Raw genomic sequence first — 115,343 nt, 5'->3', positions numbered from 1 at the left:
CGGCTTTCTCGATGGTGCGATCGTAGCATCGGCAATCGAAGATGAATTTCTGGCGCAATGGCTACAACAAGAAACGCTTCCGGTGGTGTCAGTTGGGCGCATCAGCTCGCATCCGGTTATTCCCTATGTTGATGTGGACAATCGTCATGGTGCGCGTATGATGGTTGATCACCTGATTCGACGAGGTTACCGCCGGATCGCAACCATTACCGGGCCAATGAATATCGTTGCCGGACGAGATCGCTATGCCGGGTATTGTTAAGGGCTGGCCGCTGCCGGATTACCGGTACAACCTGAACTCGTCGTCGAGGGCAACTTTAGCGAACAGAGTGGCTTTGCGGCGATGCAGATGCTCTTGCAGCTTGACCCGCTGCCCGATGCCGTCTTTGCGGCCAGCGATATGATGGCGCTTGGCGCTTTCAAAGCCTTGCGTGCTGCCGATCTGGTTGTTCCGCGTGATATTGCGTTGACCGGATTTGATGATATTCCGCTCGCCGCAGCAATGACACCGGCGTTAACGACCGTTCGGCAGCCGATCAATGAACTGGGTCAGACCGCGGCCCGGCTCTTACTCGATCACCTGATTATCGCTTCTTCCGAACCTGCACCACAGCGGGTTATTCTGCCTACCGAGCTGATCATTCGTGAAAGTTGCATTCGCGACTCAGAAAGGGGGTGAAGATACCGCCACATTGCAAAAACTCGTACCCCGACCTGTGTCCAACACAATGGTGTAGTAGTTCCAGAGGAGGAAATGAGATGAAGTCGTTCAAAGTCCTGCTCGTTAGCCTCACGTTTATTCTCGCCACGATCCTCAATGCTGCCTGTGGCAGCAGTCCTTCAACCCCCGCCGCCCAGCCCACCACCGCACCTGCTGCTGAACCAACCCAGGCTGCAGAACCGACCCAGGCTGCGGCACCGACTCAGGCGCCTGCTCCCACCCAGGCTGCTACCAGTGGGCGTACCAAAGTGCGCTGGTTTGTCGGTTTGGGAGCTGGTTCAGATGAGGGGGCAATTCCGGCACAGAACGCTTTTGTCGAGCGCTTCAATGCCAGTCAGGATAAGATTGAACTGGTGATCGAGATTGTTGACAACAACGTTGCCTTCGATACCCTGGCCACCCAGATTGCTGCCGGTAACGCTCCCTGTCTCGTCGGCCCGGTGGGTATTCGCGGACGCGATAGTTTCAAGGGCGCCTGGCTTGACCTTCAGCCGTTGATCGACAAGTACAACTATGACCTGAGCGACTTCGATCCCAATCTGGTGAAGTTCTACCAGGTGAAGGAAGAGGGCCAGCTCGGTATTCCGTTCGCGATTTTCCCCTCCTTCATCATCTACAACAAAGACCTGTTTGACGAGGCAGGGTTGCCGTATCCACCTGCCGAACATGGTGCGCCGTGGGTTGATGAGAATGGTGTCGAGCGTGAATGGAACATGACCACGCTTACCGAACTGGCCAAGAAGCTGACCGTCGATGCCAATGGTAATGATGCCACCTCACCCGATTTTGACCCGGAGAAGATCGTTCAGTTCGGATGGATGAACCAATGGACTGACCCCCGTGGCATTGGGACCTTCTTCGGCGCCGGTTCGCTGGTCGATGACAATGGCAATGCGCAGATTCCCGATCACTGGAAGGCAGCCTGGAAGTGGACGTATGACGGCTGGTGGAAAGACTGGTTTATTCCGAATGGCCCCTACGGTGGTGCCGACTTCCTGCAAGGCCCTGGTGGCCCCTTCTCGTCGGGCAATCTGGCGATGATCCACATCCATATGTGGTACGTGGCACCGTGGGCACTGGGGAATGTTGATTTCGATTGGAATCTGGCAGCCACGCCGAGCTACAACGGGACGATTACGGCCAAGATGCATGCCGATACCTTCGGTATTCTGAAAGGCTGCCCGACACCTGATGAAGCATTCGAGGTCTTGACCTACATGCTCAGCAAAGAGCACGTGAGTGAATTGCTCACCATCTACGGCGGCATGCCAGCCCGGCTCTCGCTCCAATCCGATTACTTCACCCAGTACAACCAGACCAGTTTCCCCAACAAGACCGACATCAACTGGAATGTCGTGGTGGAAGCGATGAGCTACGCCGATAATCCGAACCACGAGAGCTGGATGCCCAGCTTCCAGGAGACTACGGATCGCTATAACGAGTTCTGGAACTACCTTGCCAATACACCTGATGCCGATTTCGAGGCCGAAGTAGCTAAACTGCAAGCCGATTTACAGAAGATCTTCGACGCGGCGAAGTAGGTATTGGTTTCAGACCATCGATCCTGTCCTAAAGACAGGATCGATGGTGCCCCCAGGAGGTTGTTATGGCGATTGTTCCTGATGTAAGTGAAGCCCTACGGGGTACTTTTGCCAGAACGAAGCGGCGGAAGTTAAGCCAGCTTGAGAAGAAAGAGATCCGCTGGGGACTACTCTTCATCAGTCCGTGGATTATCGGCTTTCTGGCTTTCTACCTCTTGCCGATGATCGCATCGTTTGGCTTCTCGCTGTACGATTTCAATCCGGCGGTTCCTGATCAGGCCAGATTTGTTGGCTTTGCCAACTGGCAGCGAGCACTGTTTCAAGATCAGGAAGTCTGGTTATCGCTGCGTCGTACCATCCACTTTGCCGCCATCTCGTTGCCGATCTCGCTCCTCTTTGCGCTGTTTCTGGCGATTTTGCTCAATTCGGAGCACGTGCTGGGCAAGAGTGTGTATCGCACGCTCTTCTACATGCCGACGATGATCCCGCTGGTCGCGACCGTCTTGATCTGGAATGGTGTGCTCAATGAACAGACCGGTTGGATCAATGTCATGATTGAACGCCTGACCGGAATTCGGGCAACCGGCACGCAGGGATTGCGCTGGCTGTCCGATCCCAATCTGGTCTACTATGCCTACACGATGTTCGGGTTATGGGGTGTTGGTAATGCGATGATCATCTTTCTGGCCGGTCTACAGGGCGTGCCGAGTGAACTCTACGAAGCGGCTCAGATCGATGGGGCGAACTGGTTTCAGCGTTTAATCTTCATCACCATTCCTCTGATAACACCGGTTATCTTCTACCAGGTCGTGTTGGGCGTTATCGGCTCATTGCAGTATTTCCTCGCGCCATTTGTGCTCAACAATGGTACCGGCTTTCCTGAAGGGATGACTCGCTTCTTTATGGTCTACTTCTACAAGCAGTCGTTCACCTTCTTCAGCATGGGGTATGGGGCGACCCTGGCCTGGTTGATGCTGATCATCGCCATGATTATCACGATTGTGCTCTTTGGCACGGCACGCTTCTGGGTCTTTTACACAACGGAGGAACGGTGATGGTACGCACACAATACGTTCCCATGCGTTCGCTTTCTAAAACGGCACGGCTCGCCCTGACCCGCATTGCGCTTACCGGCCTGACCCTGGTTGTGCTTGGTCTGTTCCTCATCCCAATGGTATATGGGATCACGACCGCCGTTAAAACCGACAATCAAATCTCCGAGAGTGGCGCACCCTGGTGGCCGGCGAGTAAACGCACCTTCGAGTATGAAGGGAAGAGCTACGATGTCTATCTCGTGCCCATCGATGGCGAGATGCGTGAACTGGCACTCTACCGGCCCGGTCGGCAGCGGAGTCAGTTTATCGATCCGAATAATCCAGAGGCGGGGGTGATCGAGTGGGAAGGTCAGTGGCGACAGCTTGAGCGCACGTGGGAGCTTGATATTCAGTGGGATAATTTTGTCCGGGCCTGGAATACGATCAACTTTCCCAATCTTTTGCGCAATACGATAACCTACGCTGGTGTCACAACCTTTGGCGCAGTGTTATCGGCAGCATTGGTTGCCTACGGCTTTGCCCGCTTCCGCATTCCCGGCAAGCAAATCCTCTTTATGATCATGCTCTCAACCGTGATCCTGCCGGGTGCGGTTACGCTGATCCCAACCTACTTCGTCTTCTTGCAGATTGGCTGGGTTGGTACATGGCTCCCACTCATTGTTCCGGCCTTCTTTTCGTGGGGTACTAACGTCTTTCTCTTGCGCCAGTTCTTCCTCTCGATCCCACGTGATCTGGAAGAAGCAGCGATGATCGACGGCGCCAGCCCGATCCGCATCTTTTATTCGATCATTCTGCCGATGTCGCGTCCGGCCCTGACTGCCGTGGCTCTCTTCCATTTCTTCTGGGCCTGGAATGACTTTTTTGGCCCCCTGATCTATCTTGCCGGCCATCCCGATAAGTTTCCGATTACGGTGGGGTTGACGGCGTTCAACAATCTGTATTCGCAATCGACCAATCTGATTCAGGCAGCGTCGCTGATTTCGGCGGTTATTCCGATTATCGTCTTCTTCTTCGCCCAACGCATCTTCCTTGAAGGTGTGGTGATTACCAATTTTGAGAAGTAGTATGCGTTTCCATTCAGTGCTTGTGATCGTGCTACTGCCAATCCTTATCGCTGCCTGTGGTCGGACGCCGGTAAGTTCGCCGCCACCAACGGCCACGGTGATCACCTACCGCGATCCGTCGGCGCCAATTGCTGAACGGGTGAACGATCTGCTCCAACGCATGACCCTGGCCGAGAAGATCGGGCAGATGACGCTGATCGAGAAGAATAGTCTGACGCCCGATCTGGTGCGCGATCTGGCTATTGGTGGAGTGCTGAGCGGTGGTGGCGGCTATCCTCAAGCAGAGAACTCGCCGGCAGCCTGGGCGGCGATGGTCAATGAATTTCAGCAGGCGGCGCTCAGTACGCGCCTGGGTATTCCGCTTATCTACGGTGCTGATGGGGTGCATGGGCACAATAATCTCTACGGGGCGGTGATCTTTCCGCATAACATTGGGCTGGGCGCGGCCAACAATCCGCAGCTTATGGAACAGATTGGCCGGGCGACCGCGCTGGAGATGGCGGCAACCGGGGTATTTTGGAATTATGCGCCGGCAGTGATGGTGCCGCTTGATGTGCGTTGGGGGCGCACCTATGAAGGCTACGCCGAGCGTCCAGATCACGTTGCTGCGCTGGCCAGTGCGTTTCTGCGTGGCTTGCAGGCACCTGACATCGCAGCCCCAAATCGTGTGATCGGTACCCCGAAGCACTTCCTCGGTGATGGCGGTACCGCCTGGGGATCGTCTACAACTGAGAATTATAAACTTGACCAGGGAGAAACCTTCGGCGACGAAGCCTTTCTACGAGCCGTCCATCTCCCACCCTATCAGGCGCTGATTGCAGAAGGTGCCCAGACAATTATGGCCTCGTATTCGAGCTGGAATGGGCAGAAGATGCACGCCAGCTCCTATTGGCTGACCGACGTGCTCAAACGGGAACTTGGCTTTGCCGGTTTTGTGGTTTCTGATTGGGCGGCTATCGATCAGATCAGCCCTGATTACGATCAGGCAGTTATTACAGCGATCAATGCCGGCATCGATATGAATATGGTGCCCTACGATGCCCAACGCTTTATCGACTCGCTGACACGAGCAGTGGAACGTGGGGCCGTCAGCGAAGAGCGCATTGATGACGCAGTACGCCGCATTCTGACGGTCAAATTCGCGATGGGTCTGTTTGAACAGCCATTCGCGCATACAGCGTTGTCCGATCAGATCGGGAGTGCTCAGCATCGTCAACTGGCCCGGACTGCGGTCGCGCAGTCGCTAGTGCTGCTGAAGAATGACGCCAATCTGCTTCCGCTGCCAAAGGATATTGGTCATCTCTATATCGGCGGTCAGGCAGCCCACGATCTCGGCATCCAGGCCGGGGGCTGGACAATCGAATGGCAGGGGCGTACCGGCCCGATTATTCCGGGTACAACCATTCTGGAAGGCATTCAGGCCGCGGTATCGCCACAAACGGTCGTTGAATATAACCAACACGGTCGCTTCACCGGTGATCCGGGTGCAGCCGACGCAGTTTGCATCGCTGTCGTTGGTGAATTGCCATACGCTGAAGGGCGGGGCGATAGCGCCAGCCTCAGTCTGCCCCCTGCCGAGAACCGTGTGCTACGGCGCATGGAAGAAGCCTGTGTCCGCCTGGTCGTGGTACTGGTCGCCGGACGCCCACTGCTGGTGACCGACGATCTGCCGAAGTGGGATGCGCTGGTGATGGCATGGCTCCCCGGTAGCGAAGGGGCCGGAGTCGCCGATGTGCTCTTTGGCGATCAGCCGTTTCGTGGTCGCTTGCCGGTTACGTGGCCGCGCAGCCTTGATCAGTTGCCGGTGGGAAGCGGTGATGGGCAGCCGCTCTTTCCCTACGGTTTCGGATTGACGCCCTGACCGGCGATGTTGCCCTCTACTGATAACGAGCCGGTCTTTATGTGAAACGTTGGTGGTCTGGAAAGGTTGTAGACCGTGCAGACATTATTGTCACCCATGATCAGGCGACAGATAGTGTGGCTGGGAATAGTGTGTCTGTTCCTGGTTGGATGCTCTGCTATGCCGACGACGCCTGTGATCGGTGAACCGACCCCAACCCCCTCACCGTGGACGCTCGTCTGGAGTGATGAGTTTGAGAGCGAGACGCTCAACCCGCAGAACTGGTTGTTCGACAAAGGGGCCGGGGGATGGGGGAATAACGAATTGCAGTACTACAGCAATCGGCCAGAGAATATCCGTATTGAAGATGGTGTCTTGATTATCGAAGCCCGTAATGAAGAGTACATGGCCTGGGAATATACTTCTGCCCGCATCAAGACCCACTATCTGCAGAGCTGGACGTATGGTCGGATCGAGGCGCGCATGAAGCTCCCGGTTGGTGGTAAAGGCATCTGGCCGGCCTTCTGGATGTTAGGCGAAAACATCGCTACTGCGCGCTGGCCCAACTGTGGCGAGATCGACATTATGGAAAATATCGGTAATCCAACCGTTGTTTATGGTTCGGTACACGGCCCAGGCTATTCTGGTGGAAATGCGATCACAAAGTCATTTGTCAGTGCAGTGGATCTGTCGGCTGATTTTCACATCTACGCTGTCGAATGGGAGGCCGACGAGATCCGCTGGTACGTCGATGATCAACTCTACCACACCCTGCGTCGTGAACAGGTACCGGGTGAATGGGTGTTTGATCATCCGTTCTTTCTCATTCTCAATCTAGCCGTCGGCGGGAACTGGCCGGGGTACCCCGACGAAACAACCGTCTTTCCCCAGCAGCTCCTGGTTGATTATGTGCGTGTGTATCAAGCTGGTGCGGCCTCGTGAGCCGGCCTATTCAGAGGAAGGTTATGACTACACTCGTTGATCCAGAAACACTGCTTGCTCACCTGACTCTTGACGAAAAGATTGCCCTGCTTGCCGGTGCCGATGCATGGCACACCGTCGCAGTACCGCGTCTTGGTATTCCCTCGATCAAGGTTACCGATGGCCCGAATGGTGCCCGTGGTGCCAGCCGCAATGGCGTTCCGACGTCGGCCTGTTTTCCGGTCGGGGTGGCGATGGGCGCAACCTGGAACCCGGCACTGATACGGCAGGTTGGTGAGGCACTTGCCGAAGAGACCAGAGACAAAGGGGCGCATATTTTGCTCGCCCCAACTGTGAACATCCATCGCTCACCCCTGGCCGGGCGCAATTTCGAGTGCTTTTCCGAAGACCCTTACCTTACCGGCGTGATGGCCTCTGCCTACATCAACGGGCTGCAAAGCCGGGGCGTGGGTGCCTGTATTAAACATTTTGTCTGCAACGATTCAGAATTCGAGCGCTTCAGCATAAGCTCTGACGTTGGCGAGCGTCCACTGCGCGAGATTTATTTGCGGCCCTTCGAGATGGCGATGCAGCGTGCGCGCCCATGGACGTTGATGTCGGCTTACAATCGCATTAACGGGGTGTGGGCCAGCGAAAATCGGCGCTTGCTGGTTGAAATCCTGAAGGGCGAATGGCAATTTGACGGCATGGTCATTTCGGACTGGTACGGCACCTATAGCGAGCGAGCGGTCTACAACGGGCTTGACATCGAGATGCCGGGGCCGGCGCGCTGGCTCAGTCGCGAGCACGTGATAGCCGCCCTCGAACGGGGTGATCTGAGTGAGGCTGAACTCGACGATAAGGTGCGGCGCCTCTTGCGCACTATCGAGCGGGTCGGTGGCTTTGCCAATCCTACCCCGACAGCAGAACAGGGTGTTGATCGCCCCAGTCATCGTGCCCTGATCCGACGGGTCGGCGTCGAGTCGATGGTGCTCTTGAAGAACGAACAGCATCTCTTGCCGCTGAACGCTGATCAACCTCAAACAATTGCCGTTATCGGTGCGAATGCGCATTGGGCGGCTGTCATGGGTGGTGGGAGTTCTGAAGTCGCCCCCCACTATGTAGTGACTCCACTCCAGGGTATTCGGGAGCGAGCCGGTACCGGTTGTGTCGTTGAGTATGCCATCGGCTGCCCGATCTTCCGTCGCCTCCCCAACCTTGAAACCGGCTGGCTCCGCCTGCCCGACACTGACCGGCCCGGCGCCCGGCTCGACTACTTTGCCAATCCCGATCTGGAAGGGCCAGTAGTGCGGAGCGAACATCTGCACACGCTGGAAGCAAGCTGGTTTGGCGACCAAATCGCCGATCTCACAACGCCGGTCTTCTCGACCCGTGCGACCTGTGATCTGATCCTGCCGCAGAGTGGTCGCTATCATCTGGGTCTGGCGTGCGTGGGGCAGGCGCGCCTCTGGCTGGATGACGAACTGGTGATCGATCTGTGGGAGAAAGATTTGATGAATGGCGCCGATCAGCGGCAGATGGTGCAATTAGAGGCACATCGGCGCTATCGTCTGCGCGTTGAATTCCGCTGGCCGCGAGCCGGTAACTGGCGTGGCTGGCAGGTTGGCTTGCTGGCAGCAAGTGAGAGCGATCCTATCGCAGAAGCGGTAGCACTGGCGGCGCGCTCGAATGTTGCCATTATCTTTGCCGGTTTGACCAAAGAATGGGAGAGCGAGGGCTTTGATCGGGTTGACATGGAGCTGCCTGGCCGTCAGAATGAATTGATCAGTCGGGTGGCAGCCGTTAATCCACGCACAATTGTAGTGCTCAATGCCGGTTCACCGCTCAGCATGCCCTGGATCGATGAGGTCGCTGCTGTGGTTCAGGCATGGTACGGTGGGCAGGAAGCCGGCCATGCGATTGCTGCTGTACTGTTCGGCGACGCCGATCCGGGTGGTCGTCTGCCGACCACCTTCCCGCGGCGATTGGCCGACAACCCGGCCTACATCAACTATCCCGGCGAAAACGGTCATGTGCTCTACGGAGAAGGGTTGTTCGTCGGTTACCGCTACTACGACCGCAAAGGGGTTGCGCCTCTCTTTCCCTTTGGGTTTGGATTGAGTTATACCGAATTCGCCTACAGCAACCTTCGTCTTTCCGCCGAGTCAATGCACGCCAACGAGACACTGACGGTAAGTGTTGACATAACAAATACCGGTTCGCGAACCGGGACGGAGGTGGTACAGCTCTACGTTCACGACGTTGCCGCTCGTCTGGTGCGTCCCGACAAAGAGCTGAAGGGTTTTGCGAAGGTCGAACTCGAACCGGGCGCTACGACGACGGTGACGTTTACCATTGATCGGCAGGCGTTGAGCTATTACGATCCAGCAGTACCGGGCTGGGTTGCCGAACCGGGCGAATTCCACGTTTTGATCGGGCGCTCGGCTGCCGATATTCGGTTGCGTGCAGGGTTCCGGTTGCTGGCGGATCAGGAATGATTGGTTAGTACCGGATGTTGTACGGGGCGGTAGCGGAGCTGCCGCCCCGGTTGGTTGTGTTACATCTGGTGAAGAGAAAGCGTAATACGCTATCTGGCTATCTCTTGTCACCGCACCTGAGCGTGGAAGCGTCAACCAGCGCTTCCGCACGGCGACGGCTCGTTATCCGTGTCCAATGTATCGCTGTGCGTCCCTACCGGGTGCCTTTCAAGGGCGGACAGGATATACAATCCAACACAACGTCTACCGCATCAGGACGCCCCGGCAAGAAAATATGAGTTAACATAACGTCTTCCGTATCGGGAAGCCATAGATCGAACTCTCGATCTCTCATCTCCCGTAGCGTGGACTATGCAATTACCCACAACTGGTGTCAACCATGGGTGTATCAGCGGGTATGATCGCCATGAGTGCTGTTGTGGGCGACTAACCAGGTGACAGTGCGCTGCTCGGGCCGTGCCGGTACGTGCTGGATGAATTGCTTTACCCGTTCGTCATACGTGTGTCGCGCGGTGTGGACTGCGGCAGCCATGCTGCCGCGCCAGCCGGACTTACGATCCGGCGCGGATTGCAGCGGACTCCCGTGCCGGTACGTGCCCCTGATGAGGGGGATGGCTGAACGCAAGCCGGCAGCCTGCCCCACAGCGTGCTGGTGCCGGTGGTGTGTAGAGGCGGGTTCTCAACCCGCCCCTACGGACGGTATCTGTACCGTTCACCTGACTATCCAAGGGATGCGGTGGATGGGCATGTCTTGCATCGCGTGCTATGGTATGGTTGTTCAGAGGTGATCGCAGCCGCTACGCGCCCCGCTCCCGCGCACAGCGCTATGCCTTACCCATACCCAGGTTGTCACCTTCTTCGCTCATGAGCAGCACCTGTCTCATTGTGCGCGATCCTGGGCACTATCGCGTTGCATCGCTGTCGCGTGGGTCGCACGTCACGCATGGGCAGCGGATGGTCGCAGTGGTAGCGGCGGTAGCCAGTGTATCCGACCGTGGGGCAGGCTGGAAGCCTGCCAGCGGGGCCAGCACCTGCCGGCAGTGGCGATGATGCCGGCACGCGGGCTGGAAGCCGGTGCCACGGGGAACGCTGGCAGCCCGGCCTAACGCAGCGTGACATGTGGGTAATGCATAGGTAGCGTGGGATCGGGGTCGGGGCGAGGACGTGCAGCGCATCCCCAGGCGCTATCACCTATAGACACTCACCTGTTCTATCTGTCCTTGAATTGCTGGGGGAGTAAACTGTTCAGCGGGGGTCAGCAGCGTGTGTTATGCCAGGTCAGTGGACGAGCCAGCGGCTCGCGCTTCCAGGGGATATGCCAACACTTTTTCCCAGAAAGTGCATTACTCAGGCGCAATGCCGGGGTAGTAATTGGATAGGGTACCAGAGACAACACCAGATTTGATATATCACCCCAGCGCACATACGTAGAGGCGGGTTTGGAACCCGCCTCTACGTGCATGACCGGCTCCGACTTACGCGGTTGCCATTGCCGCCTTCTGCTTGGCCTTCTCTTCTTCAACCAGCACCCGGCGCAGCACCTTACCGACCAGCGTCTTCGGCAATTCGCTGCGGAACTCAACCTCGCGTGGCACCTTATACGGTGCAAGGTGCAGCTTACAGAACTCCTTGATCTCTTCAGCCGTGGGATTTTCACCCGGCTTCGGCACGATAAAGGCCTTCACCGTATCATCACCACGCTGCGGATGCGGAATACCAACAACGACGGCCTCCATCACCTTGGGGTGCATGAAGAGGACTTCCTCGACATCGCGGGGCAGCACCTTGAGGCCACCGACATTGATCATATCCTTCTTGCGATCCACGATGTAGAAGTAGCCATCCTTGTCAACACGGGCAATATCGCCGGTGTGCAGCCAGCCATCGGCATCGATGGTCTGAGCAGTCTCTTCAGGGCGCTGCCAGTACCCCTTCATCACCTGTGGCCCACGCACACATAGCTCGCCCGTCTCGTCGCTGCCCGGTTCGATCTCCTCACCGGTATCGAGATTGATCACCTTTGCTTCGGTATCAGGCACCGGAATTCCGATGCTACCGGCGCGGCGCTCGCCGAAGACCGGGTTGCAGTGGGTTACCGGGCTGGCCTCGGTCATCCCAAACCCTTCGACAAGGCGGCCACCGGTCAATTGACCGAACTTCTCCTGCACCTCCATCGGCAGCGGAGCCGAACCGCTGATACAGGCCTTCACGCTGCGCAGATTGTATTCATTCACCTTGGGGTGATTGATAATGCCGATATACATTGCCGGCACCCCAGGGAAGAGCGTGCAGCGTTCGCGCTGGATCACGTTCATCACATTATCGATTGGGCGCGGGTTGGGCACAATCACAATCTCGGCGCCCATGTGGATGCTGTAGATCATCGCCACCGTCATCCCATACACATGGAAGAAGGGGATGGCGGCCATCATCTTCTCGCCACCGGGTTCGCCGCGGGTCAACCAGGCTGCAATCTGTACCGTATTGGCGATCAGATTGCGATGGGTCAACATCGCGGCCTTGGGCAGGCCGGTAGTACCACCGGTGTATTGGAAGAGCGCAATATCATCAGGGGTTACACTAACCCGCGGTGGGGTTGGGCCATACTTCTCAAGCAGGTGTTGGAAGAAGAAGATATCCTGCTCTGGCATCACATCAACCCACTCCGGAGTTTTCCTTTGCGCACTCTTCACCAGCAAATTGGATGGGAAGCCCAGGGTATCGAAGACGTGGGCAACGATCACCCGCTTTACCGGCGTCTCGGCACGCACTTCGCGCAGCCGGGGCCAGAAGATATTGAGCAACACAATCGTCTCGGCACCCGAATCGTGCAACTGATGCTGCAACTCGCGCCCGGTGTACGTCGGATTGGTATTGACAACGATGGCCCCCAACCGCATACAGGCAAAGAAGGTGATAATGTAGTGCGGCGAATTGGGCAACATCACCGCCACCCGATCCCCTTTACGTACCCCAAGCTGGTAGAGCGCCGTTGCCATCCGATCAACTTTTTCGTTCAACTGTCGATAGGTAAGCTTCCCGCCAACCGTGAAGCGACCACCGAGCAAGTAGCGCAAGACGAAATTGGTAGCGGTGTGGTCGGCATACGTTTTGGCACTGTTGCTCAACATATCGCTGAGCGTAATCTCAGGATACGTCAGCGTAGGCGGAACACCCGGCTCGTAGTACGACAACCAAATCTTTTCCAAATTGCACCTCCTTGTGCGCATGCCACCATTCGGGTGGAAGTGATCCCTCTCGCTTTGCGATAACCTTGCTGTGAAGACAGAAGCCTTCACCGCATTAACGACCAGCCCTACACATCATCACGCAGCCAGCCTCGCTCACGGGCGATAAATTTGATCGTGGCATCGTCGGGTGGATACAACCCGGCTGCCTGATATGCGTAAGCGAGCAGAGCTGCTCCTCCGATAAGGCCAATGATCAACCCCAGGAGAAAGGCGAATCCACCAATAATCCGCTTCATATAGCCTCCCCGTATCAAATATCCCATCATTGTTTGGGGAACACATATCGATTGTACCATATTTTAACGGCGTTGGAAGTGGATCGGGTATAATAGGGGTGTTAGCGCTTTGATAACTCATCATGGTATCGCTGTCGTTCCGCACCGGGAGTTATACACACCTGACATCTGCTACCGGTTGCTGCCCGATTGTTTGAGCTAAGGAGTTGACTCATGGCTAAAGTACAGATGACGCGAGGCAAATTTAACGGAATCCAGGCTTGCGCAGACGCTAATGGCATTATTGCTGCCGCAGCGATGGATCAGCGGGGTTCGTTGAAGAAGGCGATTGCGAAAGCTCGCGGTGCTGAGGCAACGAATGAAGATTTGACGGCATTTAAAACGGCTGTGACCCGCATTTTGACCCGGTATGCCAGCGCCATTTTGATGGATCCGGAGTATGGTTTGCCCGCTATTGCCCAGCGTGCCCCTGGTACCGGTGTGCTGCTGGCCTATGAGAAGACCGGTTATGATGCCTCGGTGCGTGGCCGGCTGCCCGACCTGCTCGATGTCTGGAGTGTGCGGCGCTTGAAAGAGGCTGGCGCCGACGCGATCAAGATTCTGCTCTACTACAATCCCTTCGATGATGCCGCTATCAATGAGGTAAAGCATGCCTTCATCGAGCGGATTGGTGCAGAGTGTGCGGCAAATGATATTCCTTTCTTCCTTGAACCAATTGCGTATGATGATGCCGTGGGCGACGAGAAGAGCTTCGAGTTTGCCCTGGTGAAGCCGAAGTATGTGACCGCCTATATGGCCGAGTTCTCAAAGCCGCGCTATGGGGTTGATGTGTTGAAGGTCGAAGTGCCGGTGAATGTCAAGTTTGTCGAAGGGATGCGCGTGTTCAGCGGCCAGAAGGCGTATAGCCGCGAAGAGGCTAAAGAGTTCTTCCGCCAGGCTGCTGATGCAGCGCGCAAGCCGTTTATCTATCTCAGTGCCGGCGTTTCCGACGAGGTCTTCCGCGAGACGCTTGAGCTGGCTGCTGAGGCCGGGACACCTTTCGCGGGTGTGTTGTGTGGTCGGGCCACCTGGCAGGATGGCATCCCGGTCTATGCCCAGCAAGGACTGGGAGCGCTCGAAGCATGGCTGGAGGATCGCGGGGTTGCCAATATTACGGCCCTGAATGAGACACTGGCTCAGGGTGCCAAACCCTGGTGGACGATCTACGGCGGTTTGGAGAACATTGAAGTGATCGATCTGCCCGTTCAGCAATAAACCCGCCCTGGCGTGGATCAATCCACTGCCGAAAAGCTCATACGTTAGCGTGAGTGCGGAAGCTATGCTCCCGCACTCATTATTTACTGCTGGACAAGATCAGAGATATATTTGTCGCTACAAATAAGACTACCGGGTGATTGCGCACGGGTTGTGTTGTGCGCATGCCCAACCAACAACACCGAAACAACACAAATGCGACGGGAACACACCGTTTGGCGATAACCCGTCGCATTCGGTATCGTGCACTGGCTGGTGTTACGTGCTACAGCAATTCTTCCGCTAACAGCGAGGCAATGTAGGTAAGCGTGGCCCGGCGGCCCTGGGGATGCAGTCGTCGCCACAGATTCAGTAAGCGCTGTTCGGTGTACGCATTGACAATCGTCTCACTGCTCATCCCGTCGACGGCTGGTGACGATACGGTTTCAGATGGTACAGTAGCAGGTTCAGCCTTCATTTCAGGTTGCGCCGTGGCGACCGGAGCAGTTTCAACCGCCGGTGGCGGTGCCGATGGCAACTCCACCCCACGCTGGCTCAATTCAGTAGCAATGATCAGGTAGGCAACTTCCAGAGAATTTGCCCCCAGGACTTCGGCCAGACGCATCGCGTTGTCGGGATCGGGTGTGGTGTGACCCATCAGATAGTTTTTCATGGCGCTATCGCTGATGCGCGTTGCCGCACACAGGCCTGCGCGCGTGAACCGATTCTGCATCTGATGTTTCAACCACTCACTAAAAGATTGTCCAGCGTATGGCAACAGCTCAGCACGTTCACGAACTTCGCTGGCCGGCATATTTAGGACTTCTGCCATTTGTTCAAGCGTTTTGCTGCGAATTCGCGTGCGTTTTCCTGCCTCAAACAGGTATGAACGCAGGGTTGCTACGCTGAGATCGAGCTTCTCAGCAAAATCAGCCAGCGACAGACGCTGCTGCATGGCAGCGTGGAAGAGGAGCACTGCAAGTGGTGTCTTTTGATCTGGCGTGCTCACCGGTGTAATCCTTTCATCATCAGTCTGTTCTATGCCAACAGATCATACGAGAAACATTGAATAATTACTTTAATTACTCTTGCTATCGTAGAATTATAATTGATCATTACTAAAGTGTCAAGGTTTATCATGTTATTCTATACTTTCTAGCAAAAATCTCAAACGCCGATCAATGAGAAGTGTGTTACAATAGCAAGGTCTGTGTACCCGCTTAATAATTCATGGGGCCGAGTTATGACAAACCAACCCCCTGGTCGCTTTACCATTGACGATCTCTACGAATTAGGCTGGCTGGAAGACCCCCGGCTTAGTCCCGACGGACGGTACGTGGCGGTCGTGTGGGTGACGGTGGATCGCGTCGGTAACGGCTATCGGCGGCACATTGTGCTAGTTGCTACCGATGGTGGTCAAATACGTCGCTTCACCCGCGGTAAACAAGATCGCCAGCCACGCTGGAGTCCTGATGGGCGCTGGATTGCATTTGTCTCGAACCGCGACGATGAACGAGGGCAGATTTATATCATCCCGGTCGATGGTGGTGAAGCACGCCAGATAACCTCGCATCCCAACGGAGCGAGCGATCCGGCATGGAGTCCTGATGGACGATATATCGCGTTTTTGGCGCCGGTAAATGCTGAAGAGCAGGCTCGTGAAGATGCCGGTGAAACACCACCACCACCAGCCGATGCCTGGGAAGCACGTCGCAGTCGCGAGCAGCGCCAGCATGAAGAAGAAATGCGCGTTGATCCGCGTGTGATTACCAAACTTCCCTATCGCAGTGGTACCAGTTATTTTGATGATCGTCGCCGCCATATTTACCTCGTTGAAGTTACTGATGATGATCAGCCATCAACCCCACGCCGGTTGACCTCCGGTGACATCCACTACAGCGCACCGGTCTGGATGCCGGCAGGCGATGCGCTCTTGAGCACGGCAACCCGCGATCCCGAAGCCGACTCGCTCTTTGCCTATTACGATGTGATGTGCGTTCCACTCGATGGCTCGTCGCCACACCCGCTAACCAGTAGTGGCTTTTCCTATTTTGATCCGCGCCCATCCCCTGATGGCACTCAGATCGCGTTTCTGCGCTTGAACGAGTCGCGCCTCCTCGGTGAAGGAAAACGGGTGGCGATTATTCCGGCTACCGGCGGCGAACCGCACGATCTTACGGCGCATACCGATCTGAATGTGGAACAATTTCACTGGCAACCCGATGGCCAGGGGGTGTTGTTCAGTGCAGGCTGGCGCGGCGATGCCCATGTCTATCAGATAGGACTACCGGGAACACCAACTTATCGTAATGGCGCAACGCTGGTCGGCGGGCCGCGGATCGTTAGCGAATTCGATGTCGGGCGCGATGGCACCATTGCCTTTGTAGCTGGAAGTGCCGACAATCCGTGCGATCTCTTCGTGCGTGGCGCTGACGGTCAGGAACGGCGTCTGACTGCTATCAACGAGCGCTTACTGAGCCAGCGCATTATTGTGCCAATTGAAGAAATAACCTATCTCGCACCCGATGGCAGTGAAGTGCAGGGTTGGACGCTCCATCCACCCGATTTCGATCCGGCGCAGCGCTATCCGCTGGCCGTCTACATTCACGGCGGCCCACATATTATGTGGGGGCCGGGTTTCCGTTCGATGTGGCACGAGTGGCAGGTCGCTGCTGCCCGTGGCTATGTCGTCTTCTTCTGCAATCCCCGCGGCAGTGAGGGCTACGGCGAGCTGTGGCGTGACGCGATCCGGGGGAACTGGGGTGAAGCGGATGCCCCTGATATTCTGGCCGGGATTGATGCCCTGGTTGCTCGTGGCTATATTGATCCCGAACGGATCGGAGTGACCGGCGGGTCGTATGGTGGCTATATGACGGCCTGGCTGATCGGGCACGATGATCGGTTCGCCTGTGCTGTGGCTGCCCGTGGGGTCTACAATCTTCTCACCCAACACAGCACCAGTGACGCCCATGAACTGATCGAAATTGAATTTGGCGGTTTTCCCTGGGAGTTGTACGAGGAGCTGTGGGATCATTCGCCATTGGCCCACGCGCACAAGATTAAAACGCCACTCTTGCTCTTGCATAGCGAGCTTGATTACCGGGTACCGATCAGCGAAGCCGAACAACTCTTCGCCATTCTCCGCCGCCAAAAGAAAGTGGTTGAACTGGTGCGTTACCCGCGCGAGGGCCATGAACTGACTCGTAGCGGCGAACCACGCCATCGCGCCGATCATATGCGACGAACCCTGGAGTGGTTTGATCGGTATTTGAAAGAGTGATCTCTCTCCCAAACCCCCTTCAAGGGCGGACAAAACATACGAACGCAGTCAGGAGATAGGGCTGAATATCAAATCTGGTGTCATGGCGTTCAAAACCTGTGATCCGACGATCACCTTGCTACCACCCCTGAGCGCGGAAGGTACAGTCAGTGTCCCCGCTCTGCGCACAGTGGTCTCGTGTTTCGGTGAGAATACCGTTGCCAGATAGAATTGCCTGTGGCGCATCGTTTGGGTGCGGCAGCCACGCTGCCGCACCAGCCGTGCTCACGATCCGGGGCGGGTCGCAGCTGTTTCCCCGCGGGCCACGGGGACGACGTGCGTGCAGAGTACGTCCATCTGGCTTGACCATTCCATGATGAGCTGCCTGCGCATGATGTGGTAGCGCGGATTGTGGAGCAGGCATCCAGCCCGCTTTTCAGTCACCTTCCATCCTCGTTCTGTGATGGTTACATAGGTGATGGTCGAGTGCAGGCGAGAAGTCTGCCGCCTGGAGTGAGGCAACATCCATCATCCACGATGAGACCATCAGCAGCGATGCACAGTATCAATCAAGATTTGACATAAGGGCACCTCAAAACCCTCACCCCCGGCCCCTCTCCCGCGCCTATGCATTACCCACATGTCACCCAGAAGCCGGTGTGATGCCTCATATCACATCGTAATGGATACAGTGCATCATACGTCACGCACACCGTATGCTCAGGTGATCAACGGCATCCTGCTGCATTAGGCCAGGCTGTAAGCGTTCCCCGTAGCGTAGGTTTCCAGCCCGCGTGCCGCCATCTCCGCCATCCCGTCAGGTGATCGCTGTAGCCGCTGTGCGCAGGCTGGACGCCTGCCCCACGGGCTGGCACGATGGCCCCCGCTGCCCCATCCAACCTGCCGATCAGTGCGTCCCCGCCGACGGCACACTCTGCCGGAGCCATCCAACAGCACGACCCTGCGGGGCTATCCACGAGCACGCCCGGCCCCCACTCCCCGCCGCCAGGCCAGCCCCGAAGGGGCTTCCACGAAGTGAGGCAGGGTTTTAAACCCGCCGACTCACCGGCTCCCCTCCCCGCCCCGCTCCCGCACGCGAGCTATGCAGTATCCGAGTTATGGGAATGCATAGCTCAGCGCGCGGGAGAGGATAGAGCAGAAGTCTGCATGAGAGATGGGCAGACGTCGTGTTGGCTCATATACTCTGTCAGTCCCAGCATGCACAGCGGGTGAAGGAAAAGCGGAAGTATGATCCAGGTCTTCCTGATGCTGTAGAAGTTGTGTTGACTCGTATATTCTGTCTGGCCCTCAACGTTCACCAGGTGAGGCGAGTGAATACCCCGGCATATACCTGGAGAACAACCTGTGTCGTCCTCCACCTCCAGGGCTTCGCTAAACCAACAGAGTTGCGCCGGTACCATCTCTCGCTAACACCAGGCCGACTCAGGGCACCGGGTAGCGTAGAGCGCTACGCCACCCTCGCCGTTCGATGCTATCTCCTGTACCCTTACAGCACACGCCAGTCTTCACGACCGGCGCCAGCGTCGCCAGACGGCCATTCCACCTGCCGCTGCCGCCAGCAGTGCTGCCACTATCGTTGCCCCCGGCACGATTAACGGAGGCAGCATCGCCGTCAGATCGGCGGGTGGCTCATTGATAACCTGTATATCGGTTGGTGGCGGCGCGTTCACCATTCGGGCCAGATTGTCGAGCGTGGGCAGCATGGAATTTGCATAACCCTGGGCCAGCTTCTTGCGGATAAGCGAGAACGGAAAGAACGTCGGTAACACATAGATCAGCGCAACACCGTTGGTAACGCGAGTACCGTTCGCTTCCGGTCGCAACGTAAAGCTCCAGATTTGAGCGATACCGGGTGCACTTGGCAAGCCAACCCGCCAGGCAAAACGGTACGGTGGCTCCCAAATCACGACCCGATTGGCCGTTACATAATGAATACCACGCATAAACTGCTGCGACTCGAAGACGGCCCCTACCCTGAGCGGTCGGCCATCGCGAATCGTCACCGCCTGAACTTCACCACTCCCGGCAATTTGTGGATGACGCTCAACATCACTCACCAGCTCCCAGAGAGCTTCGGGTGAGGCGTTAATCCGCCCACTTACGGTTGCGCCTGTGTAGGCCAGCATATGCTCATTCCCCTCATGTATACAGGTGTATCAACAGATTGCCATTGCTGTACCGCAGACCCTCTGCAATCACGAACGCCGTAGACGAGCCACCAGTTGGGTATAAAACTGATTACTTGGACGGAGCCTGACAAAGGTGCAGACCTGGGGGCTGCGACGGACAACCACCTCATCACCTTCAATCAGGTCAATATTTTCTCGTCCATCAACTGCAAGCAACGCATGGTGGCGCGAGCGAAGCTGCATCGTCACAACAGCATCTTCGTGTAGAACCATTGACGGAATATTAGTCAGGTGCGCGGCAATTGGCACCAGCACCAACGCCTGCGAACGCGGATCAACGATTGGACCGCCGGCAGCCAGGGCGTAGGCCGTCGAGCCGGTTGCAGTGGCAACGATCACGCCATCGGCGTGGTAGGTCGTGAGCGGGCTGTCATCAATGGTGACGTGGACATTCACAATCCGGCTTAGATCGCTCCGCGAGATCACGACCTCATTCAGTGCGGTGTGTTGGCTGAGTTTCTGGCCACCTCGCCAGAGTTGTGCTCGCACCAGTGACCGTTCGTCAAACCAGCCGCCACCGTTCATAATCTGTTCACAACCGCTATACACCTCATCAGGGCCAATTTCGGCCATAAAACTGAGGTGTCCGAGTGCTACCGGCAAGACCGGGATGTTGTGTGGGAAGCAGAGGCGGGCTGCGCGCAAGACGGTACCATCACCTCCCAGCGCGATCATCAAGTCGCAGTCTGCCACCAGATGTGGCTGGTCGCGGAACTCCTGCGATACACCGCGCGTCGTTTTCACACCCCGTTCGACGAGCCAGTCGGCAAGTTCACGCGATAGTTTGATCGAAGCATCGCTCAAGGGGTTATACAGAACCGCCACGCGCTCTAGCATGTCTCAACCTCCTCTCACCCTGTTTGCATCAGAATACCACAAGCTGAGCAGAGTGGGTGAGGATAGAGGATAGGAGATAGGAGATAGAAGATAGGAGATAGGAGATAGGAGATAGGAGATAGAAGAGGGGAGGGAGGAGAGAGGAGAGAGAAGAGAGGGGTTAGGAGAGCGGAGGGAGGAGCGGAAAGGGGGGCGAGAGAGGGTAGAGGGTACAGGGGTTTTCTGGTGCATTTGGGGCGATGATGGGTGTCCGGATCCCCTTTACATATTCGGCAGCCCGTATTGCAGTGTATGGAATGCAGACCCCATCTTCAGTATCAGCCACGCTGATTGAGATCACTCACACCCCCTGGGAGAGCGCGTCTCCGGTACGCCGTCAACTGCGCAGGCGTTGCAGGCTCAGGTAGCGCCTCACACCCCCTGGGAGCGCGCGCCTCCGGTGCGCCCACCACCTGACCCGGCACACCGGACTCTCTGCCGGTCGCAGGTAAAACTCGTGTGCTCGTCCCGATCATCTTGCCTGACACAGAACCTGCGTCAGCGCCATCAGAAACGTTCTGTAGCACGATCCTCCTGCTCCTCCCCCCAGTGGGGGCTATGTATTACCCACAACTGGTGACACCCACATGTGTATCAGGCGGGTAATTGCTATTGGTGCTGTTTTGAGCGACTGGCCCGGTGGCAGTGCGCCGCTCCAGCCGTGCTATCACGTACTGGATGGGTTGCCGTATCCGCTTGTTATGCACGTGTCGCACAGTTTGGCGTGCGGCAGCTATGCTGCCGCGCCAGCCGTGCTTGCGATCCGGTGCGTGGCATACCGTTACCCATCCTGGTCACGGCGGTGCTGAATGTGCTCGTGCCGATCATCGAGTTGGTCAGGAATGCGCGTAGACGTTTGGTTGCAATAGGTTCTCGTCTGCGCCTCAGCGGCCACGGCCAGCACCTGACGGCGATGGAGAGGATGCCTCCACGCAGGCTGGAAGCCTGCGCCACGGGGAGCGCTTGCAGACTGATCTAACGCAGGGTGACATGTGGGTAATGCATAGAGGGGCCGGTCCTGAACCCGGGACGGGTTGTGAACCCGCCCCTACTCCAGGGGGCGACGTGGGGCGACACATGCGTAGGGGCGACGCATGCGTCGCCCCTACTGAATGATGCACCGCTGGACACCCGTAGGGGCACGGCATGCCGTGCCCCCTGGAGTTTGGCCCTTGTTCCACCTCCCCCGCTGGGGCCATCCATTACCCATAACTATTTTGTCAACTTCTTCGCTCACTGGCAGCGTCTACCTCATCGTGTGCAATCCTGGGCACTATTCGCGTTACCCTGCTGTCGCGTGGCTCTCACGTCACGAATGGGAAGCGGATAGGAGCAGCGGCGGTAGCCGGTGTATCAGTCTGTGGGGCAGACGACCACCCTGCGCACTAGCGGCCACGGCCATCACCCGACGGCAGTGACGGCGATGGATGCACGCGGGCTGGAAGCCCACGCCACGGGGAGCGGCTTATGTGGGTAATGCATAGCGCTGGGGGGAGTGGGGAGTAGGCGTGCTCCATACTGGTTCGCGTTCACCGCAATCCCGGCCCCCCTCCCGGCCTCCCCCCGCTGGGGGGAGGAATGGGAGGGTGATTCCCCCGCTGGGGGAGGAATGGGAAGATGATTCCCTCGCTGGGGGAGGAATGGGAAGGTGATTCCCTCGCTGGGGGGAGGCAAACTCCCGCCCCCAGCGGGGGCGGGCTGGAGTGGGGGTGATACAGGGACAGAAAACAGGACAGTGGAAAGCGGCCTATCGCCCTCCTGGGAGCGCGAGCCTCCGGCTCGCTCCACCACCCAGCCTGCATAGATGACTCCCGCCCCCAGCGGGGGCAGGCCGGGGTGGGGGTGATCCCCCTCGCCTCACCCCCCAGCCCCCGTTCATCAGGGGAATGGGGAGTGGGGAGTAGGCGTGCTCCTCAAGGGCTGCCGGGCACCGCAATCCCGGCCCCCCTCCTGGCCTCCCCCCTATGCATTACCCACAACTGATGTTAACCATGTGCGTAGCAGCGGGAATGATCGCCATGGGTGGTGTTTTAGGCGACTGGCCCGTGGCAGTGTGCCGATCCAGCCGTGCTATCACGTGCTGAATGGGTTGCCTTACACGCGCATCATGTGCGTGTCGCAGGGTTTGGAGTGCGGCAGCCATGCTGCCGCGCCAGCCGTACACACGATCCAGCGCGTGGCATACCGTTACCCATCCTGGTCACGGGTATGCTGGATGTGTTCGTATCGATCATCGAGTCGGTCAGGCATGCTTGCGATCCCTGCGCATAGACGTATTGTTGCAATAAGTTCGTACCTGCTCACCAGCGGCCACAGCCAGCACCTGACGGCGGTGGAGAGGAATGCCGGCACGCGGGCTGGAAGCCCGCGCCACGCCACCCGCGCCACGTGGAGCGCTTGCAGTCTGCCTGACGCAGCGTGACATGTGGGTAATGCATAGCTCCCCCCGCTGGGGGGAGGAATGGGAAGAAGATTCCCTCGCTGGGGGGAGGCAAACTCCCGCCCTCAGCGGGGGCGGGCCGGGGTGGGGGTGATACAAGGACAGACAACAGGACAGCGGAAAGCGGCCTATCGCCCTCCTGGGAGCGCGAGCCTCCGGCTCGCTCCACCACCCAGCCTGCACAGATGACGCCCGCCCCCAGCGGGGGCGGGCCGGGGTGGGGGTGATCCCCCTCGCCTCACCCCCCAGCCCCCGCTCATCAGGGGAACGGGGAGTGGAGAATGGGCGTGCTCCTCAAGGGCTGCCGGGCACCGCAATCCCGGCCCCCCTCCCGGCCTCCCCCCGCTGGGGGGAGGAATGGGAGGGTGATTCCCCCGCTGGGGGAGGAATGGGAAGGTGATTCCCCCGCCGGAGGGAGGAATGGGAAGGTGATTCCCCCGCTGGAGGGAGGAACGGGCAGAATGTAAGCATGAACCCACCCTCTATGGCATCAGGACGCCCCGGCGCGTCTCGCCGTTCTCCCCTCGCCCGCTGCGCGGAAGAGGGGCCGGGGGTGAGGGCGTTCGGGTAGGGGCGGGTTCTGAACCCGCCCCTGTGGTGATGTGTCTGTGGTGTATCTACGCAACCGAACACCCGCTACGGCTGAAGTGCGACGATGAAACTCGCTTCCCCGAAGGGCTGTTCGACCAGGTTGATGCGCAGGGTGCTGGCGTTGGCGGCCAGTGGTCGGCGCACGACGGCAATCCCACGCTGGCGGGTGCCGGGTGACGCGCTGATGATGGCCGGGCGCGAGTCGCCGTCGGCCAGCGGGTAGTCGTTGCCCAGGCCGTCGCTGATTTTGATATTGTCGTGGCGGAGGGGGAGACTCACCGGGCGGGTGGTGTTGTTCTGGATGCTCCAGGTCAGCTCGATCCGGTCGCCACAGGCATCAATCTGCTCTAACGCTACAATGATGTCGGGCGCGGTGCCGGTAGCTGCCTCGCCGACTGCAACGCTTTGCCAGCGCTGTTCTGCGCTATCCCAGCGCTTGCCCACCAGTTGGTAGGTGTTCCAGCGGCAAAAGCTCGTGGTCGTGTTGAAACTCAGAATGGCGCTATCAGCCGGAGTACCGGCGATCAGCGTGAGCGGTGCGTCGGGGCGCGGGATGGCAGCCGGTGGTCTGAAGAGCAAGAAGAGCAACAGAAAGAGCGCTATTGATGCGAAGACCACCGCCAGCCGACCGGTCGTGGTCTGGAGCGCCTGCCTGAGCCGCACGAGCCATGGTTGGGCCGGTGCGGATGTCGGTGCCGCCCGCTCCTCTTGCACCACCTCGTTGAGTTCAGCCCACGGCGTACAGTGCAGGAGTTTCGGGATTGCCAGCATCTCCTCTTCGGTCAGCTCAATCTCTGAAGAGCGCTCGGTGATCATATACGCAGGCAACTCATCAAGCCCGCGCACCTCCACCTTCCAGTCGAGATCGAGCTGTGAACCCTCTTCAATCCGTGGCGCGATGACGATCAGGCGCTTGCAGGTGCGAAAGTCAACATCGTTTGCCTTTTGTTCCGAGAGGAACTCCCGCCGATGCTCGTTGAGAAAATTGGTTAGCGCGTGAAAGTAGGAGATGACCTGATTGTACGGATTTTTGCGTCCGGGATTGAGCCGTTTTTGTTCGCCGTTGCGCCCTTCGACGATCCAGGGGCCGTTGACACTCCCGATGACCCGACCGTCGCAATGCTTGAGTTCGATGATGACAATCGCATCGTGTTTGATGATCACCAGATCGATGTTGCGCCCATTGACGCTGAAATTGGCCAGAATCAGAAACAGGCCCTCCAGTTTTTCGAGTGCCTGGGCAACCCCCAGGATCGCCCGGCGTTCCTGGGGGTGTTCCGGTTTCTCGCCAATCCAGACTTGAACGGCCATTTTTCACTCACTCAGCGCCAGTGTTTTGCGCAACTCAACGATCTGGTCGCGTAATGCAGCCGCCTTCTCGAAGGCAAGCTCTTTCGCGGCCTGCTTCATCTGCTTTTCCAGGTCTTTGATTAACTTCAGCACTTCATCGCGGGGCAGATCGACCGCAACGGCGGTGGTTGGCGTCGCCACATACTCGCCGCGCTCTTCTGCCATCTTGCGAATCCGGTCGGTCAGATCGCGCACCCCCTTGGCAATCCCCTGCGGTTTGATGTTGTAGCGCAGGTTGTGGGCCATCTGAATATCGCGCCGGCGCTGCGTCTCGCGGATGGCCGCCTCCATCGAGCGGGTGATCGTATCGGCGTACATGATCACCTTGCCCTCAATGTGGCGAGCCGCCCGCCCAATGATCTGGATCAGTGAGGTCTCTGAGCGCAGATACCCCTCTTTATCCGCGTCCAGGATCGCCACCAGGCTCACCTCCGGCAGATCAAGCCCCTCGCGCAACAGGTTAATTCCCACCACCACATCGTAAACCCCCAGCCGCAGGTCGCGCAGAATCTCCACCCGCTCAATCGTATCAATGTCGGCGTGGAGGTACATTGTGCGTACCCCCATCTCTTTCAGATAGTCGGCCAAATCTTCGGCCATGCGCTTGGTCAGCGTGGTCACCAACACGCGCTGTTTACGCTCCACCCGCCGCCGAATCTCACCGAGCAGATCATCAATCTGACCACGGGTTGGCCGCACCTCGATCTCCGGGTCGAGCAGGCCGGTTGGCCGAATAATCTGCTCTACAATCTGCTCGCTCTTCTCGCGTTCGTAAGGGCCGGGGGTCGCCGAGACATAAATGACCTGGTAGACATGCTGCTCGAACTCTTCAAAGCGCAGCGGGCGGTTATCGAGCGCTGAGGGCAGGCGAAAACCGAAATCAACCAGCGTCTGCTTGCGCTGACGGTCACCGTTGTACATCCCGCGCAACTGCGGAAGCGTAATGTGGCTCTCGTCAATAAAGATCAGAAAATCATCGGGAAAATAGTCAAGCAACGTCCAGGGCGTCTGGCCGGGCGCCCGGCCATCGAGATGGCGGGAATAGTTCTCAATGCCACTACAGTAGCCTACCTCACTGAGCATCTCGATGTCGTACAGAGTGCGTTGCTTCAGCCGTTGGGCTTCCAGCAATTTGCCGGCAGCCTCCAGTTCGCGCACCCGTTCGGCCAGCTCGTCTTGAATGCTGGCAATCGCAAGCTGCAACTTCTCTTTGGTGGTAACGAAGTGTTTGGCCGGATAAATCTCAACCACCGCGTGCTTACACAACACCTCGCCGGTGAGCGGATCAAGTTCGACAATCCGCTCAATCTCATCACCCCAAAACTCCACCCGGATCGCGGTTTCGGCGTTGGCCGGAATAATATCGAGCGTATCACCGCGCACGCGAAACGTGCCGCGCTGAAAATCCATATCCTTGCGCTCGAACTGCAAATCGATCAACTGGCGCATGAGCTTATCGCGGTTGCGTACCTCACCGACGCGCAGCGTGACCTTCTCTTGCCCGTAGTCGTGCGGTGAACCGAGACCGAAGATCGCCGATACTGACGCCACGATCAGCACATCGCGCCGGCTGAGCAGGGCCTGGGTTGCGGCGTGGCGCAAGCGATCAATCTCTTCGTTGATGCTGGCCTCTTTTTCAATGTAGAGGTCTTTCGAGGGCACGTAGGCTTCGGGCGTGTACTCATCGTAGTACGAGATAAACATCTCAACCGCAGCATCAGGCAGAAACTCGCGGAACTCAGCCCAAAGCTGCGAGACGAGGGTTTTATTATGGGCAAGAACCAGGGTTGGGCGCTGCATCTGCGCGAAGATGTGCGCCATGACAAACGTCTTACCGGTTCCGGTGGCACCGAGCAGGGTTTGATGACGGTAACCGGCACGCAGGCCGGCCACCAGTTGCTCAATGGCACGCGGTTGGTCGCCGGTGGGCTGATAAGGCGCTTCGATCCGGAATGACATACGATGCTCGCGTGTTTCTGCGGTGTAGAGACGCAACAGCGCGGGTTGTGTCACCGCTCCAGGGCGGAGAGGGCCACAACGCCGCGCCGATGGTTGGGTTACTTCTATTATACCAGAAGTAGCAACGGTGTGTTGTCAGGATTGAATAAGTATTTGCCACAATTGTAATGTAACAACATCCCCCCACCGTTGACATATTGGCGGTGGGGGGATAGCCTTCGATCTGTATCTACAACGGTTAGCGCAACTCAAACGTCACCTGCACCGACGCGCTGTAGGTCTGCTGGCCGGGTTGCACCGGCGGCGCCACGCTGTCCACGGCTGGCCTGGCCTGAGCCATCACCGGGATTGGGAGAGGGCTGGCACCCATGTTCTCGGTGATGAACAGAACGCGACCGAGTGACGTACCGCTGGCGCGTGCCATCTGCTCGGCACGTGCCCGTGCATTGGCAATCGCCGCTTCGCGGGCCTGGGCCAGCACACGCTCCGGATCGCTAACCCCAAAACTGATCCCGTAGACACGATTGGCACCGACCTGCACCACCCGATCAATCAGACTCCCGGCCTGGCCGATGTTGCGCACGGTGACATTCACTGTATTATTGACAGTGTAGCCGGTGATATTCCGCCCCTCGTTATCGTACACCGGATAAATGTTGATCCCAGTGGTCTGAATATCGCGCTCCTCGATGCCCAATTGCCGAATCTGATCGATAATCGCCTGCGCCTGTGTACTGTTCTGGGCCAGCGCTTCCTGCGTGGTTGGGGCAGTAGTCTCGACCCCAATCATAATCGAGGCAATATCCGGCTCAACCTTCACTTCACCGGTGCCGATAACGACAATCTGTGGCATATTAGCAACACCGGTTTGCGCGGTTACGGTCTGGGCCGGACGGAACAGGCTGACCGCAGCCAGTGCCAGCACAGCTATCAATGCCGTCAGAGCCAGCACAGTCGAGAGAAGACGGTTTTCCATAACACTCACTCCTTATCATTTCACAAGGTATCTGCACGTCACATCTCAGAGACGCCGCTACCTGATGATTGGTTCCGCTTGATCGGTGGGAAGGGATACACGCGAGTGTGCCAGAACTTATTTCATAAAAGCTGTACGGTCGACCATTGCCCAGGCTCGTGACCGCTTGCCAATGACCAACGATAGCCTATCCTGCTCCCAGTCTGCCAGTATGGAAGCGAGGAGCGCTGACGATCATCGCTAGTGCCATCACTCGTCGAATTGGGTGCCTTACTCGCCTGTCATGCGCGTGGCGCAGCGTTTGGAGTGCGGCAGCCATGCTGCCGCGCCAGCCGTGCTTACGATCTGGCGCGTGGCACATCGTTGACCCGGCTGGAAACAAGGAAGCTGTGTGTGCTCGTCACGATCATGGAGTCGGTCGGTAATGGGAGATGTTTTTTGAAATAGGTTCTAGAGAGGAGTAAGCTTTGCCAGAGAGGGCTGGTAAGCGGGTTATATCAAATCTGGTGAAGCGCCCGCCAGCGGCGCCATGCTGCACCGCTAGTTCCCGTCCTCAACGGGGACAGGTGAGGGTGGGGCCATCCCCTGGGAACGTGCGCCGCCGGCGCGCCCCACCTGTACCAGCACCCATCAGCAGCGCCATACTTCACCGCAAGTTCCCGCCCCAAGCGGGGGCGGGTGAGGATGGGGGCCATCCCCTGGGAGTGCGCGCCGCCGGCGCGCCCCACCTGAACCAGCGTCTGCCAGCGGAGCCGTGCTGCACCGCTAGTTCCCGCCTCCAATGGAGGGTGAGGGTGGGGGCCATCCCCTGGGAGCGTGCGCCTCCGGCGCACTCGCCACCTGCACCTGCCCGCCGTGCCTGCTTCCAGCAGGGTGGCATATCAAACCTTGCGTGATACGGGCATCACTGCTTGACACCGAATATGCGGGTATCCGTAGGGGCGGGTTCTAAACCGCCCCTACAGACGGTGCCTGAACCCATTCATCTTGCCATGCAAGGGATGCGGTGAGCGAGCGAAATCACCCCAGCACGCCGGTGACCACAGACACGCCAAACGGCATGTCCGCGGCACACGTCGGGGTGAATACGGTCTCCCGACCGAGTTACCCGTGTCGCGGAGTGTGGAGTCACGATCCGGCGCGGGTCACGCCGTTAACCCTACCGGTCACGGGGATGCGGTGTGTGCTCATCACGATTAGTCTGTCAGTGATGAATGAGATAACTTCCAGGAGATGTTTTTTGAAACAGGTTCTACCCTTACCCGTTCACTTGCGCCGCCACATCTGCCGTAACCGTTGCCAGAATCGTTTCCAGCGTCCAACCTGCTGGCTACCGGTTTCACGTGCTTTTGCCATCAACAGCGCGGCCTGCTCGCGGCCCAACTGGATCGCCTCACGCCCAATCTCCTGCAAACGCTCGCGATCAACAATTTCGCCTTCCGCAAACCAGCGCCACGCGGCTGTTCCGGTTGTGTAGGTTCCGGCATACGCTATCGCCACTTTAGGCGCTACTCCCCACACCGGAATCAGTCCCACCAGCATTCGGGCCAGTTGGCGCCAGATAAACGCCCCCCCAATCACCGGTAGTACCTCGAACAGGCGCTCGCGAATATCGGGTGGTGCTCCGTAGGCCAGGGCAAGCCGGTAGACCAGCATAGCCTGATTCTTGGTCAAGATCAGGGTGTCGGCGGCGGCAAACGGCATGTTGAGCAGCGGAATTTGTGATGGTAAGGCGGTTGCCAGCACATACGATGCATTGGTAAAAGAGACGCTGCTAATTAGTTGTTTGGCCAGCACCGGACGCAGACCGGGCAACCGCCGGGCAGCGGCCAGATGCAAAGAGGCCGGTAGCCGTTCAAGAATCGCTTCAGCCAGTTGCCGGTCGGTATCCGGGGCATCTGGATCAGGCACAACCAGCAAACGGGCATGGGCAACCCGTGGATGTAGCGGCCCGGCATCAGAGGGCAGTGCCGTGCCCCAGACCACCACAACCGTAGGCAGGGATAGGGCGGCCAGTTGCTCAATCACCGTTAACTCACGGGCCGACAAACGAATATTCCGATCCAGACCAATAATAACGAGATCGACGTTCCGTACCTCTGCCGGTACAATCGTGGCTAGATTGGCCTGATGGATCGGTGATGGCCCGACTGCACCATAGCGCTGCTCACCGTATTCCAGGCGGGCGGCAATACTCTGGCAGACCCGTGTCGCGCCGACACAGACGATAGTCAGCGGTGACTCGGCTTCTTTCCGAATATCCTCAACATTTATTTCACGCAGCGTATTCCAGGCAAGATTAAGATCGTTCCAGCTCGGCATGCAATAGCCCTCGTGGTGTCTGCTGATATGCATTGACAGCGCCATTATAGCACGTACTGTCAGGGCAGAACTGTCAGTATGGTATAATACGAATCAGTATGCGCAACGCGCCGTTTGTGCCTGAAGAGGAGGAATTAAATGGAACTCACACACCGCCGGCTCAATCGAGTTGACCTCATCGAGGTGATTGGGCGCGTTGATGCAGCTTCTGCGCCACAACTTAAACAACTGATTGAGTCGATTTTCGCCGACGGTCGCTATCGCATTGTGTTGGATCTCAGCAAGCTCGAATACATCAGCAGTCCGGGTTTGCGCGTCTTGATTGAAGCGCGTAAGAAGGCTCGTGATTGGAAGATCACCGATCTTGAAGGTGGTGATGTTCGTATCGCTAACTTGCCACCCCGCATCAAAGAGGTGTTCGATCTAACCGGTTTCAGTTCGCTCTTCGAGATCTATGGCGATACCGTCGAAGCAGTTGGATCATTTTGAACCTGCCCTATTGCCAGACGTGTTCGTCTGGTCGCACAATCGCCATGGAGAGTATTACCCTTACTGCTGATCTGGATGCGTTGGCCAAAACCAGTGCATTTATCACCGCCGCAGCCGAGCGTTGTGGTCTGGATGAACGGGCAACCTGGCAGGTGCAGCTTGCAGTTGATGAAGCTGTAACCAACGTCATCCAGCACGCTTACGATCCTGACCAACCCGGTGATTTCACCCTGAGCTGGCAGTGCCATGATCAACGCTTTATCGTGACTGTACGCGATCATGGTCGTCAGTTTGATCCATCTACTGTGCCGGTACCTGACATCACCTCGCCGTTGGAAGAGCGTCAGGTTGGCGGCCTGGGTATCTATCTCATTACGCGCTTAATGGACGAAGTTCATTTTGAATTTTCACCCCAAGGCGGCAATTTACTAACGATGGTCAAGTATCTACCATCTGATCAGGCTGAAGAAGCCAATGAAGTGGTCGTTATTCCCATCAACGACCGGATCGATGCGCTGACCGCACCCCGACTGAGCAAGACGGTGAACGAACAGATCAGCCAGGGCGCTCGTCAGATTGTGTTGGACTTCAGCAATGTTCCTTTTCTGTCCAGTAGTGGCTTGCGCGCGTTGCTTCTTATCCGTAAGGAGTTGATGACGCTCGGCGGTGAATTACGGTTGGCCGCTTTACAACCGCAAGTCCACGAAGTCTTTACGATTACCGGCTTTACCCAGGTTTTCAATATTCATCCCTCAGTCACAGAAGCCCGCGCAGCATTTTCCCAGAGGCGTTGAGTGTCGCGCGAACAGATGCTGACATGGTATGGGTTGGTGGTTGGCGTGGTGGCGTGGATGTGGCTGTTTACCCTGCCCGCTACGCCGGTAGCTCCCATACTGGTGATATTGTTTGCAGCGATGGCCTTTGCCGTTGATCTGCTGGCATTTCGTACCCCGCCTGCCGATGTCCATAGTCTTGCCCCGCTGGTGCTGATCACGGCCAGTCTGACCCTTGGGCCGGTGAATGCGGCATGGCTGGCGGCTATTGAGGGGGTTGTCTCCGGGGTGGTGATTCTGCTGTTGACCAACCGTCCCCGTACATCCTTTTCTCTGTTTGGTCGTCCTCTCTTGCGCAGTGGTCTGCGCACCCTGGGCATACTCGCTAGTGCGTGGCCGGTCGGCGCTCTGAGCAATCAACCACTTACCGACCAGAACCTTACGCCGCTCTTCCTGTCAACTCTGTTCGGCTTTCCGCTCGTTACCCAAACCGGACGCATGCTCCGCGAACTGTTGCAAGGTGGGCGTAGTGGTCTGGCAACCTGGTGGCGTTCGGCATGGCCCGCAATTTTGGGCGCGGAGATCGCGCCGCTTCCTCTGGCCTGGTTGGGAGCCGCGATTGCCCGGCAGCTCGAACTCATTCATCTCACACTCGCCGGTCTTGCCCTGGTTGCCTCGGCAGCCATTCTCCGCCGCTCCTCGCTCAACCTGCAACGCCAACGCCGTTCAGTGCGTGAATTAGCCCGCCTGAATGAAGTGAGTCGGGCCATTATTCGCAGTGAACTCGATGTTGAAGCCCTCTGCGAGCTGATCTACCGTGAAGCGAGTCGGATTGTCGATACCTCGTCGTTCCATCTGGGTCTGTTTCACGGCAATCACTATACGCTCATGGTACGCATTCAAGATCGCGTGCGGTTGCCCCGCTTGACGGTTGATCTCTCGGAAAACAGTGGACTGATCGGCTGGATTCGGGAGACCGGGCGGGCAATCCTGGTGGAAGACTTTGTACGCGAGATGGATCGTCTGCCGGCCCGTCCGCGCTATCAGAGCGAACGGCCCCCACGTTCAGGCATTTATGTGCCGCTCATTGCCGGTGAAACGGTGATCGGCTCGATTTCGGTGCAAAGCTACGAACCGGGTGCCTTCGATGCCAATGACCTGCGCCTCATTTCGCTCATCGCCGACCAGGCCGCGGTGGCGATTGCCCGTGCTCGCGCCTTTCACGAAGCACGCCAACGGGCAAACCAGTTACAGGCCATTCGCGAAGTCAGTCAACAGATCACGGCGATTCTTAATCTCGACCAGTTGTTGCCTTCGGTTGTGCGGCTCATCCGTGAACGGTTCGGTTACCACCCGGTGCACATTTTTACTCTGTCTCCCGATGACGAACGCATCTACTTTCGCGCTTCCACAGCCGATGGTGCCGATCTTGAGCGGATTCGTGCCCTCTCCCTCCGTATCGGCCAGGGTCTGGTTGGCGAGGCGGCTCAACGCGGTGAACCGGTGTTGGTAAGCGATGTCATAAACGACCGCCGCGCTATTCGTGATACCTGGCAAACCCGTTCCGAGCTGGCAGTGCCGCTACGGGTTGGTTCAACAGTTATCGGTGTGCTCGATGTGCAGAGTGATGAGCCTGATGATTTTGATGAAGACGATCTGTTCGTGATTCGCACGCTGGCCGATCAGATCGCGATTGCCATCGAAAGCGCCAATGCTTACACTGCCCAACAAGAAGAGGCGTGGACGCTGAATGCCTTGTTACAGATCGCCGAGAATGTTGGCCGCGCTACCACCTTACCCGATCTGTTGGCTACTGTCGTGCGCTTGCCGCCGCTGTTGCTGGGATGTCCGCGTTGCTACATTGCGCTCTGGGATCGTGAGCGGAACGATTTTGTTCTGCGTGCGGCGTATGGGTTGTCTCGCCAGGCCCGCGCAACTCTGATCGACGAACCGGCCCGCTCGCCATTTTTGCTACGCTTACGCGAACGAACTATCGAGAGTGAACAGATCAATATCGAGACCTTGTGGCAGGCGCAAGACAATGCCGATCAATGGCCAGCCCTCATTCCGGCGGCACACAGCGGTGCCCTGATCGGGTTGCCGATCAAAGTGCGCACCACGCTACCCGGTGTGCTGGTACTGGATTACAACGATCCGTTTATTGCCCTCAGCAGTCGTCAGCAAAGTCTCTGCATCGGCGCCGCGGCACAGATTGCCAGTGCTCTGGAAAGTCTGTTGCTGGCGGCAGAGGCGGCAGAAGCCGCTCGCCTCGAACAGGAACTGCGCGTCGCACGCGAGATTCAACGCACCCTGTTGCCCACTCGTCTGCCGGTAGCTCCGGGCTGGCAGATCGATGCCGCCTGGCAATCGGCCCGGCTGGTTGGTGGTGATTTCTACGATTTCTGGCCTTTATCATCAGGAGATGGCCAGTATCACGAACTGGGGTTTGTCATCGCTGATGTAAGCGATAAAGGGATTCCCGCCGCAATGTTCATGACCATGGCGCGTTCGCTGGTACGTGCCGCTGCGCTCGATGGCTCTGCGCCGGCACGTGCGATGGAACGGGCCAACCGCTGGTTGTACCGCGACTCTGAGTCGGGGATGTTTGTGACCCTGTTCTACGCCCGGCTTAACCTGGAAACCGGTCATCTCTGTTTTACCTGTGCCGGGCACAATCCGCCACTCGTGTACCGCGCTGCTACCGGACATATCGAGGAATTGCACACGCCCGGCATTGCACTGGGGGTGATTGCTGAAGCAACTCTGGCCGAAGCCAGTACGACCCTTGCGCCCGGTGATGTGTTGGTATGCTACACCGATGGGGTCACCGAAACGGTGAATGAAGCGCTGGTTCCTTTTGATCTCAGCGGACTACGCGCCGTGATCAAGACCTATCACACAGCACCTGCCGGTGCCATCGTCCAGGCCATTCTGGCGGCGATTACACGCCATAGCCACGGTCAGCCCCCGTTTGATGACATTACGCTGATCGTTATCAAGCGAGAGTAGAGTCGTTTACGATACGTTCCAGGCAGCAGGGAAAGGCTAGCGGGCGAGAAACCGTGTGATCCGTTGAAAGATGGCCGACCGGTACGGCCCGGTGAGTAGCAGTTGATGACCGGTGGCCGGCCAGTATGTGAGTTCACGGTAAGTACTGCCGATCTGAGCCATGATAGCTGCGGCACTGGCTGGATCGGCTGTTGTATCACTGCGACCGTGCATAATCAGGGTTGGTGCCCGTACCAGCGGCAGTGCACGACGAGCGGCTGCCAGAGTCAGCCGCAACTCATCAGCGGCGGCGACTGACACCTTCACCGAGCGTCGTAGCATCTGTTGAATGACCGGATCGTCGAGATCAAGGCCGGGCTGGCGACGCCAGATTGATGCCCGTAGATCGGGGCTGCTGAAATCGGCCTGGGCCAGCAGATAAAACCAGGGGGTCACGTAGCGGACAATCCCCAACAGATCAACCCGCCAGTCGCCACCAAGGCGGTAGGGTGTTGCCAGCATCACCAGGCGGTGCACAGGGCGCTGTGCTGCCAGCAACGCGGCCAGTGCGCCACCCAATGAAAAACCCACTACTGAGACAGCAGTAGACCGGCGGGCGAGTGCGTCAAATGCCGCCTGCACCGCAGCCAGCCAGTCCGTCCAGCGCACAGCAATCAGGTCTTCAGGGTTCCCGGTATGTCCGGGCAGACGCATACCAAATACCGTATAGCCGGCTTGCGCCAGATGATCGCCTAGATCGCGCATCTCACCGGGATCGCCGACAAACCCGTGGATCAGCAAGCAAGCGTGATCACCACTCGACAACAAATACGGTTCAAGCATTGGGATCAACGTATACCAGCTTACGGAAGATATTGATATTACGCTCGCCAATACCGGAAATGGCCGTCAGATCATCAACACTCTTGAACGGCCCGTGAGCTTCGCGGTAGGCAATGATGCGATCCGCCAGCACCGGCCCGATGCCGGGCAAGGCGATCAGGGTCTCGCGATCAGCGCGGTTAATATCAACCGGCGCCAGTTCGGTTCCTTCAGCCGATACTTCTTCCTTCTCCTCTGCCCGCCCGGTCTCGGCGATGGGTGATTCGACCTCACCCGACTCTGCGACTTGCACGTCTGACGACGGTGCCGGCTGTTCTGTGACCATGCCGGCAGTGGTTGCAGATGCTGAAGCCACCTGCGATGAAGCATCGGCGTCTCCAGTCGAGACGTGGGTGACCGGCGCAGCGGATTGAACAGTATCAGACGCTGAAGCTACATCGTTTACCCCATTGCGATCACTCGCAGCCGTCTCAGCGCTTGCACTACTCCGCCGAATTGTCGGTGGCGCACCACGATGAACACGAGTCACAATCGGTCGTGGCCCACTGCTGGTGGATGCAGGAGCTGACGGTGCTGACGGCGCTGGTGATGGTGACGGCGCTGATGGAGCCGCCGATGGAGCTGGTGATAGATCGGACACCGGTGATGGGGTTTGATCTCGCTGCATCCGGCGCCAGATCACGTATCCAATCCCGAGTAATAAGGCAACCAACAGCAACTTACGCCACATAACAGTTTGCTCCCCGGTTGTAGATGCGGATCCATACCTCTATTCGGCACCCTGTACGAGCGAACGCAGCAGGGCCAGATTCATGCGATCCTCAGCCATATCCTCGCCTTTTGGGGTTTCGATAATCATCGGCAAATCGGCAAAGCGTGGGTCATTCACCAGCATACGGAACGCCTCAACACCGATACAACCCTGCCCAATGTGCGCATGCCGATCCACCCGACTACCCAAATCCTTCTGGGAGTCGTTTAGATGAAAGCATTTGACCCGTGTCAGGCCAACCAGACGGTCAAGCTCGGCAAATGTGGTCTGATACCCTTCGGGATCACGAATGTCGTAGCCGGCCGCAAAGATATGACAGGTGTCAACACAAATCCCCAACCGCTCGTGGTACGGGATCAATTCGAAGAGGCGGGCCAAATGCTCAAAGCGGTAACCCAGCGCTGTCCCCTGCCCTGCCGTCGTCTCAAGCAAGATCATCGTATTACCGCCGACACCCTCTGCCAACAGCCGGCAAATCGCATCAGCAACCCGCGCCAGACCAGCCTCTTCACCAATGCCGGTATGGGCACCGGGATGGGTCACCAGATACGGAATATCGAGTTGTGCACAACGTTCCAGCTCGTCGGCGAACGCTGCAATCGACTTCTCGCGCAGTTCATCGGCTGGCGCTGCCAGATTGATGAGGTAGGAGTCGTGGACGACGACCGGATGAATACCGGTACGTTGTTGCTCTGTCCGAAATGCTGTCGCCTCTTCCGGCGAGATGGGTTTCGCTGTCCACTGCCGTTCGTTTTTGGCGAAAATCTGCATCGAGTCCAGGCCAACCGATTCACCACGGGCAAACGATTTTGAGACGCCGCCCGAAATCGACATGTGTGCACCAAATCGCGGCATGCAGTCACCTTAATCACTTTGTGCCGGCGAGTACCGGATACTGCAATTATATCACGGCATTCACGGAAGCCGGATAGAAGGGTAGTCGGTGAGGATGGGAGATGTCTGGTGAAGCTTTCCCCATACGTCGCCTGGTAGCCGGTATGATGCCGTGCGACGCGCATCGGTTGAGTGACGTGTCAGCACATGAATGAAAAGTATTGGCGAAGAGACTCATCTCGCATCCACGCCACATCACCGTGTCGCCGTGATTCTTTTCGCTTGACATGAACCTGTGCCGGCGTTAGACTACTACTGCATTCTGCCGCATCAAAAAGCTGTTCATCGCGATGGAACGCTCGCTACCAGCCGGAATACCTCACCGCCACCGGTCGCGCTTTTGGCGGATCATTGAATGGTTACTGGTGATCGCTGTCTTGATCATCCTGGCAATACTGCTAGGGTACGGCGCGATCATCCTGAGTGACCGGCTGTTGGCTGAACGTATCTACCCCAACATTAGTGTGCGTGGCCTGCCAATTGGTGGAATGACCCGCGCCGAAGCGCGGGCCGCACTGCACCGTCGCTACGCCGAATTCCTTGCCACACCGGTAACCCTGCACTTCAACGACCAGGTCTGGCGACCGGCAGCCGAAGACCTTGGCCTGCACCTGGCGATTGAAGAGGCGCTTGATGCCGCATTCGCGATTGGTCATCAGTCGGAATGGGAAGTAAATGCCCAAATTGCCGCAGCGACCTGGCAATACGGCATCGATCTTCCGCTCCATCTTACCTTCGATCAGCGTGTCGCTCAGGCCACGCTCCAGATGATCGCCACCGAGATCGACCGTGCTCCCATTGATGCGAGTGTTGATCTGCGCGGCAGTACAGTTGTTGTCGGTCGTGAAGCATGGGGTCGTCAGACCTTAATCGATGAGACGTTGGCCGATATTGCGGCTGCCGTGCAAAGCCTGCAACCGCAAGAGATTGCCATCCGCACGCGCATCCTCGAACCACAGGTACGTGATAGCGATCTGGCGCCAACCGTCAGTGAATTGCGTCTCTTGCTCAGCGGTCCGATCCAGCTTGAAGGTCAGGGCGGTCAATGTCGAGCGGGATGTCGCTGGGAGTGGTCGCTCGATCAGATCGCATCCTGGATCAGGCTGCGCAGCCTGACCGCAGTTGATGGTCGTCCGGCGATGGCCGTTATGATCGACCAGGCGGCTATTCGTGCCGCATTGACTCCAATTGCTGCTGCTCTTCGCGAAGAGGGTGGTCTGCCCAGAGTTGATTGGAATGACGGGAATCTGCGCATCCGCACTCCCGGTACCCCCGGTCGTGGTCTGGCTGTCGAAGAGGCGATGGCCCGTATCAACGCTGTACTGTACAGTAGCGAACGAACCGTCACCCTCCCCCTCCGCGAGCTGCCGCCACCGGTCACTGCTGACAATCTGGCTGCGCTGGGCATCAGTGCACCGGTCGGCGTAGGGGTTAGCTCGTTCCGCAATTCAGCGCCATACCGGATCACGAATATTCAGGCCGGCACGCGCCAGATGGATGGGGTCTTGATCCCACCTGGCGCCACGTTCTCGTTCAACACCACGTTAGGGCCGGTTACCGCTGAGCGCGGCTTTGTCGAGGGCTATGCGATTATTGATAACCGCACGCAGAAAGAGTGGGGTGGCGGGCTGTGCCAGGTTAGCACTACTGTCTTTCGGGCAGCCTTCTTTGCCGGCTTACCCATTACTGAACGGCACGCTCATTCCTTTCGTATCGGTTGGTACGAGGAACTGGGTGAACCGCCGGGGCTTGATGCTGCAATCTTTACCGGTGTGCACGATCTGCGGTTTGTGAACGACACCGGTGGCTGGTTACTGTTGACCGGAACCGTGGACACCCGTCGCCAACAACTTACCATAACGCTGTATGGATCGCCGACAAACCGACGGGTGGAGTATTCATACCGCATCCTGGAACGGATGCCGGCCCCTACCCGCCCTGTCTATATCGATGATCCGACCCTGCCGAGTGGTGTCGTTCGCCAGACCGACACTGCACGTGATGGTTTACGGGTGGAAATCTACCGTACCGTGTACGCGGACGGTGCCGTTCATCTCCGGGATACGATCCCAACCACATTCCAACCCTGGCCCGACATCTTCGTGCGCGGTGTGGGGCGGTAGGGCTACTGTGCAGTATACCCGGTCTACGAGTAATCCAAAGTATGCGCGCAGTGATGTGCGACTCGTCCTCTTCCCGGCTCGGCACTGAACTGCTGGGGAACAGGATTCGCTTGAGCTACCGCTATGGGCAGGGCTTACCCCCAACACCCGGTAACAACGCAGGTTATCCCATCAATACGCATTTTCCTGCCGACCGGTAATAAAATTGATAATCGTGCGCAGAATGATCTTGATGTCGAACAGCAGTGACCAGTTTTCGACGTAGTAGAGGTCGTAGCGTGTGCGCTCTTCGATACTGGTATCACCGCGTAAACCATTCACCTGGGCCCAACCGGTTAAGCCGGCCTTTTCTTTATGCCGACGCATATAGCGCGGAATCTGTTGGCGGAACTGTTCAACCCAACGGGCCTGTTCAGGCCGCGGCCCTACGATAGACATCTCACCGATGAGCACATTGATCAACTGTGGTAACTCATCAAGACTGGTACGCCGCAAAAAGCGACCTACCCGGGTTACTCGTGGATCATTCTGCACCGTCCAGGTGCTAAACCGTTCCGCATCCGGGCGCATTGTCCGAAACTTAATCATCCAGAAGGGCTGACCATCGAGACCAACCCGTTCTTGCAGGAAAAAGATCGGCCCACGTGATTCAAGCCGAATAGCGAGCGCAATCAACAGCATGACCGGGGCAGCGACGAGCAGTACCAGCGATGCAACGACCAGATCAAGCCCACGTTTGAGTGCACGGTTCCATGGATTGTCGAGTGCGGCATTCTTAACACTGACGAGCGGTAGATCGCGCAAATCGCCAATCGAGACCTCGTTGTTCGTAATCAATTGAAACGTATCGGGATAGACTTTAATAGCGACCGATTCATCTTCAGCGAGCGCAATCACCTCGAGCAGGTCTTGCGAGGAACGACCGGAGAGCGCAATGATCACCTCATCGGCACGGGTTGCCCGGATCACCCGACGAATATGGTCGGTGCGTCCCAATACCGGTAATCCATCGACCAGATCGCCGATTGGTACGGTATCGGAAAGAAAGCCCTGTACCCGATAGCCCAACTCAGGTCGCCGCCGGATCGTATTCCAGACCAGACGGCCCGGCTCACGGGCACCGACAATCAACACCCGCCGGGTATCAATATCAAAGCGGCGCAACACGTAGACAAAGGTGCGATGAAGAAACCGACCGGTCAGACAGCCAGCGACCGCCAACAACCAGCCCTGAAAGAGGATTTCCCGCGTCCATGGCATCTCTTCGCCACCAAACTCGCCGATCAGCGCATTCACGAAGATCACCAGCACCATCGTAAACGAGACTGCGGTCAATACCTTCACCGCTTCATCAAGACGTGAGGCACCACGCTTCATCTCGTACAGGCCGTGGCTGGTGAAGACAATAAGTGCGATAATGCTGCCGAGCACGCTCAGCCGTAGTGGCGTTAGCGGATCGGCGGGGAGGCGAAAGCCGGCACTGACGAGCGACTCGGCGCCAAGCGCATACGCTGCCTGCGTCGCCAGATTCAGCGCCGCAATATCGAATACAATCAGTAACAGACGTAGCAATGTCTGCCACGCCCGCGGACGCAGCAAGGAGCGCGCTCTAACCGACGTGGCGCGCCCTGGATGGGAGGAGGAGATTGCGGCCAAGTGCCCACAGCTCCTTTACAGTAATTCCTAACTCGATCAAACCATTCAGAAATGCAGGGGTCGTCGCAGCGTAATGCTTGCGATGAAACAGTCGCATCGCGTCGTAGAACGCCCGAATTGACGGAATTGGTCGCCGGCTGGAAGCTGCCCGCTTGTAATGATAGACGGTTACCGCAGGGTAATAGACAACTTTCCAGCCGTACTGCTTAATACGGTAAGCCCAATCAAGGTCTTCGCCATACATGAAGAACGCCTCATCGAGCAGACCGACTTCGCGCACCACCGACGTGCGAACCATCATACACGCCCCGACCACCGCATCAACCTCAGTCTCCACATCAGGATCGAGGTAAGTCAAATTATATGCAGCGAAGCGGCGGCTGCGCGGGAAGAGGCGGGCCAGCCCGAACAAGCGGTAAAAGGCAATTGCAGGAGTGGGGAAACTGCGCCGACAGGCCAGATCGAGCGAACCATCGGGTAAGAGCAGTTTCGGTCCCACGACGCCGACCGTTGGATGATGGTCGAGATAATCAACCATCCCATCGAGGGCACCGGGCGGTACTACGGTATCGTTATTGAGAAGCAGAATGTAGTCAGGTGGATCGGGTAAGGTAAGAATCTGCCGTAACGCCAGATTGTTACCGGCAGAAAAACCACCGTTGACCGGACTCTCGATCAGATGCACCCACCCAAACCGCTCACGAACCATTGCGGCGCTACCATCAGTTGAGGCATTGTCAACCACCCACACCGATAGATCGCAGCGGGTTGGCGAAGCAGCAATCGAGGCCAGACAATCAGCTAACAGATCGGCCCGGTTGTAGTTGAGGATAACAACGGCAAGACTACTCATTATCGACATGCCCGGTCTGCACTGGTAGACAACCCTGGTTCAGTATACCACAGGTTATTCTTGTTTTATATGCAAGAAGCGAATGGTAATCGATTAGACGTTTGCAAAATCAATTTAAGGCTTCATAATGCAAAATTAAATATCGATACCTATAGCTTGACAATGTGTATCAGGCGTATTATACTGGCCGAAAAGGCGGTAAAATTTTGCTTATCATTACACGTTATCCGAGTCAGGGCAACCGTAAGGCGCGATGTGAGAACGGTCGCCGCGCCAACCGTCAGCAGAGGGAGTCGCTATGAGCAGAGCAAAAGCGAAAGACCCCCGTTTTCCCGACTTTTCGTTCACCGTCGTTGAGGGTGCGCGGGCCACACGAGTACCGGGAGGGCGGACGATTGAAGAAATCGAGCCGGAATACAAGATCAAAGGGCGCACAACCTTTAGTGCGATCTTCCGTTACGATCCCTTTGATTTCTGGGTAGGGCCGTTCTACGTTGGCTTTTGGGGCTTTGTCTCGGTCATCGGGATCATCTTCGGTTCGTATTTCTACATCAACGAGACAATCCTCAAAGGTCCCTATTCAATACCGCAAAACTTCTTTGCCGGACGAATTGATCCCCCGCCACCCGAACTTGGGTTGGGGTTTGCCGCACCGGGTGAACCGGGCTTTGCCTGGCAGATGACCGTCCTCTTTGCGACGATTGCTTTCTTCGGCTGGATGATGCGCCAGGTCGATATTAGTATGAAGCTCGATATGGGCTATCACGTTCCGATTGCATTCGGGGTTGCATTTTCGGCCTGGTTAGTCCTCCAGGTTATTCGCCCGATAGCCCTCGGTATGTGGCACGAAGGCTTCGTGCTCGGCATTATGCCCCACCTCGATTGGGTGTCGAATTTTGGCTATCGCTACAATAATTTCTTCTACAATCCGTTCCACGCTATCGGCATCACCGGACTGTTCGCATCAACCTGGCTGCTGGCCTGCCACGGCTCGCTCATTCTCAGCGCTGCGCAGTACCGTGGCCCGGAAGGTGGCGATATTGAGAACGTCTTCTTCCGTGACGTGCAGTACTATTCAGTGGGCGAGTCGGGTGTGCACCGATTAGGGTACATCTTCGCGATTGGCGGCATCCTGTCGGCTGATCTGTGCATTTTGCTGTCGGGCTGGCCGGTGCAGGATTGGGTAAGCTTCTGGAATTTCTGGAATAATCTGCCCTTCTGGAGCGGCGTCTAGAGAGGAGCACACTGGTATGGCGACAATCAATATGACGCCGGGCGATCTGGAACTGGGTCGTGATCGCGGTCGGATCGGAAAACCAATTGAGATTCCGCTCCTGGAAAACTTCGGCTTCGATAGCCAGCTCGGCCCGTTCTATCTCGGCTTTTGGAACGCAGTGGCTTACATCACCGGTGGTATCTTTACCTTTATCTGGCTGATGGTGATGTTTGCTCAGGTGAATTACAATCCGGTGGCCTTTGCCAAGTACTTTGTGGTCTTGCAAATCGATCCGCCGTCATCACGCTATGGCCTGAGCTTTCCGCCGCTGAATGAGGGTGGATGGTGGCTCATCGCGACCTTCTTCCTGACGGTCTCGATCTTCGCGTGGTATATGCACATCTATACCCGCGCCAAGGCGCTCGGGATTAAGCCCTACCTGGCTTACGGCTTCACCGGTGCGATTGCGCTCTACCTGGTGATCTATATCATTCGTCCGGTGTGGATGGGTGATTGGTCGGAAGCGCCGGCCCACGGCATCAAAGCGCTGCTCGACTGGACGAATAATGTGAGCGTGCGTTACGGCAATTTCTACTACAATCCGTTCCACATGCTCTCGATCTTCTTCTTGCTCGGATCAACGTTGTTGCTGGCGATGCACGCCGGTACCATTTGGGCACTCGAAAAGTACGCTGCCCACGAGGAATGGAATGAGATTCAGGCTCCCGGTACCGGTACCGAGCGTGCTCAGCTCTTCTGGCGCTGGTGCATGGGCTTTAACGCGAATGCCTACTCGATCCACCTGTGGGCATTCTGGTTCGCCTGGTTGTGCGGTATTACCGGTGCATTGGGTGTCTTCTTCTCAATGCCCGATTTTGTCAATAACTGGTTCCAATGGGGTATTGAAGCCGGCATCAACTATCCGCAAGGTCCAACGCCACCGGTTTCACTGCCGTAGCGTTCGTGACACTTCTCTACCTTCCTCCCGGCCTCTCGCCCGTCATCAGACGGGCGAGAGGTTGTTTATTGCACGGGGAGAGGTGACTATCTGAAGACTGGTGTATCAAATCTGGCTTCATAACAGTCATTGCACGCCGTTTTCAGGTGTGCCACCGGCGCGTCGGTGGCTTGTTGTCGGTGGGCCGGTAGGGGCACGGCATGCCGTGCCCCTACGCCTCCTGTCGTACCAGTAGAGACGACGCATGCGTCGCCCCTACCAGCGTCCAGCGGTGAATTGTGTAGGTGCTGCATCAGGGGGATCGTTGGCTGGCGTCTTCTGCCGGGTTTGATTCCAGGTGTTGATCAACGATGCGTATCGTTTTCAGGTGTGCGACCTGGCGAGGCGGAGGCTCGTCGTCGGCGGTCGTAGGGGCGACGCATGCGTAGCCCCTACCAGCGTCCAGCGCTGCATCGTGCAGGTGCTGCATCAGGGCGGTTGGTCAGGGTCTCCTTCCAGGTTTAATCCCAGGTGGTGATCAACGATGCGTATCGTTTTCAGGTGTGCCACCGGCGAGGCGATGGTTTGTTGTCGGTGGGCAGGCGTAGGGGCACGGCATGCCGTGCCCCTACGCCTCCTGTCGTACCAGTAGGGGCGACGCATGCGTCGCCCCTACCAGCGTCCAGCGGTGTATCGTTCAGCTACCCTTCTCAACTGCGCCCTTCCTGTACTCGCTCCACCGACATGGCCAGAGCCAGGGCCAACGCATTGACCAGCGGTTGTAAAGCTGCCGGGACGGCTGCGCTGTCGAGAATCCAGACCTCATCTCCAACCAGCATCTCCAGCACAAGCACCGGTTGCAGGCGCCTGATCAGACCGCCGGTTACGATTCGATACGGACGCAGACGCAGACCGCGAATGGCGGTACGTGCGATCCGCTGTTCACGTGGCCTGCCGACCCGGCTAACCTGACGAATGACGAACGTGTCGCTATCGAGTGAAATCTCGTTGGTTGTCGTGGCGATGGCATACCCACCCACAAGCCGTTGGATGCCGAGTCCGCCCAACAGTCCGGCCAGCGCCGCACTCAGACCGGCTACCGCAAATCCCAGCTCTTGCAGAGCTGCCAGCACACCGGCAATCAGGATCACCATTGCGAAGAACATCAGCAAACCGCCACTAATGAAGGAGGGCAGCGCATGACTGCGGTTGGCCTGGGGGTATGATCGCAGGTGAAGTCGATCCGGTTCTGCTACGATGACTTCATAATACGGCAACGGGCTTAGCCGCCGCCCCAGGCGTTGACGAAGTGATGAGGTTACCATCGCAAAACCCTTACCATCTGATCCCGTCTGCCTCTCGATTTGTACTGTGCATCATGCAGATGCTATCGCGATCAGCATCGCGGATAAGCTGAAGTAATAATTGCTGCTTCATCCTATCACACTTGCACGAATCGAAAGTTCATGCTATACTCCTGTTGCGTTGCGGGAGTGGCTCAGCTGGTAGAGCGACACCTTGCCAAGGTGTAGGTCGCGGGTTCGAATCCCGTCTCCCGCTCCAATGAAGGCCAGTGCGTAAGCACTGGTCTTTTACTTTGCAGTGCCGGGTGAAGGTATACGCTGAACGCCCTCACCACCGGCCTTGCAGTGTAGTAGAGGGGATAAGTAAGAACGACACTGCATTGGTGTCACCGTACACTCCCGTTTCCTCCATACCCCGTAGCCCAGTAGAGGGGAGAGTTAAGCGCTGCGCTGGAGCTTCCTGATGCAGCAGACGTTGTCTTTGCTCGCAGATGCTGTTCACGCCTGAACCTGCTGACACCGGTGCCAAAACAGGTGCGTGGCCTGGCCCGGCGATGCACAGATCGGCAACCTGTGATATAGTTCATACTGGCCGGTTACGTGTAGCCGCGTACCGGCAACGGCGCAATTGCGCCCTTACCAAACGGCCAACCGATAGACAACCGCCGGCACCCATGCTGTGAGTGTCGTTTGTACCCCAACCGGCGAAGCGTATTGTTTGAAGAAACACAACACCTGATCAACATAGACCATGACCCTGCTAAACGCTCACAACCTCAGCAAATACTTTGGTGCTGAACTCATCTTTCACGATGTCAGCTTTCAAATCAGCCGTGGCGAGAAGGTCGCGATTGTCGGTTTGAATGGCGCCGGCAAAAGTACCCTGTTGCGCATTATTGCCGGTCACGAGACTCCTGACAGCGGGAGCGTTCATCTCGCTCGCGGTACTCGTGTTGCCTATCTGGCGCAAGAGGCTCGCTTCAGCGGTGATCGAACACTCTGGCAAGAGATGGAGGCCGCCCTGGCTGAGATCAACGCCTGGCGCGCCGAACTACTCGTGCTTGAAACCAGGCTGGCAGACACCACAGCGGATGATTGGGAAGCGGTGATGGAGCGCTACGGCGAGTTGAGTGCACGCTTCGAGCACGCCGGCGGGTATGAGATAGAACATCGTATCAAGCGCACCCTCCACGGCCTCGGCTTTCAGCCGGAACAGTTCCATCAACCGCTGCGCCAGTTCTCCGGTGGGCAGAAGACGCGCGCCGCACTGGCAGCCGCGCTGTTGAGTGACCCCGATCTGCTGTTGCTCGACGAGCCAACCAATCACCTCGATATGCAAGCCCTGGAGTGGCTCGAACAGTTTCTGCGGAATTGGGATGGCACCCTGATCGTTGTTTCGCATGATCGCTACTTCCTTGACCGGGTGACCAAACGCACTCTGGAGCTGAGCTTCAATCGTCTGGAAGATTATCCCGGCAATTACGAGAAGTATCTGGCTTTGAAAGCCGAGCGCATGGAGCGGCGCCTCAAGGAGTATCAGGCGCAACAGGCGTTTATTGCCCGCACCGAAGAGTTTATCCGGCGCTATCGGGCCGGGCAGCGCGCCCGTGAAGCGAAAGGGCGTGAGAAGCGGCTGGAACGCTTGAAGCGAGAACAGATGCTTGAACGGCCAAAAGAGGCGGCTAAGCTGCGGGTAGCTCTCGATCAGCAGTTGCGTTCGGGTGAACTGGTGTTGCGCCTCGATGGTCTGGTTGTCGGTTTTCCAGGGCAGCGTGGTGAAGGGCAGGCATTGTTGAGGGCCGATGACCTGACGATTCGGCGTGGTGAACGGGTCGGCTTGCTCGGCCCTAATGGCTGTGGCAAGACGACTCTGCTGCGGACACTCGTCGGTCAATTACCGGCACTGCAGGGTGTTGCCCGTTTCGGCCACGAAGTGCGCGTCGGCTACTACGCCCAGGGGCATGATGTTCTGGAATGGAACAACACTGTCCTCGAAGAAGTAGTACGGATCGCACCGGGTCTTGGGGAAGCGGCAGCACGCAATCTGCTGGCCCGTTTTCTCTTTACGGGGGATGATGTCTTCAAGCGGATTGCCGATCTGAGTGGTGGCGAGCGATCACGGGTAGCACTGGCCCAACTGACGCTGCTGCCCGGTAACTTTCTCCTGCTCGACGAACCGACCAACCACCTCGACATTGATGCCCGTGAAGCGTTGGAAGCCGTCTTGAAGGAGTACACCGGGGCGATCTTGTTCGTCTCGCACGACCGCTACTTCATTGACGCACTGGCCGATAAACTCTGGATCGTCGATCAGGGACGGATTCGCGAATTCATCGGCAACTACAGCGAATACATGGCGGCCCAGCAGGCACCAGCCCCTACAGCCACGACGCCAACCGCTGAAGTCAAAGCACCGGCGGCAAAGCCGGCCCGTCCTGACGATGCAGAACGGGCGAAGCAGCGTCGGTTGGCCGCATTGGAAGCCGAAGTCACTGCACTTGAGCAGGATTTGGCTCGCCTGAGCAGCGAACTCGATGCGGCGAGTCAGGCGTGCGATGTTGCCCGCCTGACGGCGCTGGGTGCTCAGTATGCCGAACTGGAACAGTTGCTGGCAACCAAATACGCGCAGTGGGAACAACTGGCTGCCTGACAGAGTCGTTCTGGTTGTTGAAGCCAACGCCCGGCAGTCATACCCGCAACTGAAGGCAATGAATTATCGCGCATACGCATCGATCTATCACGCTGCCGGCCAGGCTACCTTCGGCGCAACCCTGGCCCATACTATTCTTGACCACTTTCCCCGACCACAGCGGGTACTCGATCTCGCCTGTGGTACCGGTGCTGCTGCGCTCGTGTTTGCCGCCGGCGGAGCAACTGTGGTTGGGGTAGATCGTTCGCCGGATATGCTGCGGATTGCCCAGAGCCAGGCAATGCAGCGTGGGTTAGCTGTTGAATGGATCGAAGCCGACATCCGTTCACTTCCATCCGATTCCCGTCTGGCGCCGGCCAGTTTCGATCTGTGTACGTGCCTCTTCGACAGCCTCAACCAGCTTCTTGATGATACCGACCTCGCTACCGTCTGCCGGCAGGCCGGCACCTTATTACGACCGGGTGGACATTTTATCTTTGATTTAAACACGCCCGCCGGTCTGCGTTCGTGGCAAGAATATGATCAGGTTACGTTCGATGGCCGTGATCTGATCGTCATCAACCGGCTCACGTTCGATCCGGCCCAACAGCGCGCCTACGGGCGCATTGTCTGGTTTCGTCGCGAAGGTCAACGCTGGTGGCGCGGTGAAGAGACGCACTGTGAACGTCCGTGGGAAGAAGGCGAGATTGCGGCTGCGCTGGACGCCGGCGGCCTGGTCTTAGTTGACCGGCTTACCCCGCAGTGGCTACCGGCAACCACCGATGAGCCGCGGATCGTGTATGTGGCCACACGACCGGTTGGCTGAGGGTGAGATGGGGATAGAACCATGCGCAAAAGCTGAACAGAGTGCCTGTTGCAACATATTGAAGTGCCTTACTCCACGTGGTTTGATACGCCGCATGCGTAGCCTGACAGCATGAGAAGGCTGTGCTCCCTACCGGTACGGCCAATCGCCCAGCACCCTTGTTAACGCACGCTATACACGTAACAGGTGCTAGGCAAGGCAGTGTTTTAATGCTAGAATAGCATCAATTCTATTCCTGAAATGTCTATTCCTGAAATGCTTTGATTCGCCCCTCATCTTCTTCATCTCACCCTCAGCGTATCAAGAGCATTGCGAGGGGGAGGCACCTCTATGCTATCGTTTGATCGACGACGAATGGCGCTGATTGGTCTCCTGATTGCGCTCCTCATCGGTTTTCCACCAGTCACTGCACAGGCCGGTTTTCGTTTGTACGGCGCCGGTGGCTGTGGTAATCTCGACGAAGCGTTGGCGCGTGCCCAACCAGGTGATGTGGTCGCAGCCATGATTGGCTTTCGCTCCAGTAATAGCATTGCCCCGATTACCCAATCGCTCGTCCTGGAAGGGGGCTGGGTTCCCAACTTCGATGACTCCTCAACGGCACGCTGTGAGGAAAGCGGCAACGACCAGCCGAACTCTTCGACCATGTACAGCCTTGGCTATACCCTTGACCCGGATCAAGGATCGGAACTCAGCCTTGGTTCGGGAAACCATATCTTGCCCTTCAATCTGAATGGTGCGACGGTCGTGCTCAAGAATCTCGATCTGACGAACAGTGTCAATACTGTCGGTGGCGTCGGTATTCAGGGTACGCTGGCGAATGGTGCCCGGATGCGTATAGAGAATCTCGAATTCAACGACAACCTGGTGCAGGGAGGCGTAGCCAATGGCGCGGCTATCAGGCTGGAGCTAACCGGCAATTCGCATCTCACCATCATCAATAGTCGGTTTAATCGAAACCAGGCCGGGAGTGGCGGTGCGATTGAACTTGTGGTACGCGATGGCAGCACCGTTGTGATTGAGAACAGTTCGTTTGCTAACAATGAAGCTCTCAATGGAAGTGGTGGCGCGGTGCGCATCATCATGTATGCCGGTACCGTTGTTCTCCGCTCAAACAGCTTTACCGGTAATGTCGCCACCAATGGCAGCGGCGGTGCCATTCGTATCGAGCGCGCCGCTACTGCCACCGGGTCAACCGTTGTTTTGATCGACGGGAATCAATTCAGTGGCAACAGTGCTGCTTCGGCACCTGACAGCTCATTCAGTGGCGTGAGTGTTATGACACCGCGAGTACGTGTACCGCTCACTCTGCGTCAGACGACTACGACCTATCGAGTACAGCCGCTGAATGTCACCATTAGCGATGCGCAATACCTCTGCACGTTTACCACCAGCGGGTACACACCACAGCTTCCCGGACGCCACATTCACTTTTTCTTTAACACGGTCACCGAGAGCCAGGCCGGTGTACCGGCGAATCCGGCCAACTGGTTTGTCTACGGCAGTTCGGCACCATTCACCGGCTACAATATCAAAGATCGCCCGCCCGGTGCGACTGCCCTCTGTGCGCTGGTTGCCAATGCCGACCACACGGTGATTCCGGGTACCGGAGGGTGCATTCCACTACCGTAGATCATATTCGGCACGACGCCTGGGTATATATGAGGATGAGCCGGGTACGTCTGCTGCGTTACGAGCAGATTGATCCGCCACCAGCCACTTGAGGCGTGGCCGTTCGCCACGCACCAGTCGGTAGGCGGTGGCAAGCGTAAACGGTGCGCGCAAGACGCCAGTTGTCCGATGATAGTAGAGCGGCACCGCAACGGTTGCCTGCATCAGCAACTGCTCGGCAGTGTGGTAAAGCTGCCGACGCTGTGGTAAATCTGTCTGCGCGACTTGCTCAATCAACGCATCATAGGTTGCATCCTGCCAGCCGCCAACGTTCAGTGCGCCCTGTGAATGGAACAGGCCGTGCAAGAGTGGCTGCGGATCGGGATATTCAAATTCCCAGCCTAGCAGAGCCATAGCCAGATCGCCGCTGGCAAGAGCAGCAAAGAGCTGATCGGGTGTGAGATCGTTCCACCGATGCACCGTACATCCGAGGTACTGCTTCCATTGGCTACACAGCCATTCCGGTGTGTGGCGAAAGCCATCAAGCGCGGCTAATGTAAGTTCGGTATGCGTGAGCTGCGCTCGTAGCGTCGGCGTCACCGATACCGGCGGACGCCCAAGCGTAGGTGTGTGACCGGGCATACCCGGTGGGATCAGTCCACCGCTAGCCGGCAACTGATGTCCGGCCCACACCTCTGCCACCAATTGCACCGGATCAATACAGTGAGCGAGCGCCTGTCGCGCACCGGCCTGACTCAGCAGCGGATGCCGACAGTTAAACAGCAGAAAATAGGTGGCAAGTCCAATCAGATCAACCGTGCTCGCAGTCGCCGACACTGCCTGTTGATCCTCGATGCGCAACCAGTCGATCTGACCGGCGGTGAACGCCGGATGGTCGGGGACGGTGTAGACCAGTTCGATGCGCTGAAGGTTCCCCGGTCGATAACCGTGATAGTGAGGATTTTGGGTCAGAGCAAGGGGGTGACCAGCTCGGGTACGGCTGATCCGAAATGGCCCATTACACACCAGCCGATCTGGGTGTGCCCACGTCGCTCCGTAGCGAGCGATGGCATGGCGCGGTAGCGGCATACACACCGGATGGGTCAGAATGTACGGTAACTGCGGTGTCGGCGTGTGCAACGTTACCTGTACGGTGTGATCATCGAGGGCGCTCGCCTGCAACGAGGCCGGGTCGGCGCCCTGAGCTACCGCTTCAGCACCGGCAATCACAAAAAGAATATGCGCCTGCGCCGATCCGGTCGTTGGTGCGAGGTTGCGTTGCCAGGCAAAGACGACATCGTGCGCGGTAAGCGGCACTCCATCGCTCCACAATGCCTGCGGACGCAGATGAAATGTGTAGCGTTTACCACTACTATCGACCTTCCAGCGTGTAGCCAGTGCCGGAATGACGTTGAGATCGAGATCGAGTTCGACCAATCCCTCGAACAGATCGCGCACCAGCTCTTGATCGCCACTCGTGGTGATCAAACCAGGATCGAGGGTGGTTGGGCCGTGCGGGTAAACACCCAGGCGGAAGGGGGTACGCACCGTCAGGCGACGTTGCGAGCGTGTTGCCGGGAACGTGGCAAAAGCCTGTTCGTAGAACTGCTGGGCAGCCTGATAGTCGCCGCTATCCATTGACGCCTGCGCCAGCTTGAGCAACACACTCGCACGCCGCTCATCACTAATCCCTGCCCGCTCAAGCAGGCTCAATGATCGCCGGTAGCCATCACACGCATCGGTACTGGCTGCGATCAGCCGGGCATTATCGGCGGCCTGAGCATACCAGTACGCTGCCGGGATAAAGGCTTCTGCCCGTTCATAATGATCGGCCAACACCCCGGCCCGCTCGGCCAGCCGACCCTGTTCCTGTTCAACCAGAATCTGCGCCACCGCCAGATGGCGATCTCGCCGATGAGCAAACAGGAGCGCACTATATGCGCTCTCCTGAATCAGACCATGGCGAAACTGGTACTCACGTTCAGAACGGAGCAGAAAACCGCGTTCAACCAGCTCCTGCAAATCACGTTCACAATCTGGATGACCACTCAAGCGGGCCAGGATCATCGGATCAAATCGCCGCCCCAACACCGACGCCTGCTGCAACGTCTGGCGTAACCCAGACGGTAGCTGATCAATCTGCGCGAGCAGCAATCCCTGCACGGTATCGGGCAGCGTCTCCAGGGCGGCACCCATTGCGGCAGCACGTGCCAGCTCGACCAGGAAGAGCGGACTCCCACCGCCACGTTCAACCAGTACTGCCTGTTGATCTGGTGTGGTCGTTGGCGCAATTGCCCGCACCAGCTCGTAGGCCGCTTCTGAAGATAGAGGCTGCAATTCAATCGTGTGGGTAATGTCAGCGCGGGCAAATGACGAGATATGATCAAATGAGCGGCTTACCAGAATGATCAGCAATGGTTGGCGGGGCGTGAGCGAGACGAGATGCTGAACAACCGCCAGCGATGTTGCATCAGCCCACTGCACATCATCTAACGCAATTACCAGCGGTTCAGTCGTTGTGATGGCGGTCATTAATTGCTCGCAGATGGTGAGAAGTTGCCAGCGCACACCATCACCACCAATAATTGCCAGTTGTTGCATCTGAGCCGGGGTCAGCGCAACACCGAGAACGCTGGCCAGGATCAGCGCAGCATCGGGGGCATGGATGCCGGGCAATGGTTGCAGCGCTCTCACCAATGCGGAGAAATCGGCCAGATCAGGCAAACGGATCAACAAACGGATCATCTGCCCAATCAGCGCACCACTTTGGAGCCGGTCGTAAGGAGCGGCAGTTGCCTGTATCCACCGCACCGGTGACCTGCTCAGCGCATGCAAGAGATGGGTCTTCCCCATACCCATCTCGCCGACCACCAGAACACTGCCCCCGTATCCCTGCCGGAGTCGTTCAATATGCTGGCGGAGCAGCGCCAGTTCGCTCGTCCGCCCGTACACTGTCGTATCTGGTGATTGTTCGGATAACATTGCCACGCCGGTTAATGCGCTCAAGGCCACCGGTTCCGCTTTGCCCTTGAGCTTAACGGTGCCGAGCATCTGCGTGACGAAGCGATTGCCCAGACGAACGGCCAGTGTTGGATCAATGACGATCTGACCGGGGGCAGCCTGTTGCATAAGGCGCGCCGAGAGATTGATCGTATCCCCCATCACAGTGTACTCGCACCGGGTCGGCGAACCCACCGGGCCGGCAAAGACCCGACCGGTAGCCATCCCGATCTGCTGCTCGCGAATGAACGGCAAGCGTTCGCCGGCGTGCAATAATTCAAGCACAGATAACGCCGCCCGCTGTTCGCACGACTCAAGCGCACGCGGTGCACCGTAGATAAGATGCAGGACACTCCCCTTATCGCCGGTAATCAATCGATTCACCCGGCCACCATAGCGCGCAGCAATCTGCTGGACGGTACTGAAGTAGCGCTCCAACTGGTGCGCAGCCGACGCATCTTCATACGTAATACCGGTAAAGCGCACAAAGACACTCACCACCGGCTTTAACTCTGCCGGATGCATCTGCCCGCTGAGCGCCGCCTCAGCCACTTCCGGTGGCACAAATGGACGTAAACGCTCGGCTGCCGTGCCCGTTTGAAGGTGCAACAGGCGACGGCGACGCGGTGGGTCGGGTAAGGGAGCCAGCACGGCATACCGATCACGCCACTCAGTGATGACAAGACCGCTCAGCGGAACCAATTCCGGATCAAGCAGCACTTCGCCGGCCTGAGCGTGATGCTCGGCTGCCGCCATGCGATCCAGCGTCGCCCCGCCAATCACATCCTCGTAGCCATACGCCGGATCGCCCAACCGTATGCGCAAAACCGGCCCATACGCCATCCCGATCTTCATCGTCAGCGTAAATACCCCTGCCGGGGTCGTGATACGCCCGTGGCGTTTAATGACGGCCTGCATGGCATGCGCAGCCGTAACCGCAGAGCGGAGCAGGGTAGCCCGTCTGCCAGAGGGGCGGCGCGGAAAAAAGACGATGAGAGCATCACCGGCAAATTTAATCACGTGACCGCCATAGGCGCCTGCGGCATCAATTAATGGCGCAAAGACACCATTCAGCGCCCGCGTCAGCTCCTCGGCCCCACGATCCGGCGCCAGCACCTGGGCCAGCCCTTCAGTGAGCGGTGTAAACCCGGAGATGTCGGCAATCAGCGCCACCCCATCTGTCGCCAGTGGCGCGCCATTCAGCTCACAGGCCACCCTATCGGCGGCCACGTATGCCATCAACCCACTATCCTGCATCATAGCGCTGTTCCTGTAAGTGGTGATTACATTCAGTATAGGGGAAATGGCTACGCGGCGCTACTGAATTATGGTACGTGGATAGGGAACGCAGGCACTTATGGCATATAGATCGCCAGGCGCAGGTATGTGCTACCCGCACAGTCGATGATGGTGTCACCCAGGTCAACCCTGTCAACGAACCAACGTCAATCCCAGCTTGCGTAACAGCAGCTCAGCCAGCTCACAGGCATACGCATCGGCGAGGAACCAGCCATCAGGATGTGATTGAGCAATTTGATGCAGCACCCGGCGATAGGGCGCTGGCAGTGGCAGTTCGGGCAACAGCCAGCCACTGCCAATTGGCGAGAGTGTCAACCGCGGCTCAGGCATTAATAACGCATAAGCCGTTAACAGCGCTTCATCATCAGGCACGGTCTGCCATCCGGTTGCCGTGACCCGCACATAGTCTGCCGGGCCGCGCCCGCGCCGACGGCGCACAATCTGCCCTTCAGGGAGGGTTACGGTGTTGTCGGCGGCTGGTTGAATGGTGCGCCAGCCATGGGGCGCAGCCAGATCGAGGATACTAAACTGTTGCTTTTCCTGCACCGGAATCGTGCGCAGTCTACCGGGAACTACTGATGGCGGAGCCGGCAGCGCCGCAATCCGGTCGGCAATCGTCAGAGTTACGAAACTACGCTGCGCCAGGCGGGCAAGCAAACCTTCCCGCCGCCAACTGGTCAGCCGAAAATGAAACCCTTCCCGTTCGCCTTCACCGCGCAACACGGGGCCAAGTGCCGGATTGTGGATGAGAAACAGGTTGGGCTGAATCTCTTCAAAATCGGCGGGCGCACCGGGGCGACGACGAGAAACCATAATGCAATACACCTATCAACACTACCAGGAACTGTGTCTTGTCCCAGCGTTACGCAGCGCGGGATGTCACGACAACCCAAAGCGCTGGAGAGTTGGGGCAGTATAGGCGTGGCAGATCGCAATCGCCAGCGCATCGGCAGCGTCATCGGGGCGGGGTATCGTGGCCAGACCGAGCGTCAGGCGCACCATCTCCTGCATCTGCCGCTTATCGGCGCCACCGTAGCCTGCCACTGCCTGCTTCACCGCCAGCGGCTTATACTCGTGAACAGGAATACCGGCCTGCGCGAGCGCCAGTAAGGCCACCCCGCGCGCCTGACCAACCGTCAGTGCGGTATTGACATTCTTCCCGAAAAACAGCTCCTCGACCGCAGCAGTATCCGGGCGCAAGCGCTCAATAATCGCACGGAGGCCATTGTAGAGCTGCAAGAGCCGTTCAGGGTGGGGCATACCGGCAGGCGTCGTCAAGGCACCAACATCGATCAGGCGCAAATGACCATTGTTGAACTCAACGATGCCCCAGCCCATCGTAGCCGTACCGGGGTCGATACCAAGCGCACGCACAGCTTGTTCCTGTTCAACGCCAGCCAGCTACGCATCGAAGCGCGCAACCAGTTCGGCGGTAATATCGAGGTTCGAGTACACCTTCTGCACGTCGTCGAGATCTTCGAGCTTCTCGATCAGGCGCAGCGCAGCCAGTGCGTCTTTCTCGTCGGGCTGAATAAGCGTCTTGGCGCGCATAATCTTCTCGGCATTCGCTACCGGCACACCCTGATCGAGCAACGCCTGCCGAATCGCATTCAGTTGCGTCCAGTCACAATAAATCTCAAGCGTCTCATCATCGACGACTACGTCATCAGCCCCGGCATCGATTGCCATCAGTTGCAGTTCATCGGGGTCATGTTTGACGGCACTGAGGTCAATGGTGATCAGTCCCTTCTGCTCAAACATCCAGGACACAGAACCGGGTTCACCAGGGTTACCGCCATTCTTGTTAAACGTGGCCCGAACTTCCGAGTTGGTACGGTTGCGGTTGTCGGTTGCCGCTTCGATCAGAATCGCAACCCCTCCAGGGCCATACCCCTCGTAGAAAATCTCTTCCAGCGCAGCTTCGTTCGATTTGCCCAGACCGCGATCAATGGCGCGCTGAATGTTCTCATTCGGCATATTATTGGCACGCGCTTTTTCTATCGCCAGGCGCAGGCGAAAGTTCAGATCGGGGTCGCCACTGCCACCTTCGCGAGTAGCAATAGTTATATCACGCGCCAGTTTGGTAAAAAGCTGCCCACGTCGCTGATCATTAACGCCTTTTGTGCGACGAATGGTATGCCATTTCGAATGGCCTGACATACGATCCAGCCTCCTTTGATGTAGAAGGTTATACTGAACCAATTATAGCATGCCTGGTCGAGGGGCTTGCATTGATCGCTACAATACGTTTATCGAGACGTTTATACAGGTATAGCATTCAGTACCAGTCGGCAGGAGGAGCGTATGAAGAAGATAGTACCAACGGAGCGAGTACGGTGTCTACCCAACGACATCTACGTCGTCACGACCACTGCCGGCGATATCCAGGTCAACAGTCCACCGGAGAGTCTGAAATTCCTGCTCGCGCACGGCTTAACGCCACCGCAATATGTTCTGCTACCGCCTGATGCTCCGACCGGGAGTGAACCGGGTTCGCATGGCTTTGTGCGACGCGGGATCAATTATGCCAGCGTCGAGTTTCTGATCTATGCCAGTTTCTTCGGTCGACAACAGCGGATTACATTAATCACGCCCACGGAAGCCCAGGCTCAACGACTACGCATCCTGTTACAAGAGACGATCAACGGCCCTTCAGCACCGGAAGACTGGCCGGGAAGCTGGTTGAAAGAGGAATGTGCGACGGTAGCTTTCTTTCCGCCACTTGGCCGCGCACCGACCGTTGACGATATGGTCACCATTGTGGCGCTGGAAACCGGTGGCGGCAACCTCGGCGAGGTACAGATCACGTATCACGACGATGCTTTTCATTTTACCGAACATGGGGTTGACATTGCACGCATTCCGGCGACGATTACCGGCATTGCCCAGCCACTGACGGTGGCCCCACCACGTCCGCTCGTGCGCCAGATGATCACACTCCAATTCATCGGGGGGAGTGATGGTTTTGATCCGACCGGCATCACAACCTGCTTTCTCGCCTATTTTTGCAACAATCAACCCCTCTTGTTTGATGCCGCGGCCTATCTGAATGTGCGACTGGCCCATCTTGGTCTCTCTCCACGGCAAATCGACCTGGTAGTCATCTCGCACCTCCATGAAGACCACATTGCCGGTCTACCTGAATTGATTCTCACTGGTGGTAAACGGGTGCAACTGGTGACGGCCCAGCCGATCTATCGCTCGTTGCTGCGCGTTTTGGGTGTCATGCTCGATCTTCCCCCGGCAACAGTTGCCGAACTGTTTGACTTCTACCCGCTTGATCCTGGGCAACCACTCGACCTGCATGGCTATCACTTTACGGCAACCTATGCAGTTCATTCAGTGCCCACCATTGCGGTGCGGGTGAACGGTGTTGGTTATTCAGGTGATATGCGGTACGACGAAGCATGGCTGGAACACCTGCATCAAACCGGACACCTGAGCAGCGAACGGCTTGACGAACTCCGTCAGTTTGCCGATGGGGTCGAAATTCTGGTGCACGATATGGGTGGTGGTGCCATTCATACCACTCCGACTGAACACCTGCTCCGTACCCTTAGCACACGCAGTCGGCGACTGGTACTGGCTCACACCAGCCGTCAGGACTTCACGGTAACCGACGAACTGGCCGACCGGGTGGAAGTTGCCGGGAGCGGTCATATTGTCGGGATAGGTGAAATTGTCTACGACGACGAACAACGTCAACGCTTTGAAACCTTCACCATCTGCCCACTTTTTGCCCGCCTCCCGGTCGCAGAGCGGGTAAACCTGGCAAACCAATGTACTATCGTCTCGTATCCGGCAGGACAGGTGATTGCCCGTGAAGGTGAAGCTTCTGACGGTTGCGCATACGTGATTCACCGCGGAGTCGTGGAGATTATTGTCGGCAACGAATCGGTACGCTTCCTGGGGCGTGGCAATAGTCTGGGTGAACGCGGTGCTTTGATTGGCGAGCCTCGCACCAGTACTATGGTGGCTCATAGTGACGTGCAACTCTTACAAATCACTCCAGATCTGTTTACCAGAGTGGCCGGGCAACTGGGATTGGCAGAGGCTTTTGCCCGCGCTGACTGGCTCTGGCAACAATCAACACTGGGGCAATTGCCCTGGGCTACGCTACTCGATCTGGCACTGGATTTCACGCCGCATACGGTCGCAGCCGGTACGGTACTCTGCCGGCGCGGCGAGATGAGCACAACCGGCTACTTGCTGGTACACGGTCGTGTCCACTATAGCGCCATGCGTGACGGTGAGAGCGAACGAAGTGGTGACTGTTTTGGGATGCGATCTGCCCTGCGTGGCGAACCCTATCGCCTGACCGTGCGCGCACTTAGCGACTGCGTGGTATGGTCGATAGAGGCTTCTTCCCTCCAGCGCTTCTATCTGACGTATCCCGATTTATTTCTCCACTTGCGGGTGATTGGATAACGGCCGGCCAATGGCATCCCGAGAGGTATGCCATATCTGGCAAACTCGACCGGTGATGATCGTGTCTGTCGTGGATACGGTGATCATCTGGCGGGGCAGCACTTGTGGAATAGAAGAGGTTCCCGGCGAGTACTTCTCACCTGCGTTAGAGATACCGGGCTGTAGTAGGGGCGACGCATGCGTCGCCCCTACCCTGACGCCAATTCACCAGCGACTCGCCGCTGATACACCCAACAACGATTCAGCACGCGGCTCATCCCTGAACGATGCACATTGTTGCGCAAGACCTGGCACAAGACACCCTGGCTGTACCCATTTGACAAAGTGCAGTGCTCGTAGTATTATTTTACCTGCGTCGGGGAACCGAGCCATGCCGAAGTGGCGGAACTGGCAGACGCGCTACGTTCAGGGCGTAGTGAGGGTGACCTCGTGTGGGTTCAAATCCCACCTTCGGCACCACGTTGGGGGATAGTTTAAGGGTAGAACACCTGGTTCTGGCCCAGGCGGTTGGGGTTCGAATCCCTGTCCCCCAGCCAAATAAAACGATATAACCCCTTCTTCACAATGGCGTGAAGAAGGGGTTTTTATCTGGCCATCCCGGTACCGGGCATCAAGCTATTTTAACCTGACTTGCCATCTATGATGTGAGCGGGTCACGGAGGCTGCCTGCCTTGATGAGCAGCGCGACGTTGCGTGTACCGCCGTGCAGCGTACCTGCATGAACGACGTAGGGAGCATCGAGTTCCCATCGACGCGCTACGTTACGCCTCACGGCAGCAATTCAGGTTATACCCATCCGCTGTGTCCTCCGTGCCTCTGTGGTGACAAAGGTAGCGACCTGGATTATTTTACAACCCGCGTGCCACACGCAGGACAAAAGATGGCCGTAGCCGGCATCTGAAACCCGCACTGCGGACATATTTTTTGCCCAGCCGTTGGCGCAGGGGCTTCGCTGATCGGCACCGATTGCATCGGTGGCGGTGCGGGCGTTGGTTCGATGTATACCTCATTCTGCGCTTTCTTCAGCTCTTCTTCGCGCACCAGCAAGGTAGAACGCAACTGATCGAGGGCTGCCGCCAGCTCGGCTAATGAAGGTACCTGAATCTGACCGGCCCGCTGCAAATCGTAGGCACGCTGCCCTATCTCCATCAGTTTCTGATCGATCTGGCGACGTAACTCATTAATCTCGGCCTGGAGACGAGTCGTTTTTTGAAATTTCTCGGCCTCGAACTTTGCCCGATCAGTAACCTGGGAAAAGGTTTTCCCCAGTTGATCTAAGATACCCATCGTTCATTCTCCTTCTGTCGAGTATGGTTGTGTTCATTGTAGCATCAGACAAGTTACTTTCTCTAGCTTTGACGAACAAAGGTGGTCGGTGGATGCAGCAGGGTGAGCGGCGTTTGAGACAGGCTGATGAGTAGAGTTCAAATTTGACGATCACCCTGGTACTACCTGTAAGCGTGGAAGTGCAGCACCAGCATTGCTGCTCCTCACCCAGTGGGAGTGGGTTTCGGCGAGGATACCCTTGCCAGGTAGAGGTATCCGTGGCGCGTCGTGTGGAGTGCGGCAGCATGGCTGCCGCGCTAGCCGTGCTCGTGATCCGGTGCGTGGCAGGCCGTTGCCCCGACTCATCACGGGGATGCCGGGTGTGAACGTTACAATCACTGAATGAGATCACTTCAGGAGATGTTTTTTGAAACAGGTTTTAGTCTCTTGATACCTGCGTTGACCCCTTGACACCAAATCTTGCTCAACAATATGCATCGTTCAGGTGTGTCACCGGTAAGGCGGTAGGGGCACGGCATGCCGTGCTCCTACCTCGTCCAGGTGCAGTATCAGGGTCATCATCTGGTGGGGTCATGAAGTCTATCCCTCGTGCGACGCACATACTGGCATGTGGTATAACAATACTGGCTGGTCTTGTAAAGGGATGCTCATTACCTGTGTTGCGCGCCGTAACCACTCATGGTTATGCAGGCTGTACATTTGGCAGCAGCCTCGCCTACAAGGGGAGATGCTGGACGGTGTTGAGTATTGCTCAAATATCAGACAACAGGTAACCCTGCCACAACATGAATTGAGTGGATGTTGATGAACGGGTTGATCGCCGTATACCAACAGCTTGTCCGCTGGTTATTTCACCGCCTGTACAATGAGTTTGCCTGGAGTTATGACGTTGTCGCCTGGGCAGTGTCGGGCGGCTACTGGCAACGCTGGGTACGGGCGGCTGAACCATTTTTGCACGGACGCATTCTTGAGTTGGGATGTGGCCCTGGCTATCTGCAAGCGACTCTCGCGACCCGCCCCGGTGTTGTCGGCCTCGACCTGTCGCCGTCGATGCTTCGACGTGCAGCGCGCTTTGGCCGACGACTGGTACGGGCTGACGCTCGCCGACTACCCTTTGCCGATGCGAGTTTTGACACAGTATGTGCAACCTTCCCGGCAGAATACATTCTCGATCCGGCAACCCAGGCCGAAATTCGGCGCGTTCTCACGCCTGATGGTCATCTGGTGATTGTGGATGGCGGACGACTGGAAGGTGGCTACGGGCGGTTCATCGATGCCATTTACCGCCTGATATGGTTGGGGCGCAAGACAGGGACATTGCCGAAAACGGTACCATTTGGCGATTTTATGCTTCAGGTACAGCGCGTACAGGTGGCAGACAGCAGTGTACTGGTGATGATTGGAAAACCGAATGTTGCCCGATCTGAGTATTGAGCACGACTTGCAAAGGCGTGGCTATGCAAATCTGGCCGGTATTGACGAAGCCGGTCGTGGATGCTGGGCAGGGCCAGTGGTGGCAGCGGCAGTTGTACTCTCTCCAGCGGTCTATCGGCAGCCGGATCTGCTGGCCGGCGTGAACGACTCGAAACAATTGACAGCCGGTGCCCGTGAGCGCATCTACACCAGCATTCAGACCCATGCGCTGGGCGTGGGTGTCGGGATTGTACCGGCATTTCTGATCGATGCGTATGGTATTCTGCCGGCAACCAGACTGGCAATGATCCAGGCCTTGCTGGCGCTGCCGTGTGCAGTTGATGCCTTGATCATTGATGCTGTGCAGTTGCCTGGTATATCCCTGCCGCAGACGGCACTGGTGCGCGGTGATGAACGGTCACTCTCAATTGCGGCTGCATCCATCATTGCCAAAGTTACCCGTGATCGGCTGATGGCAACAGCCGATCACTGCTTTCCACACTACGGTTTTGCACTTCATAAAGGTTATGGCACAGCCGTACACCGACGCGCACTCGCTCAATATGGCCCCTCGCCACTGCATCGGCGTACCTTTCAGCCGGTGATAGAGGCTTTGCTGTCGCTGGAGCAATCATGAACTTGCAAGAACACCTGATCACTTCGACTTTGCTGGCCGTTAGCCTGTACCCTCGCCAACCGCTGGCAGCAGCACTGGTGATCGCCGGTGGTGTTTTGGTCGATCTCGATCATCTGGCCCTCTACATCAGTCGTACCGGCGACTGGAGCATTAGCGGCGCACTTCATTACAACCGCTACCGTCATCGCTTTCCCCAACCCGGCGATAGCCGACCGCGCTACGGCTCACTGCGTTCCCGCCTCCACCATCCGTTGATCGTCCTGCCACCACTCTGGGCACTGGCACAGCGCCTGCCCTGGGTACGGCCGCTGGCCGCAGGCGTAACCCTCCATCTGCTGCTGGATCACATCGCTCTGCCATTTGTCTGGAACATATACCTGCGGGCCGGTGGCCGTTGTGTGCGTTGTGGGAGTCGTCGCAAGGTTAGCGTCTATCTACGACCCGATGACCAGCATCAGCAATGGCAATGGACAGTTCTCTGCCAACGTTGTGCCTATCACACCAAACCGCTCAGAAGTCGGCAATCGGTAAAGGCATCGGTCCGCGATTGAGCAATTCATCATCAGGGAGCAGGGTTTCCTGTCAAAGACGTGGTACACTACATGTACTGCGTAAGCAATTGCATCACGCCGGCCCCATTGTTCAGGTAACGAAGACAGACCGCACGAAAGCCGGCGTAAGCGGAACCACGTGCCAACCGCAAACGACCTGATCTATCCGTCAGACTGTAAGGAGTTGTTGATGGATCCAGATAATGAATTTCTTCCCGAAGACCCTTTGACCGAGCTGAGTCGACTTGCCAGCGAAGCCATTGAAGGCCAGGCAAGGGGAGCGACATCAGCCGAGCGTCGGCGACGTTGTGATCGGGTGCTGGAACTGGAAGCGCAGGGACATATCACTGATGAGCGTGCATACTTTCTGGCCGGCCTGGTCATGATCTGTGGCGAGTCGGTTGCCGATTTTCATCATGCCCATCGCTTCGCGCGGCGTGCCACCGAGTTGGGTGATGAACGAGCCTGGACATTGCGAGCAATGGCGTGGGATCGCCTGCTGATTGAACTGGGCCGACCACAGCACTTTGGGACGCAGATCATTCGGATCGGTGGCCGCTGGTCACTCGGCGAGATTAATCCGCGCGTTACCGATTGGGAGCGAGCGCTCTTTGGTGTGCCGCCGCTCTATGTGCAATTGCAACGAGTAGAGGAATTACAGCGCTCTGAGCAGGGTTAGAAGCTGTTGCCTACACGCATACCAGCGTGTGCGCAGGGTCTGATTACCCCCCAACCGTTTCACCGCGTGCTATGCTCCCCATTTCTGCGTAGTCCATTGTGACATAATTGCTGAACAGCATCTTGAACACATATAGCTATAAAGATGCGACGCACCGCTACCGTGCGTCGCATCTTTATATGAGAGTAACGATACCGTAATCTACGCAGATTGTACGTTGAATCTAGCTTATCATATATTTCTCATTGCCGTATCAGGTTTTTCATAAAAAACATTATCGGGGGGGTGTACATGAAAAACTTTTCATTACGATCCGTCTTTGCTGTCGGATTCAGTGCATTCATTGCTCTCGTCCTCATCTTCTTCGCGTATGGTGCTGCCGCTTCACGGGCACGAGTCGAAATCTTCACACCGCAAGGTTTTGCCTCATGCGCAACCACGGGTGCTCCGGCACCGGCCATCTTCCAAACCCAAACCCTGCTGGCCCACTTCGATTATTATCGCGTCCTTGAGCCACCATTCGGCCCTGAACCTGTCGAAGTCGATGTCACCTTTCCTGACGGACGGGTTTTTACGCTGGGGGCGAGTCAATTGCTTGATGGCGTGATCGATATGCCGACCAACGTCCAGTTTGCACGCTTCAGCAATAATGACGGTCAGCTCTCGCTCAACATTACGATACCGGGTACATGGCCCTACGGTTGCTACCGACTGACCGGACGCGGTCTGAGTAGTGGTGGCGCCAATACCGCCTCAGCGTTCTTTGTCGTGATTCCCGGTGGCCGACCAGGGCCAACCGGAAATGTGGAGTTACGCACAACGTTGAACGGACAGGACACCAGTGTTATTCAACAGGGACAAATTCTCGAAATCGACGGCCGTGGGTTCATCGGTGGTGAGTTTGTCTCATTCTGGCTCACGGCCCCCGATGGCACCGTTATCGATTTTCCGCCCGGCCAGCAGGTCGTGCAGACAACACCTTCCGGCGCCGTCGCCACATCATTCCAGTTTGAGGGCAAGAATCCGGTTGGCCGCTATACCGTGACTGCCCTCGGCAACACCAGCGGTTTTCGCGCCTTTGCCCACTTTGAACTGCGCTCCCGACCGGTCACACAACGCGGCCCGGCCCGGCTATCGGTCGTGGTGCCATTTGGTGCCGAAGCCCCGCAGCGCTCGATCTTCTACGCGAACGGCGACCTTTTCTTCCCAGGTGAGCGCGTAGACATCTGGCTGACGATGCCGGATGGATCGGTGCGCGGTTTCCCCTCGACCTTTGCTGACCCTGTAGCCGGTCAATTTACGGTCGAACTGTTCCTCGATGAACGGCTACCGGTTGGATTCTACCAACTGACCGCGCAAGGGGCAGTGAGTCAGCAACTGGTGATTGCTACCTTTACCCTGACCCAAACGACTGACACAATTGTCAATCCGCAACCGGTACCCCAGATCGGGTTAGACAACAATCCAGTTACGCCGCCCAATATCTCTTTCAATGATCCCGATCCGACGAATATTAACGAATACGGCAATCCCGACGAGTAGTGGCTGGATCGCATGCCCGATCACCGCAAACGTGTAAACAGCCATCGTTGTGCGACTGTGAAGAGTGGGCAGAGGAATTCCCTCTGCCCACTACTATGCATTAAACCCGAAAACGGTCTCAACGTGTTACTTACCAGATCGGGGAAGCTATTCGCTGACGGTGGGTGAAACACTTAACCCAAGCAACCGGTACACTTCTTGCAAACGGGCGAATTGTGCTTCGAGATCGGTAAGCGCCTGAAGGTCACCGGCACGTGCGCGTTCAAATGCAGTGCGAGCCTGGGTTTCGATCTCGCCTAACAGCTTTACACTGCGTTTACGCCGGGTTTCAAGGTCGGCGGCGTAGATTGCCAGTGAGATGTGACACGCGACCAGTTCCAGCAGATTGAGATGGGAACTATCGAAACGGCGACTATGGGTTGTCGTCACCGTAATTGCACCGAGCAGGCGCGTTCCCCAGCGTAGCGGAGCAGCCATCGCACAACGTGTTGGGGCGTCTATTTCGCGCGTCCGTAATGACAGCCAGCGCCGGTCAGCTTCTGTCTCATCGATGATCAGCGGTTGTCCTTCTCGCAACACCAGACCAGCAAAGCCGTGTTCGCGCACCTCACGAGCACGTTCTGGAGTAGTAACGTGACCATTACTGAGCAGCAACATTGGTGATTCTTCATTATCCAGCGGAATCAGCAACAATGATGCTCGCTCACCACCAACCATCGCCGGCACCTGCGTTGCCAGTTGCAAGCCGAGATGGAGCGGATCGGCCGTAGCGCTGACAACCAGCCGGCCAAACTGCAACAATTGGTCGAGGGTGTCGGCGTGGGCACGTGCCTGGTTGAGGTACTGATCGAGTTGCCCCTGAAGTGACGACTGTTCAAGCACCGCGCCAACAATTTGACCGAGCGCCGTGAGCAATTCACGATCATCGCTGTCAAACGGAGGGGTCGCCCGTGTCACTTCGATACGTCCGACAACCCGACGGCCAATCGTAATCGGGCCAACCAACACTGTGGGAGCGTGGGAGCGTAAACTACCGGTGCCGGCGGGAACAATGATCTCGACCTTATCGGCCAGAAGCCACTCACCGCACAGATCGCGCAGCATTGGCAAGGGATCGGACTGGCGAGCAGTTGCGAAAAACGCACCTACCGTCGTTAGGGCATTGCGCAGACGGGCAGCACGCCGCTGAGCAGCGACAAGTTGAGTTGCGACATCGGATGCAGTCACGGCCACTCCTGATCTGGAACAAAGGACTTGATGATCTTCATCCACGATAATACCACGACGCCGGGTGAATGTAGATGACAAACCCGGCGTCGTAGATTACAGTTCAGGCATCAAGAGGTTCAGCCGGGCGATGTTCTTCCATTGTCAAGATGCCACCGCGATGGAAGACCAGTTGACCATTCTCGACATCTACTTCTATCTGATCACCGGCCCGGAACATACCGCGCAGCAGCTCCCGCGAGATCGGGGTTTCGAGGAGGCGCTGGATGGTGCGGCGCAACGGTCGTGCACCAAAGACCGGATTGTACCCCTCTTGCACCAGGTATTCCTTGGCAGCCTGGGTCAAGCTGAGACCAATTTGCTGTTCGCGCAGCCGTTCCACCAGATCGGCGATCTGGAGTTCGACGATCCTGGTCAGATCGTCCATCGAAAGCGGATGGAAGAGAATGATCTCATCGATCCGGTTCAAAAATTCGGGCCGGAAGGTCTGCCGCAGCGCTTCATCGACCTTCTTTCGCGCCTCACGCATATCAATCGTTTTGGCGTTTTTGCCCCCGACATTGAAACCAATCCCGCCGCCTTGCAGATGTTCGGTGCCGGCATTGCTGGTCATGATGATGATGGTATTGCGAAAATCGACCGTGCGTCCTTGACCGTCGGTCAAGCGTCCATCGTCAAGCACCTGCAAGAGGGCATTGAACACATCGCGATGCGCCTTTTCGATCTCATCGAAGAGCACGACCTGGTACGGTCGGCGGCGAATGCTCTCGGTCAACTGACCACCTTCATCATAGCCAACGTAACCGGGTGGCGCACCGATCAGGCGACTGACGGTGTGGCGTTCCTGATACTCACTCATATCGACGCGGGTCATCGCCTCTTCGCTGTCAAACATAAACTCGGCGAGGGCACGCGCCAGCTCAGTTTTGCCAACACCGGTTGGGCCAACAAAGAGGAACGAACCAATCGGGCGCCGTGGATCGCGCAGACCAGAACGGGCACGGCGAATTGCATCGCTCAGGGCGACAATCGCCTCGTGCTGACCGATCACGCGCTCGTGCAATCGCTCTTCCATATGGATGAGCTTCTCGCGTTCGGTTTCGAGCATACGACTGACCGGCACACCCGTCCAGCTTGAGACGATCTGGGCCACATCTTCATCATCGACAACTTCATCGAGGTTGTTGCGTGCCAGCCACTCATTGCGCTCGGCTTCAAACTGGGCCTGGAGGGCAAGGTAGCGGGAGCGGAGCAGGGCAGCCCGCTCGTAATCACGTCGGGCACCGGCCTCTTCCTCTTCGGCCTGAAGTCGCGTCAATTCTTCCTCTTTAGCCTTCAATTCAGGCGGCATCGAGAAGATATCGATGCGCAACTTGGCACTGGCTTCGTCGATCAAATCTATCGCCTTGTCAGGCAGGAAGCGATCATTAATATACCGGCTCGAAAGCTGAACGGCTGCCCGTAGAGCTTCATCGCTGATAGTAAGCTGATGATGCTCCTCGTAGCGCTTGCGCAGGCCGCGCAGCATCTCGACCGTCGTCTCCGGGTCAGGTTCTTCGACGAAAACCGGTGAGAAGCGCCGTTCAAGGGCAGCATCTTTCTCGACATGCTTGCGGTACTCATCGATGGTGGTTGCGCCGATCACCTGAATCTCACCACGCGAGAGGGCCGGTTTCAGCATATTCGAGGCGTCGATGCTACCGGTTGCAGCACCGGCACCGACGACCGTATGCAATTCGTCGATAAAGAGAATAATCCGCCCCTTCGCATTGCGCACCTCGTCCATGACCGCTTTGAGGCGCTCTTCAAACTCACCACGGAACTTAGAACCGGCAACCATCCCGGCCAGATCGAGCGCCAGCAGCTTCCGATCACGTAAGGTCGGTGGTACATCACCCCGCGCAATACGCTGGGCCAATCCCTCGACAATCGCCGTCTTGCCGACGCCGGTTTCGCCGACCAGCACCGGATTATTCTTTGTCCGTCGCGACAAGATGCGAATGACCCGCGTAATTTCGGCTTCACGGCCAATCACCGGATCGAGCTTATCTTCACGGGCCAGCTCGGTTAAATCGACGCTATACTTGCTCAAAATCTCGTAGCGGCTCTCAGCCGACGGGTCATCGCTGCGTTGGCTACCACGAATCTCCATCAACACCTGATAAATCCGCTCCTGATCAATCTGATAACTCTGCAAAATCCGCGCCGATGGGCCATCACGCTCATTGGCCAGTCCGATCAGCAGATGATCAAGGCCAACATACTGGTCTCCCAGGCGGTTAGCCTCTTCCTCTGCCCGCTTGACTAATCGCTGCGTGCGTGGCGTAATATAGACCTGACTGCCCATACCGTATGGGCTGAGAATCTTAGGGAGCTTTTCCAGCTCGCGTTCGACACGTCGTTCCACCTCGTGGGGGTCTACGTTCAACCGCGCCAACGCACGAGCTGCCAGACCATCACGCTGCCGGAGCATCGCCAGAAAGAGATGCTCAACATCGAGCTGTGAATGTTGATGCTCCTGCATAATCTCTTGCGCAATATGGAAGGCATTTTGCGCTTTTTCGGTAAATCGCTCCAGTCTCATCGCAGTCCCTCTATTGTGTCCGCCGGAGGCGGGTTAGCAGATCACAACATTGATCTGCTCTGGTAGTATAGCACAGGAAGTGGTCGAAAACAGGGGTAGACTGTTGGATTTGTGTTAATGGAGATATTATGAAGCGATGGCTATGGCCTTCATCAGCCGACATCTGGTTGATGATCGGTGTGATGTGTATGGGGATAGTCTGCGCCGGTATATCCAGTCTGGTTCCACCGATGGGTATTCTCGATATTGGTACCACGTATGCCCAGCCCTACCTGGAAGGATTTCATGGTCTGGAGCGGAATCCGCAGTTCTCGTATTCTTTTACGAAAGAGCAGGCGATAGTCACATTTCCTGGCATTGGTTCCAGTTGGACAACACTCGTCATGCGTGCAAACGGGTATCGGCCAGAGGGAATTCCACCGGCAGAACTATTTCTGGCAACCAGTGAAACCGAGCCGATTCGGTTGCAACTGCGCAGCGATCCTGCGCGCTACTATCTCCTCTTGCCGCCAGGGGATGATGATTTGCGCATACAATTGACCAGCACGACCTTCACCACACCGACTGATCCCCGACGGCTGGGGGTGGCGATTGACTGGATTGCCGCATATCAATTGGCATACGGCTGGCCGTTTTGGCAGGCATTGTATCTGGCGCTGATCGGTGGTTTGGGCTACTGGTTATTGCGCCGGGTAGCGGTTGAGCGCCAGCCTGCGACGGTTATCACGCTTGCAGCACTCATCACACTGGGTGGCCTGCTGGCATCGTTTCGCATCTGGTGGGCCATCTTTACCCCAATGCTGGTTGGGTTGCTGGTGGGATTACACCTTTGTTTAGGGCCACTCCGGGCTTTCACCCGCTTCGCCTTCGCCCGTGGCGGCGAAACGCTCCCTCAATGGCACGAGACGTGGCTCTGGCGGATTGTGTTGCTGGCGGCATTGATCAAGATCGGTGGCGTGATTTACCCGCAAACAATTGTGTATGATGAACGCTGGCACGTCCCGCGCACTCAAATGGTACTCGATGGCCGGTTTCTGGAGCTGGTGGTACCGAGTCGAGTAACGCTGTTGGGTGATACCGTGGGCTTTGAGGGAGGGCATTTTCCGTATTCACCTCTCTGGTATCTGATTACAGCGCCGTTTGGCCTGATCGGTATTGATCTGGGTCTGGCATCGAACGTTTTGAACACAGCTCTTGACGTATCCCGGAGTCTACTCATCGCCTACATTGCCCTTCGCCTGTTTGGACGTCCGGGGCTGGCCGTAATAGCCGCCGGTTGTTATCATCTGCTGCTGATGCCCTATTTTCTGATTTCGTGGGGCAACTGGCCGACCCAACTGGGACTTTGGGGGACCCTGGTCTTGATTGCGGTTGTGCTGGCTTACGATGATCGACCTGAAGAGCGGCGGGCATTGTGGGGGGTTGCCGCTGCCGCAGCCCTGGCAATGCTGACCTACACTGTTGTGGGGATTATGGCCTTTACAATGATGGGCATCTATGCACTGTTTGAACTGGTTCGTCGCGAAACACTGGCGCGTCATCGGGGCAGGCTGATCTTATTGGGGCTGGCAATTGCCGAGGGAGCGGCATTTCTCATTTACCACATGTGGTATGTACCGGTGATTGTAGCCGAAACTATACCTGCCATCGGTGCAGCGCTCGGTCAGCGGGTGGGTCGCGCCGATGCACCACCGTTACCGACACCACTGATTGATGGCGCTTTTATGCTTAATCATCTGACCTGGCCGGGCATTTTGCTGATCCTCGGCGGTGCGGTGCTGGTCTGGTCGGCAGCGCGTCGCGCCCACGGTCTGCTCATCGGCTGGTGGGCTGTGCTTCTGCTTTACTCACTGGTGAGCTGGAATATTGCCGACATGATTCTGAAGCAGGTCTTCTTTATGTTGCCGCTGGCCGCTCTCTGTATGGCACTGGCCATCGATTGGCTCTGGCGCCAGCATTGGATCGGGAAGACGGCGGTTGTCTTATCATTTGTTTACCTCTCACTGCGACTTGCCGACCGCTGGTATGAATACATTATGGTGAAGCGTCATATTGGGTAACGGTACCGTTCGGTAGGTGGTGGGAGAAAAGAGAAAATAGGAAATAGGAGAGAGGAAATAGGATATACAGCAGGAGGGAGCGCTGGGGGTGAACAAGATACGTCAAGTCCAGGCGAGACGTTGAGCGAGGGCGGGAGTATGGTTCCAGCCCAATCGCCTCGCCGGAATGGAGATTCTTCGATTGGGCAGGTAGACAGTCTGTACCTGCCACGTCGCAGCGATAGGGGCACACGGCTGTGTACTCCTACCGATACATTCAATCTCCCCCTAACCGTTCGAGACGAGCCGTAGCCGCGGCGGGAAGGATTTTACCGACTGTACTGATCCTACTACCCGCTCTGCTCTGGGTACGGGATCGGCGAAGATGTTCGTCTCAACCACCGAGTTATTACCGCCGTAGGGATTAGGGGCATAGCCGTCGGCATTCCAGTCGTTATGCCATTCGTTGCCGTTGACAAGGTAACGGTACTGGTAGGTTCGCCCGGCTTCCAGATCGAGCGTAATCATCCAGCCATGTTCGGTTGCGCGGAGCGGGGTAGCGTGAGGATTCCAGCCGTTAAAGTCGCCGACGAGGTAGATTGTGTCGGCCCACAATGAGGCAGGGAGCGAGAACGTCACTCGTACTTTTCCGGCGGGGCCGGGCTGTTTCGCAATCATGGCCAAACTCCTTTGTCAGGCCGTCGTTGTGACTACACTGTCAGTTGTTTTTCAAATTATAGCATGCCCCTCGCGGTTATGTCGATAGGTGTTGCGTCTCGGTCTTGCTGCACCATCGGTACAATGTATCAAGAGCGGTATGAAACCTCTCGCAGGAAGCCCGGCGCATGTAGCCTGGTACTGTCGTTCGTTGTCGGAATCGAGATTGGGCGCTGTTGCTATTGAATCATCCCGACATTGTATTACTTCATCCGCTGGTTGGGATAAGTGATTCAGGTAGTGGCAATGTATCGTTAGCCGATCTGGTTGGTTACGACTATCACCGGGCAAATGCGGCACCGTCACGTTCGATCATTCCACCGGGCATCCACTTTCTCGTACCGTTGACAGCAACCGCCCTGCTGTGCTATCATCAATGACGCATTGTGTTATAAAGTAAGGCATAGCGGAGTGGCACATGCGCTGGATCGGTTGGTCGCTGGCTGGAGCCGGAGTAACGGCAGCAACGCTCTTCGCTCTACGTCGCCCTTTACTGGCGAGGCTCCTTGGTTTGCGCCCCGCTGAATATGCCGTCCGGGTGGTGCGTGACATTCCTATTCGTATGCCCGATGGTGTCACCCTCTACGCTGACCACTATGCCCCACGCACAGGTGGCCCACACCCGACGATTCTCATCCGTACACCTTACGGTCGTCCCGGCGAACTTGGCCCGCTGGGTGTCTTTGAGCATACCGGTTGTATGCTCTTTGCTGAACGTGGCTACAACGTGATCGTGCAGGGAGTACGCGGGCGTTACCGCTCTGAAGGCGAATTTGAGCCGTTTGTGAATGAAGCTGCCGATGGGCGGGCGACGATGGACTGGATTGCTGCCCAACCCTGGTTCGATGGCAATCTTGGCTTGTGGGGGCCGAGCTATGTCGGCTATGCGCAGTGGGGGTTGGCGATTGATGGGCCGCCATATCTGAAGGCGATTGTCCCAATCATGACCAGTGCCCGCTTCTCGCCACTCTTCTATCCCGGCGGTGCATTCGCCTTCGAGTCAACGCTGCGTTGGGTCTTTTTGATCGATGCCTCTGACCGCCACCGTCATAACCTCGACCTGTCTGCGCTGTGGCGAGTGTTTGTGGTCGGCGAGCGGATTCTGGATCGCGCTCTTCATCACCAGCCTTACGCCACAGCCGATACTATCGCGACCGGTGCGCCGGTATCCTTTTTCCAGCGCTGGCTCACCGATACCGATCCCCAGGGCGCCTACTGGTCGCGGGTTGATATGCATCGTCAGTTGCACCGGATTGACGCTGCTGTCCATCTGGTTGCCGGCTGGTACGATATTTTTCTCTCCGGCCAGTTGGCCGATTACGCGGCGCTGGTCGCAGCCGGTAAGCGTCCATACCTGACGATTCTGCCACTGGCGCATACCGGTCTTTCACAACCACTGGAAGGGATGCGCGAGGGGTTGTGGTGGTTTGACGCTCATCTGAAGGGCAAACGCGAGTTGTTGGCCCGCCGACCGGTGTGGCTTAAACTTATGGGCAGTAACGAGTGGCACGAGATGGATTTCTGGCCGCCACCGGCAACCCTGCACCGCTACTTTCTCCAGCCAGGACGGGGGCTTGACCGGCAACCACCACCGGCCGCTGCGCAACCGAGCAGGTTTTGCTACAATCCTGCCGATCCGCCGCCATCGATTGGCGGTGCCGTCCTGAGTCCGCTGGCCGGGCCACGTGATCAACGTGCGCTTGAGGCGCGGAGTGATGTGTTGACATTTACCAGTCCCCCGCTTACTGCCGATCTAGATGTGATCGGGCCGGTGCGCCTGGTCCTCTATGTCAAGAGTGATCGCCCCTTTTTCGATGTTGTCGGTCGGCTGTGCGATGTCTACCCCGATGGGCGGAGTATTAACATTTGCGATGGTATCATTCGTGTGCGGCCAGACATTGGCGAATGCCAGCCCGATGGCTCACGCCGTATCGAGATCGATCTCTCAGCAACTGCCCAGCGCTTTCGGCGCGGGCATCGCCTGCGTTTACAGGTGACCGGTGGCGGCAGTCCGCGATGGGGGCCGCATCCCGGTGATCATAGCCCTTATGGACAGAGAAACGGTGGTTCACCGCTGGAACAGTCTATTTATCACGATGCTGCCCATCCGTCGGTATTGATTTTGCCGGTGGTGAATGGCACAGTATCGCGTGATCAAACTGCATCCGCAACGTGAAACAGACTGACCAGTTGGTAGCATCTTCTCTGATCCGTCTTGGGATAGATGGCAGTCAGGTTCGGTTGATGGCAGGTATTGTATGAACGAAGGGAGCTACGACAATGGAGTACGAGCACAGTGCAGAGATCAAGATGCTGCGACAGGCGGTGCGTGAGTTCGTTGACAAAGAGATTCGCCCGATTGCACGTGCCATCGATGAAGAGGAGCGCGTGCCCTTCGAGACGATGAAGAAAGCGGCTGAGCTAGGGTTTCTTGGCGTACCCTTCCCCGAACGGTACGGTGGGCTTGAGCTGGGCATTACCGGCTACTGCGTGTTGATGGAAGAACTGAACCGGGTCTGTGCCAGCCATGCCACCATCATTGGTGCTCATTCGCAACTGGCGGCGATGAGTATCTATCTCGGTGGCACCGAGCAGCAAAAAGAGACCTACCTTCGTGCCCTGATCGAAGGCCGGAAGTGGGGCGCTTGGGCGCTCACCGAACCCAATGCCGGCTCAGATGCGGCTCACATTCAGACGACCGCCGAACGACGTGGCGATGAGTGGGTGATCAACGGTCAGAAGATGTGGATCACCAACGGCAGCTTTGCCGATGTCATCGTGGTCTTTGCCGCAACCGACAAGAACCTCGGTGCGCGTGGTGGTATTACTGCCTTCATCGTCGAGAAGACCATGCCCGGTTTCCGGGTCGGGAAGGTGGAAGAGAAGATGGGCTTGCGCGCCTCGCACACGGCCAGCCTCTACTTCGAGGATTGCCGGGTTCCGGCAGAAAATGTGCTCGGTCAGGTCGGTATGGGCTTTCCGCTCGCGATGCGCACGCTCGACATCGGGCGCTGTGGGTTGGGCGCAAGCAGCATCGGGTCGGCGAAGGAAGCCTTTGAACTGAGCCGCCGGTACATGGTTGAGCGCCATCAGTTCGGGCGCCCGATTGCCGAATTTCAGGCGTTGCAATTCAAGCTGGCCGATATGGCGGTGAAGCTCTACACCATGGAGCAGATCGTCTACGACTGTGCCCGTCGGGTTGACGCCGGTCAGCAGGCGACGCTCGAAAGCAGCATCGTCAAGCTCTACTGCACCGAGATGGCCAGCCAGATCATCGACGAGGCGATTCAGATTCACGGTGGCATGGGCTTCTCACGTGAACTGCCCCTGGAGCGGATGTACCGCGATGCCCGCGTAACCCGCATCTTTGAGGGTACCAATGAGATTCAGCGCCACGTGATTGCCAGCGAGCTGCTCAAGCAGGTTGGTTACAAGGTACGGTTGTATTGAGGGGTCTGGGGGCGGGAACCGGCGGTGACGTATGGTTCCCGCTGCCCCCGTACCTGATCGTGATCACGGCTGCTGCGGCAGCGTGGCTGCCGCAGCATACCCATGCACCACGGGCAATCCCATCTGGCAACGGTATCCTCTCCGAAATGTGCAGCATTGCGTGCGGGGCGGAAATGCTGCTGCTACGCTTCTGCCACCCACGGCGAGGGAACCTGCTCTCTTACCGTTCACGCGGATCGAGCGCATCACGCAATCCATCGCCGAGGAAGGTGAACGACAGCATCAGACCGGCGATCAAAATCACCGGAAAGCTGAGCAACCACGGCCCGGATGATAGATTGTTGTAGCCTTCAGTCAGCATCACACCCAGACTGGTAGGGAACGGATTATCGGGATCGAGCGAGGGGCGCATCCCGACACCGAGAATAGTCAGTACAGCTTCGGCGCTGATCAACGCCGGAATGCTAAACGACGTGGACACAATGATCGGAGCCAGAGTGTTGGGCAAAATATGCCGCCAGAGGATGGCCAGCGTAGGCACGCCGATGGTGCGGGCCGCCTCTACAAACTCCTTCTCCTTCAACGACAACACCTGACCGCGTACCAGCCGGGCAATGCCGGTCCAACTGACCAGCGACACCGCAATGAAAATCAGCAACAGGCCATTAAAGGTACGGCCCAGCCACGTTTCGCGAAATGCGGTTGATAACGCGATGATGAACAGCAAATCCGGGAAGGCGGCTACAATCTCGGTAAACCGCATTAACAGATTATCGAGCCAACCGCCGGCAAAGCCCGATATTAAGCCGATGGTGACACCAATCAGCAGAATGGCAAATTGTGGCACAATCCCGACAATCAGCGAGACCCGGATCGCATACATTAAGCGCGATAGCACATCGCGGCCCAGGGTATCGGTGCCCAGCAGATGCTCCGGCACCCCCATCCGGGCCGGATTATCGGTTACCCAGGCCGGTGGACGTAAACTGTTGTTCGGGATTTGCTGAACAGGGTTGTAGGGTGCCAGCCACGGTGCGGCAATTGCAACAATCACATACAGCACAATAACCAGCAACCCTACCATTGCGGCCCGATTACGGCGCAGCCGGCGTAGTGCATCTGACCACAAGCTACGCGGTTTCGTATTTAAGTTCTGAAGGTCGATAGGATTTGTCAGTGGTCTGGCCGATGAAGTCACACTGTTCCTCACTACTTGTAGGTAATACGTGGATCAAGAATACCGTAAGCAATATCGACCAGTAAATTGGCAATGCCCAGGAAAAAGACATAGATGAGCGATCCGGCCATAATCATCGAATAGTCACGCTTACCGATGGCGTCAACGAAGGTGCGACCCATACCGGGAACCTGAAAGATAGTTTCAACAAACAGGGTACCGGTAATCAAACCGGCCAGCGCCGGCCCCAGAATAGTCACCACCGGCAGTAACGAATTTTTCAGCATATGACGCCAGATAATCACGTGGCCGGCCAGTCCTTTTGCCTGCGCAGTGCGAATATAGTCCTGACGCTTCACTTCCAGCACGCTGGCCCGCGTCAGGCGGGCAATGAATGCCATGCTGGTCGAACCAAGCGCGACGGTTGGCAAGACCCACGGCTTGATCGGATCATTCCAGTCTGGAATAACCGTAAACCAGTTGAGGATGACGGCAAAGATAATGACCAGAATCAGACTGGTAATCAGTGTTCCCAACGCAACAAAGATGGTTGATGAGAGTGAGAGCAGATAATCAAGCCAGGTATTTTGTCGTAATGCTGCCAGGATACCAAGCGGAATGCCAAACACAACGGCAAAGGCCAGTGCCTGCAACCCCAGACGTGCCGAATAATAAAACTTACTCGGTCGGGATGGTGTGCCTTCAAACAATTCCTGCTGTACCGTCCGCGCTCCGCGTGAAGCGTAGGTTGGGCCGAGATTCCCGGCAATGGCACCCCATTGAATCTTCCATTCACCGGTGCGCGTATCGGGCACAATATCAAAAAACATATAGCGGGTAAACTGCCGCCAGAACGGCAAATCCATCCCAAAGCGCTCACGCAAAATTGCTTCAACCCGCGGCGAGAGCTGCCGCCGTTCAGGTTGGGTATCGAATGGCCCACCCGGTGTTAGCTTGGCAATACCGAAGGTAATAAAGCCAACAATGATGAGAACGGGGATATTCCACAGAATGCGCCGAATGATATAGGCTGTCATAGGCATGCTCTGGTGGCGCGAGCAGGTTATCTCGCGCCACCGATAGGGCTTCAGGAACGCCGACTATGGTTGGACATCAACGTTGGGCAGGTTGAAGAAGCCAAGCCAGTAATCGAGTGGGGTGATGGTGTCAGGTGTGATACCCTTCACGTATGGCTTCACCAGTACCGGCCCACCGTTGTTGAGCATAAAGACCACCGGTGCATCTTCGACCAGAATCCTCTGCGCCTGAGCGTACAGTTCGGCCCGCTTCACCGGGTCTTGCTCAACGTCAGCCTGGCGCACCAGCTCATCAAGTTGCGGGTTCGAGTAGTTCACCCGTGCGCTGAGCAGACCGTTGGTCTGGAACAACGAGATCCAGTTCTGCGGATCGGGGTAGTCGGCGCACCAGCCGAGCGAGAACATTTGCGGCGGATTGTCCTTGGTGGCCGCAGCAAAGGCTGTCGGATCAATCGGATCAAGGATCACATCGATCCCCAGATTCTGCTTGAACTGGTTGGCTACCCACTCGAAGCGAGCATTGTTACGTGCCGTACCTGAATAGGTAAGCCGGATTTCAGGCAGCCCCTGCCCATCCGGATAGCCGGCTTCGGCGAGCGTCTGCTTCGCCTTCTCCGGGTTAAACTCCCACAGCTTCAGATCAGGCTGGTACCCAGGAAAACCGGGTGGAATAAAGCTGTAGGTCGGTGTCCCCAGACCCTGGAAGACATCGCGTACATACGCTTCACGGTCGAGCGCCTGGGCAAATGCCTGCCGCACCAGTTTGTTGTCAAACGGTGGCTTCGCCAGGTTGAAGCCGAAGTAGAAGGTACACGAACCGGGTACGTCAATTACTTCCTTGCTCAAGACGGGATCAGATTGAACGGTTGCCAGGTCTTCGGCACCCACACCGAGGATGTCAATCTCACCGTTCTGATAAGCCTGGAACGCTACCTGACCGTCGGTGATCATGTAGTACTCAACCCGCTTGAGCTTGACCGGACCCAGCGGACCGACGTAATTGGGGTTAGGCTCCCACACTGCCTTGCTGTCGTGCTCCCACTCCTTGAGCACAAACGGGCCGTTACCGATGTAGTTTTCCGGGTAGTACCACCAGTCGTCACCCTTCGCAACATCCTCCTCACGCACCGGTGCGCCAATCCAGAGGGCTGCCATGCTGAGGAAGTAGGGAGCAGGTGCGACCAGCTCGATCTGCAGCGTGTAGTCATCGATGGCCTTGACGCCAAATTCGTCGCGCAGCTTCTCGAGATCGAGCTGCATGACCTCTTCCATCGACAGACCCTGGCACGCAGCGGCACTGTACTCGCTGTAGCCTTTGATGATGCCACACGGCAGCGACTGGTACTCACCGGCAGTCTCAGGATCGGCCAGACGCTTCCAGGCGTATTCAAAGTTACGTGCCGTCAGCGGTGTCCCATCACTGTACTTGCCATCGCGCCGTAAGGTGAATGTGTAGACGGTACCGTCTTCTGAAACCTCAACCTTTTCGGCAGCTCCAGGAATAGGATTCATATCGAGATCGAAGGTCATCAGCGCCTGATAGGCCATCATGATGAACTGAATCTCGTTGACGAAGCTCGATTTTTGTGGATCGATGTTCTCCGGCTCAGAACCGGTCACGAGGCGCAGAACGCCGGGTTGCGCAGTGCCGGCAACCGGCGCGGCAGTTGGTTGTTCAGCGGGGGCGGTTGTTGGTTGCTCGGCGGGAGCGGTTGTTGGTTGCTCGGCGGGGGCCGTTGTCGGTTGAGCTGCCGGCGTGGAACCACCGCCACAGGCTGCGAGGATGGGTAAGAGTAACCCAAACAGGAGAGCCAGTGCGAGCGAGCGACGCCAGTAAAGCAAATTCATCGCAACACTCCTTGAAAGGTATCTGTCAGGCGAACAAAACACTCGAAGCGAGGAACACCGGCAAAGCCGCACTACGCCGGACAGAAACGGTTTTTGGGTGAGTAGGGTGTGAGTCAGAGAATGGTATACATCCCTCCTTTCTTAACTCAGGTCAAGCACATCCGTATCAATTGCGTAGTGCACCCTTGCACATGTGGAAAATTCCCCGTTCGATGATTGTGATCGTAACACGTTCTATTGAAACCTGTCAAGACAATTATTTGCTACCGCAACATATTGTTATTGAGATACCCCTGATAGCAAATCTGGTGTAATATAGGAGCACGCGCCGCTGGCTCGTCCACCACCTGAAACCGCACGTCTACCCTTCCCAACGGTGAATTGCACACCTACCATCATGCGACAGCGGATGCCATCCTGTACTGGCGTCTCCCGCCTCCAGCAGGCACGGGTTAGAGCGGGTGCATATCGCAGATCACCGCTGCGAGCAGCGCATGCGTGACACGCTCGCCACCGATGACCCTAACGCCGCACCTGAGCACGGGTGCGCTATGCCAACGCTCCCATACGGTGACGACGTACCAGCGTGCGCCGGTGGCACGCCTGATGATGCTTCAGCACGGGGATGATGTCAGCACAATACAGCCTGTTGAGGAAGAGGTAGTATGAAGCTGCTTCTTCTGCGGCGATACTACCGGATCACGATCCCAGCACAGCCGCCGCAGCGATGGCAAAGAAGATTTGCACACCCAACGAAAATCCCTGCCAGAGCCGGGCTGCCAGGGGGCTACGACGATACACGATCAGTCCACCGGCCAGATTCAGCAAGGCGATGATCAGGGCTGCAACAGGCAGAAAGAAGATACGCACCCGTGGCACAAGTTCGGCTGCCGCACCAATCTGATCACCCCGCCACTCAATCTGCGCCGGTAGGGTTGGATAGATAAACGCCAGCACACCGAAGAGCAGCAGGTTCAGCACAAACGTACTGAGAAGAATCTGGCGAATCACCGGGTCGGCCCAAAAGTCGTAGACCAGAAAGCGGGCAACCTGAACACCGGGCGCCAGGGTCTGTATGGCACCCAGGCGACGCCGTTGCTCCAGCTCCTGGACAAAGGTTTCCTGGTCAACAGGCGAGATCGCGTAGGCTTCCTGACCGGCGTAGATAACCAGTGCCTCGGCCAGCGGACGGGTAGTAAAACGGTGGATGACTGTTCCATCCAGCGCTTTCACTCGTCCATGGTAATAGCCGATGCTGGCAAACGCAGTACGCCAGTCGCCAATCGCCAGAGCACCCTGTTCGATGCGATCAATCATATTGAGCGGGATGATTGCGCGACTGCCTATCCATGAGACGTACAGACCATTGCGATCAAGGCTATAGCGGAGTGTAAGCGCAGCGCCAAACCGATACAGGAGCACGACAGCGAGGATGATCAGCCCAAGCGCCAGCATTGCTTCACCAAAGAGCAAGCCATCGATGGGCCATTGTTCTGGTGATCCGGTTAGTCTGGTAGCGAGGCGCACTATCAACCAACCGGCACCGATGAGACTCAGCACGGCGAGCGCGAGGCTGATCCAGACTCTTGAGGATGGAATTGGTGGCCAGCGTTGCATAGGTCATTTGCGTGCCGGAGCCAGGCGCTCCGGCACGTGTGAGCGTTACGGTGTTGTGGTTGCAGTCGACGTTGGTGTTGGCGTTACTTCTGCCGTGGGTTCTGCGGTGATCTCGACCGTCGGCGCCAGCGTTGGCGTTGGGAATGGCGTCGGTGGGCCTGGCAGATACGTGGGTACCGGTGTTGGTACCGGTTCGGTCGGCGCCAGCGTCGGTGTTGGTGTTGGTTCGGGGAAACGACGGACATCGGCGGCTGCCCGCTGTTCAGCGATCCAGCGGTCAAACGCCTCGGTGCGGGCCTGGCTAAGTTGTTCTTCCTGGGAGGGGATCGTTTGATCGGTGATTTCCAGGATATGCCAGCCAAACTGGGTGCGGATCGGATCGCTGACCTGATTGACCGGCAGGCTAAAGGCAGCCGCTACCAGCTCCGGCGGATAGGTTGCACCATTATCGGCAAAGCCATTCCGGTCGAACGAACCAATATCACCGCCATTCTCACGCGATCCAATATCGTCAGAGCGCTCGGCGGCCAGTGTAGCAAAATCGGCACCATTCCGAAGCTGCGCAACAATCTCTTGTGCCGCAGGTAAAGCCGCTGCAAACGCTGCTTCAATCTGCTCTGGAGTCGCCTCAGCCGGGGGGGTAACGGCAACCAGGATCTGGCGTGCACTAACCCGTTCTGCCTCTGTCTTGTAGGTGAAGCCATCTTCGGGTACCAGCCGGGCCTGAATCTGCTCGTTAAGCAACCGCTCCCGGTACTGATCGAGCAACGCCTGCCGGAATTCGTCTTTGCTTAACTCTGGCTGACGTTCGGTGACGATCAGTTCGAGTTCGTAGCGGCGAAACACCTCATCGATAATCTGATCAAACTGCACCCGTGCCTCAGCCGGTAGCGGCGTCGGTTCTGGGGTGAAGGTAGGCACCGGTGTCGGTGACGGCTCTGGGGTCGGGGTTGGACCACCAGGGGTTGGCGATGGAGTTGCGGTTGGTTCTGGTGTCGCCGTTGCCGCCGGATCGACCGTCGGTTCTGGGGTGACATTAGAATCGGGCGTCGGTGTCGGTTCGGGTAGTGGTGGAATGAAGATGAAGCCAAGATCGGCAACGATATTCTGAATGACCTCATCATCATTAATAGTAATACCGAATTCCCCGGCTGCCCGCTGCTTGATCTGGCGATCAATCCATTCCGACACCACTTGCTGATCAACTTCAGCCCGGCGCAACGCGCGGATCTGCTGATCGATCACGATACTGCGGCCCTGGAACTGCTGCGCAATCTGGGGATTGTTACCAAAGAGATCAAGCAACTGAAAATTCTGGATAATCTGCCGGGCGTATGCGATGCGCTGTTCACGCCAGTAATCACTACGGGTTAACGTAACTGAGCCAACCTGGGCGACCGGTCGGCTGGGTATCCAGAGCTGCTCGTAGATCAATCCGCTCGCAACGGCGAGCAGAGCGATGACCAGCGCACTCGCTGTTACGATAATAATCAGGCGCTGACGGCGCTCTTCTTCCATGCGGCGACGTGATGGACGCCGCGGCACAGGGGTTGGCGCCGATGACGGTGCGCTCCGTGGCGGTTTGGGTGTTTGTGACATAGGCTAAAACGGAATATCATCATCGCCAATATCGGGCGGTGGTTCACGGCGAGGGCCGCGCGACGGTTCATCAGAACGGGATGGACGCTGATCGAGCAAAATCATATCCTGCACAATCACTTCAACCCGTGAACGGGTCTGACCACTCTGCGCATCCTCCCAGGTTCGCGTTTGCAGGCGGCCCTCGATATACACCCGTGCGCCCCGACTCAGATATTGGTGGCAAATTTCAGCCAATCGATTCCAGGCAACAACATTAAACCATTCGGTCTCATCGTGCAGATCGCCATTCTGGTCACGCCACTGGCGACTGGCAGCAACACGAAACGTAGCGACCGGTGCGTCGGATGCGGTGTAACGTAGTTCGGGATCGACGCCAAGACGACCAATAATCATCACTTTATTCAGATCACGCGCCATGGCGTCTTCCCTCCACAGTTGTCCCAATCGCTACCAGCACACCGGTAAACGCCTATGCCTCACTCGGCGCTTCCTCTGTTTCCGACTCTGCCGGTTCGACAGGTGTCACCTGAACCGATTTCTCTTCGACCAGCACCAGCAGGTGGCGGAGAATGTTATCATTCAACCTGATAGCCCGGTCGAGTTCGGCAACCTTTGCCGCACTCAATTCGAGGGTGAAGAAGACGTAATAGCCTTCCGTGAACTTACGACGGCTGGCTTCACCGGTCACGTATTCCCGAATGGGATACGCCAGCTTGCGGCGTCCCCACGGCGACGACTGGCTCACCGTGTTAATCTTCCCGCCGAGTTGCTCAACAGTCTGTCTGATCCGGTCAATATTCGCCGTAATGCCTTCTTCGTTGGCAAACAATGGGTTGATGATAACAACCAGTTCGTACTCTCGACGACGTTCGCGCACAAAATCCTCCTCTGGCGATGTTTCGCTCATTGCATCACCGGCAGCGCGCTCCGGCGAGATGGCGAAACAGAAAGACTATTGGGGAGCTTCCCGATTCACGCTCCCCGTGACATCACGCGATTATAGCATACCTTGACTGATATGGTGTCAGGGGGTCTGTTCACTCTCTTGCTGCGTCAGCGCTTCCCAGGCAGTTGGGGTATCAACATCGGTAACTACAGCCGGATCGTCAACTTCCAGCTCGATAACCCGATCTGCGTAGCGGCGAAAGATGACACGGGCGCCGGTGTCGCCGTGCAGGGTGTAGAGTTCGGGGAAGAGTGAGGCGGCAATGATGACCGGATTGCCACGCTGACCCTGGTACAACGGAACGAGCGCTACTGCACCGGGGGTTGCCTGATAGGCACTGAGGAGCTGGTTGATCAACCGGGTAGTGACCAGGGGCTGATCAACCAGCAATACCATCGCAGCAGCGGCATCGTCGGGTAAGGCACGCAGACCGGCTACGAGCGAGGTGCTTAAGCCGGCGCTGTAGGCTGGATTTGTGATGATGGTGAGGGGGAGATTGTGTACGGCGGTACGCACGGCTGCCTCGACAGCACCCACGACCACGGTCAGGCCGGCCAGGTGACTGGCGAGAGCTTCGCTGGCGATATACGTCACTAACGGGCGACCACGCCAGGATAGGAGCTGTTTGGGTTGCCCCATACGAGAAGATTGGCCGGCAGCCAGCAGGAGACCGTAGATTTTCATTGCCAGACCTCACGCACGACATTGATCAGGGTGGTATCTTCGTGTGGAAAAACGCTACGGAGATCGCACAGTACCTGATCATCAACAATCCGGGTTATCACCGGTGGATTGGCCATGCGCAGCCGGTGCGCCAGCACGGTAGCCCCACAGCCAACAGGGGGCAGAGCGACACCGGCGCTGGGTTGCGTTGCACCGGGGAGTGAACCGCCACCAATCGCACTGGCACAATCCACCATCTGCGCCGGAATGCCGGCAGCACGCAGGGCGCCGGCAATACGCTCTGCGCGCGCCTGCAATGCGCTCAACGGGGTGCTGATCAGTTGCCAGACCGGAATCTCGCGTAGGGCAGTGCCACGCAGATAACTGTGCAGGGTCGCGGTTAAGCCGGCAATCGTACACTTATCAACCCGTAAGGCGCGGGCAAGTGGGTGACGCCGCAGTCTGGCGATCAGCTCACGACGCCCGACGATGATACCGGCTTGCGGCCCACCGAGCAGCTTATCGCCAGAAAATGTCACCAGATCGGCACCGGCAGCAACACTCTCCTGCACGGTTGGCTCAGGCGGCAGGTCAAACTGACGGGTATCAATCAGAGTTCCGCTCCCCAGATCATCGAGCAGCGGTATACCATGGGTATGGGCAACCGCGGTTAACTCGGCGAGAGGTGGTTCGTGGACGAACCCGATCAGGCGAAAGTTACTGGTGTGGACGCGCAAGATCAGAGCGGTGCGCTCGGTGATGGCCGCGGTATAGTCACGGGCATAGGTGCGGTTGGTCGTGCCAACTTCGATCAGGAGAGCGCCGCTTGCCCGTAAGACATCGGGAATGCGGAAGCCACCACCGATTTCTACTGCCTGCCCACGTGAGACAATCACTTCGCGTCCGGCAGCCATGGCGATGAGCACCAGATAGACGGCAGCGGCGTTGTTGTTCACGACCAGGGCTGCCTCGGCGCCGGTAAGCTGAACGAGGAGCGATTCGAGATGAACGTGACGCGAACCACGTTCGCCCTGAGCCAGATCGTATTCGAGATTGCTGTAACCGCTGCCGACTTCCTGCATCGCCGCACAAGCCGCAGCACTCAACGGCGCCCGACCGAGGTTGGTTTGGATGATGACCCCAGTGGCGTTGATCAACGGACGCAGGCTGGGTGTCACATCTGCGCGCAGGCGCGCCTGGACAGCCGCTACCAGCGTAGACAGATCGGGTGGCGGATGACCGGCACTGATAGATGTCCGCGCCTCGTTGAGAACAGCACGGGCAGCCTCACGCACCAGTTCGTGCGGCATATCGGCCCCGTCGCTGCGGACGGCGCGGATGAGTCTATCAACACTGGGTAAGGCGCGGAACGTCATTGTCTATCCCAGACCATCACGACTTGGTTGCGTTATCTCAAAAGCCTTGCGCAGCACCTGCTCGTAACTGGGCGTCAGCTCGCGTTTCCGCCGTGCCATTACGATACGAGCTACGCTGATCATAGTATCAATGCGGTACTCGCGAAAGACCTCGCCGCCCCAGGTGAAATGGGGAACGTTTTTTGGCGCACTATGCATACCGAAGACATTCGATCCGGTACCAATCATCGTTCCACCGGTCAGATGGAGACCGATCCCCAGCTTCACGTGATCGGCCAGAAAGCAGCCCAGCTTTAGAATACCGGTATCGATCTGGCCGATGCCTTCGAGGAGCACGCGCACCGAACCATAGTTGTTTTTCAAATCGGAATTGGTCGTCATTGCCCCGATATTCACCCATTCCCCTAGCCAGCTATGACCGAGAAAGCCATCGTGATGTTTGTTGGAATAGCCGTGAATGATCGACGCCTCCACCTCACCGCCAACCCGACACACCGGCCCGATACAGGTTTCGGCACGGATACGAGCACTGGCAATCAGGGTGCCTGGGCCAATGTAGGCCGGCCCCTGAATGTAACTGAATGGCTCGATCTGCGCTGCCTCGACGAAGACCGGCCCGTCGCGACTATCAAACACGATTGGCCCGGCCAGTTGCGCCGTCGGATCGACGTAGACCCGCTTGCCATGGGCGATGACGTGAGGTGCATCGGTTGTCAACAGCGGTAACCGACGGGCCAGCAATGGTTCATCACGAATGAGCTGTTCGCCGGCCTGAGTGATGAGATCCCAGGGATAGCTCAGCAGTGGTGCAGTGAGTTGCAACTCGCGCATCCGGGCAAAGCGCAGCAACTCGTCACGTGCGGCTTCAGCCTGCTGCTCACGAAGATAATAGATGATTGCACTGGCCAGAGCCGGCGATACGCGAGCACCGAGGAGCGTTTCACTGGCAATGTAGGCAGTGTTGATCGGCTCACAGACAAGTGCCGGCAACCACTCCAGATTGAGGGCCCGACCATTCACGAAGATGACCGGATCACTTCGGGCCAGCAATTCGGCCAGTCCACCGGCAGGGCCAAAGTGGGGCATCAGGTGGGCACGACAGAGACCGTAAGCCGGTTGGTCAAGAATGGCGGCAACCCGTTCACGGGTTGAAAATGCCCCACAGCGAAGTTCAAAGACCGGACGGGCCTGAACAAGCGTAGCAAAATGGCGCCAGAGTTCATCTTCAAACAGGATGACGGTCATAAGGTTTTGCGACCATGGCTATACGTGTGGTGATACTGCTCACTCAAAGCATAGCATAGAATACATTGTTGGCAAGGAACTGAATAGAACGAAGCTAGAAGTTATCTCATTCATTGATCGTGATGAGCAGTCACAGCATCCTCGTGACCGGCAGGGGCAACGGCGTGACCCGTGCCGGATCGTGAGCACGACTGGTGTGGCAGCCATGCTGCCGCACGCCAAGCGCCGCGACATGCGCATGACAAGCGGGCAAGGCAACCCATCCAGCGCGTGATGGCACGACCGGAGCTGCGCGTTGCCAACGGGCCAGGAGCAGGGTAGGCTGTCGTGGTGATTGGCAAGCGTTTATGAGCCTGTGCGACAGGCTGGTAGCACGACAGCACAGCTTTAAGAGATACGTTCTAGTGGAACATCATGCACGCTCCATTGGAGTATGGAAACCATGCTGCTGACCGCCGAACCACGTGCTACAGACACTGCCAGATTTGATATCGAGATGGATCAGAACGATAGTGTGTTATCAATCTGTAATCCACCGCTATGCAAAAGTTATCCACAATTTTCGTTCACTTATCCACATTACGACAGGGTGTCGTGGATAGATTGGGGATAACGGCGTCCAACGAAACGACAATCGTGATCAGTAGTGCGTTCGCTCTATGAGGTTGATAGTTATAGTTATCAGTGCCGATTAGCGACCGCACCACCTGTTTACCGCTGCACCGGTTCGGCAGTTGGCTGAACCGTAATTACACCCACATCAACCGTTCCCTGATTGGGCACGTCAACCGCAACTTCCCAGGCCGTGCCGGCAAACGCAACGTAGAGTATTTGCCGTCCTGAAGGCACACCACGCACGATGAAACTGCCATCCGCTGCAACCGGAATTTCAGTGAAATCTGTCCCGGTAAAGACCACTGCTCCCTCGGCCGGTGCTGCTACTCGCCCCACAATATCACCCCGACCACCGGGCAGAGCTATCAGATTACTCCGCCAGAGTGCAATCAAAGCGATAAGTACCAGCACACCGCTCAAGAAGACAATCGCGATCCGCACCACTCGTCGTCCCTGGCCTGGTGGAATAACCGGTGGTTGCCATTGCACATAGTAATCGGGATCAAATTGCCCCTGTGGCGGTTGTGATGATCGCTGTTCGTCGGTCATAATGCCACCTTCGAGAACATTGCCACGTCCTCACGGCCTGCGCACACTCACATCATCGAAGCAGGCACTCGATGCATCCCAACTGCGGAAGCCGATACCGCCTTGATTAAAACTGCTATCACGCGCCTGAACAACCGGTTGACCATCGACAGAGGCAACAAATGTATTCCCGCGTACCTCCAGGCGCACTGTGCGATCTGAGCCATACCAATCGTAGCCGGCGGGTGCCTCTACGCGGGCAATCGGCACTGCCAGCTCATTACCATTGATCCACTTGCGAATGATGAATGCCCCTCGCCCGTAGCCCGGATCATACTGGAACGAGTAGCCATTGAATTTTGGCCCACCCGAGTCGCGGAAGAAGAGGCCATAGCCATTCCCTCTGGTCAGACGGGCCAGGCTGACATCGATCACGTAGTCACTGCGATCAAATGAGCGATAGATCCGCCCTGGCCCATCGATGCAAAGGCGTCCCTCACGAATTTGCCAGCGTCCGTTCTGAATAGTCCAGTTATTGAGATTGGAAAAATCGTCGCGAAACAGATCGCCACAGGTGCTCCCGAACGCACTTGCTGCCCGACAGAGCGCATCACGGGTGCCTTCACCGGTGAGCATTAAGCCGGAAATCGCTACTGCTGCCACCAGTGCCAACAGAATGGTAATTTCAGTCATCGACTGACCGGTTTTTCCCCAATCGAGCCGCTTCACGACACCCACTCCTTTCATGGTTGTGCTGTGAAGGGAATGTCACGATGCTGTCAGATGCGTGATGGCCAGACCTGTACCCGATTACTGTGAAATGTGCTCTGTCCACCCAGATCGGCCAGTGCATCGGGAGTTGTCCAGTTGACATTTCGCCCATCGGGCGAGAGTGAAGGCCAGTGGCCCTTGACCGCAGAGACAACACCGGGCGGTACGTTGGTACTCACAACTGCACGCAGATGGCACTGCCCTCGTTGATTACTGACAACGACAACGTCACCATCACGAATGTTGCGCGCGGCAGCATCGACCGGATTAATCTCGATAGTCGGTTCTCCCTCTTTTGCCCGCAAACTGGGCTGGTTGGCCATACTTGACGAGACAAAATGGTGAGCAGCGGCTGAGATGAGGGTTAGCCATCCCTCCTCCGGCGGATGTGCGACATACTCAGCCGGTGGTTCATAATGGGGAAGCGGATCAAGCCCCTGAGCCGCCATGGTCGCACTCCACAATTCAACTTTGCCTGATGGGGTTGGGAAGTGACCATCAGCAAACGGCACTTCGTTCTCTGGTGACAGTGTGAGCCGGATGGTTCCCTCTTGTTGCAGACGTTCAAAGGTGATGCCGGCCAGAAATGGATTGCGTGCCCGCGAGGCATCGAGGACACCACGGATCGCCTCTTCCGCACTCTCGTGCAGCCACGGTTCGCTATAGCCCATCGCCTGCGCCAGCAAGCGGGTCACGTCCCAATTGCTCTTCGCTTCCCCCAAGGGGGCAATTGCCGGTTGGTTAAGCGTGAGATAACGATGGCCATAGGCACGGTGCAGATCGAGGTGTTCGAGTTGACTGGTTGCCGGCAAGACAATATCGGCGTAGCGGGCCGTATCGGTCATAAAGAGTTCGTGGACGACGGTAAAGAGGTCTTCACGCCGCAACCCCTGTTCGATGAGGCCGGCATTGGGTGATGAAGCGAGAGGGTTAGCGCAGTAGACAAAGAGGGACATGATCGGCGGATCGGTTACTTCGCCGGTGAGAGCCGCGCCAAGACGGTTCATATTGACAGTCCGCGGTACTGGTGGGCATTCAGAGGCATGACCAACGGCTTCCGCATCCCACGTTGCATAACCGCCGGTGGAATAGGCCAGGCCACCGCCACGCACACCGTACTGTCCCACAACCGCCGGCAGGCAAAGGAGTGCCCGGAAGGTCTGACCACCATTCTGATGGCGTTGAATACCGTCGGCTGTTTTAATGATAGCCGGTTTGGTGGTTGCATAGCGACGGGCCAGTTCAATGATGGTTGATACCGGCAGTCCGGTAATGGTTGCTACCCGTTCGGGATCATATTCGGCAGCCCGCGCGCGCAATTCACGCCAGCCAACCGTATGCGCTTCTAACCATGCCTCATCGTGCAGGTTTTCAGCGAAGATGACATTCATCATGCCCAAGGCCAGCGCCCCATCGGTTGCCGGCCTGATCGCCAGATGGAGATCGGCAGAGCGAGCGGTAGCCGTCCGTCGTGGATCGATCACCACCACATAGGCACCGGCACGCTGTGCCTGACGGATAAACGGCATTGCGTGAGGGCCGGCACTGGCCGGATTATGTCCCCAAAGGATTATGAGCCGGCTGTGCCGCAGGTCGTCGTAGTCAGGACTGCGGCGGGCACCGAGCGTGGCATAGACAGCAGCGTGGGCAGCAGCACAGCAGATCGTTCGATCCAGACCGCTGGCTCCCATCCGGTTCCACAAGCGGGCATCAACAATCGCCGTTTGCAGCAAACCCAGCGTGCCGCTGTACGAATAGGGCAGGATCGCAGCAGCACCGTATTCGGCGATAATTGCCTGCCAGCGCTCTGCGATGGTAGTGATCGCTTCGTCCCAGCTTATCCGTTCCCAGCGTCCGCTGCCTTTTGGTCCTACCCGACGGAGTGGGTAGAGCAGCCGATCAGGACTGTACACTCGTTCGAGGTACGGACGGACTTTGGCACACAGCCAGCCCTGGGTGATCGGATGTTCAGGATCGGCATAAAACGCGACTGCCCGTCCATCACGCACTTCCGTTATGGTGGCACAGGTATCGGGGCAATCATGCGGGCAGCAACCACGAACACGTTGTGTTGTCATAGCAATCTCTCCGCTAGCGGTTATTTTACGTATTGTAGCACTCTCAAATTGTTGTGACCAGAATCCGCTTCAGAACTGGATGATATCAAATCTGGTCGTGACACATCAGTCAACGATGACCCCGATACTGCACCTGAACGATGCACCGCTGGACGCCCGTAGGGGCGACACCTGCGTCTTACTTACCTGGTACGCCGGGAGTCGTAGGGGCACGGCATGCCGTGCCCCTACTCCAAACGACGCGAGACGCGCATGATGCGCAGGCAAGGCAATCAATCCAGTCTATGATGACACGAACGAAGCTGCTCTCCCCCATACCAACCTATGCAATTACCCATATGTTGCCAGGTAGCCAGTATGGTGCATCGGTCGTGTCACGGGCTAGCAGGGATCGCCCTGACCGTGCCCGGTAGGGGCGCACGGCCGTGCGCCCCTGCCAATGCCGGTGCGGGATGCTGACGCCATCCCCAGGACGCCAATGGTCGCCGGCGGGCACCCGGTGATGCCCGATCAGGGTGCAGCAGCGCCCACCGCGGGGATGAGCGTCCGTCTGGGAAGCACCCAGTCCTACCCCACCTGGCAAGACACCCCCGTCCGTCACCACGGTGTCCATCTGGTTATCGTTGGTGATCCCTGCGGCGACGGGCGGATAAACCGAATAGCTTCGGCATCACGACAGGGCTGGTGCCGAGCGGTGATGTCCGGAGGAGTGCACGCTGGGATAGTCCCTGATGAAGAATGCAGCGGGTGACTACAGAATTATGGGTAATGAAAAGCCCATACCAACGGGTTGGGCGCAGGGTAGGCTGTCGTGGTGATTGGCAAGCGTTCATGCGTCTGTGCGACAGTCTGGGAGATCGACAGCACAGCTTTTAAGTTCTAGTATGGTATGTCACGTGTTCACAGCTCCCAGCGGTGCTATGTGACACGCCCCTGCTCCAGTCCGCCCGCTGGGAGCGGGATGTAGATACGACAGCGCAACCTGATGTGACAGTACAAAGTAGGGGGCACGGCATGCCGTATACCGTGCTCCCTACTCAATTTCCTAATTTCCGCGTCAACCACCCAACCGCGAATGCTTACCCTCACCGTGCTTACATCGCCAGCACCCGGTCAGGGCCAAGCACCTGCTTCAGTTCGGCAACCAGGGCATCGGAGAGGGTAATGGTATGCTGCGACTGTAAGACGACCATGCCCACCCCATTTGGCAGATACAGTGTGACCTGGTCATTACCATGACTGCTGCTCAGAATCGTGTGGACATGCTGCATCAATGCAATATCGGCATCAAAATCGTGGCTACGCGGCAGGTAGATGCGTAGATTACGCGCCGGCGGCCCGTCAACCCGTGGCGGTTCTGGTGCATGGTGACCGCCATGACCATTCCCATTACTGGCGAGCTTGACCGGCTGGCGGGTGCGCACAACCGGCGGTCTGACCGGCGGCGGAGATGCCGGAGCCGGGGTAGGAGTTGGTGCTGGTGCTGGCGATACCGGTGGCGCCGGCAATTCCACACCGCCTTCGCCGTTCAGATCATCGCTTACCCCTTCCAGATCCATTTCAAGCGGTTGGGCGCTTGTTGTCTGATCTACTGACGCGGGCGTTTCCACGTGATCGACTACCAGTTGGGGTGTATCACGACGGTTATCAACCTTTGCCGTAATCCGCACTACAGCGTCATTTTGTAATAGATCGGCGTACTTCGCCAGCACCTTTGGAAAGACCACTATCTCGATGCTGCCGGTCAAATCTTCAAGATTGGCGACCAGCATCGTCTCGCCCTTCTTTGTCGCAATCCGACGCACCCCACTCAGCACTCCCACGAAGGTGAGCGTCTCTCCGATATGTTCAGCATCAATCGAACCAAGTTCGGTAGCACCGCTGAGATCGACACCTTCGAGGGCCTTAGCGATGGGATCATCGGAAATATTCAATCCGAGCAGCTCCTTTTCCCAGAGCAGCACCTCTTTCTGATCGGCAGGACTCTCGACGATCAGCGGCAACGGAATACGGGCCACCACCGGATTGGCGGTGGTTGCTTCACCAAAGATATCAAACAGGCTACTCTGGCCGATTTCACGCGCCTTCTGGGCTTCGATCCCGGCGCTGACGGCCTGATCGAGGATTGCCAGCTTCTGGCGGCGCGTGCCAGGGAGCGAGTCGAGTGCACCGGCTTTGATCAGGCTTTCCAGGGTACGCTTGTTCAGCGCGTGGCGATCAACGCGCGCACAGAGGTCTTCCAGCGATTGGAAGGGGCCACCTGCCTCGCGTGCAGCAATGATCGCTTCTACTGGCCCTTCGCCGACATTCTTGATTGCCATCAAGCCAAAGCGAATACCGCGTTGGTGGGTTACGCCCGGCGGCAACGGTTGGGCAAGTGGTTCGATAGTGAAGCCCTTGTGCGAGCGGTTGACATCAGGGGGCAGTACTGCCACACCCAGACGCCGTGCTTCGAGTGCCGCCTTCGTCACATCTTCAATTACGCCACCCGCACCGGTCAGCACAGCGGTCATATACTCGACCGGATAATTCACCTTTAGCCAGGCGGTCTGATAACTGAGCAAACCGTAGAGCGTGGCGTGCGGTCGGTTAAACGAATAGCCGGCGAACGGCAAGATCAACTCCCAGAGCTGATCGGCAATCTCCTTACTAATGCCTTTGCGCTGGCACCCTTGCTTGAAAATAGCCTCATTTTCGGCCATCAGTTCGCGATTCTTCTTGCTGATCGCCTTGATAACGATATAGGCCTGACCGAGCGTATAATCGGCGACCGTCTGCAACAGTTGCATAATCTGCTCCTGATAGACGATCACACCGTAGGTGTCGGACAGGATCGGTTCGAGCACGGGGTGGAGATAGCGGATCTGGGATGGATTATTTTTGTTCTGAATATAGACTGGAATCTGCTCAAGTGGGCCGGGGCGATAGAGCGCCACCATGGCGTAGAGGTCTTCAACGCGGGTTGGCTTCAATTGCATCAGGTAGCGCGTCATTCCCGCCGATTCTAGTTGGAAGACATTCTTCGTTTCGCCTCGTCCTAATGCCTCAAAAACCTTTGGATCATCAAGTGGAATTTCATCAAGCCACATCCGCCGGCCAGTCGTCTGCTCGATATACTTGAGGGCCTCGGCCACCACGGAAAGGTTGGTTAGACCGAGAATATCCATCTTCAGCAGACCCATCTTGGCCAGGGTCGGCCCTTCAAACGCAGCCATCAACGCATTCTCGTCTTTGGTCGTGCGTTGCAGGGGCACCAGCTCGGCCAGCGGTGTTCGACTGACCACCACGCCACAGGCATGCGTGCCAACTGACCGCATCCGGCCTTCAACCTTCTGTGCCTCATCGATCAGTTCGCGCAGGTGGGGCTGGGTTTCGTAGATCTGCTTCAACTCTGGGACGCGCTCAAGGGCCTGGGCGATGGTGGTGCCAACCGGTAACGCTGGAATCAGTTTGGCGACCCGATCTACCTCACCGGGATCGAGACCGAGCACACGGCCCATATCGCGAATGGCCGCTTTGGCCCCGAGCGTACCGTAGGTAATAATCTGCGCAACATTCTCCCGCCCGTACTTATCGGCGATATAGTCAAGAATCTCCTGGCGGCGCGAGTCGGCGAAATCGGTGTCAATATCGGGCATTTCCAGACGTTCGGGCGAGAGGAAACGCTCGAAGAGCAGCTTATTCTTGACCGGATCGACATCGGTGATGCCGAGGGCGTAGAGCACGAGCGATGCACCGGCAGATCCACGCGGCAGACAGGGGATACCGCGTGAACGGGCAAATTTCACGTAATCCCATACGATCAACATGTAATCAGGGAAGCCGGTTTGATTAATCACATCCAGTTCATACGCCAACCGATTCATATACTCAGCAGGTGGCTGACCATTGAACCGGCGCATCAAACCCTCTTCACACACGAGGCGTAGATATGAGGCGGCATCGTGGCCCGGCGGTAACTCAAAGACCGGCAACTGAACCCGTCCAAACTCCAGCTTCAACCGGCACATATCGGCGATGCGACGAGTGTTTTCCAGCGGTTCAGTACCGTAGCGTTTAAACCGCTCCCACATCTGCTCGCCCGACAAGATATGGTAGCTCTCGTCCATCGCGTATTCACGAGCACAAAACTCGGCGTAGGTCATATTCATCCCCATCGCCATAATCTTGTGCTGGGTTGCTTTATCTTCTGGACGGACGAAATGCGCGTCACTGGTGGCTACCAGTGGAATACCCAGTTCGCGCCCGATCTTCACTAACTCATCGTTCAGCGGCTCGAGTTCAGGGGTATTGTCATGCAGTTGCAACTCAAGATAGTAACGGTCGGGGCCGAGCAGGTCACGGTAATATGCGGCGGTTTCAACGGCTGCACGACGGTCTCCCGCTTTCAGATAGTGCAACACCTCGCCAGCCAGACAGGCCGAGGTAACGATCAGGCCTTCGTGATGCGCTTCCAGCAATTGCCGGTCGATACGGGGGCGGGCAAACACACCCTTTCCCATCCCGTCAAGATGGGCGCGCGTGGTGAGTTTCACCAGATTACGGTATCCCACCTCATTTTGGGCCAGCAACAGCAAATGAAAATAGTTTTTTGCCCCTTTTGTCATCGGGTCGCTCAGTGAGCCGGGGGCCATGTAGGCTTCGACACCGATAATCGGGCGGATACCGGCCTTTTTCGCCGCCTCGTAGAACTCCATCGCGCCGTACATCACCCCGTGATCGGTCAGGGCGATACTGTCCATCCCCAATTCGGCAGCACGCTGGGTAATGCCTTTCGTTGTGGCATAGCCATCGAGCAGGCTGTATTCAGAGTGGACATGCAGATGAACAAAGTCGTGCATGGCGTACTCGTCTTTCAAAACAATTTACACTTAACACAGTTGGACGAAGGCAGAAAGGCGATCTAAGCCTGAAACATTTGTCCGAAAGAACAGATGTGGTGTCGGTTTTTTGGTATTATATCAACATAATATCAGGTTATCAGGCGCACGCTTTCGGTTCTGATTATAACATATCAGCGGTAGCTTGCGAATAGGCTTGTCAACAATTGTAAGGTGTTTGTAAACCATGACGGTTCAGCGCGCGCTACCGTAGCTGGTTGTCGATGTCGCGGGGATGGGGAAATATTGTGGTGAAGGCGGTGTAGCAAGCAGATGGGAATCACGGCACGCCCTGCCGGGGTCTTAACCGGAAGGGCGGGAACCACACGTCGTCGTCAGGCCAGATGGACGTGATGCAACAGAAACAGAGCGTTGGACAGGTGAACAAGCAGTTACGATTGCCGACGGATCGCAAACAGGCACAACCCGGCCAGCAACAGCCAGAGCCAGTGCCACAGACCGAAAGGTTGCTGGAAAGCAACAACAATGGAGATGATCACAAAGACCAGTCCCAGCACAGCCAGTAGTGCCCGACGATAGGTTGGCGACATGAATGGCCTCACCGTACTACAAAGAAAGCCAGCGCCAGCAGTGCTCCTGCGACAAGTAGTAATAACGAAAACGCGAGATTGCCGGTTGCGCTGATCAGAAAAATGGTCATGGCAATAACGATGATTGCCATCATGACACAACCCCGACGTACTCGGCGAATACTGGTTGTAACATCGGGATCTTCCGGTGTTGAATTCATATACATCATCCACAGAGACTTACTTCCCGGCATATCTTACCATATGACAGCAGCAATCGCGTCTGTAATGTTTCTGCAATCAAAGAATAGTACTAAAGTACTGTGCAATACTATGACGGTATGATATACTAAAAATAGAAATATCATCGTTCTACTACAATGACGCAGGGAAGAAAGGGGGCTGCCAATGTTTGATCGAGAGACATGGCGGCAGCGGGTTGCCGAACGATTCACAACCTTTGCCCGCAACCCCCGGCAAGAGATACAAATTGCCGGCGTGAGTAGTGTGCTTGGATACCTTGCCCTGCGTGCGCTTGAACCATTTCTTGCTGCCTTCCAGGAAGAGCCGGTTGCCGCTGTGTTGGCACTGGCCGAGATTTCACGTGGCCCCGGTGCCAATCACATTGTCCGCCGTGCCAGCCGCTGGCGTTACCAGCTTGCCCATCTGATTGAGCGCGAATTACGTTCACGCCCGGAACTTCGCCTGACCGTCGAAGAAATCCTGCTGGCGTTACAGGTGCTGCATCTCGCCCGGCAGCGCCTCAATAGTTCACGTGATGAGTGGTTACGGCTGACATTGCTGGCCGAACTCGACACCTTCGAGAGCGGTGATTTTGAACAGTTACGCCGTCAATTGCAAGACCCCGGCTGGCAAAGTCGCTATGAAGCGATTCGTCGTCTGCGCGTGCGAGAGGGTCACTACACAGCGGCAGATCTGGTGCTCCTGCATGACGGTTTGAGTGATAGCGCCTCGCATGTGCGTGCGGCTGCGGCGCGTATGCTCGGCCTGATTAATGGGATACCGCCGCAACCTCTGGTCAAAACGCTGATCCGACTGGCGATCCATGATTGCGATCTGGAGACACGCTTCGCCGCTGCCCGCACGCTGGGTCAATTGCGTGACCGGATCGTCTCGCCACAACTCCTCGATCATCTGATTGAATGTCTCGACAATCCCGATAGTTTCGTGCGCTCGGCAGCAGCCCTGGTGGTGAGTCAGTTGGGAGAACTGGCCGGTACGGCCCAGATGATTGAACACCTGCTCCCCATGCTCTCTGATGCTGACGCCTACGCTCGCGAAGCAGCAGCGCGCGCGCTGGGGCGGTTGGGTGTGGCAGCCGCAACCACAACCGTCCTCAATGCCTTAACCCAGGCCGTCGACGATACTGACCCCAATGTTCACGAAGCTGCTGTGGATGCCATTACTCGGCTGCGTAAATTACGAGCCACCCTGCCGCTTTCCCCTGGTCGCCATCCAACCGAACCATTAGCCGTGTAGAGGTTGGCATGCAGCGACAGATCAGTGTCTTCGCCGATTGGAACGCGGTAACTGAACTGTTGGCCTTCAGCGATACGCTGGAGGCCGATTGGCAATTACCCCACGATTATGTCTATCTGTTGCGACTGGTGATCGAAGAAGTCGCTACCAATATTGTCAAGTATGGCTACGATGAACAAAACCGCGATCAGATTCAGTTGTTGTGCCAGTATGAACAGGGTGTGCTGACTATCATCATTCGTGATCGAGGGTACCCCTTCGATCCCCACGACGCACCACCACCTGATCTGGGCAGGGAGGTTGAACAACGTACTATTGGTGGTCTTGGCCTCTTCTTTGTGCGCGAATACGCTGACACCCTCCAGTACCGGCACGATCCGGCAAGTGGCTGGAACGAGTTAATCGTAACCAAAACAATGACGATGCTGGATCGCTTGCGGAGTTTGCCGCTTTTTCAGGTAGTACCTGAAGCGATTCTGGCCGAGTTAGCCCCTCGTCTGGCCGAATGCCGCCTTGCCGCCGGTGAAATATTGTTTCATCAGGGCGATCCGGGCAACGAATGCTTCGTGATCTTGAGCGGTGCGGTAGAGGTAATCACGTTCGTTAACGGCACCGAGTTGCGGCTAGAGGTCTTTCACGCCGGCCAAATCATTGGCGAGATGAGCCTGATTGACCAGAGTCCACGGTCGGCAACTGTACGGGCAATTGAACCGAGTCGCCTGGTTGCGCTGAATGAAGCGGTGTTTGCCACCTTGATCGGCTCCAGTCCGGCCCTGGCAATGACGATGCTACGCAGTATCGTTAGTCGGGTACGCAATACCAATCAGCGCATGATTCATGATCTCGAACGCAAGAATGCCGAACTCCTGGCGGCGTATCAGCAATTACAGGCTGCACAGGCGGAATTGATTCGGCTGAACCGCCTCGAAGAGGAGCTGGATGTTGCCCGCCGTATTCAGCAGTCTTTCTTACCACGGGTGTTACCGCAACCAGCCGGCTGGCGTATTGCCGGGTTCAGTCGCGGGGCGCAGGCTGTGGGTGGTGATTTCTTCGATACCATTACCCTTCCCGATGGCAGAGTCGGCCTGGTGGTGGCCGATGCCTGTGGCAAAGGGGTAACGGCTGCCCTGTTTGTGGCGTTGAGTCGATCATTGCTGCGAGCGGCGTCGCAGGCTGTAGGGATGTCGCAGTCGCCCGGTAGCATCAATACGTCTATTCTCCTTCACGCTGTCAGTCTGACCAACGACTATATCTGCCGTGAGCACGGTGATGCCAATATGTTCATCACTCTGTTCTATGGCCTGCTTGATCCGCTCAGTGGTACAATAACATACATCAATGCCGGGCATAACCCACCATTGCGGATTGCCCGCAATGGCGATGTGGCAGAAGAACTACACGAAGGCTCATTACCAATCGGCATTGTGTCTGGGCAAACGTATGAGGTGTATGAGTTGCAGATACAGCCCGGCGAGAAGCTGGTAGCCTTCAGCGATGGGATTACCGAAGCGATGAATCCAGCCGGTGAGTTGTTTGGTGATGCCCGTTTACAGGCATGCCTGCAAACCCTCTGCCACCACCCTGCCCCCGATCTGGTGGCGGCAGTCGTCGCAGCGGTTGACACATTCGCTGCCGGTGCACCACAGGCTGATGATATTACCCTGCTGATTGTGGAACGTCTGTCTGATAGTCAGCTTTAACGTCAAGGGATTGCCAGAAAACCTGATACTCACTACGATATTCAGAGAGTATCAGACGGTATCCTGATTGCTATACTACCTGTTCTAAGACAGGTTCATGGCATGCTATAATAACCGTACCCTCAATAGTTGCATAGCGGTGAAAACCCGCTAGAAAGAGAGACTTCGGCGTGAAGACCGAGCATGTAGATGATGTGCTCATCATTGAGCTTCCGGCTCGCCTTGATGCAGCCGGGATTGCAACCATCGAGCAGGAATTGGCAGACACTATTAATCAGCATCGCGGTAAGGTGCTTGCGGACATGACCGAGGTCAACTTCGTGGCCAGCCTGGCCCTGCGCATGCTCTTGACCAACCTGCGCGCCATTCAACCACTGGGTGGTGATCTACGGTTGTACGGTTTGCAGCCACAGATTGCCGAAATTTTCCGTAAGAGCCGCTTCGATACGCTGTTTAAGATCTATCCTGATCGAGAAACAGCCTTAGCTGCGTATCGCAATCAATAGAAGTTATCACCGATATTAATACGTCGCGCATTCCGCAGCGCCAATCCCTGATGGATGCACGTTACCTGTGCTGTGTCGTGTCTGTGCGTTCATACGATGAGGAACGTGTATTACCGAAATGGGATTGTTATGCAGTGGGGTGCCTACGTTTAATATACCGGCAGCGACGCAGTAGAATGTGACCGTGCTCCTGGAAGTACTTACCGCCACAACTGGTCGAGTAATTCGATCAGCAAACGACTATGACGACTCAGGTCGGTGATCGGAATGTATTCATCGGGAGCAAAGGTCGCGCTGACAACCGGTGTCAGGCCAAGGCTCACGGTTGGGATTGGGTGATGGCCAACCAGTAAGCTGAAAGGCACCGTGTATGGGCCAGCCGGCACAACCACCGGTGGCCGTTCAAATACGGTTGCGCCGATAGCAGTCACCTGCGTCACGAAGGGATTATCGGTCGCAGTCATTAACGGGGGATACCCGCCAGGCAACCGCTCAATCACAATGTCAGGAAACCCCTTCTCGTGCAGGTGGTGCTGTATCAATGCCACAATCGCATCCGGCTGTTGATGGGGTACCAACTGAATATCGAGTAGCGCCGTCGCCTGTGCAGGGATAACGGGTGTCTCACCGGATGGTTCAACGGTGATGCTACTCACATTACAGGTGGGGAGCGTCACTTCCGAGCGACTCAACGCTGCACCGTCGATACCGAAAAGAAACTGATCGATCCGCCAGGCATCCCGTCGTGCAGCCGAGGCCAGTTGCAGTTGTCGGATCACCGCATTATCATTGCGCGACGGACCTTCAACCGCGTCGTAAAACCCCTCGATCCGCACATCTTCATCATCACCCTTGAGAGAAGCCAGGGCCCAGATCAGCCGCCAGAGCGGATTGGCAACGCTGGCGGCAAAGCCGGTTGGCAAGGGATACGCCGGCCCACGCGCACTCAGACGCAGACGGATCCAGCCTTTACTACCACTCACGCAGATAGGCGTACCGGTAGCATCGCGGTCACCAACACTGGCCAGGATCGCGTCACATTGCAGCAGATCACTATGCGCGTGCAGGGCTTCTTGCAGACCAGAACTACCCGTTGTAGCTGCCCCTTCAATGACCAGGGTGATCCCACACGGCAATTCCCCTTCACGGTGCAGAATGGTCTGCAGGGCTGCCAGATGCGCTGCCAGGGCACCTTTGCCACCGGCTACACCACGTCCAAATACACGACCATCACGTTCAGCAATATCAAACGGTTCGTGTGACCAGTGTCGCCACGGGCCGGTTGGTGGCGTATCGTAGTGATGATAGAGCAAAAGGGTCTGTGGCCGTCGTCCTGACCGATGAGCAATAATCACCGGTGCGGTATCGGTAGCCGCAATGCGCACATGCATGCCTAACCGACGCACAAGAAGGGCGATATGTTCAGCCATTGTGCGCAACTCATCGATCTGACCGGCAGTCGATGGCTGCTTGCAGAGGTACCGCAAGATCTGAACAAGCTGCTCAATTGACGGCGGTGCATGGACAGTCACCAAGATGCCCCCTCTTGCTCACACATTTGCGTTTAGTGAACGAATTATAACACGGTGTTCACTGCACGCTACGCGAGGGTCATGCTAGAATGAAGTGCGAAATGTCACATAGTTCTTGCAATCCGCGCCAACACGGTCGCGGCGGGAGGAAGTTGCATGGATCCCCGGCATCGTGCCTTTGTCAATTTTGCATGGCTCAATGTTGGATACAACCTGTTGGTAATTATGTGGGGCGCATTCGTGCGGGCAACCGGCTCTGGTGCCGGTTGTGGCGATCACTGGCCGCTCTGTGACGGTCAGGTGATACCGCGGTCACCCGATACTGCTCAGCTCATCGAGTTTTCTCATCGCGTAACGAGTGGCATTGCCCTGCTGTTGACGATAGGGTTACTGGTTTGGGCCTTACGACTGTTTGCTGCCGGCCATCCGGCACGGCGGGCGGCGATTGCAACGATGATATTTATGATTGTCGAGTCGCTGATCGGAGCAGCACTGGTGCTCTTCCGACTGGTAGCTCACGATGCATCACTGACGCGCGCCTTATCATTGGGACTGCACCTCGTCAATACATTTCTGCTGATTGGAGCAATGGCGCTTACGGCCTGGTACGCCAGTGGTAAGCCAGCTCCTGACCTGCGTGGTAAAGGTGGTCTGTTAAGTATGTTGATCGCAGCGTTGGTCGGCACGGCATTGGTAGGCTCGAGTGGTGCAATAACGGCTCTGGGTGACACCCTCTTGCAATTGGGCGTGCTGCCTGGCGGTGTATCGCAGTCGATCACTCGTGATAGTCATCCCCTGGTATGGATGCGAATTATCCACCCGGTCTTGGGCACACTGGTTGGCCTGGCAATGATTTCGCTTGCCCAACGGGCAGTGCGCTACGATCCGTCACCAACAACGCGCCGACTGGCGTGGGCTACTGCTGCGATCTTTGTTGGTCAGATTTTTCTGGGTGCAATAAACGTTATCCTGAAGGCTCCGGTGTGGATGCAACTGGTGCATCTGCTCTTCGCCGATCTGGCATGGCTGGCGCTGGTGTTGCTAAGCGCAACTCTCCTCGCTCGGCCCGGCGAGGAACGTGTCCCACAGCCGGTGTCCGTCTCGTCACCGGCACGCTCTGCGTAGGACAGGCCGCACAGATCAGCTCTCGAGCGGAAGAAGGGTAACTGCACAGTGTTACCCTTCTTTCTTTTTCCGAAGGGATGAGGTTTACGGGATGTTCCAACTCATACCGTGTGTCTGCCAATCCAAGCTCGTGCGGCCACGTGGAAGGCATGCCGTTCAGCGGCGTGCGATCCGCTATGGTCTGCGCACTGCACATTCAGCCTTCGATGCACACAACATCGTGTGCTGGAATGGAGAGACGGGCGTTACCAAAACCGGTACTATGATGACTTCTTCTATAACTGGACTATGGTCACATTGTTGTGGCTGCTGAGTTGTGGTATAACCAATTTTAAAGGGCATCCCATCTTATCCTTCAGTTGTGCCCAGGAGGCCCACGATGGCATTACACGGTTCGTTACAACAGGTACCATTACGTGAGTTGATTGATCTCGCTGCATACAGTTCCCTCTCTGGCTCGCTCGATATTCAGGGAGAGCGTTCCGGTCGAATATTCTTCACCAATGGTCAAATGTACCACGTTGAGTGCGAGGGACAAATAGGGACAGAAGCGCTAGGCATTCTGCTCAATGTCCAGCAAGGCACGTTCAACGTCAGCAGCGGTGCCAGAAGTAATCAGCAATCGATATGGGGCGATATCGAGACGATGATCCGCTACGCTGAGCGTATGGCGTTGCGGTGGCGGCGGATCTGGCACAAAGTTGCTTCGCTGCAACTGGTACCGACACTGAAGGTCACCCGCGAAGAAGCGTTGCAGCGGGCAAGTGTTGCGCTGCATTTGCTGCTTGAGGCCATCGACGGTCGTAAGAGTCTGTCGGATATTGCAACTGATCTGCACTGGTCGGCGATTGATGTGGTTGAGGGCATCGTTCAGTTAATGGACTTGCAGATCGTCGATCTTGTCTCTGTGCCGTTGCGACCGGTGGAATCGCACCAGAACATGCAGGCTGCAACACCATCAGTGCCGACAACGTCTATCGACTATCTCTTGTCTATCTTGCAGCAGTAGTCACCACGTACAGCGGTAAGAATCGGTTGCACAACCCCTTAATCAGTGCCTGCTTGTAGAACAGAGTGCGGAAGCCAGCCTTCCGCACTCTGTTCACTTATGCCTGTCTATGCTGTCGTGCTGCCGGGGGATTGGCAGGCGATATCCCATCTTCCTACCGAATGGCAACCAGTATCGCACCCGGTTTAGAACGCAGACGTCATCTAATGCAGATTGTTCTCCCTGTAGTAAACCATGCGGTATGTTTCGCGTATACTTGTATGACAACCGGCAAGGGTAACTCCCAAGCACAGACAGAAGCCTGGACTACGTGTGTTGTCTGACGTCATGGAGGTGTATCATGCAGTCATCCCGATGTCCGGCAACACGCTAACAGGCGTTTACCAAACGCATTGCACTGGTTGAATATCGGCTCAGAAACGGAGGTACCAATGCACGTGACCCTCCCCCACGGTGTGCAACTACGCTACGATGATGCAGGAAGTGGACAACCGGTCGTCTTGTTGCACGCCTTTCCGCTGAGTGCGGCACTATGGCGGGCGCAATTGAGTACATTGGGTGATCGCATGCGTATGATTGCCCCTGATCTACGCGGGTTTGGCGGCTCGCCGGCGACACCGCTGCCACAGTCGCTCGATGACTATGCAACGGATGTCCTGGCATTACTCGATATCCTGAACATCGAACGGGCAGTGCTGGCCGGCTTGTCAATGGGAGGCTACATTGCCTTCGCTCTGCTGCTGCGGGCACCAGAGCGGATCAGCGGCCTGTTGCTGGCCGATACCCGGGCAACTGCCGATAGTGAGGAGACGCGGGCAGCACGGGCCGTTAATGCCAGGATTGCGTTGGAAGAGGGAAGTGCGGCACTGGCCGGACGAATGTTACCCAATCTGGTAGCACCGGGGGCAAGTGAGGCGCTACGGGCCGAGCTGCTGAGTATCGCTGCGGCGAATCCACCAGAAGGGATTGCCGCGGCTCTCCACGCCATGGCGGCTCGCCCCGATTCGACGCCGCTGCTGGCCGAGATTCGGGTGCCGACAACTGTTGTCGTCGGTGCGGAAGATGCTCTCACCCCCCCTGCTGAAGCGCAGGTGATGCACAATGCGATTGCCGATAGTCGTTTCGTCGTGATTCCACACGCCGGCCATCTCAGTGCGATTGAACGGCCAGCAGAGTTTAATCTGGCGCTGGTCGAACTGGTGATGCGGGTTGAGGCAGCATCCAGAACATGAGGTACGGGTAGGGGCGAGGCATGCGGCGCCCCTACGGTATGTGCGCAAACAGGTCACGTCATACGGTAAGGCCCTGGCAGGAGGGTGATCCGCGCATATCCGCTGCATCCGTGAGCATCCGTGGTGGTCATCCTCAGAACACGGATGAACGCGGGTTTGGCGGGTGCACGCGGATGGGTTGGGTGCCTCACGCAATGGTACCAGCAGGAGGGTGATCAGCGTATATCCGATGCATCCGTGAGTATTCGTGGGGATCATCCGCAGCACACGGATGGACGCGGGTCTGGCGGATGTGCGCGGATTTGCTGGGTGCCTCACGCTATGGTACGGCAGGAGGGTGATCCGCGCATATCCGCTGCATCCGCGAGTATCCGTGTATCATCCGCAGCACACGGATGGACGCGGGTCTGGCGGATGTGCGCGGATATGCTGTTAGCACCGGTGATCTGCTTCTGACAAATACATATTGTGCAAGTGAGCGTTGGATGATGGGCAGATTGGAGCACATGCATACCTGTATCTTGCCAGATTTGATAGAACACCCTCTAACCTCGATCCTCATCGAGAGCGGCCAGCAACAAATCACCCTCTGCCGGCGAGATACGACCATCGGCAACCATCTGCAAGATCGAAGCCCGTTGCTGTTCTCGTTCGGCCTCACTCATCGGGGGCTGTGACGGGACAGGGCGAAGCTGCACTGTTGGCCCGGTTGCCGGCGGATGCGGTGGTGGTGGTGGCGCTGCCGGCGGATGCGGTGGTGGCGGCGGATTTGGCGCAGCCGGGGGCGGCGGTGGTGGCGACTGAATCCGACTCAGCGCCCGTTCGACCGCTTCAAGTGCTCCATTCAGACCGGCAGCCGCAGCCTGACGGGCCTGTTCCTTAATACGCTCGATCCGTTCGGGATCAAGACGCCACTCGCGTTGATTGATCTTAACGCGCACCCGTTCTGGCCCGGACTCGGCTTTCCAGCGCCGGGCCTGCTCGGCGAAGCGTTCAGCCGCCGCACGGGCACGCTCGCCCGCACGCGGATCGTCGCCGGCTAGCGCACTTCGCAACTCGGCGGCCAGTTCACGCCCCAGTTCACTTAGCTCGCGCCCCAATTCGCGGCCAAGCTCACTCAGTTCTTGCCCAAGCTGCGCACCGATACTGCTGAACGAATCGACCTGACCTGCGCCTTTAATCGCGAGATCACCACCCACATGCAGATGGATGCTGGCGTTCCCCTGACCATAGCGCAACTCCAGCATCTGACCGGGTATTGAAGGTCGGGTTTCAATCCCACTCACTTCACCTCCGACAACCGCGTTGATGGTCAGATCAGGCGTTTCGGGGAGCACGATGACTGCATCACCGCCAACCTGGGCCCGTATGGTGCTACCGGCTGTGGCAGCGGCATGAAGACGGAGATCACCACCAATAGCCGTGATCATAACGTTGCCGGCAGCCTGTTTGACAACGCAGTCACCTCCGACATGACTGACTGTCAGGTCACCGGTGACATTGTTGAGTTCCAAATCACCACCAATCGTCACCATCCGACCGTTGGTGATAGTTCCTGCTTCAACATCGCCGGCCACCGTCTCAACCGTGAACTGATCGATCTGGGCTTCGGAGGCATCAACATCACCGCTCACCGCCAGGCACTGCACGCGACGGGCCTGTCCTGTGAGTGTCAGATCACCGTTGACACGATCAAGCTGCACATCGGCGGTACCGGTGAGTGTAAGTTCAACGTCGCCATTCACGTTACCGACCCGTAACTGCTCGCTCAAACCGGCCACCTCAAGATCGCCATCAACCCGATTGACGGTCAGGCTCAACACACCACGCCCATTCACATCACCCGCCACTCCAGCCAAATGGACGACTGGAACCTCAGTGAGTGAGACATCACCGTGGACATCAGCAGTGACGCTCAATTCAGCGACGGTCGTTGCCGTGAGATCACCTTCGAGCGAGCCGATGGTGGCCTGATCGGTAATCTGGCGCAGCGAAAGATCTCCCTCAACACGCTCGGCGGTAAGGCGATAGAGATTCTGGGCACGGGCATCACCGTGGATCACGACGATCCGCACATCAGCAGTCTCTGGCACCGCAAGCTGGAGATCGTCAGTACACGGGCTGACAACCAGACCATCGGCTTGCGCAGTCACCGTCACCTGTCGATCATCACTCTGCCATTCGATCAGCGGTTCAGTCCAGCCTCGGATCGTAAGATCGCCGTGAACCGACTGGATGATAAGTGTTACCGGCAGATCAACCGAAAGCCGTTGTTTCATGCAAACCCTCCTCATGGTGAAGACTACGGTTGTACCAGGGGTTATTCGATCACAATCTCAATCCGTTCGCCCTCTTCCAAATCCTGCCATTCCAGCAACAGACCGGTAGTTCCACGTTCCACGCTACGGATCAGCTCTTCCAGGGCACTACCACTCAATTGCGGAGCCAGCCGAGCGCCGAGGCGCAGACCAACATTAATCAGGCTCACCGGAATAGCTACCGACGCTTTGAGGCGTTGGGAAGGGAGATCGGTGACGCGAATGCGCACCAGACGCGCCTGACTGCGCTCGATTGGCCGGGGATCGGCACTCAGGGCATCGAGCAGACGCGCAGCTTCCGCAGCCGACAGTTGCCCCTGCTCGACCATTTGCAGAATCCGGTGCCGTTCTTCATTTGCGCTGTTCATGGTCAGCTCCCTTTAGCAGACGCAAGGCCTCTTCGACCGAAATCTCGCGGGCAGCAAGCCGGTCGAGAATCTGACGCCGATCAACCCGCGGTTCCTGTTCAGGTGTACCGCCGAGCAGAGCAACAATTTCATCGAGGCGAGCGCGGGCCGTATTGTAGGCAATGTCGAGTTCAGCGGCGAGGCGTTGAATATTCCCGCGATTCTTGACCAGCAACTCAACGAATGCAAGCTGATCAGGCGAGAGACGACCAATCCAGCCCAGGCTAAAACGACCCTCGATGACAATGCCGCTCTCAGGTGATTCGAGACGGGTGACGATTAACTCACCACCGGTGATGGGGTCACGGGTCAGTAGTGGATACATAGCAACCTCCGTTAGCGGGCATAGGTAAGATGGCGAGAGCGTCGATCCGCAGCGTAGCGCAACAGGTAGGCACCAAACCGAATCAAGCGCAAGCCGAACCAGCGGGCAAGGCGACGAGCGATGGGCGAACGCGGAGGCTGGTGGAGTGATGCGACACCGGCAACACGTTCCTGCATCTCGCGAGCGTACAGTTGCTCGTGGTGGTAGAGGTCGCGCATCATAGGAACTCCTCTCGTTACTTGGTTGGTAATATTTGCCAATCTGATAGAGATATTACCATCTCAATTGGTAATTGTCAATACTTATGTTGGAAATTTTTGCCATTTTATCATCATATTTCTGCAAGGCAGATAAACGGAGAGATGACGCCCTCGATCTGTGGTTTTTAGCACTGAGACATGGAGGGCACAGAGATACCATCTCCCTATGCCGGCAATGGTTGCGTGGTGATATACAAACCAGGGTGGCAGGGACGCAGCGTGATGAGGCGTGGTACGCTGCGGTGCTACGGTGAGTAGTGACGAGCACGCATGTCGTGCCTATGACCAGTGACGACCGGCAGCATCGTGGGTGCGGGCGCTATGCATCGGCACGCAAACCGACAACACGATATACGGACCAGGCGAGAGGCTATACCACAGTGGGCGTTCCACTGGCGAATCGCTGGTGGGTTGTCGCAGGTGCAGGCACACTGACCGGTTTCATTCATTCACGCTCAGGTAGAGGGCCAGGGTGATGAGTAGTGAGCGTGTGGTGTGTGTGCTGCTCGCCGTGGTGATTTGCGCACGCCCCCACCCCAACCCGCCCCCGCTGGAGGCGGAAGGCGCCGGTACAGGATGGCTCCTGCTGTCGTGCGCTGATCCAGGCTCGCGCTTCGGCGCGCCGGAGGCGCGCGCTCCCAGTCCTGGCGGAGGCGCGCGCTTCCAGTCCTGGCGGAGGGTCGCACTGCCAGTTCTGGCGGAGGCGCGTGCTTCCAGTCCTGGCGGAGGCGCGTGCTTCCAGTCCTGGCGGAGGCGCGTGCTTCCAGTCCTGGCGGAGGCGCGTGCTTCCAGTCCTGGCGGAGGATCGCACTGCCAGTTCTGGCGGAGGGTCGCGCTGCCAGCCCTGGCAATGCGTTGGCGATAGTCATGGGTGCAGGATGTTAACCGGACATGCGGTATGATCTGGAACAGTCGGTACTGACGGACGTTGCGACACTGCTCCCGGACAAGGCTTTGCGAAGACAGGCGTTACGATGATGTCAACCCCACGCGCTCAACGTATAGCAACCCTCGCAGGTGATGTTGTCTTCGGTCTGATCTGCCTGCTCGGTGTGATAGCTTTTCTCTACCCCTTTTTTCTGGGCCGTGCCGAAACCGGATTCACCCAGGCACATGCCACCACAGCCCCGATCTTTTTCGCCCTTCTCGGCCCGGCACTGCTTGTCCTGTTAATTGCCGAACTCAGTGCCGGTCGGCTCAATACCCGTATGGTCGCTATTTTGGGTGTGCTCACAGGGGTCGTAGCGATCTTGCGTCTACCGGCGGGGCCGGCAGACTCGCCTACGTTCTTTTTTCTAATCATCCTGATTGGCTATGCGTATGGATCGCGTTTCGGCTTTCTGATTGGCACCCTGGCCCTGCTGGTCTCGGCACTACTGACCGGGGGCGTAGGCCCGTGGTTGCCGTTTCAGATGTTCGTGAGTGGCTGGATGGGCATGAGCGCCGGTTTTTTGGCACCACTGGGACGACGATTCCGTCCTGGGGGATGGGGCGAGGTTGTGCTTCTTGGCGGTTTTGGTTACGTTTGGGGCTTTCTCTTTGGTGCCTTGATGAATCTGTGGTTTTGGCCGTTTGCGCCGCCCGGCGAATTGGGCTGGCTACCGGGCAGTGGTCTGGCGGCAACAATTCAGCAATATCTCCGCTTCTATATCGTCACGTCGCTGGCGTGGGATGCGGTACGGGCACTTGGGAACGTTATTTTGATTGCACTGCTGGGGCGGGTTGTGCTGAAAGAACTGCGCCGTTTTCGCGAGCGCTTCTGGTTTACCACTGCAACATAAACCCCTCCTCTGCCATAGAGGAGGGGTCGCGCAAGGAGGAGGGAAATTTCGCTTACTATCGGGCCAGAGCGCCACTCACTTCACCACCCGCCGGAGCACCGCTCAGATCCGGGTAGGCAACCATCCCGTGCTCGCCGATGTCGAGACCAGCCTCTTCCTCGGCCTTGCTAACCCGCAGACCAATGGTAGCCTTGATGGCGAAGAACATCAACGCAGCGGTTGCAACCGTCCACAAACCGATAGCGACAACACCAACGAACTGCGAGATGAGCAGGGTCAGACCGCCGCCGTAGAACAGGCCGGTCGTACCGGTGTTACCGGGGACGGATGCGAACAGACCGACCGCCAGCGTACCCCAGATACCGTTAACCAGGTGTACCGGAACTGCGCCAACCGGATCGTCGATCTTGAGCTTCTCAAGCAGTTCTGCCGAGAAGACGACAATCGGACCGGCGATGAAACCAATGATGATCGAGGAGAGCGGATCAACGTAGGCACAGCCAGCGGTGATCGCGACCAGACCACCAAGCACACCGTTCAGTGTCTGACCAAGATCGGGCTTGCCATAGCGCAGCCAGGCGGTGAAGAGAGCACCCAGAGCACCGGCGGCTGCGGCCAGATTGGTCGTAACGGCAACCAATGCCACCGCATCGGCATTAGCCTGTGAAGCGATTGCCAGTTGCGAGCCGGGGTTGAAGCCGAACCAGCCCAGCCAGAGGATGAAGGTGCCCAGCGCAGCGAGTGACATGTTGTGACCGGGGATAACACGGGGCTTGCCATCGGGGCCGAAGCGGCCAAGACGCGGGCCGAGGATCATCGCACCAACCAGTGATGCCCAGCCTCCGACGCTGTGGACAACCGTGCTTCCGGCGAAGTCGGTGAAGCCCCAGTTCCCCTCGGTGCTGCCGCTGTAGGTATTCAACCAGCCGGCGCCGCTCCAGACCCAGTGGACGACAACCGGATAAATGAAGAGCGAGATGATGAAGCTGTAGATCAGATACGCCGCAAACTTCGTGCGTTCGGCCATTGCCCCGGCCACAATCGTTGCAGCCGTACCGGCAAACACGACCTGGAAGAACCAGCTTGCCATCACCGGCACTTCACCTTCAGCCGTAACCGGCGAGAGGAAGAATTGATCGGTGCCGATAAATCCACCCGCTGAAGTACCGTATGCGATCCCCCAGCCGACTGCCCAAAAGGCAATCGAACACATCACGAAATCCATCAGGTTCTTGAACAGGATGTTGGTTGTGTTCTTCGAGCGGGTCAAGCCGGCGGTCAACATCGCGAACCCGGCCTGCATAAAGAAGACCAGCGCTGCGGCAACAATCAGGAAGAAGGTATTCATTGCAACTGCCAGTTCAGCAGTGGTTGGCCCTTCCTGAGCAAAAGCGCGTCCGGTACCCACCAGCCAGAGACCAAGGCCAAACCCAAGACCGAGACCGATCTTTGTGCGCCATGCAAGCTTCATGAGAACTGCTCCTTTAACCTATACCTAAGCGATTGCATGTGATGCATGGAATGATCTTCTAAAAACAGCTCCATGCACTTGTAACATTTGCACAAACCATCCGCCTCTGCCTCGTTGCAGGCCGTCTGAGCACCATCGCGATTGCAGGCATTACAGAGTGCCCGCTATGGACTTGTAAACAACTGACAAATTGAGGATTGATGATAAAGTCTATCCAGAAGCCATTTCTCTCTCTTGCGTTTGCGGCTCTAAACTGCAACATCGCAGGAGATGCCCGCATTACGCACGTTCACCCCCTCGCTATCCATGCATCGTGGCATTCACCAGATTGTGCACTCATTGGTGATGGTATGATAACAGGCCTTCATGGAGTTGCCAATAGACAGGATTGCCAATATCCAGGTAGAGAGGATTAGACTTTTTGTCCAAATTGGTGGCAAGGTGACAGCATTCTTCTCACCCCTGGTCTTCTTCCGTCCAGCGGAAGAGGGGAGATCAGCAGATCGTGCTGGAGCTTCCCGATACGGCAGCAGGTGTGTTGACTGGAAGTTATCTCCTGACATTACTGACAGACTACATGATCGTGACGATAGCACACGGCATACCCGTGACCGGTAGGGTGAACGACATGACATGCGCCTGGCACGAAGCGCGGCTGATGAAACAGTCATGCTGCCGCACTTCAAACAACGTGACTGTACCACGGCCCGCAACAGGGATGCACCAGCGGTTGACACCAGCGCTCGCTCCTGTTCTCCGTCCAGGCGTTGACGAAATTCATTTCGTCCAACGCTGCACGTCACCAGTCCATCGCGAGACACCAGTCGCTGACGAAGGCGCTTGCCATCCCTCCGTCCATGACACCGTAGGGGCGGGTTCTAAACCCGCCCCTACGCATGCGGCGCTTCTGCGTATAGATCGCCTCGACCAGGGTTGTCCCGCGCATACCGTACCGCTACTATTCAGCAATACCTCTGGTGCTGCACTGAATGATGTATCGCTGGACGCCCGTAGGGGCACGGCATGCCGTGCCCCAAAGCGGGTTCCCCGCCTCATCAACCCTAACCTTCACCCCACGTTCTGCGTCGGAAACCGCTGTGGATCGAACAGTTGGATAAGTGGCGGGTGGTACTGGCAGCAGCCAATGTGGTGCTCGATGAGATTGTCTTTCTCGAATCGCCCCCCAACCTGCCCTCGCCAGGCTATGCATTACCCATACATCACATCATGTGTTACCAGCAGCAGGTGGAGTTGTGCGTAGGAGTTACCGGCGAGCGACGATGTCGTGCAGGCGGCGCAGCCCACGCCAGATGGTCTTCACACCCGGTTCCCCGTCATGCGGTTGTTGCGGAAGCACTGCATCCACACTTCAAATATGTGACACCAGGATAGTGAAGATGCAAAAATCTAACTTCTCACAATAGTCAAAATTTGGTATAATCAATATTCAAGAATGGTACGGATCTGGTACGCGCTAGCGATCCCCTCTGAGCCTCCTCTCGGTCGAGTTCGGACGCAACGCAACCCCACACCGGCCACGAACCCTTCGTTGTTGTGCTAGAGGAGTAGCGAGCCATGAGCTTCGCAGACAAAACCCTGACCTGTCGGGATTGCGGGATGGATTTCGTCTTTACAGCGGGAGAACAAGAGTTTTACGCCGCCAAAGGCTTTGTGAATGAGCCGGTACGTTGTCCGGCTTGCCGCAAGGCGCGTAAGTCTCAAATGAGCGAGGCGTCTGAACGGCGACGACCGACAGCCGCTCCGGCGAATCGCGAGCGTGTTAATTATCGGGTGACGTGCGCCAGTTGTGGTCAAGAGACGACTGTCCCATTCGTACCACGCGGCACTAAGCCCGTCTACTGTAGTTCGTGTTTCAGTAAGATGCGCGGTAATCAGCGGTCGTTGTTTTAAGGATCGACCCTGAAGAATAGTAGGGTGGGCGCAGGCTCCATCTGCGTCCACCTTCATTTTCTGCACGTTCGTGCAGTTGGTACAGCCGTGTTCCTCACATCCAGGATTCACCGGATTACTGGAAGTCATCGCATTCATCTTCCGCAGACTAAGACTAGATGATCGTGGCGATCACGGATGTCGCATCCGTGGTCGGTACAAACAACGCCTGGAGTCGAGCACGGTGAATGCGGAACCCTTGCTTGCGCACGCTATTGCAGCGCTCAGTGGTGTGATTGCACTAACGATGGTAGAGGCGCACAGCCGGGTGTCCTTACCGCCGCAGTATGACTCACTCTGCACGAATGCCCCCACCCCAACCTGCCCCCGCCGAGGGCGGGAGTCGTCAGTGCGGGGTGTGTTTCCGCTCATGCCTTCCGTTGAGTCAGATGTGATTACGCTAACGATGGTCAGTAGGGGCGACGCATGCGTCGCCCCTACCGCCGCGGTAGGATTCACCTGTGTCAATGTCACCAATGTCGTCCTGACTATTCAATAAGAATTCGGTAATAAAAATACTGACAGGTAGGACGCACCTGCACCAACGCCTCCGTCCCCACTCTGTGCGCCAATCCCCGCGTCGCCTGGTGCCACATTGCATCTGGCGTGATAGAAGTCTCGGCTCGCAATCTAACGATTACGCTGACGCCACACCGGAGCGATCATTGCGCCTGCGTTTGCGACGGCCTACCGGCGGCTTGCGGGTGGCACTTCAGCACGGGGATGAAATCCGAACCCAAGTTGCTACCTTTACCACTACAGAGGCACAGAGGACTCAGAGGATGAGTATAACCCGGGTTGCTTCTGTGAGGCGTGACATAACACATCCATAGGAACTGGCTACGATCCACATCGTTCACGCGGTTGCGCCATACGGTGTTGAATGCAACGTCGTGTTATTCATCCTGACAGTCAGACTCAACAGCCTGCTCATAGCACGGGTGACAACTTGAGTTATTTGAAGGTTCACGTCTTCGCGCAAGCGTTTGTATCACCTGAAGGATTTATCGACAAAATATTTGCAAAGCATTGACAATGATTGTTCATCGTGGTATATTACTTACCGGTCGGTAAGAATTAGTTAGACGAGACTGTTGAAAGTTATGGAACAAACCCTGCTGCCCGATCCGCGTATTAGCGATAGCCCCACCGCGCTCCGCATCCTCGATGTGGCAGCGCAGCTCTTTATGCAGCGTGGCTATCGGGCAGTTTCGATCAACGACATTATTCAGGTTGCCGGTATTACCAAGCCAACCCTCTACTACTACTTCAGCGACAAGGAAGAACTCTTTGTGCAGATGGGGTTGCGTGTGCTGGCAGCAATGCACCAGCCGCTAACCGATCTGGTTGGCGCTGACCGCCCACTGAACGAGCGTCTTCAGGCTATGGCAACGGTGCTGATGGACTATGAAGGCGATATGCGGATGATGCGCCACGAGATGATGGAGCATCTCGGTGACGCGGCCCGGGCCAGGTTGAGTGTTGCCTTTTACCGGCATTTGTTTGCCCCCCTTACCCGGGTGATGGACGAAGCAATTGCCGCCGGTTTGATCCGCAGTGATCTTTCGGCGGCGACAGCAGCGATGCTGTTTCTCAGTCTCTGTGAAACCTTTCACGAGATGGCTCCCCCCAATCCGATGGCGCAGTGGGTGGGTAGCGTCTCCCCGTCTCTGTTAGTCGATCTCTTTTTGCACGGCGTTGGCCAGTCCACTACGCCCAATTCTTCAGCAGGAGCAGTACAGGCATGAGCACGTTACCCCAGTCTCGACCGCGTTTTGGTTTACCCCGTCTCCCCTGGCCGGTGTGGATTGCGGCCGGCCTTTTGATTGCAGTTATCGCGACGGTTGTTGTTCGTTTCACTGCCGCATCGACGGCCGATCCGCTGGCCGGTCTCAGTCTGGCCCCGGTAACCCGTGGCGATTTGCGGTTGACCGTTAATGCTACCGGTTCGGTTGAACCGAACCAGACCGCTGAGTTGAGCCTGACGCTCGGTGGTCGGGTGCAAGAGGTGCTGGTGACGGTCGGGCAGCAGGTTGCGGCGGGTGATCCGTTGCTGCGCCTTGATGACCGCCAGTTGCGGGCCGATGTGGCAGCGGCTGAGGCAGCCGTTGCTCTGGCTCAGGCCGATTTGCAGGCGCTACGCGAGCGGGCAACGCCCGAACAACGGGCTGAGGCCGAGGCGCTGGTCGCCGCTGCTCAGGCCGGGC

The 115,343-nt window shown here is 57.1% G+C and carries 82 protein-coding genes, 3 tRNA genes and 1 pseudogene (2 of these 86 only partly in view); 41 read left to right on the top strand and 45 right to left on the bottom strand.

Annotation, left to right across the window (positions count from 1 at the left end):
• From CAUR_RS05650 to CAUR_RS05620, 7 genes and pseudogenes are all read left to right on the top strand, one after another.
• Positions 1 to 679, top strand: a pseudogene (locus CAUR_RS05650) (LacI family DNA-binding transcriptional regulator); it begins 350 nt to the left of the window's first position.
• 80 nt (positions 680 to 759) lie between these two features.
• On the top strand, positions 760 to 2,262 hold the full coding sequence (locus CAUR_RS05645; RefSeq protein WP_012256966.1) for an ABC transporter substrate-binding protein: 1,503 nt from the start codon (positions 760 to 762) through the stop codon (positions 2,260 to 2,262).
• A 65-nt stretch (positions 2,263 to 2,327) separates the two neighbouring features.
• Entirely contained in the window at positions 2,328 to 3,317 is a 990-nt protein-coding gene (locus tag CAUR_RS05640; RefSeq protein ID WP_012256965.1) for a carbohydrate ABC transporter permease, read from the top strand.
• Positions 3,317 to 4,381, top strand: coding sequence for a carbohydrate ABC transporter permease (locus CAUR_RS05635; protein WP_012256964.1), 1,065 nt, complete (start codon positions 3,317 to 3,319; stop codon positions 4,379 to 4,381). Before CAUR_RS05640 ends, CAUR_RS05635 begins: the two co-directional genes overlap by 1 nt.
• A 1-nt stretch (position 4,382) precedes the next feature.
• Positions 4,383 to 6,242: a glycoside hydrolase family 3 protein gene (locus CAUR_RS05630; RefSeq protein WP_012256963.1), complete on the top strand. Its 1,860-nt coding sequence runs from the start codon at positions 4,383 to 4,385 to the stop codon at positions 6,240 to 6,242.
• A gap of 159 nt (positions 6,243 to 6,401) precedes the next feature.
• Positions 6,402 to 7,163, top strand: a complete 762-nt coding sequence (locus CAUR_RS05625; protein ID WP_242605076.1) for a glycoside hydrolase family 16 protein — start codon at positions 6,402 to 6,404, stop codon at positions 7,161 to 7,163.
• Between the two features lie 23 nt (positions 7,164 to 7,186).
• The gene (locus CAUR_RS05620; RefSeq protein WP_012256961.1) at positions 7,187 to 9,640 is read left to right on the top strand and encodes a glycoside hydrolase family 3 C-terminal domain-containing protein; all 2,454 of its coding nucleotides are present in this window, start codon (positions 7,187 to 7,189) and stop codon (positions 9,638 to 9,640) included.
• A 1,475-nt stretch (positions 9,641 to 11,115) separates the two neighbouring features.
• On the opposite strand, the gene CAUR_RS05615 is transcribed toward CAUR_RS05620, so the two are convergent.
• Positions 11,116 to 12,849: a long-chain-fatty-acid--CoA ligase gene (locus CAUR_RS05615; RefSeq protein ID WP_012660601.1), complete on the bottom strand. Its 1,734-nt coding sequence runs from the start codon at positions 12,847 to 12,849 to the stop codon at positions 11,116 to 11,118.
• A gap of 107 nt (positions 12,850 to 12,956) precedes the next feature.
• Positions 12,957 to 13,127, bottom strand: coding sequence for a hypothetical protein (locus CAUR_RS20770; RefSeq protein ID WP_012256959.1), 171 nt, complete (start codon positions 13,125 to 13,127; stop codon positions 12,957 to 12,959).
• Positions 13,128 to 13,340: 213 nt separating this feature from the next.
• On the opposite strand from CAUR_RS20770, the gene CAUR_RS05610 reads away from it, so the two are divergent.
• Positions 13,341 to 14,381: a tagatose 1,6-diphosphate aldolase gene (locus CAUR_RS05610; protein WP_012256958.1), complete on the top strand. Its 1,041-nt coding sequence runs from the start codon at positions 13,341 to 13,343 to the stop codon at positions 14,379 to 14,381.
• A gap of 265 nt (positions 14,382 to 14,646) precedes the next feature.
• On the opposite strand, the gene CAUR_RS05605 is transcribed toward CAUR_RS05610, so the two are convergent.
• Positions 14,647 to 15,369 carry a helix-turn-helix domain-containing protein gene (locus CAUR_RS05605; RefSeq protein WP_012256957.1) on the bottom strand — a complete coding sequence of 241 codons (723 nt, stop codon included), beginning with the start codon at positions 15,367 to 15,369 and terminating at the stop codon, positions 14,647 to 14,649.
• Positions 15,370 to 15,603: 234 nt separating this feature from the next.
• Here CAUR_RS05605 and CAUR_RS05600 point away from each other — a divergent pair, with 234 nt between their 5' ends.
• On the top strand, positions 15,604 to 17,640 hold the full coding sequence (locus tag CAUR_RS05600) for a S9 family peptidase (protein WP_012256956.1): 2,037 nt from the start codon (positions 15,604 to 15,606) through the stop codon (positions 17,638 to 17,640).
• Between the two features lie 1,505 nt (positions 17,641 to 19,145).
• On the opposite strand, the gene CAUR_RS05595 is transcribed toward CAUR_RS05600, so the two are convergent.
• The 6 genes from CAUR_RS05595 to CAUR_RS05570 form a co-directional block, all read right to left on the bottom strand.
• The gene (locus CAUR_RS05595; protein WP_012256955.1) at positions 19,146 to 19,766 is read right to left on the bottom strand and encodes an SRPBCC family protein; all 621 of its coding nucleotides are present in this window, start codon (positions 19,764 to 19,766) and stop codon (positions 19,146 to 19,148) included.
• A 69-nt stretch (positions 19,767 to 19,835) separates the two neighbouring features.
• Entirely contained in the window at positions 19,836 to 20,666 is an 831-nt protein-coding gene (locus tag CAUR_RS05590; RefSeq protein WP_012256954.1) for an NAD(+)/NADH kinase, read from the bottom strand.
• 3,115 nt (positions 20,667 to 23,781) lie between these two features.
• The gene (locus CAUR_RS05585) at positions 23,782 to 25,047 is read right to left on the bottom strand and encodes a nuclease-related domain-containing protein (protein WP_012256953.1); all 1,266 of its coding nucleotides are present in this window, start codon (positions 25,045 to 25,047) and stop codon (positions 23,782 to 23,784) included.
• Between the two features lie 3 nt (positions 25,048 to 25,050).
• Positions 25,051 to 27,045, bottom strand: coding sequence for an excinuclease ABC subunit UvrB (uvrB, locus tag CAUR_RS05580; protein WP_012256952.1), 1,995 nt, complete (start codon positions 27,043 to 27,045; stop codon positions 25,051 to 25,053).
• Between the two features lie 238 nt (positions 27,046 to 27,283).
• Positions 27,284 to 28,021: an SIMPL domain-containing protein gene (locus CAUR_RS05575; RefSeq protein ID WP_012256951.1), complete on the bottom strand. Its 738-nt coding sequence runs from the start codon at positions 28,019 to 28,021 to the stop codon at positions 27,284 to 27,286.
• Between the two features lie 1,266 nt (positions 28,022 to 29,287).
• Positions 29,288 to 30,343 (bottom strand): hypothetical protein, encoded by a 1,056-nt coding sequence (locus tag CAUR_RS05570; protein WP_012256950.1) that lies wholly within the window; start codon positions 30,341 to 30,343, stop codon positions 29,288 to 29,290.
• A 138-nt stretch (positions 30,344 to 30,481) separates the two neighbouring features.
• Here CAUR_RS05570 and CAUR_RS05565 point away from each other — a divergent pair, with 138 nt between their 5' ends.
• The 3 genes from CAUR_RS05565 to CAUR_RS05555 are packed head-to-tail and all read left to right on the top strand — an operon-like array spanning position 30,482 to position 34,614.
• Positions 30,482 to 30,832: an STAS domain-containing protein gene (locus CAUR_RS05565; RefSeq protein WP_012256949.1), complete on the top strand. Its 351-nt coding sequence runs from the start codon at positions 30,482 to 30,484 to the stop codon at positions 30,830 to 30,832.
• Between the two features lie 44 nt (positions 30,833 to 30,876).
• A complete protein-coding gene (locus CAUR_RS05560) occupies positions 30,877 to 31,626 on the top strand; it encodes an anti-sigma factor antagonist (RefSeq protein ID WP_012256948.1) in 750 nt (249 codons plus the stop codon).
• Positions 31,627 to 34,614 (top strand): GAF domain-containing SpoIIE family protein phosphatase, encoded by a 2,988-nt coding sequence (locus CAUR_RS05555; protein ID WP_012256947.1) that lies wholly within the window; start codon positions 31,627 to 31,629, stop codon positions 34,612 to 34,614.
• Between the two features lie 36 nt (positions 34,615 to 34,650).
• Here the strand turns inward: CAUR_RS05555 and CAUR_RS05550 are convergent, their stop codons facing one another.
• The 3 genes from CAUR_RS05550 to CAUR_RS05540 are packed head-to-tail and all read right to left on the bottom strand — an operon-like array spanning position 34,651 to position 37,063.
• Positions 34,651 to 35,436 (bottom strand): alpha/beta hydrolase, encoded by a 786-nt coding sequence (locus CAUR_RS05550; RefSeq protein ID WP_012256946.1) that lies wholly within the window; start codon positions 35,434 to 35,436, stop codon positions 34,651 to 34,653.
• Positions 35,429 to 36,166 (bottom strand): ComEA family DNA-binding protein, encoded by a 738-nt coding sequence (locus tag CAUR_RS05545; protein ID WP_012256945.1) that lies wholly within the window; start codon positions 36,164 to 36,166, stop codon positions 35,429 to 35,431. Before CAUR_RS05545 ends, CAUR_RS05550 begins: the two co-directional genes overlap by 8 nt.
• A 39-nt stretch (positions 36,167 to 36,205) precedes the next feature.
• Entirely contained in the window at positions 36,206 to 37,063 is an 858-nt protein-coding gene (locus CAUR_RS05540) for a deoxyribonuclease IV (protein WP_012256944.1), read from the bottom strand.
• A 329-nt stretch (positions 37,064 to 37,392) separates the two neighbouring features.
• On the opposite strand from CAUR_RS05540, the gene CAUR_RS05535 reads away from it, so the two are divergent.
• Positions 37,393 to 39,225 (top strand): VanW family protein, encoded by a 1,833-nt coding sequence (locus CAUR_RS05535; RefSeq protein WP_012256943.1) that lies wholly within the window; start codon positions 37,393 to 37,395, stop codon positions 39,223 to 39,225.
• Positions 39,226 to 39,396: 171 nt separating this feature from the next.
• On the opposite strand, the gene CAUR_RS05530 is transcribed toward CAUR_RS05535, so the two are convergent.
• On the bottom strand, positions 39,397 to 40,824 hold the full coding sequence (locus CAUR_RS05530) for an undecaprenyl-phosphate glucose phosphotransferase (RefSeq protein ID WP_012256942.1): 1,428 nt from the start codon (positions 40,822 to 40,824) through the stop codon (positions 39,397 to 39,399).
• 10 nt (positions 40,825 to 40,834) lie between these two features.
• Positions 40,835 to 41,734, bottom strand: a complete 900-nt coding sequence (locus CAUR_RS05525; RefSeq protein WP_012660597.1) for a glycosyltransferase family 2 protein — start codon at positions 41,732 to 41,734, stop codon at positions 40,835 to 40,837.
• A gap of 298 nt (positions 41,735 to 42,032) precedes the next feature.
• On the opposite strand from CAUR_RS05525, the gene CAUR_RS05520 reads away from it, so the two are divergent.
• Together CAUR_RS05520 and pufM are read left to right on the top strand one after the other, a co-directional pair.
• Positions 42,033 to 42,968: a photosynthetic reaction center subunit L gene (locus tag CAUR_RS05520; protein WP_012256940.1), complete on the top strand. Its 936-nt coding sequence runs from the start codon at positions 42,033 to 42,035 to the stop codon at positions 42,966 to 42,968.
• Positions 42,969 to 42,984: 16 nt separating this feature from the next.
• The gene (pufM, locus tag CAUR_RS05515; protein WP_012256939.1) at positions 42,985 to 43,908 is read left to right on the top strand and encodes a photosynthetic reaction center subunit M; all 924 of its coding nucleotides are present in this window, start codon (positions 42,985 to 42,987) and stop codon (positions 43,906 to 43,908) included.
• 689 nt (positions 43,909 to 44,597) lie between these two features.
• Here pufM and CAUR_RS05510 read toward each other — a convergent pair.
• A complete protein-coding gene (locus CAUR_RS05510; protein WP_012256938.1) occupies positions 44,598 to 45,212 on the bottom strand; it encodes a hypothetical protein in 615 nt (204 codons plus the stop codon).
• 162 nt (positions 45,213 to 45,374) lie between these two features.
• Here CAUR_RS05510 and CAUR_RS05505 point away from each other — a divergent pair.
• The 4 genes from CAUR_RS05505 (at position 45,375) to CAUR_RS05490 (ending at position 50,275) form a co-directional block, all read left to right on the top strand.
• A tRNA-Gly gene (locus tag CAUR_RS05505) sits at positions 45,375 to 45,450 on the top strand.
• Positions 45,451 to 45,942: 492 nt separating this feature from the next.
• Positions 45,943 to 47,841: an ABC-F family ATP-binding cassette domain-containing protein gene (locus CAUR_RS05500; protein ID WP_012256937.1), complete on the top strand. Its 1,899-nt coding sequence runs from the start codon at positions 45,943 to 45,945 to the stop codon at positions 47,839 to 47,841.
• Positions 47,780 to 48,646: a class I SAM-dependent methyltransferase gene (locus tag CAUR_RS05495; RefSeq protein WP_242605075.1), complete on the top strand. Its 867-nt coding sequence runs from the start codon at positions 47,780 to 47,782 to the stop codon at positions 48,644 to 48,646. The genes CAUR_RS05500 and CAUR_RS05495 overlap by 62 nt, the downstream gene beginning before the upstream one ends.
• Before the next feature lie 330 nt (positions 48,647 to 48,976).
• Positions 48,977 to 50,275 (top strand): right-handed parallel beta-helix repeat-containing protein, encoded by a 1,299-nt coding sequence (locus tag CAUR_RS05490; protein ID WP_012256935.1) that lies wholly within the window; start codon positions 48,977 to 48,979, stop codon positions 50,273 to 50,275.
• Here CAUR_RS05490 and CAUR_RS05485 read toward each other — a convergent pair.
• The 4 genes from CAUR_RS05485 to CAUR_RS05470 all read right to left on the bottom strand — a co-directional run bounded on the left by CAUR_RS05485 (position 50,267) and on the right by CAUR_RS05470 (position 56,713).
• Positions 50,267 to 54,514: an ABC transporter substrate-binding protein gene (locus CAUR_RS05485; protein ID WP_012256934.1), complete on the bottom strand. Its 4,248-nt coding sequence runs from the start codon at positions 54,512 to 54,514 to the stop codon at positions 50,267 to 50,269. The two genes, CAUR_RS05490 and CAUR_RS05485, sit on opposite strands and share 9 nt — an antisense overlap.
• A 171-nt stretch (positions 54,515 to 54,685) precedes the next feature.
• Positions 54,686 to 55,366: a hypothetical protein gene (locus tag CAUR_RS05480; RefSeq protein ID WP_012256933.1), complete on the bottom strand. Its 681-nt coding sequence runs from the start codon at positions 55,364 to 55,366 to the stop codon at positions 54,686 to 54,688.
• A 66-nt stretch (positions 55,367 to 55,432) separates the two neighbouring features.
• Complete coding sequence (gene ruvC / locus CAUR_RS05475; protein ID WP_012256932.1) at positions 55,433 to 55,927, bottom strand: crossover junction endodeoxyribonuclease RuvC; 495 nt, start codon at positions 55,925 to 55,927, stop codon at positions 55,433 to 55,435.
• Between the two features lie 27 nt (positions 55,928 to 55,954).
• Positions 55,955 to 56,713 (bottom strand): YebC/PmpR family DNA-binding transcriptional regulator, encoded by a 759-nt coding sequence (locus CAUR_RS05470; RefSeq protein ID WP_012256931.1) that lies wholly within the window; start codon positions 56,711 to 56,713, stop codon positions 55,955 to 55,957.
• Positions 56,714 to 56,857: 144 nt separating this feature from the next.
• Here CAUR_RS05470 and CAUR_RS05465 point away from each other — a divergent pair, with 144 nt between their 5' ends.
• The 3 genes from CAUR_RS05465 to CAUR_RS05455 all read left to right on the top strand — a co-directional run bounded on the left by CAUR_RS05465 (position 56,858) and on the right by CAUR_RS05455 (position 59,517).
• A complete protein-coding gene (locus CAUR_RS05465; protein ID WP_012256930.1) occupies positions 56,858 to 58,981 on the top strand; it encodes a cyclic nucleotide-binding domain-containing protein in 2,124 nt (707 codons plus the stop codon).
• Between the two features lie 372 nt (positions 58,982 to 59,353).
• Positions 59,354 to 59,440: transfer RNA gene (locus CAUR_RS05460), tRNA-Leu, on the top strand.
• 3 nt (positions 59,441 to 59,443) lie between these two features.
• Positions 59,444 to 59,517 (top strand) — tRNA-Gln (locus tag CAUR_RS05455).
• Positions 59,518 to 59,824: 307 nt separating this feature from the next.
• Here the strand turns inward: CAUR_RS05455 and CAUR_RS05450 are convergent.
• Positions 59,825 to 60,268 carry a zinc ribbon domain-containing protein gene (locus tag CAUR_RS05450; RefSeq protein WP_012256929.1) on the bottom strand — a complete coding sequence of 148 codons (444 nt, stop codon included), beginning with the start codon at positions 60,266 to 60,268 and terminating at the stop codon, positions 59,825 to 59,827.
• An 804-nt stretch (positions 60,269 to 61,072) separates the two neighbouring features.
• On the opposite strand from CAUR_RS05450, the gene CAUR_RS05445 reads away from it, so the two are divergent.
• From CAUR_RS05445 to CAUR_RS05425, 5 genes are all read left to right on the top strand, one after another.
• Positions 61,073 to 61,702 carry a class I SAM-dependent methyltransferase gene (locus CAUR_RS05445; protein WP_012660596.1) on the top strand — a complete coding sequence of 210 codons (630 nt, stop codon included), beginning with the start codon at positions 61,073 to 61,075 and terminating at the stop codon, positions 61,700 to 61,702.
• Positions 61,680 to 62,318: a ribonuclease HII gene (locus tag CAUR_RS05440; RefSeq protein ID WP_012256927.1), complete on the top strand. Its 639-nt coding sequence runs from the start codon at positions 61,680 to 61,682 to the stop codon at positions 62,316 to 62,318. The genes CAUR_RS05445 and CAUR_RS05440 overlap by 23 nt, the downstream gene beginning before the upstream one ends.
• A complete protein-coding gene (locus tag CAUR_RS05435; RefSeq protein ID WP_012256926.1) occupies positions 62,315 to 62,869 on the top strand; it encodes a hypothetical protein in 555 nt (184 codons plus the stop codon). The genes CAUR_RS05440 and CAUR_RS05435 overlap by 4 nt, the downstream gene beginning before the upstream one ends.
• A 190-nt stretch (positions 62,870 to 63,059) precedes the next feature.
• Positions 63,060 to 63,548 (top strand): hypothetical protein, encoded by a 489-nt coding sequence (locus tag CAUR_RS05430; protein WP_012256925.1) that lies wholly within the window; start codon positions 63,060 to 63,062, stop codon positions 63,546 to 63,548.
• Positions 63,549 to 63,839: 291 nt separating this feature from the next.
• Positions 63,840 to 65,090, top strand: a complete 1,251-nt coding sequence (locus CAUR_RS05425; protein WP_012256924.1) for a hypothetical protein — start codon at positions 63,840 to 63,842, stop codon at positions 65,088 to 65,090.
• A 147-nt stretch (positions 65,091 to 65,237) separates the two neighbouring features.
• Here the strand turns inward: CAUR_RS05425 and CAUR_RS05420 are convergent, their stop codons facing one another.
• A complete protein-coding gene (locus CAUR_RS05420) occupies positions 65,238 to 66,317 on the bottom strand; it encodes a GAF domain-containing protein (RefSeq protein WP_012256923.1) in 1,080 nt (359 codons plus the stop codon).
• 103 nt (positions 66,318 to 66,420) lie between these two features.
• Positions 66,421 to 68,901 (bottom strand): ATP-dependent Clp protease ATP-binding subunit, encoded by a 2,481-nt coding sequence (locus CAUR_RS05415; RefSeq protein ID WP_012256922.1) that lies wholly within the window; start codon positions 68,899 to 68,901, stop codon positions 66,421 to 66,423.
• A gap of 128 nt (positions 68,902 to 69,029) precedes the next feature.
• Between CAUR_RS05415 and CAUR_RS05410 the strand changes: the two genes are divergently transcribed.
• Positions 69,030 to 70,961 (top strand): hypothetical protein, encoded by a 1,932-nt coding sequence (locus CAUR_RS05410; RefSeq protein WP_012256921.1) that lies wholly within the window; start codon positions 69,030 to 69,032, stop codon positions 70,959 to 70,961.
• 267 nt (positions 70,962 to 71,228) lie between these two features.
• Here the strand turns inward: CAUR_RS05410 and CAUR_RS05405 are convergent, their stop codons facing one another.
• Positions 71,229 to 71,618 (bottom strand): isoamylase early set domain-containing protein, encoded by a 390-nt coding sequence (locus CAUR_RS05405; protein ID WP_012256920.1) that lies wholly within the window; start codon positions 71,616 to 71,618, stop codon positions 71,229 to 71,231.
• A gap of 215 nt (positions 71,619 to 71,833) precedes the next feature.
• On the opposite strand from CAUR_RS05405, the gene CAUR_RS05400 reads away from it, so the two are divergent.
• The 3 genes from CAUR_RS05400 to CAUR_RS05390 all read left to right on the top strand — a co-directional run bounded on the left by CAUR_RS05400 (position 71,834) and on the right by CAUR_RS05390 (position 75,107).
• Positions 71,834 to 72,037: a hypothetical protein gene (locus CAUR_RS05400; RefSeq protein ID WP_044233485.1), complete on the top strand. Its 204-nt coding sequence runs from the start codon at positions 71,834 to 71,836 to the stop codon at positions 72,035 to 72,037.
• 38 nt (positions 72,038 to 72,075) lie between these two features.
• Positions 72,076 to 73,833 (top strand): CocE/NonD family hydrolase, encoded by a 1,758-nt coding sequence (locus tag CAUR_RS05395; RefSeq protein ID WP_012256919.1) that lies wholly within the window; start codon positions 72,076 to 72,078, stop codon positions 73,831 to 73,833.
• A 104-nt stretch (positions 73,834 to 73,937) separates the two neighbouring features.
• On the top strand, positions 73,938 to 75,107 hold the full coding sequence (locus tag CAUR_RS05390; protein WP_012256918.1) for an acyl-CoA dehydrogenase family protein: 1,170 nt from the start codon (positions 73,938 to 73,940) through the stop codon (positions 75,105 to 75,107).
• A 220-nt stretch (positions 75,108 to 75,327) separates the two neighbouring features.
• Here CAUR_RS05390 and CAUR_RS05385 read toward each other — a convergent pair whose 3' ends face one another.
• From CAUR_RS05385 to CAUR_RS05315, 16 genes are all read right to left on the bottom strand, one after another.
• Positions 75,328 to 76,305 carry an ABC transporter permease gene (locus tag CAUR_RS05385; protein ID WP_012256917.1) on the bottom strand — a complete coding sequence of 326 codons (978 nt, stop codon included), beginning with the start codon at positions 76,303 to 76,305 and terminating at the stop codon, positions 75,328 to 75,330.
• Between the two features lie 11 nt (positions 76,306 to 76,316).
• Entirely contained in the window at positions 76,317 to 77,321 is a 1,005-nt protein-coding gene (locus CAUR_RS05380; RefSeq protein WP_012660593.1) for an ABC transporter permease, read from the bottom strand.
• 63 nt (positions 77,322 to 77,384) lie between these two features.
• On the bottom strand, positions 77,385 to 79,169 hold the full coding sequence (locus CAUR_RS05375) for an ABC transporter substrate-binding protein (protein WP_012256915.1): 1,785 nt from the start codon (positions 79,167 to 79,169) through the stop codon (positions 77,385 to 77,387).
• A 699-nt stretch (positions 79,170 to 79,868) separates the two neighbouring features.
• Positions 79,869 to 80,786: a PH domain-containing protein gene (locus tag CAUR_RS05370; RefSeq protein WP_012256914.1), complete on the bottom strand. Its 918-nt coding sequence runs from the start codon at positions 80,784 to 80,786 to the stop codon at positions 79,869 to 79,871.
• Positions 80,787 to 80,831: 45 nt separating this feature from the next.
• The gene (locus tag CAUR_RS05365; protein WP_242605074.1) at positions 80,832 to 82,385 is read right to left on the bottom strand and encodes a peptidylprolyl isomerase; all 1,554 of its coding nucleotides are present in this window, start codon (positions 82,383 to 82,385) and stop codon (positions 80,832 to 80,834) included.
• Positions 82,386 to 82,388: 3 nt separating this feature from the next.
• On the bottom strand, positions 82,389 to 82,805 hold the full coding sequence (locus CAUR_RS05360; RefSeq protein WP_012256912.1) for a single-stranded DNA-binding protein: 417 nt from the start codon (positions 82,803 to 82,805) through the stop codon (positions 82,389 to 82,391).
• 52 nt (positions 82,806 to 82,857) lie between these two features.
• Positions 82,858 to 83,295: a 30S ribosomal protein S6 gene (rpsF, locus tag CAUR_RS05355; RefSeq protein WP_012256911.1), complete on the bottom strand. Its 438-nt coding sequence runs from the start codon at positions 83,293 to 83,295 to the stop codon at positions 82,858 to 82,860.
• A gap of 117 nt (positions 83,296 to 83,412) precedes the next feature.
• The gene (locus CAUR_RS05350; protein ID WP_012256910.1) at positions 83,413 to 84,018 is read right to left on the bottom strand and encodes a nucleotidyltransferase family protein; all 606 of its coding nucleotides are present in this window, start codon (positions 84,016 to 84,018) and stop codon (positions 83,413 to 83,415) included.
• Complete coding sequence (selA, locus tag CAUR_RS05345; protein ID WP_012256909.1) at positions 84,015 to 85,373, bottom strand: L-seryl-tRNA(Sec) selenium transferase; 1,359 nt, start codon at positions 85,371 to 85,373, stop codon at positions 84,015 to 84,017. The genes CAUR_RS05350 and selA overlap by 4 nt, the downstream gene beginning before the upstream one ends.
• Positions 85,374 to 85,376: 3 nt before the next feature.
• The gene (locus CAUR_RS05340; protein WP_012256908.1) at positions 85,377 to 86,618 is read right to left on the bottom strand and encodes a putative sugar nucleotidyl transferase; all 1,242 of its coding nucleotides are present in this window, start codon (positions 86,616 to 86,618) and stop codon (positions 85,377 to 85,379) included.
• A gap of 711 nt (positions 86,619 to 87,329) precedes the next feature.
• Positions 87,330 to 87,782: a peptidase associated/transthyretin-like domain-containing protein gene (locus CAUR_RS05335; protein WP_012256907.1), complete on the bottom strand. Its 453-nt coding sequence runs from the start codon at positions 87,780 to 87,782 to the stop codon at positions 87,330 to 87,332.
• Positions 87,783 to 87,812: 30 nt separating this feature from the next.
• Positions 87,813 to 88,490, bottom strand: a complete 678-nt coding sequence (locus CAUR_RS05330; protein ID WP_012660589.1) for a 3-keto-alpha-glucoside-1,2-lyase-like domain-containing protein — start codon at positions 88,488 to 88,490, stop codon at positions 87,813 to 87,815.
• 50 nt (positions 88,491 to 88,540) lie between these two features.
• Complete coding sequence (locus CAUR_RS05325; protein ID WP_012256905.1) at positions 88,541 to 90,610, bottom strand: molybdopterin-containing oxidoreductase family protein; 2,070 nt, start codon at positions 90,608 to 90,610, stop codon at positions 88,541 to 88,543.
• 1,094 nt (positions 90,611 to 91,704) lie between these two features.
• Positions 91,705 to 95,451 (bottom strand): DNA polymerase III subunit alpha, encoded by a 3,747-nt coding sequence (gene dnaE / locus CAUR_RS05320; protein WP_012256904.1) that lies wholly within the window; start codon positions 95,449 to 95,451, stop codon positions 91,705 to 91,707.
• A gap of 431 nt (positions 95,452 to 95,882) precedes the next feature.
• On the bottom strand, positions 95,883 to 96,041 hold the full coding sequence (locus tag CAUR_RS20745) for a hypothetical protein (protein WP_012660587.1): 159 nt from the start codon (positions 96,039 to 96,041) through the stop codon (positions 95,883 to 95,885).
• 8 nt (positions 96,042 to 96,049) lie between these two features.
• The gene (locus CAUR_RS05315; RefSeq protein WP_012256903.1) at positions 96,050 to 96,241 is read right to left on the bottom strand and encodes a hypothetical protein; all 192 of its coding nucleotides are present in this window, start codon (positions 96,239 to 96,241) and stop codon (positions 96,050 to 96,052) included.
• Positions 96,242 to 96,428: 187 nt separating this feature from the next.
• Between CAUR_RS05315 and CAUR_RS05310 the strand changes: the two genes are divergently transcribed.
• From CAUR_RS05310 to CAUR_RS05300, 3 genes are all read left to right on the top strand, one after another.
• The gene (locus CAUR_RS05310; RefSeq protein ID WP_012256902.1) at positions 96,429 to 97,520 is read left to right on the top strand and encodes a HEAT repeat domain-containing protein; all 1,092 of its coding nucleotides are present in this window, start codon (positions 96,429 to 96,431) and stop codon (positions 97,518 to 97,520) included.
• Between the two features lie 8 nt (positions 97,521 to 97,528).
• Entirely contained in the window at positions 97,529 to 99,220 is a 1,692-nt protein-coding gene (locus CAUR_RS05305; RefSeq protein ID WP_012256901.1) for a SpoIIE family protein phosphatase, read from the top strand.
• A gap of 170 nt (positions 99,221 to 99,390) precedes the next feature.
• Positions 99,391 to 99,726, top strand: coding sequence for an STAS domain-containing protein (locus tag CAUR_RS05300; protein WP_012256900.1), 336 nt, complete (start codon positions 99,391 to 99,393; stop codon positions 99,724 to 99,726).
• Between the two features lie 200 nt (positions 99,727 to 99,926).
• Here the strand turns inward: CAUR_RS05300 and CAUR_RS05295 are convergent, their stop codons facing one another.
• A complete protein-coding gene (locus tag CAUR_RS05295) occupies positions 99,927 to 101,258 on the bottom strand; it encodes a M20/M25/M40 family metallo-hydrolase (RefSeq protein WP_012256899.1) in 1,332 nt (443 codons plus the stop codon).
• Positions 101,259 to 101,414: 156 nt separating this feature from the next.
• Between CAUR_RS05295 and CAUR_RS05290 the strand changes: the two genes are divergently transcribed.
• From CAUR_RS05290 to CAUR_RS05280, 3 genes are all read left to right on the top strand, one after another.
• Positions 101,415 to 102,383, top strand: a complete 969-nt coding sequence (locus tag CAUR_RS05290) for a COX15/CtaA family protein (protein WP_012256898.1) — start codon at positions 101,415 to 101,417, stop codon at positions 102,381 to 102,383.
• 379 nt (positions 102,384 to 102,762) lie between these two features.
• The gene (locus tag CAUR_RS05285; protein ID WP_012256897.1) at positions 102,763 to 103,392 is read left to right on the top strand and encodes a DUF4388 domain-containing protein; all 630 of its coding nucleotides are present in this window, start codon (positions 102,763 to 102,765) and stop codon (positions 103,390 to 103,392) included.
• A 431-nt stretch (positions 103,393 to 103,823) separates the two neighbouring features.
• On the top strand, positions 103,824 to 104,624 hold the full coding sequence (locus CAUR_RS05280) for an alpha/beta fold hydrolase (RefSeq protein WP_012256896.1): 801 nt from the start codon (positions 103,824 to 103,826) through the stop codon (positions 104,622 to 104,624).
• Between the two features lie 545 nt (positions 104,625 to 105,169).
• Here CAUR_RS05280 and CAUR_RS05275 read toward each other — a convergent pair.
• The 4 genes from CAUR_RS05275 to CAUR_RS05260 are packed head-to-tail and all read right to left on the bottom strand — an operon-like array spanning position 105,170 to position 107,895.
• Positions 105,170 to 106,903 (bottom strand): DUF4097 family beta strand repeat-containing protein, encoded by a 1,734-nt coding sequence (locus CAUR_RS05275; protein WP_012256895.1) that lies wholly within the window; start codon positions 106,901 to 106,903, stop codon positions 105,170 to 105,172.
• A 41-nt stretch (positions 106,904 to 106,944) separates the two neighbouring features.
• The gene (locus tag CAUR_RS05270; protein WP_012256894.1) at positions 106,945 to 107,310 is read right to left on the bottom strand and encodes an SHOCT-like domain-containing protein; all 366 of its coding nucleotides are present in this window, start codon (positions 107,308 to 107,310) and stop codon (positions 106,945 to 106,947) included.
• The gene (locus CAUR_RS05265; RefSeq protein ID WP_012256893.1) at positions 107,294 to 107,674 is read right to left on the bottom strand and encodes a DUF2089 domain-containing protein; all 381 of its coding nucleotides are present in this window, start codon (positions 107,672 to 107,674) and stop codon (positions 107,294 to 107,296) included. Before CAUR_RS05265 ends, CAUR_RS05270 begins: the two co-directional genes overlap by 17 nt.
• An 11-nt stretch (positions 107,675 to 107,685) precedes the next feature.
• A complete protein-coding gene (locus tag CAUR_RS05260; RefSeq protein ID WP_012660586.1) occupies positions 107,686 to 107,895 on the bottom strand; it encodes a hypothetical protein in 210 nt (69 codons plus the stop codon).
• 1,013 nt (positions 107,896 to 108,908) lie between these two features.
• Between CAUR_RS05260 and CAUR_RS05255 the strand changes: the two genes are divergently transcribed.
• Complete coding sequence (locus CAUR_RS05255) at positions 108,909 to 109,715, top strand: ECF transporter S component (protein ID WP_012256891.1); 807 nt, start codon at positions 108,909 to 108,911, stop codon at positions 109,713 to 109,715.
• Positions 109,716 to 109,770: 55 nt separating this feature from the next.
• Here CAUR_RS05255 and CAUR_RS05250 read toward each other — a convergent pair whose 3' ends face one another.
• Positions 109,771 to 111,186 carry an ammonium transporter gene (locus tag CAUR_RS05250; protein ID WP_012256890.1) on the bottom strand — a complete coding sequence of 472 codons (1,416 nt, stop codon included), beginning with the start codon at positions 111,184 to 111,186 and terminating at the stop codon, positions 109,771 to 109,773.
• A gap of 1,575 nt (positions 111,187 to 112,761) precedes the next feature.
• Between CAUR_RS05250 and CAUR_RS05245 the strand changes: the two genes are divergently transcribed.
• From CAUR_RS05245 to CAUR_RS05235, 3 genes are all read left to right on the top strand, one after another.
• The gene (locus CAUR_RS05245; protein ID WP_012256888.1) at positions 112,762 to 113,097 is read left to right on the top strand and encodes a zinc-ribbon domain containing protein; all 336 of its coding nucleotides are present in this window, start codon (positions 112,762 to 112,764) and stop codon (positions 113,095 to 113,097) included.
• A 1,142-nt stretch (positions 113,098 to 114,239) separates the two neighbouring features.
• Complete coding sequence (locus CAUR_RS05240) at positions 114,240 to 114,884, top strand: TetR/AcrR family transcriptional regulator (RefSeq protein ID WP_012256887.1); 645 nt, start codon at positions 114,240 to 114,242, stop codon at positions 114,882 to 114,884.
• Positions 114,881 to 115,343, top strand: partial view of an efflux RND transporter periplasmic adaptor subunit gene (locus CAUR_RS05235; RefSeq protein ID WP_012256886.1) — the start only. Its footprint extends 1,298 nt past the window's final position; 463 of the gene's 1,761 nt are visible here — the first part of the coding sequence; the start codon lies at positions 114,881 to 114,883; its stop codon lies beyond the right edge, outside the window. The genes CAUR_RS05240 and CAUR_RS05235 overlap by 4 nt, the downstream gene beginning before the upstream one ends.

Source organism: Chloroflexus aurantiacus J-10-fl (assembly GCF_000018865.1).
Lineage (GTDB): Bacteria > Chloroflexota > Chloroflexia > Chloroflexales > Chloroflexaceae > Chloroflexus > Chloroflexus aurantiacus.
Note: the sequence above shows the minus strand (reverse complement) of the source record. Positions and strands in the feature narration are given on the sequence as shown.

Bases quoted from the DNA above. Each gene is read 5' to 3' on its own strand.
- CAUR_RS05645 (WP_012256966.1), top strand. From the start codon at position 760: ATGAAGTCGTTCAAAGTCCTGCTCGTTAGCCTCACGTTTATTCTCGCC.
- CAUR_RS05640 (WP_012256965.1), top strand. From the start codon at position 2,328: ATGGCGATTGTTCCTGATGTAAGTGAAGCCCTACGGGGTACTTTTGCC.
- CAUR_RS05635 (WP_012256964.1), top strand. From the start codon at position 3,317: ATGGTACGCACACAATACGTTCCCATGCGTTCGCTTTCTAAAACGGCA.
- CAUR_RS05630 (WP_012256963.1), top strand. From the start codon at position 4,383: ATGCGTTTCCATTCAGTGCTTGTGATCGTGCTACTGCCAATCCTTATC.
- CAUR_RS05625 (WP_242605076.1), top strand. From the start codon at position 6,402: ATGCCGACGACGCCTGTGATCGGTGAACCGACCCCAACCCCCTCACCG.
- CAUR_RS05620 (WP_012256961.1), top strand. From the start codon at position 7,187: ATGACTACACTCGTTGATCCAGAAACACTGCTTGCTCACCTGACTCTT.
- CAUR_RS20770 (WP_012256959.1), bottom strand. From the start codon at position 13,127: ATGAAGCGGATTATTGGTGGATTCGCCTTTCTCCTGGGGTTGATCATT.
- CAUR_RS05610 (WP_012256958.1), top strand. From the start codon at position 13,341: ATGGCTAAAGTACAGATGACGCGAGGCAAATTTAACGGAATCCAGGCT.
- CAUR_RS05600 (WP_012256956.1), top strand. From the start codon at position 15,604: ATGACAAACCAACCCCCTGGTCGCTTTACCATTGACGATCTCTACGAA.
- CAUR_RS05595 (WP_012256955.1), bottom strand. From the start codon at position 19,766: ATGCTGGCCTACACAGGCGCAACCGTAAGTGGGCGGATTAACGCCTCA.
- CAUR_RS05590 (WP_012256954.1), bottom strand. From the start codon at position 20,666: ATGCTAGAGCGCGTGGCGGTTCTGTATAACCCCTTGAGCGATGCTTCG.
- CAUR_RS05585 (WP_012256953.1), bottom strand. From the start codon at position 25,047: ATGGCCGTTCAAGTCTGGATTGGCGAGAAACCGGAACACCCCCAGGAA.
- uvrB (WP_012256952.1), bottom strand. From the start codon at position 27,045: ATGTCATTCCGGATCGAAGCGCCTTATCAGCCCACCGGCGACCAACCG.
- CAUR_RS05575 (WP_012256951.1), bottom strand. From the start codon at position 28,021: ATGGAAAACCGTCTTCTCTCGACTGTGCTGGCTCTGACGGCATTGATA.
- CAUR_RS05570 (WP_012256950.1), bottom strand. From the start codon at position 30,343: ATGCCGAGCTGGAACGATCTTAATCTTGCCTGGAATACGCTGCGTGAA.
- CAUR_RS05565 (WP_012256949.1), top strand. From the start codon at position 30,482: ATGGAACTCACACACCGCCGGCTCAATCGAGTTGACCTCATCGAGGTG.
- CAUR_RS05560 (WP_012256948.1), top strand. From the start codon at position 30,877: ATGGAGAGTATTACCCTTACTGCTGATCTGGATGCGTTGGCCAAAACC.
- CAUR_RS05550 (WP_012256946.1), bottom strand. From the start codon at position 35,436: ATGCTTGAACCGTATTTGTTGTCGAGTGGTGATCACGCTTGCTTGCTG.
- CAUR_RS05545 (WP_012256945.1), bottom strand. From the start codon at position 36,166: ATGTGGCGTAAGTTGCTGTTGGTTGCCTTATTACTCGGGATTGGATAC.
- CAUR_RS05540 (WP_012256944.1), bottom strand. From the start codon at position 37,063: ATGCCGCGATTTGGTGCACACATGTCGATTTCGGGCGGCGTCTCAAAA.
- CAUR_RS05535 (WP_012256943.1), top strand. From the start codon at position 37,393: ATGGAACGCTCGCTACCAGCCGGAATACCTCACCGCCACCGGTCGCGC.
- CAUR_RS05525 (WP_012660597.1), bottom strand. From the start codon at position 41,734: ATGAGTAGTCTTGCCGTTGTTATCCTCAACTACAACCGGGCCGATCTG.
- CAUR_RS05520 (WP_012256940.1), top strand. From the start codon at position 42,033: ATGAGCAGAGCAAAAGCGAAAGACCCCCGTTTTCCCGACTTTTCGTTC.
- pufM (WP_012256939.1), top strand. From the start codon at position 42,985: ATGGCGACAATCAATATGACGCCGGGCGATCTGGAACTGGGTCGTGAT.
- CAUR_RS05510 (WP_012256938.1), bottom strand. From the start codon at position 45,212: ATGGTAACCTCATCACTTCGTCAACGCCTGGGGCGGCGGCTAAGCCCG.
- CAUR_RS05500 (WP_012256937.1), top strand. From the start codon at position 45,943: ATGACCCTGCTAAACGCTCACAACCTCAGCAAATACTTTGGTGCTGAA.
- CAUR_RS05495 (WP_242605075.1), top strand. From the start codon at position 47,780: ATGCCGAACTGGAACAGTTGCTGGCAACCAAATACGCGCAGTGGGAAC.
- CAUR_RS05490 (WP_012256935.1), top strand. From the start codon at position 48,977: ATGCTATCGTTTGATCGACGACGAATGGCGCTGATTGGTCTCCTGATT.
- CAUR_RS05485 (WP_012256934.1), bottom strand. From the start codon at position 54,514: ATGATGCAGGATAGTGGGTTGATGGCATACGTGGCCGCCGATAGGGTG.
- CAUR_RS05480 (WP_012256933.1), bottom strand. From the start codon at position 55,366: ATGGTTTCTCGTCGTCGCCCCGGTGCGCCCGCCGATTTTGAAGAGATT.
- CAUR_RS05470 (WP_012256931.1), bottom strand. From the start codon at position 56,713: ATGTCAGGCCATTCGAAATGGCATACCATTCGTCGCACAAAAGGCGTT.
- CAUR_RS05465 (WP_012256930.1), top strand. From the start codon at position 56,858: ATGAAGAAGATAGTACCAACGGAGCGAGTACGGTGTCTACCCAACGAC.
- CAUR_RS05450 (WP_012256929.1), bottom strand. From the start codon at position 60,268: ATGGGTATCTTAGATCAACTGGGGAAAACCTTTTCCCAGGTTACTGAT.
- CAUR_RS05445 (WP_012660596.1), top strand. From the start codon at position 61,073: ATGAACGGGTTGATCGCCGTATACCAACAGCTTGTCCGCTGGTTATTT.
- CAUR_RS05440 (WP_012256927.1), top strand. From the start codon at position 61,680: ATGTTGCCCGATCTGAGTATTGAGCACGACTTGCAAAGGCGTGGCTAT.
- CAUR_RS05435 (WP_012256926.1), top strand. From the start codon at position 62,315: ATGAACTTGCAAGAACACCTGATCACTTCGACTTTGCTGGCCGTTAGC.
- CAUR_RS05430 (WP_012256925.1), top strand. From the start codon at position 63,060: ATGGATCCAGATAATGAATTTCTTCCCGAAGACCCTTTGACCGAGCTG.
- CAUR_RS05425 (WP_012256924.1), top strand. From the start codon at position 63,840: ATGAAAAACTTTTCATTACGATCCGTCTTTGCTGTCGGATTCAGTGCA.
- CAUR_RS05415 (WP_012256922.1), bottom strand. From the start codon at position 68,901: ATGAGACTGGAGCGATTTACCGAAAAAGCGCAAAATGCCTTCCATATT.
- CAUR_RS05410 (WP_012256921.1), top strand. From the start codon at position 69,030: ATGAAGCGATGGCTATGGCCTTCATCAGCCGACATCTGGTTGATGATC.
- CAUR_RS05405 (WP_012256920.1), bottom strand. From the start codon at position 71,618: ATGATTGCGAAACAGCCCGGCCCCGCCGGAAAAGTACGAGTGACGTTC.
- CAUR_RS05395 (WP_012256919.1), top strand. From the start codon at position 72,076: ATGCGCTGGATCGGTTGGTCGCTGGCTGGAGCCGGAGTAACGGCAGCA.
- CAUR_RS05390 (WP_012256918.1), top strand. From the start codon at position 73,938: ATGGAGTACGAGCACAGTGCAGAGATCAAGATGCTGCGACAGGCGGTG.
- CAUR_RS05380 (WP_012660593.1), bottom strand. From the start codon at position 77,321: ATGACAGCCTATATCATTCGGCGCATTCTGTGGAATATCCCCGTTCTC.
- CAUR_RS05375 (WP_012256915.1), bottom strand. From the start codon at position 79,169: ATGAATTTGCTTTACTGGCGTCGCTCGCTCGCACTGGCTCTCCTGTTT.
- CAUR_RS05370 (WP_012256914.1), bottom strand. From the start codon at position 80,786: ATGCAACGCTGGCCACCAATTCCATCCTCAAGAGTCTGGATCAGCCTC.
- CAUR_RS05365 (WP_242605074.1), bottom strand. From the start codon at position 82,385: ATGTCACAAACACCCAAACCGCCACGGAGCGCACCGTCATCGGCGCCA.
- CAUR_RS05360 (WP_012256912.1), bottom strand. From the start codon at position 82,805: ATGGCGCGTGATCTGAATAAAGTGATGATTATTGGTCGTCTTGGCGTC.
- rpsF (WP_012256911.1), bottom strand. From the start codon at position 83,295: ATGAGCGAAACATCGCCAGAGGAGGATTTTGTGCGCGAACGTCGTCGA.
- CAUR_RS05350 (WP_012256910.1), bottom strand. From the start codon at position 84,018: ATGAAAATCTACGGTCTCCTGCTGGCTGCCGGCCAATCTTCTCGTATG.
- selA (WP_012256909.1), bottom strand. From the start codon at position 85,373: ATGACGTTCCGCGCCTTACCCAGTGTTGATAGACTCATCCGCGCCGTC.
- CAUR_RS05340 (WP_012256908.1), bottom strand. From the start codon at position 86,618: ATGACCGTCATCCTGTTTGAAGATGAACTCTGGCGCCATTTTGCTACG.
- CAUR_RS05335 (WP_012256907.1), bottom strand. From the start codon at position 87,782: ATGACCGACGAACAGCGATCATCACAACCGCCACAGGGGCAATTTGAT.
- CAUR_RS05325 (WP_012256905.1), bottom strand. From the start codon at position 90,610: ATGACAACACAACGTGTTCGTGGTTGCTGCCCGCATGATTGCCCCGAT.
- dnaE (WP_012256904.1), bottom strand. From the start codon at position 95,451: ATGCACGACTTTGTTCATCTGCATGTCCACTCTGAATACAGCCTGCTC.
- CAUR_RS20745 (WP_012660587.1), bottom strand. From the start codon at position 96,041: ATGTCGCCAACCTATCGTCGGGCACTACTGGCTGTGCTGGGACTGGTC.
- CAUR_RS05315 (WP_012256903.1), bottom strand. From the start codon at position 96,241: ATGAATTCAACACCGGAAGATCCCGATGTTACAACCAGTATTCGCCGA.
- CAUR_RS05310 (WP_012256902.1), top strand. From the start codon at position 96,429: ATGTTTGATCGAGAGACATGGCGGCAGCGGGTTGCCGAACGATTCACA.
- CAUR_RS05305 (WP_012256901.1), top strand. From the start codon at position 97,529: ATGCAGCGACAGATCAGTGTCTTCGCCGATTGGAACGCGGTAACTGAA.
- CAUR_RS05290 (WP_012256898.1), top strand. From the start codon at position 101,415: ATGGATCCCCGGCATCGTGCCTTTGTCAATTTTGCATGGCTCAATGTT.
- CAUR_RS05285 (WP_012256897.1), top strand. From the start codon at position 102,763: ATGGCATTACACGGTTCGTTACAACAGGTACCATTACGTGAGTTGATT.
- CAUR_RS05280 (WP_012256896.1), top strand. From the start codon at position 103,824: ATGCACGTGACCCTCCCCCACGGTGTGCAACTACGCTACGATGATGCA.
- CAUR_RS05275 (WP_012256895.1), bottom strand. From the start codon at position 106,903: ATGAAACAACGGCTTTCGGTTGATCTGCCGGTAACACTTATCATCCAG.
- CAUR_RS05270 (WP_012256894.1), bottom strand. From the start codon at position 107,310: ATGAACAGCGCAAATGAAGAACGGCACCGGATTCTGCAAATGGTCGAG.
- CAUR_RS05265 (WP_012256893.1), bottom strand. From the start codon at position 107,674: ATGTATCCACTACTGACCCGTGACCCCATCACCGGTGGTGAGTTAATC.
- CAUR_RS05260 (WP_012660586.1), bottom strand. From the start codon at position 107,895: ATGATGCGCGACCTCTACCACCACGAGCAACTGTACGCTCGCGAGATG.
- CAUR_RS05255 (WP_012256891.1), top strand. From the start codon at position 108,909: ATGATGTCAACCCCACGCGCTCAACGTATAGCAACCCTCGCAGGTGAT.
- CAUR_RS05250 (WP_012256890.1), bottom strand. From the start codon at position 111,186: ATGAAGCTTGCATGGCGCACAAAGATCGGTCTCGGTCTTGGGTTTGGC.
- CAUR_RS05245 (WP_012256888.1), top strand. From the start codon at position 112,762: ATGAGCTTCGCAGACAAAACCCTGACCTGTCGGGATTGCGGGATGGAT.
- CAUR_RS05240 (WP_012256887.1), top strand. From the start codon at position 114,240: ATGGAACAAACCCTGCTGCCCGATCCGCGTATTAGCGATAGCCCCACC.